The following is a 114,192-nucleotide window of genomic DNA, read 5'->3' as shown; positions in this document are numbered from 1 at the left end:
GCCCGCCACGGCGCACATAGCGCGCATACACGGTCAATTTCTCTGGCTTGAGCAAGCGCTGCAGGTCCAGAAAGATGCGCTCCACGCACTGCTCGTGGAAGTCGGAGTGCTGGCGAAAGCTCACGATATATTCCAACAGGCTCGCGTGGTCCAGCGCCGAACCACGGTATTCCACCACCACACTGCCCCAATCCGGCTGACTGGTGACCGGGCAGTTGGATTTGAGCAGATGGCTGTGCACGCTCTCTTCGACCACACGCGAGTCATCACAGCGCAGCAGCTCCGGGCGCGGGTGCTCGTAGTTGCTGACGCTGATATCCAGGCCGTCGATGCACACACCCGGCAACGCCATAACGCCCTCAGCCTCGATCTCGGCCAGGCTACGGATACGCACGCTCACAGGCTTGCCGGCGGCGGCGCTGAGGTCGGTACGCAGGGTTGCTTCAAGGCTGGCCGAATCAGCAAATGCGGTCTGGTTCAGCGAGTTGAGGTACAGCTTGAAGGACTTGGACTCGATGATATTCGGCGAGTCCGCCGGGATACTGAATTCACCAATGGCCACCACCGGCTTGCCCGACGGCAGCAGCCAGGACAATTCAAAGCAGTTCCAGAAGTCCACGCCCTTGTACGGCAGGGTTTGTGCGCTCAATCCCAGTTCGGCCCATTTGGCGGCCCGCGGAATCGGGAACAGCAACGAAGGTGTATAGGTGGAGATGTATTCACTGGACTTGCCCAGCGGCGAATGTTCGGCTGCGGGATGCATGGCGGAAACCTGGCTAAATTAACCGCGCCAGTCTACCAGCCTTTGCCCCCACCTTTACGGCCTACTCGACGTTCAGCTTGCCGACCATGCCCGCCTGGTAGTGCCCGGGCAGGTTGCAGGCGAATTCGAGCCCAGTGGCTTTGGTGAAGGTCCAGGTCAGCTCGGCGGTTTTTCCGGGCTCGACCAACACGCTGTTGGGATCATCATGCTTCATCGCACCATGGCCCATTGCGCTGTGGTCCATCTTGCCCATGCCGGTGGAGGTCAACATACCGCTGGCCTGCATCTGCAGCATTTCCTTCTGGTGCTCGGCATGCATCGCCGCATCGCCGAGGTTGAATTCGTGGAGCAACCGCCCCTTGTTGATCAGCACAAAGCGCACGGTCTCACCGGCTTTTACGTCCAAAGACGTGGGCGAAAAGGAAATATCCTGCAGTGTCACCTCCACCGTGCGTGTCGCCTGGCTCGCCGTTGCGGCATGGCCGAACCCATAGGTATGGGCGGCATCCGCCACAGCCTCAAAACTCAACGCCAACAGGCAACCGGCCAACAACAGGGGGGTACGCAACGCCATCGCTCTTCTCCAAAACTATGTGACCAGCCTGGCGGGCACTCTAAGATGACGCCGCTGCCAGTCAGCTGACTGCTAGATTACAACTTTGTCAGGTTGCGCCCTCCCCTCGGAGCCCACGGTATAAAGCCCGTCGCACCCCATTACCCAGAGTCGTCCATGAAACTGCTGATCGTCGAAGACCAACCGAAAACCGGCCACTACCTGCGCCAGGGCTTGGCCGAAGCAGGTTTTACCACTGAACTGGTAGCCGATGGCACCACCGGCCAACACCTGGCCCTGACCGGCGACTATGACCTGCTGATCCTCGATGTAATGCTGCCGGGCCGCAATGGCTGGCAGATCCTGCAAGCCGTGCGCAACGCTGGGCTGGAGGTTCCGGTGTTATTTCTCACTGCGCGCGATGCGGTGGAAGACCGCGTGCATGGCCTGGAACTGGGCGCAGACGACTACCTGGTCAAACCCTTTGCATTCTCCGAATTACTGGCCCGGGTGCGCAGCCTGTTGCGCCGTGGTGGCAGCACACCCCAGGAAACCACCCTGCAACTGGCCGACCTGCGCCTGGACCTGATCCGCCGCCGCGTCGAACGTGACGCTCAACGTATCGACCTCACCGCCAAGGAGTTCGCCCTGCTGGAACTGCTCCTGCGTCGCCAGGGTGAAGTCCTGCCCAAATCCCTGATCGCCTCCCAGGTCTGGGACATGAACTTCGACAGCGACACCAACATCATCGAAGTCGCCATCCGCCGGCTCCGACTCAAAGTTGATGATAACTTCCCCAACAAACTGATCCACACCGTCCGCGGCATGGGCTATGTACTGGAGGAGCGATGCAGTTGATTCAGCGCCTGTCCCTGGCCAGCCGCCTGGCACTGCTGTTTGCCGCCTGCACTGCCGTGGTGTCGCTGCTGGCAGGCGTATTGTTCAACAGGGCCAGCGAAGCGCACTTTGTGGAGCTGGACCAACAACTGCTCGACGGCAAGCTGATTGCCTTGCGCAGTACCTTGCAGGGTGTCGACACGCCGCAGCTATTTGCACAACGGGAAGCGCAACTGCGCGCCGAACTCAATCGCCAACCCGATTTGACCTTGCGCATCAGCGCCGCCGACCAGCGCTGGTTTGATGGCGCGCCTGGCGTGCGGTTGCCCGACTCACCCGGCCTGCATCGCCTGCAACACGCCGGCACCGACTACCGTGTGTACAACGTGCCACTGATCGCGGGCCAGCCGGACTCGCCGCAACTGAGCCTGATGCTCGACATCACCCATCACCAGCACTTCCTGCAACGTATGCAGCACTTGATCTGGCTCACCGTCGGCCTGTCGGCGTTGGCCACGGCGCTGCTGGGCGCCTGGGCGGCACGCAGCGGCTTGCGGCCCTTGCGGCGCATGGCCGAAGTGGCTGCCAGCGTGTCGGCCCACTCCCTCACCCAGCGCCTGCCCCAGCAACACATGCCGGCGGAACTGGCGGAACTGGCCCAAACGTTCAACGCCATGCTCGGTCGCCTGGACGACGCCTTCCAACGCCTCTCGGCCTTTTCCGCGGATATTGCCCATGAACTGCGCACGCCACTGTCGAACCTGCTGACCCATACCCAGGTGATCCTCACCCAGCCGCGCCCGCTGGAGGATTACCGCGAGGCGCTGCACAGCAACCTGGAGGAGCTGCAATGGATGGCGCAGTTGGTCAACGACATGTTGTACCTGGCCAAGGCCGACCATGGGTTGCTGACACCCACGCGCGAACCGCTGGCGTTGGCCGATGAAGTGGATGCATTGCTGGAGTTTTTTGCATTGTTGGCAGAGGACGCTCAGGTCAGCCTGATTCGCGAAGGCAATGCTCACATCGATGGGGATCGCGGCATGTTGCGTCGAGCGCTGTCGAACTTGCTGGATAACGCGCTGCGGTTTACCCCAGCCGGTGGTGAGGTGCGTGTACAGATTGAAGACGGTGCAAGGCTGAGCATCGAGAACAGCGGCGAAGGTATTCCAGCGCAGCTGATACCGAGGTTGTTTGACCGTTTCTACCGGGCTGATCCGGCGCGCCACGAGGGCAGCAGTGAGCATGCGGGGCTGGGACTGGCGATTACCCAGTCGATTGTGCGTGCGCACGGGGGGAAGATTTTTTGTGAGTCTGGGCTGGGGTGGGTGCGGTTTGTGATCGAATTGCCCATGGAGGATTGATGCAAGCTGGGCCGGCCCTTTCGCGAGCAAGCCCGCTCCCACATTCGACTGCATTTATCCAGTTGGAATACGGTCGAATGTGGGAGCGGGCTTGCTCGCGAAAGCGGTCTTGAATACTACGAATATCTCAGCGCATGCGCCGGCTCAATCTTCGCCGCCCGGTAAGCAGGATAAATCGTCGCCAAAAAGCTCAGCACAAACCCGGCGGTGCAAATCAGCACCACATCCCCACTCTGCAGCTCCGAAGGCAGGTTACTGACGAAGTACACATCCGAACTGAAGATATGCTGGCCGGTCACCCGCTCCATCCAGCCCACCAGCGCACTCACGTTCAGCGCCGCAATCACCCCCAGCACGCCGCCGATCAAGGTGCCGACAATGCCGATCACCGTGCCCTGCACCATGAAGATCGCCATGATCTGCCGTGGCGTGGCACCGATGGTGCGCAGGATCGCGATGTCCGCGCCCTTGTCGTTCACCACCATGATCAGGGTGGCGATGATGTTGAATGCGGCGACCGCGACAATCATCAGCAACAGCAGGCCGATCATGGTCTTTTCCATCTTCATGGCGCTGAACAGGCTGCCCTGGGTGTGAGTCCAGTCATCGGCCTTGTAGGCCGCGCCCAGGCTACCGGCGATGTCCGCCGACACCTTGGGCGCCGCGTACAGGTCTTTCACCGCCAGGCGCACGCTTTGTACCTGGTTCGGCTGCCAGTGCTGGATCTCGGCGGCGTCGGCCATGTTGATCAGCGCCATGGAGCCATCCAGCTCGGCGCCCACCTTGAAGATGCCGACCACATTCAAACGCTGCATGCGCGGGGTGATACCACCCGGTGCCGTGCTGATCTCCGGCACGATCAGGGTCAGCTTGTCGCCCACGTTCAGGCGGAACCGCCGGGCGGTGATTTCACCCACCACCACACCGAATTCGCCGGGTTTCAGGTCTTCCAGTTTGCCCTGCACGATGTGCTGGGCCACGATCGACACCTTGCCTTCCTGGGCCGGGTCAACGCCGCTGATCTCGATCGGCTGCATGGCGCCCTTGTAGGAGAACATGCCGTCCATCTGCGTGAAGGGTACGGCGGCAGTCACCTCCGGGTTCTTCATCGCCGCAGCGGCCACCGGCTGCCAATCATCAATCGGGTTTACGCCGACAATGGTGGCGTGGGGCACCATGCCCAGGATGCGCGAGCTCATTTCACGCTGGAAGCCGTTCATCACCGACAGCACCACGATCATCGCCAGCACGCCCAGGGCGAGGCCGATCATCGAGGTCATCGAGATAAACGAGACAAAACGGTTGCGGCGCTTTGCGCGGGTATAGCGCGTGCCGATAAAAATCGATAACGGTCTGAACATTCGCGGGCACCGTCTGAAAAAATAGAAAACCCGGTGTCAGGCACCGGGCTTGAAACAGGTCAGATGGCGACCAGATGACCTTCCTGCAGGTGCAGCACGCGGTCCATCTGACGGGCCATGCTCATGTCATGGGTCACCACCAGGAACGCGGTGCGCATCTGTGTGCTCAGCTCCAGCATCAAGTCCTTGATGCCCTGGGCGGTATGGGAGTCGAGGTTGCCCGTAGGCTCATCGAGCATCACCAGGCCTGGGTTGTTCACCAGGGCGCGGGCGATGGCCACACGCTGACGCTCGCCGCCGGACAGTTCCGCCGGTTTGTGCTCCAGGCGATGGCCCAGGCCAACGCGCTCCAGCAGGGCCTTGGCGCGCTGACGGGCCTCTGGGATCGCGGTCTTGCCGATCAACAGCGGCATGCACACGTTTTCCAGCGCGGTGAATTCCGGCAACAGGTGGTGGAACTGGTACACAAAACCCAGCGACCGGTTGCGCAGTTGGCCACGGGCCTTTTCGCCAAGGGCCGACAACTCTTCGCCCGCCAGCCATACGCTGCCCTGGGACGGCGTATCGAGGCCGCCCAACAGGTTCAGCAAGGTGCTTTTGCCGGAGCCGGAGCTGCCGACAATCGCCACGCGCTCGCCGGGGTGCAGCTCAAGTTGCAGGTTGGCCAGCACCACCACCGACTCCGGGCCTTCCTCGTAGGATTTGCCCAGGTTGCGGCAGCTCAAGATTGCTTTTTCACTCATGCCCGATTCACTCATAACGTAAGGCCTGTGCTGGCTGGGTACGTGCCGCGCGCCAGGCTGGATACAGGGTGGCAAGGAAACTCAAGACCAACGCGGCGCCACCCACCATCAACACGTCCTGGGCCTGAACCTGGGACGGCAAGTAGTCGATGAAGTAGACGTCGGCGTTGAGAAACTTGTGGCCGATCAGGGTTTCGAGCCCGGCGATGGCAGCACTGACGTTGAGCGCAGCCAGGATGCCGACCGCAGTGCCGATCAAGGTGCCGACCACGCCAATCACGGTGCCCTGCACCATGAAGATCGCCATGATCTGCCCCGGCGTGGCGCCAAGGGTGCGCAAAATCGCGATATCGCCCTTCTTGTCGTTTACCACCATCACCAGCGTGGAAATGATGTTGAACGCGGCCACGGCGACGATCAGCAGCAACAGCAGGCCGATCATGGCTTTTTCCATGCGGATGGCCTGGTACAGGTTGCCGTGGGTGCGTGTCCAGTCGCGGGCGTAATACTGGCTCTCGCCAAGATGCTGGGCGATTTCCCACGAGGCACGGGGGGCATCGAACAGGTCGTTGAATTTCAGGCGCAGGCCTTGCACCTGGTCCGGCTGCCAGCGGTGCAGTCGCGCCAGGTCGGTCAGGTTGGTCAGGCCCAGGTAGCCGTCGATTTCGCCGGCGCCGACGTGGAAAGTGCCCACCACGGTAAAGCGCTTCATGCGCGGGAACATCCCGGCCGGGGTCACGGTGACTTCAGGGGCCACGAAGGTCAGCTTGTCGCCCAGGCCTACGCCAAGCTTGGCCGCGGCCTTGTCGCCGATGACGATGCCGAATTCGCCGGGGGCCAGGTCATCGAGTTTGCCTTGCAGCATGAACTTATCGATGATCGAGACCTTGCGCTCCTGCGCCGGGTCGATGGCATTGAGCAGGATCTTCTGCACCTTGCCGTCATGGGTCAGCAGCCCCTGCATCTGGGTAAACGGCGCCACGGCCACTACCTTGGGGTTCTGCTTGACCTTGTCGGCCAGGCTCTGCCAGTCACCGATGGGCGCATCGCCTTCAATGGTCGCGTGGGGCACCATGCCCAGCACGCGGGTGCGCATCTCATGATCGAAGCCGTTCATCACCGACAGCACCACGATCATCACGACCACGCCCAAGGCGAGCCCGATCATCGAGGTCAAGGAAATGAACGACACAAAATGATTGCGGCGCTTTGCACGGGTATAACGCGTGCCGATAAATACGAAGAGAGGTCTGAACATGTCGGGGCTTGTTCGGAGGAAAAGAAGACGTCCCGGTGGCGGGGTCTGGTAAGCAGCTTTACACTCTGACCATTACCGATAGCTGGGGTTCGCCATGTCGACATTAGATGAAGAAGAGCGCCGCGAATACTACCGTATCGACGACATGATCGCACTCCAAATCAAAAGCCTGTCTGCCCCCGAAGCGGCGAGCAAGGAAGTGTTGCTGGATGATTCGCCGCTGTTCAACCTCCTCAGTGAACTGCACCTGAGTGAATTCGAGGCCCAACACCTGCTGCGCCAGATCAGCGAGAAGGATCGCAGCCTGGCGGCCTTCCTCAAAGTCCAGAACAAACGCCTGGATCTGCTCAGCCAAGTCATGGCGCAGAGCCTGCGCAATGAAGTCGGCGCGCCGCAGCCGGTGATCATTTCCGAAGGCGGCATCGACTTCCAACACCCCACGCCCCTCGCCCCCGATGCCCATCTGGCCATCAAGCTGGTGCTGATGCCCCAGGCGCTCGGCCTGTTGCTGCGCGCGCGGGTAACCCATTGCGACCCCAAGGGTGACGGCTTTGACGTGGGCACCGAGTTCGAATCCATGACCGACGCCCAGCGCCAGCTGCTGGCACGCTATATCCTGCAAAAACAAGCCCAGGAACGCCGCCTGGCGCGGGAACAAAGCGACGCCCAAGACACCTGACTACGTATTCACCCCGCCAGACGAGCTGGCGCATAGGAGCAACTGTGACCCTGATCTACGGCCACCGCGGTGCGAAAGGCGAAGCACCGGAAAACACCCTGACCAGCTTTCAGGAATGCCTCAAGCACGGCGTACGCCGCTGCGAACTGGATTTGCACCTGTCCATGGACGGCGAGTTGATGGTTATCCACGACCCGACCCTCAAGCGCACCGCCGACCGGCGCGGCAAGGTCGTCGAGTATTCGGCGGCAGACCTGGTAAAGATGGACGCACGCAAAGGCGGCCCGGGCTGGATCAAGCCTTGCCCGATTCCACGCCTGGAAGAACTGTTCGAACAGTGCGACTTCGATCACTGGCAACTGGAAGTCAAAAGCGCTTCGCGCACCCGCGCTGCCACCACCGTGCTGGCGATTCGCGAAATGGCCGTACGCCATGGCTTGATGGACAAGGTCACCGTGACCTCAAGCTCGCGAGAGGTGTTGAAGGCAGCCGTTGAGCTCACTCCCGACCTGTCACGCGGCCTGGTAGCCGAATACGCCTGGCTCGACCCGCTGAAGGTCGCGCAAAACTACGGCTGTGAGATTCTGGCGTTGAACTGGACGTTATGCACCCCTGAGCGTCTGGAGAAAGCCCAGCGCCAGGGCCTGCATGTGTCCGTGTGGACAGTCAACGAACCTGCGCTGATGCGCAGGCTCGCCGACTTCGGCGTAGATAGCCTGATTACAGACTTTCCCGGTTTGGCCACTGCCACCCTCGGGAATTACTGAAATCGGTCTCCCCGGCCGGCTCAGGCCACCGGCCGGAGCCGCTCAAAAAAGCCGGTTGAGGCCGTCGTAGGCCGCTACCCGATAGGCTTCGGCCATGGTCGGGTAGTTGAACGTGGTGTTGACGAAATACTTCAGCGTATTGAGCTCACCCGGCTGGTTCATGATGGCCTGGCCGATATGCACGATCTCCGAAGCCTGATAGCCGAAGCAATGCACGCCGAGCACCTCAAGGGTTTCACGGTGGAACAGGATCTTCAGCATGCCTTGGGGCTCACCGGCGATCTGCGCACGCGCCATGCTCTTGAAGAACGCCTTGCCCACTTCGTAAGGCACTTTGGCCTTGGTCAGTTCGTGTTCGTTCTTACCGATGGAGCTGATCTCGGGAATGGTGTAGATCCCGGTCGGCACATCGTTCACGTAACGCCAGCTGCCGTTGTCGACGATGCTCCCAGCGGCCGAACGGCCCTGGTCATGGGCGGCACTGGCCAGGCTCGGCCAACCGATCACGTCACCGGCGCCGTAGACGTTCGCCACGCAGGTGCGGTAGTTCTCATCCACTTCGATCTGGCCACGGCTGTTGACCTTGACCCCGATGTTTTCCATGCCCAGCTTGTCGGTGTTGCCGGTACGTCCGTTGCACCACAGCAAGGCGTCGGCCTTGATCTTCTTGCCGGACTTGAGGTGCAGGATCACCCCGTTGTCCAGGCCTTCGACCCGCTCGTACTCTTCGTTGTGGCGCACGGTGATGTTGTTGTTGCTGAAGTGGTAGCTCAACGCCTGGGAAATTTCCGAGTCGAGGAAGCTCAGCAACTGGTCGCGGTTGTCCACCAGTTCCACCAGTACACCCAGGCCGCTGAAGATCGAGGCGTATTCACAGCCGATCACGCCGGCGCCGTAGATGATCAGTTTGCGCGGGGTGTGGCCCAGGCTCAGGATGGTGTCGCTATCGTAGATACGCGGGTGGTGGAAATCGATATCGGCCGGGCGATACGGGCGCGAACCGGTGGCGATGATGATGTGTTTGGCCACCAGCTTCTCGACCACACCGTTGGGGCAGACCACTTCGATGGTTTGCTCGTCGGCGAAGCTGCCGGTGCCGAAGAACAGGTCGACACGGTTACGGGCGTAATAACCGGTACGCGATGCGACTTGCTTGGAGATGACTTTCTCGGCGCTTTTGAGCACGTCCGGGAACGAGAACCAGCGCGGCTCACCTATGGCCCGGAACATCGGGTTGGTGTTGAACTGCATGATCTGGCGCACCGAGTGACGCAAGGCCTTGGACGGGATGGTACCCAGGTGGGTGCAGTTGCCGCCGACCTGGCGACGGCTATCGACCATCGCCACCTTGCGCCCAGCTTTGGCGGCATTCATCGCCGCACCTTCTCCAGCCGGGCCGGAACCCAGTACCACCACGTCGTAGTTGTAGACAGCCATGCGTACTCCTCAGAACAGGCCAGGCGTACGGTTGGGACGCCTGGCTAAATCATGCCGCGGCCAGCGGTCATGAAGGACAGTTTGGCTCAAGTGTGTGAACCGGGGCACAGTCTATATAAGGCTCAACGCCGCGCACATTAACCCTTGGTCGCGTCGTAGGCCAGTCTTGCCGTCACTACAGGGTAAGGAAATTGGAATTACACTGCCAGCAAGCACCTTTGCAGGACGGGCCATTATGCGACATGTCGCTTTGTGTTTATTGCTGTTGCTGTCGGTCACGGTGCAGGCCAATGAGGCCGAGCGGCTCAGACAAGCGGGATTTGCAGGCCAATCCCATGGATTAGCCCTGAAAAACCAGGTGGTGCTGACCTATCTCTGGGCCGACGTCTACGCGGCAGCGCTGTATGCCCCGGCAGAGGTACGCGCAAGGCTCGCCTGGGAACAACAACGGGATATTCGCGTTGAGCTGTATTACTTTCGCGATATCGATCGCAGCGATGTAATCAAGGCCGCCAACACCACATTGAAGCGCCAGCAAGTCAGCGCCCGGTTGAAGCCAGAGGTGGACGCGTTGCACGCGCGCTTTCGTGACATCCAGATGGGTGATCGCTACGCACTGGATTTTCGCCCTGAGCGTGGGTTGAATCTGGAGATCAATGGGGAGGTGGTGTTCAGCAGCCCCGATGATGGATTGGCGAAGGCGTATCTGGGGATCTGGTTGGCGCCCAAGGGGTTGTCAGAGGGGTTGCTGGACTGAACGTGATGCATTGACTGGGCTGCCGCCTTCGCGAGCAAGCCCGCTCCCACATTGGATTGGGTTCACAGTTTTTGATCTGTGAATACAGTCAAATGTGGGAGCGGGCTTGCTCGCGAAGAGGCCCTCCCAGCCAGGACAAAACCCACAGCCATAAAAAAGCCCCGAACCAGTCGGGGCTTTTTCATTCAAGGCTGACGCTTAGCGCGGAAACGCCGGCGGGTTGACCCCAGCCATGTCTTCCATCACGCGAACCACCTGGCAGCTGTAGCCGAACTCGTTGTCGTACCACACGTACAGCACAACGCGGTTGTCCTGGGTAATGGTCGCCTCGGCGTCCACCACACCGGCGTGGCGCGAGCCCACGAAGTCGGTGGAGACCACTTCCTGCGAATTGACGAAGTCGATCTGCTTATGCAGATCGGAGTGCAGCGCCATGAAGCGCAGGTACTCGTTCATCTCTTCACGGGTAGCGGCTTTCTCAAGGTTCAGGTTGAGAATGGCCATCGACACGTTTGGCGTTGGAACGCGAATCGCGTTACCGGTCAGCTTGCCAGCCAGCTCAGGCAGGGCCTTGGCAGCAGCGGTGGCAGCACCGGTCTCGGTGATCACCATGTTCAACGCGGCGCTACGGCCACGGCGATCGCCCTTGTGGAAGTTGTCGATCAGGTTCTGGTCGTTGGTGTAAGAGTGCACGGTTTCAACGTGGCCGTTGACGATGCCGAACTTGTCATTCACAGCCTTGAGCACCGGCACGATGGCGTTGGTGGTGCAGGAAGCGGCGGACACGATCTTGTCGTCAGCGGTGATTTCACTGTGGTTGATGCCGTGAACGATGTTCTTGAGCTTGCCCTTGCCAGGCGCGGTCAGGACAACGCGGTCGACACCCGGGCAGGCCAGGTGCTGGCCCAGGCCTTCGGCATCACGCCATACGCCGGTGTTGTCCACCAGCAGGGCGTCCTTGATGCCGTACTGGGTGTAGTCCACCTCAGTCGGGTTCTTCGCGTAGATCACCTGGATCAGGTTACCGTTGGCGGTGATGGTGTTGTTTTCTTCGTCAATGACGATGGTGCCGTTGAACGGGCCGTGTACCGAGTCACGACGCAAGAGGCTTGCGCGCTTGGTCAGGTCGTTCTCGGCGCCTTTGCGCACCACGATGGCCCGCAGGCGCAGGCCGTCGCCGCCACCGGTTTTTTCGATCAGGATGCGTGCCAGCAGGCGGCCGATACGACCAAAGCCGTACAGGACTACGTCGGTGCCTTTGCGGGCAGCGGCGTTTTGCTGGCCAACCACCTCAGCCATTTCTTCACGTACGAACTGCTCGGCGCTGCGGCCGTTGCCTTCGTTGCGGAATTTGTAGGCCAGCTTGCCCAGGTCCACCGAAGCCGCGCCGAGCTTGAGCTCGCTCATGGCTTTGAGCAGTGGGAATGTTTCGTGGACGGAGAGTTCGCTGTCGTCGGCAGAACGATGACGCGCAAAGCGGTGAGCTTTGAGAATCGCGATGACAGACTGGTTGATCAGGCTGCGGCCATAGATCGAGCTCACCACATTGTTATTGCGGTACAGCTGGCCGATAAGCGGAATCATCGCTTCTGCGAGTGCTTCACGGTCGATCCATTCACCAAGACACTGGTCGGGCTTCTGAGTCACGGGAACCTTCCACATGTAGGGGCAGAAAAAAGGGGCTACATTATGCCGCCCGAGTGTCCGAGGAGCAATGCGCCCCGGACAACAAAAAGTGCTTGCAGAAAAAACCCACCCCGCTGGAGCCCAGTAAATACGCGGGTTTCAGAAGGCCATCAGTTGAGCGAGCCGGCCGACTTGTCCGTAACCCTCCGAAAAATCCGCGCTTTTTGGCACTACATATTGAGTCAAAACCGGCCATTGTTTGTCTTAGCCACTACATTTCCCACAAACCGTAATAGACGCAGTCAGCAACTGACAGACGGCGCCTAGGACCGTTACAATTACCGACTTTGTCGCAACGCTTGGAGCTCAACCTTCCGTGCCCGTCCTGCGTCTACCGCTTCTCCCTGCTGCGGCAGGCAAACAGCACTGGGGCAACCTGCCCGGTGCCGCCCTGAGCCTGGCCATTGCCGAGGCTGCCAGCGCAGCCAAGCGCTTTACCCTGCTGCTGACCGCCGACAGCCAAAGTGCCGAACGGCTGGAGCAGGAGCTGAGCTTCTTCGCCCCCGATTTGCCGGTGCTGCATTTCCCTGACTGGGAAACCCTGCCCTACGACCTGTTCTCGCCGCACCAGGACATCATCTCCCAGCGCATCGCCAGCCTGTACCGCCTGCCGGAACTGGCCCATGGCGTGCTGGTGGTGCCGATCACCACCGCCCTGCACCGCCTGGCGCCAACCAAGTTCCTGCTGGGCAGCAGCCTGGTGCTGGATATCGGCCAGAAGCTGGATGTGGAACAGATGCGCACGCGCCTGGAAGCCAGCGGCTACCGTTGCGTCGACACGGTGTACGAGCACGGAGAGTTCGCGGTGCGCGGTGCGCTGATCGACCTGTTCCCGATGGGCAGCAAGTTGCCCTACCGCATCGACCTGTTCGATGACGAAATCGAGACCCTGCGCACCTTCGACCCCGAGAACCAGCGCTCCATCGACAAGGTGGAGTCGGTCAAACTGCTGCCCGCCCGCGAGTTCCCGCTGCAAAAGGACGCGGTCACGCGCTTCAAGGCGCGCTTTCGTGAACGCTTCGACGTGGACTTCCGCCGCTGCCCGATCTTTCAGGATTTGAGCAGCGGGATTACCCCCGCCGGTATCGAGTACTACCTGCCACTGTTCTTCGACGAAACCTCCACCCTGTTCGATTACCTGCCCCAGGACACCCAAGTGTTCTCGCTGCCGGGCATCGAACAGGCGGCGGAAAATTTCTGGAACGACGTGCGCAACCGCTACGAAGAGCGCCGCGTCGATCCATCCCGCCCTTTATTGCCGCCCGCCGAGCTGTTCCTGCCGGTAGAAGACTGCTTCGCGCGCCTCAAAAGCTGGCCGCGCGTGGTCGCCAGCCAGCAGGACGTAGACGCCGGCAGTGGCCGCGAGCGCTTCCCTGCGCAGTCGCTGCCCAACCTGGCGATTGAAGCCAAGGCCAATCAGCCGCTGGAAGCACTGTCGAACTTCCTCGGCGACTTCCCCGGCCGCGTGCTGTTTACCGCTGAATCCGCCGGTCGTCGCGAAGTGCTGCTGGAACTGCTGGAACGCTTGAAGCTGCGGCCGAAAACCGTTGACAGCTGGCCGGACTTTGTCAAAAGCAAAGAGCGCCTGGCGATCACCATCGCACCACTGGACGAAGGCCTGCTGCTGGAAGACCCGGCCCTGGCGCTGATCGCCGAAAGCCCGCTGTTCGGCCAACGCGTGATGCAACGCCGGCGCCGCGAAAAACGTGCCGACGCCAACAACGACGCGGTGATCAAAAACCTCACCGAACTGCGCGAAGGCGCGCCGGTGGTGCACATCGACCACGGCGTGGGCCGCTACCTGGGCCTGCAAACCCTGGAGATCGACAACCAGGCCGCCGAATTCCTCACCATGGAATACGCCGAGGGCGCCAAGCTCTACGTGCCGGTGGCCAACCTGCACCTGATCGCCCGCTACACCGGCAGTGACGACGCCTTGGCGCCGTTGCACCGCCTGGGTTCCGAAACGTGGCAGAAAGCCAAGCGCAAGGCCGCCGAACAGGTGCGCGACGTGGCCGCCGAACTGCTCGACATCTATGCCCGCCGCGCCGCCCGCGAAGGCTATGCGTTCGCCGACCCGAAAGCCGACTACGCCACCTTCAGCGCCGGCTTCCCCTTTGAAGAAACCCCCGACCAGCAAACCACCATCGAAGCGGTACGCGCCGACATGCTCGCGCCCAAGCCGATGGACCGCCTGGTGTGCGGCGACGTAGGCTTCGGCAAGACCGAAGTGGCCATGCGCGCGGCCTTCATCGCTGTACACGGCGGCCGCCAAGTGGCGATCCTGGTGCCCACCACTCTGCTCGCCCAACAGCACTACAACAGCTTCCGCGACCGTTTTGCCGATTGGCCGGTGACCGTGGAAGTAATGAGCCGCTTCAAGTCCGCCAAGGAAGTGAACGCCGCCATTGCCGACCTGGCCGAAGGCAAGATCGACATCGTGATCGGCACCCACAAGCTGCTGTCGGACGATGTGAAGATCAAGAACCTGGGCCTGGTGATCATCGACGAAGAACACCGCTTCGGTGTGCGCCAGAAAGAACAGCTCAAGGCCCTGCGCAGTGAAGTCGACATCCTCACCCTCACCGCCACACCGATTCCGCGCACGCTGAACATGGCGGTGTCGGGCATGCGCGACCTGTCGATCATCGCCACGCCGCCGGCGCGCCGCCTGTCGGTACGCACCTTTGTGATGGAGCAGAACAAAAGCACGGTCAAAGAGGCGTTGCTACGGGAGCTGCTGCGCGGCGGGCAGGTTTATTACCTGCACAACGACGTGAAGACCATCGAGAAATGCGCCGCCGACCTCGCCGAGCTGGTACCGGAAGCCCGTATCGCCATCGGCCACGGGCAGATGCGCGAGCGTGAACTCGAACAGGTGATGAGCGACTTCTATCACAAGCGCTTCAACGTGCTGATTGCCTCGACCATCATCGAAACCGGCATCGACGTGCCGAGCGCCAACACCATCATCATCGAGCGCGCCGACAAGTTCGGCCTGGCGCAGCTGCACCAATTGCGCGGCCGGGTCGGGCGTAGTCACCACCAGGCGTATGCCTATCTGCTGACGCCACCGCGTCAACAGATCACCTCCGATGCGGAAAAACGCCTGGAGGCCATCGCCAACACCCAGGACCTGGGCGCCGGGTTTGTACTGGCCACCAACGACCTGGAAATCCGTGGCGCCGGCGAACTGCTGGGCGACGGCCAGAGCGGGCAGATCCAGGCGGTGGGCTTTACCCTCTATATGGAAATGCTTGAACGTGCCGTGAAAGCGATCCGCAAGGGTGAACAGCCAAACCTCGATCAACCGTTGGGCGGCGGCCCGGAGATCAACCTGCGCTTGCCGGCGCTGATCCCCGAAGACTACCTGCCGGACGTGCATGCGCGACTGATCCTGTACAAGCGCATCGCCTCGGCCACCGACGAAGAAGGCCTCAAGGACTTGCAGGTGGAGATGATCGACCGCTTCGGCCTGCTGCCGGAACCGACCAAGAACCTGGTGCGCCTGACCCTGCTCAAATTGCAGGCCGAGCAACTGGGCATCAAGAAGGTCGATGCCGGGCCGCAGGGTGGGCGCATCGAGTTCGAAGCGCAGACGCCAGTGGACCCGCTGGTACTGATCAAGCTGATCCAGGGCCAGCCCAACCGCTACAAGTTCGAAGGGGCTACGCTGTTCAAGTTCATGGTGCCGATGGAACGTGCCGAAGAACGCTTTAATACATTGGAGGCGTTATTCGAGCGCCTCATTCCGAAATCCGTTTGAAGGACGCCGTCATGCGCCTGTTCCGCATCCTGAGCCTGTTGTTGGTGGTCGTGGCCCCTTCGGCGTTCGCCGACAGCCCGTACCAGGTGGAAATGATCCTGGTGCGCCAGAATGCGGAGCCGGTGCTCAACAGCCGCGCCGCGCCGGAAAACTGGGATGCCGGGGCGGTACGCCTGGGCGATAAGCTGAGCCCGCCACGCCTGAGCAACATCGTCGACAAACTGCGCGCCGACAACAGCTATACCGTATTGGCGCACAAGGCCTGGGAGCAGAACCTCGGCGAACAACCGGTGAAAATTGCCATCACCGATGGCCAGGAACAGTTCGGCCAATTCCCCATCGAGGGCGTATTGAGCCTGCAACTGGGTCGCTTCACCGATATCGACGCCGATTTCTGGATCAACCAGTTCGACAGCAACGGCAGCGTGATCGCCAGCGAACACCTGAGCCAGACTGACGTGCGCACCAAGAACAATCAGCTCAACTACCTGGACGGCGGCCACTTGGCACTGCTGATCAAGATCACCTCGCTGACCGCCAAGCCACCCAGCGCACCACCGCCCGACATGCAGGACTGATCCCGCACCATGCCCCTGACGTCGCAATTGACCAAACCCCTGGCCCCTTCGTGGGCCAATCGCTTCAAGGAACAAAGCCTTGAGCGCGGGCGACGTTATGCCTTGGAGAACCGCGTGCGCATCGTCGAATCCGGCGACAGCACTATCATCGCCAGCTGCGAAGGTTCGGGCGGCAACGTTTATCGCCAGACCATTTCACTGCGTGAGTCAGCCAAGGGCGCGCTGATCCTGGTGGACAGCCGCTGTACCTGCCCGGTGCACACCAACTGCAAGCACATCGCCGCAGTACTGCTCAAGGTCCAGGAAACCCTGGCCTACCCGGCGGCGGCCCAGGATGCGCAGTTGTTGGAAAAGCTCCAGGCCGTGCTGGATAACCGCGTGGTACTGCCCCAAGTGGTGATGGAAGATGTGCGACCGGTGCCGCGCCTGTGGATGGCCAGTGTGGAGTTCAGCGCGTTTGAACCGCGCAACGGCAAGATGCAGCGCTACATCCAGCACCGTGCGGCGCTGTCGTTCAATTACCTGGGCAACTATGTCAGCGGGCAAAAGAACGCCGATATCGTGGTACGCCAGGAAACCCAGAGCCTGCGGATCAAGCGCCATCCGGAGCTGGAGCAGCCGTATCGCGAGCAACTGCGCCTGCTGGGTTTCAAGGTTGCCACGCGCCAGAGCAAGGCCCTGCCGGAAAGTGCAGGTGAACTGTTTGAGATGGTCAATGACAGTGCCTGGTTGAACTTCACGTTGAACGCATCGCCCACCTTGCGCGTCGAAGGTTGGGAGTTGCAGATCGACGAAGACTTCGGCTTCGACTTGAGCGCCGTCGATGACTGGTACGCCACGGTCGATGACGGGCCGGAGCGCGACTGGTTCGACCTGGAACTGGGGATCATCGTCAACGGCGAACGGTTGAGCCTGCTGCCGATCCTGCTGAACCTGATGCGCTCCCACACCGAAATCCTCAACCCGGAAAAGCTGGCGCGGCGTCGTGATGATGAGCTGATCCTGGTGAATATCCCCGGCCTGCCCAATGGCCACGGCCCGATACAAGTCGCCCTGCCCTACGGCCGATTGAAGCCAGTGCTGGCTACCCTGGGTGAGTTTTACCTACAGGAATCGGGCACCACCACATTGCGGCTGGCCAAGGCCGATGCAATCCGGCTGAACCCGCTGGAAGACCTGCCCCTGCAATGGGAAGGCGGCGAAAAGATCCGCAACTTCGCCCAGCGCCTGCGAGACATCAAGGACTTCACCTGCGTGGCGCCCGAGGGGCTGAACGCGACCTTGCGCCCCTATCAGTTGGAAGGCTTGAGCTGGATGCAGTCACTGCGCCAATTGGACGTGGGCGGCATTCTTGCGGACGACATGGGCCTGGGCAAAACCTTGCAGACCCTGGCGCATATTCTCACCGAGAAAATCGCCGGGCGCCTGGACCGCCCGTGCATGGTGGTAATGCCCACCAGCCTGATTCCCAACTGGCTGGATGAAGCGGCGCACTTCACCCCACAACTCAAAGTGCTGGCTCTATATGGCGCAGGGCGTAAGAAGCATTTCCCCAACCTGCAGGACTATGACCTGCTGCTGACCACCTACGCCCTGCTGCCCAAAGACATCGAACGGCTCGCCGCCCAGCCTTTGCACGCCCTTATCCTCGACGAAGCCCAGTACATCAAGAACCCGTCCAGCAAGGCGGCCCAGGCTGCGCGCGAACTGAATGCACGACAACGCTTGTGCCTCTCCGGCACGCCGCTGGAAAACCACCTGGGCGAGCTATGGTCGTTGTTTCACTTCCTGCTGCCGGGCTGGCTGGGCGACATAAAAAGCTTCAACCGCGACTACCGCGTGCCCATCGAAAAACGCGCCAGTGATGTGCGATTGCAGCACCTCAACGGTCGGATCAAACCCTTTCTGTTGCGCCGTACCAAAGAGCAAGTGGCGACCGAACTGCCACCCAAGACCGAGATCATCCACTGGGTCGACCTCAACGAAGCCCAGCGCGACGTGTACGAAACCATGCGCCTGGCCATGGACAAAAAGGTACGCGACGAAATCACCCGCAAGGGCGTAGCGCGCAGCCAGATCATCATCCTTGAAGCGCTGTTGAAACTGCGCCAGGTCTGCTGCGACCTGCGCCTGGTCAACGACGCCACCCTGCCCGCCCGAGGCAGCAGTTCAGGCAAGCTCGACAGCCTGATGGAAATGCTCGACGAGTTGTTTGCCGAGGGACGACGGATTCTGCTGTTTTCCCAATTCACCTCGATGCTGAGCCTGATCGAAATCGAGCTGAAAAAACGCGATATTGCCTACGCCCTCCTGACCGGCCAAACCCGTGACCGACGTACGCCAGTGAAGGACTTCCAGAGCGGCAAGCTGCAGATTTTTCTGATTAGCCTGAAGGCCGGTGGTGTAGGCCTGAACCTGACCGAAGCCGACACGGTGATTCATTACGACCCGTGGTGGAACCCGGCCACGGAAAACCAGGCCACCGACCGTGCGTATCGCATTGGCCAGGAGAAGCCTGTGTTCGTTTACAAGATGATTGCCCGAGGTACGGTGGAGGAGAAAATCCAACACCTGCAGAAGGAAAAGTCCGATCTGGCCGCGGGTGTTTTGGATGGGCGCACGACGGGGGATTGGCAGTTGGGCAATGAGGATATCGAGGCGTTGTTTGCGCCATTACCCAACAAGCAAGAGAAGCGCTGACTGTTAGACCGCTTTCGCGAGCAAGCCCACTCCCACATTTGACCGCGTTTCTTCAGGCGGTACACGGTCAAATGTGGGAGCGAGCTTGCTCGCGAAGTGAGCGACGCGGTCTTCAGCCAATCAACTGAGCATCCCGCAAAGCAGTCAGCGCCGCCAACCAACGCGGATCTTGCTTGTAATCCGTCGACGCAATCGCCTGCCCGCGCATCCGCGCAATGCGCGCGGACGGCTTGACCTTCATCCGCTGGGCAGCGGTCAGCGCCAACTCCGCAGCAGCGCGATCATTACACACTAACCCCATATCACACCCCGCCGTCAGCGCAGCCTCGATTCGACTGGCCGCATCGCCCACCACATGGGCCCCGGCCATCGACAGGTCATCGCTGAAGATTACCCCGTCGAACTGCAACTCGCCGCGCAGAATGTCCTGCAACCAGCGTCGCGAGAAACCGGCGGGCTGGGCATCGACTTGCGGGTAGATCACATGAGCCGGCATCACCGCCGCCAACTGCTGGCTCAGGCGTGCGAAAGGCACCAGGTCATTGGCGCGAATCTGTTCCAGGCTGCGTTCGTCATTGGGAATGGCGACGTGGGAATCGGCCTCGGCCCAACCGTGGCCCGGGAAATGTTTACCGGTGGCGGCCATGCCGGCGCTGTTCATGCCACGAATGAAGGCACCTGCCAGCACAGCGGCGCGCGCTGGGTCGCCTTCGAAGGAACGGGTACCGACTACGGCGCTGCGTTGGTAGTCGAGGTCCAGGACGGGGGCAAAGCTCAGGTCCAGGCCCACAGCCAGTACTTCGGTCGCCATGATCCAGCCACACTGCTCGGCCAGGTATTCGGCGTTGGGGTTATCTGCCAGCGCACGCATGGCCGGCAGGCGTACAAAACCTTGGCGCAGGCGCTGCACGCGACCGCCTTCCTGGTCGACCGCCAGTAGCAGATCCGGGCGCACGGCACGAATTGCCGCGCTCAGCTCCCGGACCTGGCGGGGATGCTCGATATTGCGCGCAAAAATGATCAGGCCGCCCACCTCAGGCTGGCGCAACAGGTGGCGATCCTCGGCCGTCAGCCAGGTACCGGCAACGTCGACCATCAAAGAACCTTGCAGGGCAGCAGTCATAAACCTTCCTTAAATAACGCACACAACCCGTTGCACTCACCGAGAGCGATTAGCACGGTGAGCACAACGGGTTGCGAGTAAATAGCTGAATTCGGCATGGGCGGCTAGCTTAGCGGATGCAAGCGGCCACGCACACCCAGGTCGATCACACCTTGGCGACCGCCGGTGCGGTTTTGCTGCGGGGGCGCAGTTGGGCGGCGGCCATGGCAGGGTCGGTCACGCCGGTTTCGGCACGCATGCCAGCGGCGAGGAATGGCACCATCAGGCGCATCACTTGCTCTATCGAGGTGTTAACGCCGAAATCGGTCTCGGCAATGGCGCGCAACGCCTTGATCCCGGACATGCTGAACGCCGCCGCACCAAGCATGAAGTGCACACGCCAGAACAGTTCGATAGGCGGGATACGCGGGGCGGCTTCGTTGACCAGCAGCATGTAGCGGCGAAACACCTTGCCATACATGTCTTCCAGGTAACGACGCAGGTGACCCTGGCTCTGACTGAATGCAAGGCCCAGCAAACGCATGAAGATCGACAAGTCGTTGCCGCTGCGGGGCTGCACCACCAGGGCCTGCTCCACGAGCATTTCCAGCAGATCTTCCAGAGTTGGCTTGTTGTCCGCCTTGGCCTGGCGACGCTCCAGATCACGGTCGAGGCTGGCGCAGAAAGGCCCCAGGAAGCGGGAGAACACGGCCTGTATCAGGGCTTTTTTCGAGCCGAAATGATAGTTCACTGCCGCCAGGTTCACCCCAGCCTTGCTGGTAATCAGCCGCAATGAAGTTTCAGCAAATCCTTTTTCCGCGAACAACTGCTCGGCAGCATCGAGAATGCGTTCAACGGTTTCCGACTGGGCCATGGCTACTCCGCCTGACAAACACTTGTTTGAAACATACGTTTCAGGGTGTGTCTTGTCAAGCCTGCGGGTTCGTATTCCGGCCGGGCAGTCATGTATTTCATCGCTATTTAATCACATCCTACAACGTCTGTAGGCAGCGCTATCCCTACGTTGTAGGAAGGATGATGAATGACCGTCCAGCGGAGTCGCAGAAAAGGATGATTGCCAAGCGCAGTTCACTGTATATAATCCCAGTCACTGTATAAAAAGACAGAGCGATCAACATGCTAAAACTGACGCCACGCCAAGCTGAGATTCTGGCTTTTATCAAGCGCTGCCTCGATGACAACGGCTACCCGCCGACCCGAGCGGAAATTGCGCTGGAACTGGGGTTCAAGTCCCCCAACGCCGCCGAAGAACACCTCAAGGCCCTCGCTCGCAAAGGCGCGATCGAGATGACCCCGGGTGCTTCGCGCGGTATCCGCATCCCTGGCTTCGAAGCCAAGGCCGACGAATCGACACTGCCGATCATCGGCCGCGTCGCCGCCGGTGCGCCGATCCTGGCGCAACAGCACGTCGAGGAATCCTGCAACATCAACCCGACCTTCTTTCATCCTCGCGCCGACTACCTGTTGCGGGTCCATGGCATGAGCATGAAGGACGTCGGCATCTTTGATGGCGACCTGCTGGCCGTCCACACCACCCGCGAAGCCCGTAATGGCCAGATCGTCGTCGCCCGTATCGGCGATGAAGTCACCGTCAAACGCTTCAAGCGCGAAGGCAGCAAGGTCTGGCTCCTGGCCGAGAACCCTGAGTTCGCCCCGATTGAAGTGAACCTGAAAGATCAGGACCTGGTGATCGAAGGCTTGAGCGTCGGCGTCATTCGCCGCTAAAGGAGGCATCATGCAGCTCGTGCACACCCCACAACACACACAACTGTCGCTGTTCGAGGCCTTTATGGCCCAACCCCTTGCGCCCATCCTCAAAGAAACGGTCGAGGCGCCCTGGAGCGCCGAACCTGAGGCGTTCAGTGAATTGTCGTTGCGCGGTGCTGCTGGCAGTTGCCTGAGCCTGTTGGCGCCGATCCTTCGCGAACTCAGCGAGGAGCAGGACGCTCGCTGGCTGACGCTGATCGCCCCACCCGCCAGCCTGACCCAGGCCTGGCTGCGGGACGCTGGCCTCAACCGGGAGCGCATCCTGTTGCTGCAGCCACGGGGCGCACAAAGTGCCCAGCAATTGACCTGCGAAGCCTTGCGACTGGGCCGTAGCCATACGGTGGTGAGCTGGTTGAACCCGTTGAATGCGAGTGCCAAGCAACAGCTGATCAGCGCCGCGCGTACGGGCGATGCTCAGAGCTTGAACATTCGATTGGGCTGAGCGGTTGGAGTGAGCGGGCTCGATCGGCTACTTAGTGAAGAACCCGCGGCCCATCTTCCTTCTCCGGTTCGCCTTCTGCCATGCGGCCCGCCATCTGCACACCCACGCTCAACATGGCCTTGGCCACTTCCACATGCTGACCCTGCAGGAAGGCTTTAGCGTCTTCGGAGAAATCCAGAATAACCAGAGAACCCTCGTCCTCAGCCCGGCGCAGCTCGATTCGGCCGTCAGGCAACTCAACAATTTCCAGAAAGGACGTTGGCATAAAAGTCTGTTCTCCACGAAAGGCCGGGATTATATCAGTCATCCACCCGGCCCCGCTGAGGATCTGAAGAGGTTTCTTTACAGCTTGATGAACGGTGCTTTGTGTTGCGTCCCTGAACAATGGGGGCGCATCAGCACTCGTTCAACCCTTCGCGGAAACGCAGCGCCATCTTCTTCAACTCCTGACGCCAGCTTTCCAGCTCTGCACGGCTCAGTGGCTTGGGCTCGTCCTCTGCCAGCGTAACTGCCACGATCAACGGCTGAGTGACATCGCCTTTGGGTACGTGAGGAACACGCGGTGGCTGGAACATATCGGCATGGGCCTTCAACAAACGCGCAACCCAGCTGTCAGGGCTCTGGGCCATTTCCACCAACTCAGCCAGTTCAGGAATCGCCATGGCCTCCAGCACTTCACGGGTCATGATCATTTCGGCACGAGGCGAACCGGCCTGAGGCAGGCGATAAAACCCGGCGATTTCATGGCACAGGCCCAGCAAGGCCCCGTACAAGTGGAACAGCGCCGCTTCACGCCCTGCTTGGACCAGCGCGATGGCATTCATCTCCTTCCCTTCCTCGGCGCGGCCAAGGGCTTCCAGGGACAAACCCGCGAAGTAAATTTTCTGATTGGTACGGGTATAGAGTTCGTTGGCCATAACGGCAGTCTCCACAACGAAAGAGGCGTGATGCTTGCTATGTAGGAGCGAGCTTGCTCGCGAGAAACCTGAGGGCGCCATTATGTACCTGGCTTCCCGCGCCATCGTTAACGATTTTCGCGAGCAAACTCGCTTCTACACCAAAAAAAGGCCGCCCATGCAGGCGGCCTTTGTATCTCGCAGCGTAGTCGGTCAAGCGCCCTGGCGCTTGTCCTCGACTTTCCACTTGCCACCGTCGTAGAACGCTTTCCAGCCGGTAGGCTTGCCGTCCACTTCGGTCTGCACGTACTGCTCCTTGGTTTTGCGGCTGTAGCGGATCACGGCTGGGCGGCCATCCGGGTCCTTCTTCGGCGCTTCACACAGGAAGTGGTACTTCGGATCGATCTCATCCTTGTGCGGCACGATCTCCAGCACCAACGGCGCACGGGTCTCGCGGTTTTTCGGGAACTGGCTGGCAGCCAGGAACAGGCCCGAAGCGCCATCACGCAGGATGTAGGTGTCGTTGACCTTCTCGCACTTGAGCTCGGGCATCTTCACCGGGTCCATCTTCGGCGGCGCCGCGTCACCGCTTTTGAGCAGCTTGCGGGTGTTCTTGCACGTTGGGTTGGTGCAACCGAAGAACTTGCCGAAACGGCCGGTCTTGAGCTGCATCTCGCTACCGCACTTGTCGCATTCCAGGCTCGGACCTTCGTAGCCCTTGATGCGGTAGGTGCCCTCTTCGATCTCGTAGCCATTGCAATCCGGGTTGTTACCGCAGATGTGCAACTTGTGCTTCTCATCCAGCAGGTAGGCGTCCATCGCCGTGCTGCAGATCGGGCAGCGATGCTTGCCACGCAGTACCAAAGACTCGGATTCACCCTCGTCATCGGCAGCGATTTCATCGCCCGGCACCAGGTTGACGGTGGCCTTGCAGCGCTCTTTCGGCGGCAGGCTGTAGCCCGAACACCCAAGGAACACGCCCGTGGAGGCTGTGCGAATCTGCATCGGCCGACCGCAGGTCTGGCACGGAATATCCGTCATCACCGGCTGGTTGGCGCGCATGCCGTTTTCCGGGCTTTCGGCTACTTCGAGCTTCTTCTTGAAGTCGCCGTAGAACTCGTCCAGCACGTTTTTCCAGTCGCGTTCGCCCTGGGCGACGTCATCGAGGTTCTCTTCCATGCCGGCGGTGAAGCCGTAGTCCATCAGGTTGGAGAAGCTCTCGGACAGACGCTCGGTAACGATATCGCCCATCTTTTCCGAGTAGAAACGACGGTTGTGCAGCGCCACGTAGCCACGGTCCTGGATGGTGGAGATGATCGCCGCGTAGGTCGAAGGACGACCGATGCCGCGTTTTTCCATCTCTTTTACCAGGCTGGCTTCCGAATAACGGGCCGGCGGCTTGGTGAAGTGCTGGGACGGGTCCAGCTTGATCAGCTTCAACGTATCGCCCTGGGCCATGTCCGGCAGCACGTCATCATCACCAGGCTTGGCGATTTGCGGCATCACGCGGGTGTAACCGTCGAACTTGAGGATACGGCCCTTGGCACGCAGCTCGAAGTCGGATGCCGCCACGGTGACCGTGGTGGACAGGTATTGCGCCGGCAGCATCTGGCAGGCCAGGAACTGGCGCCAGATCAGCTCGTAGAGGCGCTCAGCGTCGCGCTCCATGCCCGTCAGCTTGGCGGGCGTGGTGTTGGCGTCGGAAGGACGAATCGCTTCGTGAGCCTCCTGTGCGCCTTCCTTGCTGCTGTAGACGTTTGGCTTCTCCGGCAGATAGGTCTTGCCGAACTCGCCTTCAATATAAGTGCGAGCCATCGCCACCGCGTCCTGCGACAGGTTGGTGGAGTCAGTACGCATGTAGGTGATGTAGCCCGCTTCATACAAGCGCTGAGCCATCATCATGGTTTTCTTCACACCAAAGCCCAGGCGGTTGCTCGCGGCCTGTTGCAGGGTGGAAGTGATGAACGGCGCCGATGGCTTGCTGCTGGTGGGCTTGTCTTCGCGCTTGACGATGCTGTAGCTGGAAGCCTTGAGCTTTTCCAGCGCAGCCATGGCCTGGGCTTCGTTCAGCGGCTTGAAGGCCTCGCCTTTTTCGCGGGCCACTTCAAAGCGCACGTTGGCGCCCTTGGCCGTGCCGAGGTCGGCGTGGACTTCCCAATACTCTTCGGGGATGAACGCACGGATCTCGCGCTCACGCTCCACCACCAGCTTTACCGCAACCGATTGCACACGACCGGCAGACAGGCCACGGGCGATCTTGGCCCACAGCAATGGCGAGACCATGTAGCCCACGACGCGGTCGAGGAAGCGACGGGCCTGCTGGGCGTTGACGCGATCGATGTCCAGTTCGCCCGGCTTGGAGAAGGCTTCCTGGATGGCTTTCTTGGTGATTTCGTTGAACACCACACGCTTGTAGCGGCTGTCATCACCGCCAATGGCTTCCCGCAGGTGCCAGGCAATGGCTTCCCCTTCGCGGTCCAAGTCCGTTGCGAGATAGATGGTGTCAGCATCCTTGGCGAGCCGGCGCAGCTCTTCAATGACCTTTTCCTTGCCGGGAAGGATCTCGTACTTGGCCTTCCAGCCATGATCCGGGTCTACACCCATGCGCGAGACCAGTTGCTTGCGCGCTTTCTCTTTTGGGGTGAGCACCGGACCTTCGCCCGCAGCCGCCTTGCCGCGCTTGGCGGCAGGCTCCTTGCTGGCGCTAGCCGAACCGCTGGTGGGCAGGTCTCGGATATGGCCGATACTCGACTTCACCACGTACTCGTTGCCCAAGTACTTGTTGATGGTCTTGGCCTTAGCCGGGGATTCCACAATGACCAGCGATTTGCCCATGGATCGGAAAATTCCTGAATTCGAGAAGTGAAAGGCAGTTGGCGCCTGTCGCGGCAACGCTATATATAGTGGCAACCGGGTGAGGTCAAGCGCAGCATTCTGCGCGGCCTGCCGTTATTGCCCTGAAAAAAGACTGGGTTCGGCCTGGACCAAAGCAAAGCGCGGGACCTGCTCGCCGTCAACCTCGACGGTCTCCAGGAACATGCTCAAAGGGCGCACCCAAAAGCCGTAATCGCCATACAGTGCTTGGTAGAACACCACTTCTTCTTCGGTCTCGGAGTGCCGCGCCACATTGAAAACGCGGTACTGCGGACCTTTATAATGTTGGTAGAGCCCCGGTTCGACTTTCATGCTCTGGCCCTCTTACAAAATTTGTTAAAAAAAAATTACGAAACCACCCAAAAACAAAAACCGGGGCACTGGGCCCCGGCTTCCGTCGACCTGACGCTTAAACGCGTTCGAAGACGGTAGAGATGCCTTGGCCGAGACCAATGCACATGGTTGCAACCCCAAGGTTGCCGCCATTTTGCTTCATCACGTTAAGCAAAGTGCCGGAGATACGTGCACCGGAGCAACCGAATGGGTGTCCCAGGGCAATCGCACCGCCGTGCAGGTTAACCTTCTCGTTCATCTTGTCGAGCACTTTCAAATCTTTCAGCACTGGCAGGGCCTGTGCAGCGAAAGCTTCGTTAAGCTCGAAGAAGTCGATATCGGAGATGGTCAGGCCCGCGCGCTTCAAGGCTTTTTGTGTGGCCGGTACTGGACCATAGCCCATGATCGCCGGGTCCACACCCGCCACGGCCATCGAACGGATCACCGCCAGCGGCTGGATCCCCAGGTCCTGGGCGCGCTGTGCCGACATCACGATCATGCACGAGGCACCGTCGGTGATTTGCGACGAAGTGCCCGCTGTCACGGTGCCGCCCTTTGGATTGAATGCCGGCTTCAAGGCGGCCAGGCTTTCCAGGGTGGTATCCGGACGGATGGTTTCGTCGTAGTCGAACAGTTTCAGGAAACCGTTCTCGTCGTAACCGTTCATCGGGATGATCTCATCCTTGAACTTGCCTTCCAGGGTCGCCTTGTGGGCGAGCTGGTGGGAGCGCAGGCCAAAGGCGTCCTGGGCCTCACGGGTAATGCCGTGCATTTTGCCAAGCATTTCTGCAGTCAGGCCCATCATGCCCGAGGCTTTGGCGGCGTACAGCGACATGTGCGGGTTCGGATCGACGCCGTGCATCATGCTGACGTGGCCCATGTGCTCCACGCCACCAACCACGAACACATCACCGTTGCCGGTCATGATCGCTTGCGCAGCAGTGTGCAGCGCGCTCATCGAAGAACCGCACAGGCGGCTCACGGTCTGGCCAGCTGCGGTGTGCGGGATCTGGGTCATCAACGACGCCATGCGCGCGATGTTCCAGCCCTGCTCCAGGGTCTGGTTGACGCAGCCCCAGATCACGTCTTCGACTTCGTTCGGGTCGACCTTGGTGTTGCGTTCCAGCACTTTGCTGATCAGGTGCGCCGACATGTCTTCGGCACGGGTGTTGCGGTGCATGCCGCCCTTGGAGCGGCCCATGGGTGTGCGACCGAAGTCAACAATCACCACATCTCTTGGATTCAAGCTCATAAATATTCTCGCTCAAGTGTATGGGGCGCTTAACCGAAGAAGCTCTGGCCATTCTTGGCCATTTCACGCAGCTTCGCGGTCGGGTGGTACAGCGGGCCCAAATCAGCGTATTTGTCAGCCAGGGCAACGAACTCAGCCACACCGATCGAATCGATGTAACGCAGCGCACCGCCACGGAATGGAGGGAAACCAATACCGTACACCAGGCCCATATCGGCTTCGGCGGCGGTTTCAACGATGCCGTCTTCCAGGCAACGTACGGTTTCCAGGCACAGGGCGATCATCATCCAGTTGATGATGTCCTCGTCCGACACCTCACGCTGTTCGTAGATGACCGGAGCCAGCACTTCGTGCACCGAAGGATCGGCCACTTTCTTCTGCTTGCCCTTCTTGTCGGCCTCGTAGGCGTAGAAGCCCTTGCCATTCTTCTGGCCCAGGCGCTTGGCCTCGTACAGCGCGTCGATCGCCGAGCGGCGCTCGTCTTTCATGCGGTCCGGGAAGCCTTCAGCCATAACGTCGCGGCCGTGGTGGCCGGTGTCGATGCCGACCACGTCCATCAGGTACGCCGGGCCCATTGGCCAGCCGAATTTTTCCATGACCTTGTCGATGCGCACGAAGTCCACGCCAGCGCTGACCAGCTTGGCGAAACCACCGAAGTACGGGAACAGCACGCGGTTGACCAAAAAGCCCGGGCAGTCATTGACCACGATCGGGTTCTTGCCCATTTTCTTGGCATAGGCAACGGTGGTGGCAACGGCCAGTTCGCTGGACTTCTCACCACGGATGACTTCCACCAGCGGCATCATGTGCACCGGGTTGAAGAAGTGCATGCCGACGAAGTTTTCCGGACGCTTGAGGGCCTTGGCCAACAGGCTGATGGAAATCGTCGAGGTGTTGGACGCCAGGATGGTGTCTTCCTTCACCTGCCCTTCAACTTCAGCCAGTACGGCCTGCTTGACCTTCGGGTTTTCGACAACCGCTTCGACCACCAGGTCGACGTGGCCGAAATCGCCGTAGGACAGCGTAGGACGAATACCGTTAAGTACTTCAGCCATCTTCGCGGCGGTCATGCGACCTTTGTCCACGCGGCTCACCAGCAGCTTGGCGGCTTCTGCCAGGCCTTGCTCGATGCCGTGCTCGTTGATGTCTTTCATCAGGATCGGCGTGCCTTTGGACGCCGACTGATAGGCGATACCGCCGCCCATGATACCGGCGCCGAGTACGGCAGCCTGTTTCACGTCGCGGGCGATTTCGTCGTAGGCCTTGGCCTTTTTCTTCAGTTCCTGATCGTTCAGGAACAGGCCGATCAGGCTTTGGGCCGCCGAGGTTTTCGCCAGTTTGACGAAGCCTGCAGCTTCCACTTCCAGGGCCTTGTCACGACCGAAGTTCGCGGCCTTCTGGATGGTCTTGATCGCTTCGACCGGCGCCGGGTAGTTCGGGCCGGCCTGGCCTGCCACGAAACCTTTGGCGGTTTCGAACGACATCATTTGTTCAATGGCGTTGAGCTTGAGCTTTTCCAGCTTCGGCTGACGCTTGGCCTTGTAGTCAAATTCGCCGCTGATGGCGCCCTTGATCAGGTTCAGTGCGGCTTCGGCGAGTTTGTCTGGAGCAACCACTGCATCGACAGCACCGACTTTCAGTGCGTCTTCAGCCTTGTTTTCCTTACCGGCGGCGATCCACTCGATGGCGTTGTCGGCCCCGATCAGGCGCGGCAGGCGCACAGTGCCGCCGAAACCTGGGTAGATGCCCAGCTTGACTTCGGGCAGGCCGATTTTTGCGGTAGCGGACATGACGCGGAAGTCGGCCGCCAGGCACATTTCCAGGCCGCCACCCAACGCGATGCCGTTGATCGCAGCAACGGTCGGTACGTTGAGGTCTTCGAAATCGCTGAAAATCTTGTTGGCTTCGAGGTTGCCAGCCACCAGCTCGGCATCGGGCAGCTTGAAGTTGTCGACGAATTCGGTGATGTCAGCGCCGACGATAAACACGTCCTTGCCGCTGGAAACGATCACGCCCTTGATCGAAGCATCTGCTTTGATGGTGTCTACGGCCTGACGCAATTCATTCAGGGTTAGACGGTTGAACTTGTTGACGGACTCACCCTTGAGGTCGAACTTCAGTTCGACGATGCCACTTTCAAGAGCTTTAACCGTGATGGCTTTACCTTCGTAAATCATCAACTGATCTCCACGATATGGAAGCTGAACAGTACACATTGGACGCTGGCCTACTGGTGGGACATTGATGATTTGGTCAATGTTCACGCCAAAGCGCCAGGCACACCCGCCAATGCGATAGTCGGGATTCTGTATGAGTCGTCTGACAGACAAACGCTCAATTCATACGCCCGTTTGATTTGGGTACGCCACCTTCATCCAATTCCAGGCAATTGTCAATCGCCCGAAAGACTAGGAAAAACGCGACTTTCCAGTCATTCCGGAACTCCAGCCACCAGAGTCCATCTCGTAGATATTTCACTATTCACAAGATCAATAATAAAAAAGTTGTGGGAAAAGGCTGTACACCACGGGATATCCGGCTAGGCTAGCCGCAACCGTAAAGCGCTAGGACAAACGTGCAACGCGCAAGACACAGATTTACCGGCCTGCCTGGCCAACTCCAGCCCGATGATGATGTCGGGCTTTTTATTGCCCGCGTTTTTGTAGGAGCGAGCTTGCTTGCGAAGGTCGTCAACGATTATCCGTGCAAACTGGAGAAGCGCGGTGCACTGGAGCGCTTCGCGAGCAAGCTCGCTCCTACAGGGGAAAGCGTCAGGCCAGGGCCTTGAGTAAGGTGTCGATGTCCTTGAGCACACTCGCCTCGCCCTTCTCCCCCCAATACAAGGCGATCATCTGCTTGTCGGCTTCGATCTTATAGACGTTGTCCGGTAAGGCCGAAAAATAAGGCAACAACTTCTCATCGACGCAGACCTCGCGCCACTGATTGACCCACACACCCGGCTCCAGCTGCCAATAACTCCAGGTCGCCGGTGTACTGCCGCGCCGTGGCCGGCAATACTGCGCGCAGGGGCTTGGCGGCTCGTGCTTGAGCCAATGCGGCCATTCCTGAGGGGCCAATTGCATGGCCAGGCCGATGCGGCGCGCCTCCATGCGCAGGGCCATGCGCCCACTCTGATGACGCGATGGACGCAGCCATGCCAGAGGGCTCAGAACCACCACAAGGATTGACACCACTATCCAGACCGTCATATGTGTACTCCCGAATTTCTAGATGAGCGGATTTGATCTGACGCAACCCCATCCGCTTGAAAGCAGCCATACTGAACTTATTGCAGTCCTCTGGAGGAACGCCTCATGCCCTACCAACATATTCTGGTCGCTGTCGACCTGACCGAAGAGTGCGACCCAGTGATCAAGCGTGCACAGGAATCTGCACTGGCCAATGGCGCCATATTGTCGCTGGTGCATATTGTCGAGCCGATGGCCATGGCCTTTGGTGGTGACGTGCCGATGGACCTTTCCCAGTTGCAGCAACAGCAATTTGACCAGGCCAAGGAGCGCCTGGACCGTTTGATTCTTAAATACCCACATTTGAAAAAGGAAGACTGCCACCTGACATACGGCCAACCACGCCAGGAAATCCACCATCTGGCCAAGGAAAAGGCGTGCGACCTGATCGTGGTGGGCAGCCATGGTCGTCACGGTTTGGCGTTGTTGCTGGGTTCCACTGCCAATGACGTGCTGCACGGCGCGCCGTGTGATGTGTTGGCAGTCAGACTGGTCAAAGCCCCTTAAGACCAACGCAGATCAAATGTGGGAGGGGGCTTGCCCCCGATAGCAATCTGGCAGTTGACGCATTTGGTGACTGAAGCGCCGCCATCGGGGGCAAGCCCCCTCCCACATTTGGATCGCATTTCATATAAAAAGCCCGGCGTTCATACGAATGAACGCCGGGCTTTTTCAATGCGCTGAGATCACTCAGGCATCCAACTCAGCCCAACGCTCCACCAGCACTTCCAGTTCCTGGTTCAAGGTTTCCAGCGAAGCAATAACCTTGGCAGTTTCTGCCGCCGGACGTAGGTAGAACCCACTGTCAGCCATTTCTGCTTCTACGGCAGCGATCTGCTGTTCCTTGGCGTCGATATCACCCGGCAAGGCTTCCAGCTCGCGCTGCAGCTTGTAACTCAGTTTTTTCTTGGCAGCCGGTGCAGCGTCTTGAACCGGCTCAGCAGCAGCGGCCACCGGGGCCACCACCGCCGAGTTCAAGTCAGCCTTGCCGGACTTGCTCTCGGTCACGCCCAACAAGCGCGGCGAGCCGCCCTGGCGCAGCCAGTCCTGATAACCACCGACGTACTCGCGCACCTTGCCTTCACCTTCGAAGACCAGGGTGCTGGTGACCACGTTGTCGAGGAATGCCCGGTCGTGGCTCACCATCAGCACAGTGCCGTTAAAGGTCAACAGCACCTCTTCCAGCAGCTCAAGGGTTTCCACGTCCAGGTCGTTGGTCGGTTCGTCGAGCACCAGCAGGTTGGCCGGTTTGCTGAACAGCTTGGCCAGCAGCAAGCGCGCACGCTCACCACCGGACAAGGCTTTGACTGGTGTACGCGCACGCTGCGGGCTGAACAGGAAGTCGCCCAGGTAGCTGAGGACGTGGCGGCTCTGGCCGTCGATATCGATAAAGTCGCGGCCTTCGGCAACGTTGTCGATCACGGTTTTTTCCAGGTCCAACTGGTGACGCAACTGGTCGAAGTAGGCCACGTCGATGCGCGTGCCCTCTTCCACGGTGCCGCTGGTCGGTTGCAGGCCGTTGAGCATCAACTTGAGCAAGGTGGTCTTGCCGGTGCCGTTGGCGCCGAGCAGGCCGATACGGTCGCCGCGTTGCAGGACCATGGAGAAGTCCTTGATCAGGAACGGGCCGTCCGGGTGATGGAAGCTGACGTTTTCCAGCACCATCACCTGCTTGCCCGACTTGTCGGCGGTGTCCAGTTGGATATTGGCCTTGCCGGTGCGCTCGCGACGCTCGCTGCGCTCAACGCGCAAGGCTTTCAAGGCGCGCACGCGGCCTTCGTTACGGGTACGGCGCGCCTTGATGCCCTGGCGGATCCACACTTCTTCCTGGGCCAGCTTCTTGTCGAACAACGCGTTGGCGGTTTCTTCGGCCGCCAGCGTGGCTTCCTTGTGTACCAGGAAGCTGGCGTAGTCGCCGTTCCAGTCGATCAGGCCGCCACGGTCCAGTTCGAGGATGCGGGTTGCCAGGTTCTGCAGGAAGGAACGGTCGTGCGTGATGAACAACACGGCGCCCTGGAAATCCTTGAGGGCTTCTTCAAGCCAGGCGATGGCGCCGATGTCCAGGTGGTTGGTCGGCTCGTCGAGCAGCAGCAGGTCTGGCTCGGACACCAGGGCCTGGGCCAGCAGCACGCGACGACGCCAGCCGCCGGACAACTCGGCAAGGGTCTTGTCAGCGGGCAGTTGCAGGCGGCTCAAAGTGCTGTCCACCAGTTGCTGCAAGCGCCAGCCATCACGGGCTTCGAGGTCTTGCTGGACGTGCATCAGCTTGTCCAGGTCCTCTTCGGTGACGCAGTTCTGGGCCAGGTGGTGGTATTGGGCAAGCAACTCGCCCACGCCATCGAGGCCTTCGGCAACCACGTCGAACACGGTCCGTCCGTCGGCCACCGGCAATTCTTGCGGCAATTCGCCGATCTTGAGGCCTGGGGCACGCCAAACGGAGCCGTCATCGGGCTTCTGGTCGCCCTTGACCAGCTTCATCATGCTGGATTTGCCGGTGCCGTTGCGGCCGATGATGCACACCCGCTCACCACGGGCGATCTGCCAGGACACCTTGTCCAACAACGGCATAGCGCCGAAAGCAAGGGACACATCGCTGAATTTGAGCAGGGTCATACGCTTCTCCAAAAACTGGGCGCGCATTCTACCTGAGTTAGGGGTGGGATGCGGCCGGCTTTTTCGCTGCCGACACGTCCTGTAGGACATTTCTGACCAACCTGAAGGAACCCGCCGGCAAAGCTTTCGTAGGTGTCGGGCAAAAGGCTAAGCTAGGGGCAATCAGTGTCGGCAGTGTCGGCGCTAGTCGTGATTTCTCTGCACGGACGTCTCATGCGCAGTCGCCTTTTCAACTTTTTATCTTGTCTGCTTCTTTCTGCCACCGCCGTTCAATCCGCCCAGGCCGTGGACCTCACCACCCAACGCCAGTACTACGATGAAGCCAAGCGCGCCCTGGCCAAGGGTGACAGCGGCCCGTACATGCAATACAGCCAGGCCCTGGCCGACTATCCGTTGACGCCTTATCTGGCGTACGACGAGCTGACCGCACGCCTGAAAACCGCAAGCAACGAAGAAATCGAACAGTTCCTCGCCAAAAACGGCGACCTGCCCCAGGCCAACTGGATGAAACTGCGTTGGTTGCGCTGGCTGGCGGACCGTGGCGACTGGCAGACCTTTGAAAAGTACTACGACCCCAAGCTCAATTTCGTCGAGCTGGACTGCCTGCATGGCCAATACCAGCTCACCCACAATCTGAAAGCCGAAGGCTACAAGACCACCGAAAAACTCTGGATGACCGGTAAGTCCCAACCCGCTGCCTGCGATGTCACGTTCGGGCAATGGGCGGCAGCCGGCCAACTCACCGAACAGAAAATCTGGGACCGCGCCAAAATGGCCGCCGAAGCGCGTAACTACGCGCTGGCCAACAGCCTGGTGAAAACCCTGCCGACCCTCGGCGCCCAAGGCCGCCTGATGGTGGACGTGGCGCAAAAGCCCGACATGCTCAGTGACCCGTCGCGCTTCCTGCCGGCCACTGAGGCCATGTCGGACGCCGTTGGCCTGGGCCTACGCCGCCTGGCGCGCCAGGACCCGGACAAGGCCATGGCCCTGCTCGACGGCTACGCCAGCAGCATGCACTTCTCCCGTGACGAAAAAGTGGCGATTGCCCGCGAGATCGGCCTGACCCTGGCCAAACGCTACGACCCGCGCGCCCTTGAGGTGATGACCAAGTACGACCCGGAGCTGCGTGACAACACGGTCTCCGAATGGCGCCTGCGCCTGCTGTTGCGCCTCGCCCGTTGGGAAGATGCCTACCAGTTGACCCGTAAACTCCCGCAAGATCTGGCGACTTCAAACCGCTGGCGCTACTGGCAGGCGCGCAGCCTGGAACTGGCCGAGCCGAAAAACCCGCAAGCCCTGGTGCTGTATAAGAATCTGGCGCAAGAGCGTGACTTCTACGGCTTCCTCGCCGCCGACCGCTCCAAGGCGCCGTACCAGTTGAAGAACAAACCGCTGCTGATGAGCCAGGCGCTGGTCAACAAGGTGCGCAATACCCCCGGTGTACGCCGCGCCCTGGAGTTCTACGCTCGTGGTCAGATCGTCGATGGGCGCCGCGAGTGGTACCACGTCAGCCGTCACTTCAACCGTGACGAAATGGTCGCCCAGGCCAAGCTGGCCTACGACATGAAGTGGTACTTCCCGGCTATCCGCACTATCAGCCAGGCGCAGTACTGGGATGACCTGGACATTCGCTTCCCCATGGCCCACCGCGACACCCTGGTGCGTGAAGCCAAGGTACGTGGCCTGCATTCAAGCTGGGTATTCGCCATCACCCGCCAGGAAAGCGCCTTTATGGACGACGCACGCTCCGGCGTCGGCGCCAGCGGCCTGATGCAACTGATGCCCGGCACCGCCAAGGAAACCGCGCGCAAGTTCAGCATTCCCCTGGCCTCCCCGGCCCAGGTGCTGGACCCGGACAAGAACATCCAACTCGGTGCCGCGTACCTGAGTCAGGTGCACAGCCAGTTCAACGGCAACCGCGTACTCGCCTCTGCCGCCTACAACGCCGGCCCCGGCCGCGTGCGCCAATGGCTGCGTGGCGCGGACCACCTGAGTTTCGACGTATGGGTGGAAAGCATCCCGTTCGACGAAACCCGCCAGTACGTGCAGAACGTGCTGTCTTATTCGGTGATCTACGGACAGAAGCTCAACTCGCCGCAGCCGTTGGTGGACTGGCACGAGCGCTATTTTGATGACCAATAAACCGTAACGTAGAAATGAAAATGCCCGCATTGAAAGATGCGGGCATTTTTTGTGCTGGGTGATTCAGTGCGCAGCGTTTGCTTCGTCCCCATCACTGAACTGCAACGCCGCCAACCGCGCATACAGCGCATTGCTGGCGATCAATTGCTGATGCGTGCCCACCGCCACCAGCTTGCCCTGGTCCATCACCGCAATACGATCGGCATTCTTCACCGTCGCCAGACGATGGGCGATCACCAATGTGGTGCGGCCTTCTATCAGCTGCGGCAGGGCTTGCTGGATCAGGTGCTCGCTCTGGGCATCCAGCGCGCTGGTGGCTTCATCCAACAACAGTATCGGTGCGTCCACCAACAGGGCGCGGGCGATGGCCAGGCGTTGGCGCTGGCCGCCAGAGAGGCCCATGCCGCCGTCGCCCAGGTGGGTCTGGTAGCCATCGGGCATTTGCAGGATGAAATCGTGGGCGTGGGCGATGCGGGCAGCGGCTTCGACCTGCTCCAAGGTTGCGTCAGGGTTGCCGTAGCGGATGTTTTCTTCGACGCTGCCGTAGAACAGCGCCGGGCTCTGGGACACCAGGGCGAAGTGGCGCCGCAGGTCCATGGGGTCAAGTTCGGTCAGCGGTTGGCCGTCGAGCAGGATGCGGCCTTGCTGAGGGTCGTAGAAGCGCAGCAGCAGGTCGAAAAGCGTCGACTTGCCGGCGCCGGAGGGGCCGACCAGGGCCAGGGTTTCACCGGGGTTGATGGTCAGGTTCAGACCGTCGATGGCGTAGCTGTCCGCGCGTGATGGGTATGAAAAACGCAGGTCTTGCAGTTGCATGCGGCCACTGACGCGCTCCGGCAGTGGAACCGCGCCGGCGGCAGGAGCCTGGATTTCGTTGCTCGACTGCAACAATTCACCGATGCGTTCGGCAGCGCCAGCGGCGCGCTGCAACTCGCCGAGCACTTCACTCAGGGTGCCGACCGCGCTGCCGACGATCAGGCTGTAGAACACAAATGCCGCCAGTTCACCGCCGGAAATGCGCCCGCCAATCACGTCCATGCCACCGACCCACAGCATTACGCCAACGGCCCCCAGCACCAGCATGATCACCAGGGTAATCAGCCAGGCGCGCTGGACAATGCGTTTACGCGCGGTGGCGAACGCCTCTTCCACGGTCACGGCGAAGCGCTGCTCGTCCTGGACCTGATGGTTGTAGGCCTGCACGGTCTTGATCTGGCCGAGGGTCTCGGCGACATAGCTGCCCACATCGGCAATCCGGTCCTGGCTCAAGCGCGACAGGCTGCGCACGCGACGGCCGAAGATCAGGATCGGCGCCAGCACCAAGGGCAGCGCCACCACCACGATGCTGGTGAGCTTGGGGTTGGTCACGAACAACAGCACGATGCCGCCAATGACCATCAGCGCATTGCGCAGGAACAGCGACAGAGAAGAGCCGATCACCGACTGCAGCAAGGTGGTGTCGGTGGTCAACCGCGACTGGATTTCCGAGCTGCGGTTGTTCTCGTAGAAGCCCGGATGCAGGTAGATCAGATGGTTGAACACCTGGCGCCGGATGTCGGCCACCACGCGCTCGCCGATCCACGACACCAGGTAAAACCGCGCAAAGGTGCCGACGGCCAAGCCCAACACCAGGATCATGAACAAGCCGATGGACTGGTTGAGCAGGTGCGGCGACTGGGTCATGAAGCCCTGGTCTACCAGCAGGCGAATGCCCTGCCCCATGGACAAGGTGATGCCTGCGGTGACGATCAGCGCCACCAGGGCGCCGAGCGCCTGCCAGCGGTACGGCGCAATAAAACGGCTGGCCAGGCGAATGGCACGACGTTGACGAACTGAGAACATGGAAGGCATCACCGATGAGGAACCTGTATCCCTACATGGGGGGAACTTGAGCCAATAGCAATGAGTCAGGTTAATTATGCCCGCCGACAAGGGCCCCTAGAGGCTATCGGTCTAATGCGCGGCTGGAAATTCGTAAGGGTTTCTGGTGGACTGGGTGTTCGAACCGCTGATTATGTATGGAGTTGTAACAGCGCAGTCACGCGGGGGTTTTAAAGTAGGTAAACAACCTGATGAGGAGACAGGCCATGACCTTGCCAAATAGCAGCGATGCCAAGATTGAAGTAATCCGCCAGCCGCAGCAGTTGCCGTGCACGTACATTGATGCCAACGGCCGCGAGGTGCAGATTACCGAAGAGATGATCCAGCAAGCGTGCAGCGAGCTGGAACAGCGTCTGGTCAAGCCTGCCAAGCAAGGCTGAAGCGCCCACGCTCTTTCAAACCCGGCCCTGGTGGCCGGGTTTTTTATGGGCCCTTAGATGGCATCGGCGCCGAGGGCCGAGACAATCTGCGACAGCGCTGCTGATTGGCCATTGATGCGCACTTTCAAGCCATCGATCTCCCGGCGCGCAGGGTAATGCTTGCGCAGCAGGTCAAACGCCTTGCGCTGTTCTTCCACCGTTCCTACAAGGCTGCGACGAAAATCCGCATCATCCCGGCGCGGGTCGTACACGCTGCGGCACAGGGTTGCCAGCGCCCATGCCGGATCTGTCTCAGCATTCAGGTGCACTTGGGCCAGCCACAGGGGCGGCAGCAAATCCCTCAATTGAATGCTCGGCTCCTGGCCCAGATGGGCGCAGAACGCCTGATAAATCTGCGCTGTGCCGCGCTGGCGGCCTTCCAGGCTGTAGCCGGCGATATGGGGGGTGGCCAGCACGCACAGGTCGGCCAGGTCGACGTCCACTTCGGGCTCGCCTTCCCACACGTCCAGCACCGCTTGCAAGTCTTCGCGTTCCAGCAGCACTTCGCGCAGCGCGGCGTTATCCACCACCGGGCCACGGCTGGCGTTGATCAGCCAGGTGCCTGGCTTGAGTCGGTTGAGGCGTTGGCGGTCGAACAGGTGCCAGGTGGCGCCATTGCCGGACTTGGTCAGCGGCGTGTGCAGGCTGATCACATCGCACTGCTCGATGATCTGCGCCAGGCTGACGTAGTCCCCGTCTTCGGCAACCTGCCGGGGCGGGTCACACACCAGCACGTTCCAGCCCAGGCCCTTGAGCACCTTGACCAGTCGCCCGCCGACTTCACCAGCACCGACCACCCCGTAAGTGCGCTGGTTGAGGTTGACGCCTTCGATCTCGGCCAGGGTCTGCAGGCTGCCCAACACGTAATCGACTACGCCACGGGCGTTGCAACCGGGGGCGCTGGACCATTGGATGCCAGCCTGCTGGAAGTAATCCAGGTCCAGGTGATCGGTGCCGATGGTGCAGGTGCCGACGAAGCGCACGTTCGAGCCTTCCAGCAACGCACGGTTGACGTTGGTCACCGAACGCACCAGCAACACATCGGCCTGCTCGACGGCGGCGCGGTCGATGGAACGGCCGGGCACCCGGCGAATCTCGCCGAAGCCTTGGAAGAAGGCGTCGAGCAGCGGAATATTTTCGTCGGCAACAATCAGCATGGCAGGCTCCTTTGGCGGACGGGCAGTGTACACATATCCGATATGAGAGGGCTTGTGTGGGAGCGGGCTTGGGATTTTTTGAAGGACGCTTACAAATCCCCAACACAGGTTTTTTCCTGACCATTGCGTCAAGGCGTAGAATCCGCCGTCCTTGCGTTTCCTTTATCCCTGGACACCCGTACGTGAACACCATCACCGCCCCCCTCACCCGCCCCGCCCGTATCAGCCGGGAAGTGCGCGACCTGCTGACGCTCGCCCTGCCGATCATGATTGGTCAACTGGCCACCACCGCCATGAGCTTTGTGGATGCGGTGATGGCCGGGCGCGTCAGCCCACAGGACCTGGCGGCGGTGGGCCTGGGCAATTCGATCTGGATCCCGGTGTACCTGCTGATGAGCGGCACGCTGCTGGCCACTACGCCGAAAGTCGCCCAGCGCTTCGGTGCCGGGCAGTTCAGCGACATCGGGCCGTTGGTGCGCCAGTCGCTGTGGTTGGCGATCGTGGTCGGGGCCATGGGCGGGCTGTTGCTGCTGTGCGCCGAACCTATCCTGCAGGCGATGAAGGTCGAGGCCGACCTGATCAAACCGTCCATGGGCTATCTGCATGGCATCGCCGCTGGCATGCCGGCGATTGCGCTGTATTACGTACTGCGCTGCTTCAGCGAAGGCCTGGGCCGCACCCGGCCGAGCATGGTCATGGGCCTGTTTGGCCTGGCGCTGAATATCCCCCTGAACTACATCTTCATCTACGGCCACCTGGGCGTGCCGGCCATGGGCGGCGTGGGATGTGGCTGGGCCACGGCCATTTCGATGTGGGCGATGCTGCTCGGGCTGGTCCTGTGGACACGCATTGGCCCGGCCTACCAGAGCAGCGAACTGTTCAAGCGCTTCGACTGGCCGCAGTGGGCGGTGATCAAGCGCGTGCTGGGCATCGGCTTGCCCATCGGCATTGCGATCTTTGCCGAGTCGAGCATCTTTGCGGTAATTGCCCTGTTGATCGGCAGCCTGGGCGCGACGGTAGTGTCCGGGCACCAGATCGCCCTGAACGTCAGCTCCTTGGTGTTCATGATCCCCTACTCGCTGAGCATGGCCATCACCGTGCGCGTCGGCCAGGCCCTGGGCCGTGGCCAGCCGCGTGAGGCGCGCTTCGCCGCCGGTGTGGGCATGGGCACGGCGCTGGCCTACGCCTGCCTGTCGTGCAGCCTGATGCTGGTGTTTCGCGAGCAAATTGCGGCGATCTACACCCCGGACCCGATCGTGATCCACCTGGCCTCGACCTTGATCGTGTTTTCCGCGCTGTTCCAGTTTTCCGATTCGATCCAGGTGACCGCCGCCGGCGCGCTGCGTGGCTACCAGGACACGCGGGTGACCATGGTGCTGACGCTATTTGCCTATTGGGGCGTGGGGCTGCCCGTGGGTTACGCCCTGGGGCTGACCGACTGGCTGGGCGCGCCCAGCGGCCCGAGCGGCTTGTGGCAAGGGCTGATCGTGGGCCTGAGTTGCGCGGCGGGAATGTTGCTGGTGCGCCTGGCGCGCAGTGCACGCCGACACATTCGCGCCCTGTAGGAGCGAGCTTGCTCGCGAAAGACTTGAGAACGCCGCGTTAAACCTGAAGCACTGCGTTTTCGTTAACGTTTTTCGCGAGCAAGCTCGCTCCCACAGGTAGCCAGCGCCAATCAGGCGGATTTCTTGCGAATCCAGTACAGGTAGGTCCCGGCCTGTTCCTGCTGATCCACCAGTTCGTGGTCCAGGAAGACACAGAACTTGGGAATATCGCGGCGCGTGGACGGGTCGGTGGCGATCACCTTGAGCAAGCCGCCGGGCGGCAGGTCGCGGATGTGCTGGTGCAGCATCATCACCGGCTCCGGGCAGTTGAGGCCGGTGGCGTCGAGGGTACCGTCGACGGCGGTGTCGAAAATTTCGCTCATGGTTCACTCCTGAAACTGGCGTGCATTGTTGCCCAATTTCAAGGCCCGGACCACCGCTCTTTAGCCGCAGGGTCGTAATGCCACCACCAGGCGATCGAGGCGATTGGCGGCGCGTCGCCCCCCAGCGGGCGCGGGCTGCTCGCGGGCTCCCCACCGCGCAGGCATGCGGCGCCATCCACCCCGTTGATAAACCGGAACCGTGGCGTTGTGCGGTGCCATTGCAATACCCCGCTGATGTAGGCATTCAATCCCAGCAAGTACTCGCGCATCGGTGGCGACACCTGGCCCAGCATGCACTCATGCAGCCTTAGATACAGACCTTGCGTGCGCTCACGCAGATCGACGGCAACCACCAGTGCATCTTCCACCGAGCAGCAGTACTCACGGCCAATCACCTCGATCAGGTTGTGACCCTTCTTGTTCTGTTGACGAAACACCTCCTTGGGCCAGGAAAAAATATCGTTGTCCCACAAGGCAAACATGGCCGCCATTTCCGTCAACGCGACGATCCGCCGGTCGGCCAACTCGCCTTCATCCAAGTCGAGCCGGGGCACGGCGTGACAGAAAAAGGGAAAGGTCATGCCGCCACCGCCCATCAGACGCTGGGGCATGTAGTCGCTCAACGACGGCTGCGCCGAGACGGACTTCCACATTTCGGCCATGAAATAGGTGCGCATCAACGCACCGAATCTAGCCGCCTGCGTCTCTTGGCATTCGGCCAGCAGGCGTCGCCGAATATCCAGCAGGGCCTTGCCATAGCGATCAGTGGGGTCCACCTCCTTTTCAGGTGATTCCAGCATGCGCTGGATCCGGCAACTGGCCTCGATCAACAGGCCCGGGTCTTCACTCGCCGGGCCCTCATCACACAACTCATCGTCGAAGGCAAAGGCCCACATGATGTAATCCGTGGCAATTTGCAGGGTTTGCTGTGGGCCAACGGGGTAAATCATGCTGCACAACTGACCCACCCTCATTGCACCCAACCGTTCGCGCTGCCACTGACTGGGGAACAGGCCCCATCGCTGCAGCCATTCACGGCAGGGCTGCTCTACTGCATCCCTGGTCGGGTGCTGCCTCACGGGCAGCGGGCAGTAAATGGGTGGAACAGTGATCGGTCTCATGGCGGCTCCCTGCGCATCGGTTGCAATGCCTTTAAAAACCATGAAGTCGCGCCGCTGCAAAATGACCATTTGCACTACCGCCCTGGCGGTATATCGCCAACCAGTCTTATGCCTTGCCCCCCACAGGTCACGCTTAAGAAGAGTTGGGCCGACTGACGCATCCGGACGATGAAACCCTCACACCTCCACGCTCTGAAGACCGCCGCCCGTGATGAGCTAATGCAGTACATCGACGACCAAGGCTCCATCCGCCAACGCTGCAACAGCCGTGGCCTGGAGTCGCTGTTGATGCTGGTTTTACTGCGTCGCATGCAGTGCCTGCCACAGGTGCAGCGCTCACTGGCCCGGTTTCTGGACCGCTACCTGCAAGGCAAAAACCTGCATGCCGTTGAGCGCGGCCTGCTCACCAACACGCTGCCCAGGGAACACCTGCGGGTCGAACGCAAAAAATGGATGTTCACCACCTACCTGGCGCTGATCCACGCTACCGCGTACCTCCCCCCCGAAGACAGCGCCTCGATTGACTACACAGGCCAGGCCGCCTGGGTATGCCTGACCCTGTGCGCGATCAAGATCATCAACACCCATGGCAACGGCCAGCCGATCCTCGCGCAGGACCGTCACTTTCTTCTCGAACAACTGGGCCACGGCAGCGCCAGGGAAGTCTGGGAGGGCCATCTGTCGGCCCACTTGATCGGGTTACTGGCCTTGCACACCTGTGCACCGGCTCATCCGCTGCTGATCCAAGGCGTCCATAGCCTCCTCAACCAACGCAACGCCGACGGCGGGCTGCCCTTTATCACCCATATGACGGTTTACCTCACCGCCTTCGCCGGGCTTGCCCTGAGCAAAGCCGGCAGGCGTTCGGTGCGGGTGCGGCAGATGGCTGACTACCTGGTGTCGCTACAAGCGCAGGACGGTGCGTGGGCGTACACCGAGAACGTGCGCCAAACCGATATCGATAGCACTTGCCTGGCCGTCGAGTGCCTGCAGCAGGTAGATCCCGTGAGGTATGCATCGACGATCCGGCGCGGCCAGGATTATCTGGCGAGCATGGCCAACCCTGACGGAGGCTTTCCCACTTACCTGCGCCATCACCCGTGCGAAGCCACGATGACCGCCAACGCGATCCTGGTGCTGCAACCGGCCGGTGACACTTACAGGGAGGTCGTGGACAGCGCCTTGAGGTTTTTGCGCGGTGCCCAGCAGGAGGACGGCACGTTCGAGCGCAGCTGGAGCCTGAGTTCAACCTTTGCCATTGCGCGCGCTAGCGCTGCACTGCGGTTGTGTGACCAGGGTGACGACCGGGTGCTGGCCAGTTCCATGGCCTATCTGCACCGCACGCAAAACCCGGATGGCGGATGGGGCCAGGTGGCGGGGCAAGCCAGCGATGTGATCAGCAGTGCCCACGCCCTCAGTGCGCTGAGCGGCGCGGGATACACCGAGAGCGTGCGGCGTGGCGTGAACTACCTGAAAAAACACCGGCACTCGCCCGGCCATTTGCTCGCCGACCAGGCTGCGCCGCGGCCGATTCCGTATCGTTTCCCGGTGCTGGCCTGCATTTTTGTGGTCAACGCTTTAGCCGACGTGGCTACTTGCGCTTCTTCACATCCACCAGGCGGCGCAGGTGGCAGGTCACTTCCTCGCGGTCGTGATACAGCTGCTTGCAGCCAATCTCCACCCGAATGCCCCGCGTCTTGAAGCCTTCCTCGATACGTTCGAGCAAACGCTTCACCTCGGCATAACGCTGCTTCATCGGTAATTTCAGGTTCACCACCGCTTCGCGGCAATGCCCCTCGCCGATCCAGGTTTCCAGCAGGGCTGCGTTGCGCGCCGGTTTTTCGACGATATCGCAGACCATCCAGTCCACCGGCTGCTTGGGCACGAAGGTAAAACCATCGGCCATCAAGTGTTGCACCAGGCCCGTGTCCATCAGGCTTTCGGCCATGGGGCCGTTGTCGATGGCGGTCACCAGCATGCCGCGGTTGACCAGTTGCCAGGTCCAGCCGCCGGGGGCGGCGCCCAGGTCCACGCCGGTCATGTCGCCATGCAGGCGCTCGTCCCACTGATCGCGAGGGATGAAGTGGTGCCAGGCCTCCTCCAGCTTGAGGGTCGAACGGCTCGGCGCCTCGCGCGGGAACTTCAGGCGCGGGATGCCCATGGGCCACATCGCCGAGTTGTTCGACTCCGCCAGGCCCATGAACACCTCGCGGCCGCTCTTGAAGGTCAGCAACAGGCGTGGCTTGCTCGGGTCATTCACCAGCTTGCCGGCATTGAGCAAGGCCTTGCGCAGGTGCACTTCGAATTTCTTGCAGAAGTTTGAAAGCTCTTTGCCATCATTGGTGTCGACCATCTCCAGCCACAGGCTACCGCACACCGGGAAGCCTTGCAGGTGGGCGAGGATCACGCTGATGCGGTCGGTTTCCGGCAGGTCGATGAACACCCCGCGCGCCCACTGCCTCGGGAAGATCAGCTCGGCAAAACGCTGGCCGTGCATCAGGCGCTGGGCGCCGTCTTCCTCGGTGCAGACAAATTCGGCGCAGGCGCTGCCGGTCTTGGCCTTGGCGTAGCCGGAAACGTTCAGGCGCGCGGCGTGTTCCGCGATCTCGGAACAGACTTCGCCTTCGAAACCTGGGCGGCAGTGCATAAAGAGGGTGTTCATCAAATCTCCTGGCAACGGGATTGCTGTAGCGCAATGCCTGTCATGAAAACGCGCGCATGATAGCCGACTTCGGAACCTTGGACTTCACCATAGAGTCCAGTTATTAGCCTGCTAATGAAAACAGCGCTAAGTTGATAGCTCTGTTCGTCCCGTCAGGTCCGTAGCCGTGCGGACCCATAAGGAGTCGTGTCATGTCATCGCTTGATAGCCTGAGTACCCTCAAGACCCTGCAAATAGACAGCAAGACCTACCACTACTTCAGCCTGCCCGAAGCCGCCAAGAGCCTGGGCGACCTGGACACGTTGCCGATGTCCCTCAAGGTGCTGCTGGAAAACCTGTTGCGCTGGGAAGACAACAAGACCGTCACCGGCGCCGACCTCAAGGCCATTGCCGCCTGGCTCAAAGAGCGCCAGTCCGACCGCGAGATCCAATACCGCCCCGCCCGCGTGCTGATGCAGGACTTTACCGGCGTACCCGCGGTGGTCGACCTGGCCGCCATGCGCGCCGCCGTGGCCAAGGCCGGTGGCGACCCGCAGCGCATCAACCCGCTGTCGCCGGTAGACCTGGTGATCGACCACTCGGTGATGGTGGACAAGTTCGGCAACGCCGACGCCTTCGAGCAGAACGTCGACATCGAAATGCAGCGCAACGGCGAACGCTACGCCTTCCTGCGCTGGGGCCAGAGTGCCTTCGACAACTTCAGCGTCGTGCCGCCGGGCACCGGGATCTGTCACCAGGTCAACCTCGAATACCTGGGCCGCACGGTGTGGACCAAGGACGAAGATGGCCGCACCTACGCCTTCCCCGACACCCTGGTGGGCACCGACTCCCACACCACCATGATCAATGGCCTGGGCGTACTGGGCTGGGGTGTGGGCGGTATCGAGGCGGAGGCCGCGATGCTCGGCCAGCCGGTGTCGATGCTGATCCCGGAAGTGATCGGCTTCAAGCTCACCGGCAAATTGAAAGAGGGCATCACCGCCACCGACCTGGTGCTGACCGTGACCCAGATGCTGCGCAAAAAAGGCGTGGTGGGTAAATTCGTCGAGTTCTACGGCGACGGCCTGGCCGACCTGCCCCTGGCCGACCGCGCCACCATTGCCAACATGGCCCCGGAATACGGCGCCACTTGTGGCTTTTTCCCGGTGGATGAGGTGACGCTGGACTACCTGCGCCTGTCCGGTCGCCCGACAGAAACCGTGAAGTTGGTAGAGGCTTACACCAAGGCCCAAGGGCTGTGGCGCAATGCCGGCCAGGAACCGGTGTTCACCGACAGCCTGGCCCTGGACATGGGCAGTGTCGAAGCCAGCCTGGCCGGGCCGAAACGCCCGCAAGACCGTGTGGCCCTGCCCCATGTCGGCCAGGCCTTCAGCGATTTTCTCGACCTGCAATTCAAACCCACCAACAAGGAAGAAGGCCGCCTGGAAAGCGAAGGCGGTGGCGGCGTGGCCGTGGGCAATGCGGACCTGGTGGGCGAGACCGACTATGAGTACGACGGCCACACCTACCGCCTGAAAAACGGCGCCGTGGTCATCGCCGCCATCACCTCCTGCACCAACACCTCCAACCCCAGTGTGATGATGGCCGCCGGCCTTGTGGCGAAAAAAGCCGTGGAAAAGGGGCTGACGCGCAAACCTTGGGTCAAAACCTCCCTGGCGCCCGGCTCCAAGGTGGTCACCGACTACTACAAGGCGGCGGGCCTGACCCAGTACCTCGACAAGCTTGGTTTCGACCTGGTGGGTTACGGCTGCACCACCTGCATCGGCAACTCCGGCCCGTTGCCCGAGCCGATTGAAAAAGCCATCCAAAAGGCTGACCTTGCCGTGGCCTCGGTGCTCTCCGGCAACCGTAACTTCGAAGGCCGCGTGCACCCCTTGGTGAAAACCAACTGGCTGGCCTCGCCGCCGCTGGTGGTGGCCTATGCCTTGGCCGGCACCGTGCGTATCGATATCAGCAGCGAGCCGCTGGGTAACGATCAGGACGGCAAGCCGGTGTACCTGAAAGACATCTGGCCCAGCAGCCAGGAAATTGCCGATGCGGTGGCCCAGGTCAGCACCGGCATGTTCCACAAGGAATACGCCGAAGTGTTTGCCGGTGACGAGCAGTGGCAAGCCATTGAAGTGCCGCAAGCCGCCACCTACGTGTGGCAGGCGGATTCCACCTACATCCAGCATCCACCGTTCTTCGACGATATTGCCGGGCCGCTGCCGGTGATCAAGGACGTAACGGGCGCCAATGTACTGGCCCTGCTGGGGGACTCGGTGACCACCGACCACATCTCCCCCGCCGGCAATATCAAGGCCGACAGCCCCGCTGGCCGCTACCTGCGCGAGCAAGGCGTGGAACCGCGCGACTTCAACTCCTACGGCTCACGCCGGGGCAACCACGAAGTGATGATGCGCGGCACCTTTGCCAATATCCGCATCCGCAATGAAATGCTCGGTGGCGAGGAAGGCGGCAATACGCTGTACATCCCCACCGGGGAGAAGATGGCGATCTACGATGCGTCGATGAAGTATCAGGCGGCAGGAACGCCATTGGTGGTGGTTGCGGGCCAGGAATATGGCACCGGTTCCAGCCGCGACTGGGCGGCCAAGGGCACGAACTTGCTGGGGGTCAAGGCGGTGATCGCCGAGAGTTTCGAGCGGATCCACCGCTCCAACCTGGTGGGCATGGGCGTGTTGCCGTTGCAGTTCAAGCTCGATCAGAACCGCAAGAGCCTTAAGCTCAGTGGCAAGGAGAAGATCGACATTCTTGGGCTGACGGACGTGGAGATCGTGCCCAGGATGAACCTGACGCTGGTGATTACGCGGGAGGATGGGAGTAAGGAGAAGGTCGAGGTGTTGTGTCGGATCGATACTCTCAATGAAGTGGAGTACTTCAAGGCGGGGGGCATCCTGCACTACGTCCTGCGCCAGCTGATTGCGTCCTAAGCAACACTGCAAAACCAAATGTGGGAGGGGCCTTGCTCGCGAATGCGGTGGATCAGTCGAAACATTTGTGACTGACATACCGCATTCGCGAGCAAGCCCGCTCCCACATTTTTGACCGCGTTCAGATCAGAACAACCACTTCCACAGCAGTACCAGCACAACCACCGCCAACACCGGCCGCGCAACCCGATAAGCCTTGGGATGCTTGCGTTTCCACTGCTTGACCACCCCGCTGAACTTGTCGCTGAACGTCTTGCTCCAGGCATACGCCTGGTTGATCCCGCCCACACGCTCGTCATCCAGGTTCTGCGGCGCGGTGGCGCGGCCCAGTTGCTTGCTGACCCAACGGTTGACGCGGGTCATCAAGGGGTTACTCAACGGCCGCTCGATGTCGCAGAACAGGATCACACGGGTGGTTTCGGTTTCGTTCTTCACCCAGTGCACGTAGGTTTCGTCGAACATCACGTCGTCACCGTCGCGCCAGGCGTACTCCTCGCCATCGACGAAGATGCGGCAAGCGTCGGAGTTCGGCGTGGACAGCCCCAGGTGATAGCGCAGGGAACCGGCAAACGGGTCGCGGTGCGGGTTGAGGTGGCTGCCGCCCGGCAACAGGGCAAACATCGCGCCCTTGACGTTGGGAATGCTGCTGACCAGGGCCACGGTTTTAGGGCACAGCGCCTCGGCCGATGGCAGCGGCTTGTCGTACCACTTGAGGTAGAAGCGCTTCCAACCCTTCTTGAAGAACGAACCAAACCCGGCGTCGTTGTTCTTTTCGGCGGCGCGGATGTAACCCTCGTCGAACAGGTGCATGGCCTCTTCGCGGATCACTTGCCAGTTGTCCTTGAGCACATCCAGTTCCGGGAACTTGCTGCGGTCCAGGTAGGGCTTGGACGGCACCGCCGAAAACAGGTACATCAAGGCGTTATACGGGGCGAACAGCGCCGAATGGTTGACGAACTGGCGCAACACCGGCAAACGGGCCTTGCCGCGCAGGTGCACGTACAGCGTGCTGCCGATAAACACCAGCAACACCGACAGCTTGGCCGCCAAAGAAAAGGTCATGCAGCAACTCCTGAAAAAATGCGCCGGGCATCATAAACACTTGGGCCAGTATGCAGAAGGCCCAAGGTATCGGTGCTGACACACATCAAGCCTGGTTTTCCTGCTCGGTAAACAAATCACTGAACAACATGCTCGACAGGTAGCGCTCACCGGAGTCCGGCAGAATCACCACGATGGTCTTGCCCTGCATCTCCGGCTTCTGCGCCAGGCGCACCGCCACGGCCATGGCCGCGCCGCAGGAGATACCGCACAAAATCCCTTCTTCCTGCATCAGGCGCAGGGCCATGGCCTTGGACTCTTCATCGCTGGCCAATTCCACCCGGTCAACCATCGACAGGTCGAGGTTCTTCGGCACAAAACCGGCGCCGATGCCCTGGATCTTGTGGGGGCTGGGCTTGATCTCCTCACCGGCCAGCGCCTGGGTGATCACCGGCGACACGATGGGCTCCACGGCCACCGACAGGATCGGTTTGCCCGCAATGTTCTTGATGTAGCGCGACACGCCGGTGATGGTGCCGCCGGTACCCACGCCCGCCACCAGCACGTCCACGGCGCCATCGGTGTCGTTCCAGATCTCCGGGCCGGTGGTTTTTTCGTGGATTGCAGGGTTGGCCGGGTTTTCGAACTGGCCCGGCATAAAGTACTGGGCCGGGTCGCTCTCAACGATTTCAGCGGCTTTCTCGATGGCGCCCTTCATGCCCTTGGCCGGCTCGGTCAGCACCAGTTCGGCGCCCAGGGCCTTGAGCACCTTGCGCCGCTCGATGCTCATGGATGCGGGCATGGTCAACAGCAACTTGTAGCCACGGGCGGCGGCGACAAATGCCAGGCCGATGCCGGTGTTGCCGGACGTGGGTTCGACAATGGTCATGCCCGGCTTGAGTTTGCCGGTGCTTTCGGCGTCCCAGATCATGTTCGCGCCAATGCGGCACTTCACCGAGTACCCAGGGTTGCGCCCTTCGATCTTGGCCAGGATGGTCACGCCACGCGGTGCGATGCGATTGATCTGTACCAGGGGGGTATTGCCGATGGAGTGCGCGTTGTCTGCAAAAATGCGGCTCATGACGGGTCCTATTTGGCGGTTTCAGGAAGGGCATAAGGGTATGCCTAGAGGTGCAAGGCGTCCAGTCAGAGGAACGTTGCGGGGTACCCGGCGGTCAATCGCCTACCTGTATGGAGAACACCCCCCATGAAACGTCGCTACAGCTGGCCACTATGGACGGCCGCCGCTCTGGTGGTGGTGCTGGTTGCCCTGAACCTCGCCCTGCCCTATCTGGTGCGCAACTATCTGAATGACAAGCTCGCCAACATGGGCGACTACCGCGGCCAGGTCACCGATGTGGACCTGGCCCTGTGGCGCGGCGCGTACAAGATCAACGGCCTGGAGATCGTCAAAGTCGACGGCAAGGTGCCGGTGCCTTTCGTCAAGGCACCGTTGATCGACCTGTCGGTGAGTTGGCAGTCGTTGATCAATGATCATGCGGTGGTGGCCAAGGTACGGTTTATCAACCCTGAGGTGAACTTCGTCGATGGCGGCGCCAACAAGCAGGCGTCCCAGACCGGTAAGGGCACCGACTGGCGCGAGCAGCTCAGCAAGCTGGCCCCCATTACCCTCGATGAAGTGCGCATCGAAGACGGCAAGATCGCCTTTCGCAACTTCAACTCCAAACCGCCCGTGAACATCAACGCGACCAATGTGAACGCCAGCTTCTACAACCTGACCAATATCGTCGACGTCAAAGGCAAGCGCGACGCCCGCTTCGAAGGCAAGGCCCTGCTGCAAGGCCAGGCGCCACTGGAAGCCACCGCTACCTTTGATCCCTTGAGTAATTTTGAAAACTTCGAGTTCCGATTTCGCGCCAAAGACCTGCAACTCAAGCGCATGAACGACTTCGCCTCGGCCTACGGCAAGTTCGACTTCAAGGCTGGCACCGGCGATGTGGTGATCGAGGCCCAGGCCGAGAAAGGCCAGCTCACCGGCTATATCAAGCCGCTGCTGCGGGATGTGGAAGTGTTCGACTGGAAGCAGGACGTAGAGAACAAGGACAAGAACGTCTTCCGCTCGATCTGGGAGGCGGTGGTCGGGGCCAGTGAGACCGTACTGAAAAACCAGCAAAAAAACCAATTTGCCACCCGCGTGGAACTGAGTGGCAGCGTACATCAGCAGGATGTCAGCGCGTTCTCGGCGTTTTTGGCGATTTTGCGTAATGGTTTCATCCAGGCCTTTAATGCGCGCTACGAGCAACCCAAGCCCAGCACCGACTAAACCCGCCGCCTGTAGGAGCGAGCTTGCTCGCGAAAAGTATCAACGATAACGCGGGCTGCCTTGATAAACGCGGTGCCCTTGCGTTCTTCGCGAGCAAGCTCGCTCCTACAGGGGGTCGGGTGACCACCCATTCAGAGACTGAATAACCCGTCTGCGTTCACAGTCGCCGGGGCTGCGCGGTATAGTCCGGGCATTGATGAATTCGAGGAAACACCGATGAAGTTCGAAGGCACCCAGGCCTATGTGGCCACCGACGACCTGAAACTGGCCGTCAACGCCGCCATCACCCTGGAACGGCCATTGCTGGTCAAGGGCGAGCCCGGCACTGGCAAGACCATGCTTGCCGAGCAACTGGCCGAGTCCTTCGGCGCCAAGCTGATCACCTGGCACATCAAGTCCACCACCAAAGCCCACCAGGGCCTGTATGAGTACGATGCGGTCAGCCGCCTGCGCGACTCCCAACTGGGCGTGGACAAGGTGCACGACGTACGCAACTACCTGAAAAAGGGCAAGCTGTGGGAAGCCTTCGAGTCCGAAGAGCGGGTAATCCTGCTGATCGATGAAATCGACAAGGCCGACATCGAGTTCCCCAACGACCTGCTGCAAGAACTCGACAAGATGGAGTTCTACGTCTACGAGATCGACGAGACCATCAAGGCCAAGAAACGCCCGATCATCATCATTACCTCCAACAATGAAAAAGAGCTGCCGGACGCGTTCCTGCGCCGCTGCTTCTTCCATTACATCGCCTTCCCAGACCGCACCACCCTGCAAAAAATCGTTGACGTGCACTACCCCGACATCAAGAAAGACCTGGTCAGCGAAGCGCTGGACGTGTTTTTCGACGTGCGCAAGGTACCGGGCCTGAAGAAAAAACCCTCCACCTCCGAACTGGTGGACTGGCTCAAGCTGCTGATGGCCGACAACATCGGCGAAGCCGTGCTGCGCGAGCGCGACCCGACCAAGGCCATCCCACCGCTGGCAGGCGCGCTGGTGAAGAACGAGCAAGACGTGCAGTTGCTGGAGCGTCTGGCGTTCATGAGCCGTCGCGGTAACCGCTGATGCTACTCAACCTGTTCAACGAAATGCGCGCCGCCAAGGTGCCGGTGTCGGTGCGCGAGCTGCTGGACCTGATCAACGCGCTGAAAATGCGCGTGACCTTCGCCGACATGGACGAGTTCTACTACCTGGCCCGGGCGATTCTGGTGAAGGACGAGCGGCATTTCGACAAGTTCGACCGGGCCTTTGGCGCCTATTTCAACGGCCTGGAAAAGCTCGACGATCACTTGCAGGCCTTGATCCCCGAAGACTGGCTGCGCAAGGAGTTCGAACGCTCGCTGAGCGATGAAGAACGCGCGCAGATCCAATCCCTGGGCGGCCTCGACAAGTTGATCGAGGAATTCAAGAAACGCCTGGAAGAACAAAAGGAACGCCACGCCGGTGGCAACAAGTGGATCGGCACCGGCGGCACCAGCCCGTTCGGCTCCGGCGGCTACAACCCCGAAGGCATTCGCGTCGGCGATGCCGGCAAGCGCCAGGGCAAGGCCGTGAAGGTGTGGGACCAGCGCGAGTACAAGAACCTCGACGACCAGGTAGAACTGGGCACGCGCAATATCAAGATCGCCCTGCGCCGCCTGCGCAAGTTCGCGCGCCAGGGCGCGGCCGAAGAGCTGGACATCGACGGCACCATCGACCACACCGCCCGCGATGCCGGCTTGCTGAACATCCAGATGCGCCCGGAACGGCGCAACACCATCAAGCTACTGCTGCTGTTCGATATCGGCGGCTCGATGGATGCCCACGTCAAAATCTGCGAAGAGTTGTTCTCGGCGTGCAAGACCGAGTTCAAGCACCTGGAGTACTTCTACTTTCACAACTTCGTGTACGAATCGGTGTGGAAGAACAACCAGCGCCGCACCTCGGAGCGCACCTCCACACAGGACCTGCTGCACAAGTACGGCGCCGACTACAAAGTGATCTTTATCGGCGATGCGTCGATGGCACCCTACGAGATTACCCAGGCCGGTGGCAGCGTGGAGCACTGGAATGAAGAGCCGGGCTATGTGTGGATGCAGCGTTTCATGGCCAAGTACAAAAAGCTGATCTGGATTAATCCGTACCCGAAGGACACCTGGGGGTATACGGCATCGACGGGCATTGTGCGGGAGTTGGTGGAGGATCAGATGTATCCGCTGACCTTGCGGGGGTTGGAAGAAGGCATGCGCTTTCTGTCGAAGTAAATGGAGATCCAAATGTGGGAGGGGGCTTGCTCCCGAGGGCGGTGGTTCAGTCACTGATGTATTGACTGAAAGACTGCTATCGGGAGCAAGCCCCCTCCCACATTTAGGATTGCGGCGTTATTTAAACCGCTGCAAAAAGTCGACGTGCTGCCGATGCGCCGTCTCCTGCACCACCGGCGCCAACCGCACCTTCTCTCCCGGCAAACACTGCGCCAGCCGCGCCAGCGACAACGGCGTCAATGCGCCCAGGCGCGGATACCCACCAATGGTCTGCCGGTCATTGAGCAACACAATCGGCTGCCCATCCGGCGGCACCTGGATCGCGCCCAAGGGAATCCCTTCGGAAATCAACGACGGCCCCTGGTACTGCAACGCCGTACCCAACAAACGCATGCCCATACGGTCGGCGCGGCTGTCCAGAGCCCATTCGGTGTTGAACGCATCGAACAGGCTTTGCCCGCTGAACTGGCCGATCTGGGCGCCGACGATCACGTCCAAGGCGGTATTGGCAGGCAGGCCTGTGTCGCTCAGCACTTTCATCGCCCCACCCGCACCGGAATAGGCCAAGCGCCCGCCTTCGGCCAATGCCCGTCCAAAACCATCCACCCCGCCCAACTCCTCTCGCACAACCGTGGCGCAACTGCCCAGCACCTGCGGCGCGTCAAACCCGCCGGGAGCGGCCAGATAAGCCCGCGCACCGTTGAACGGCTGAGTGAAGCGCAAGCGCTGGCCTTTTTGCAGGATGAAACTGCGGCCTGGGCTGATGGCGCGTTCGTCGATATACGCCCCAAGGTCCGCACCGGCCAGGGCCAGCAGGCAATAATCCTCGGCCTGTACGGTGAAACCGCCCAGGGTGATTTCCACCACCGGCGCGTCCAATGCGTTGTCCAGCAGCCAGTTGGCCCAGGACATCGACACCCAATCCAATGCCCCGCCCTGGGTGACACCCAGGTGGCGCACACCAAAACGACCGGCGTCCTGCAGCAGGCACAGCGGCGTACTGGCCTCGATGATCAAGCGGCTCATGCCTGCGCCTCCAACGGCGTGTCATCGCCACCCAATTTGATGAATTGCGCGTGTTCCACAGGCTCGAAGCGCACGCTGTCACCCGGCTGCATCAGGCTGTAGCCGTCGCGCTCGCGGTCAAATAGCTTGGCCGGGGTGCGGCCGATGAGGTTCCAGCCACCCGGCGACACCACCGGGTAGGCGGCCGTTTGCCGTTCGGCTATGCCGACGCTGCCGGCCGCTACGCGTTTGCGCGGGGTGTTCAGGCGTGGGGTCGCGAGGATTTCATCCACCAACCCCATAAAGGCGAAACCGGGGGCGAAACCCAGGGCAAACACTTGGTATTCATGAGCGCTGTGGCGGCGGATCACGTCGTCGATGCTGAGGCCACTGCGCTGGCTGAGCAGGCTCAGTTCGGGGCCGACACTCAGGTCGTACCACACCGGCAGCACATGGCACTGGCCGCTGCCCTGGGCTTGCGGTTGCAGGTCAGTGAGGGCCTGGTCGATCAGTTCCCGCGCCTGGGCCGGGTTAAATACGCTGAGGTCGTATTGCACCATCAAAGTGGTGTAGGACGGCACCAGGTCCACCAACGCTGCGCCAAACCCTTCACACAGCCGCTGAGTGGCAGCGAGCATCCAGGGCATGTTGGCTTCAGCGATCACGTCAAACAGACGCACCATCAGGCAGTCGATGGCGACTACTTCAATCCGTGGCTTCATGCGGGCGTCAACGCCTGGCGAATGCGTTGCACGGCGGCAATCGAACTGGCGTTGTCGCCGTGTACGCACAGGGTATTGGCTTGCAGGATCAACGGGCTGCCGTCGCTGGCGATCAGGGCTTCGCCACGGGAAAGGGTCAGGGCTTGCTGCACGATGACATCGGCATCGTGATGCACGGCGCCCGGTAACTGGCGCGACACCAGATGGCCCTTGTTGTCGTAGGCGCGGTCGGCAAAGGCTTCGAACCACAGGGTCACGCCGTATTCATCGCCCAGGGCCTGGGCCGCGCGGTTGTCGCGGGTGGCCAGCAGCATCAGCGGCAGGTCGCCATAGGCCGCCATGGCCTGGATGACAGCACGCAATTGCGCCGGGTTGGCCATCATGTCGTTGTACATCGCGCCGTGGGGTTTGACGTAACTCACGCGGGTACCTTGAGCGCGGCAGATGCCGTCGAGGGCGCCGATCTGGTAGTGCAGCAGGTCCTGGATTTCCTGGGGCGTATAGGCCATGGAACGGCGGCCAAACCCTTGCAGGTCCTGGTACGCAGGGTGTGCTCCCACTTGCACGCCGTGCTTGAGTGCGAGGCTGACGGTGTTGCGCATGATGCTGGGGTCGCCGGCATGAAAGCCGCAGGCCACGTTGGCGCAATCAATGAACGGCATGACCTCGGCATCCAGACCCATGGTCCAGTTGCCAAAGCTTTCGCCGATGTCGCAATTCAATAGCAGGCGGCTCACGGTGGGGCACTCCTGTAGGCTTTGTTTTTTTGTAGTGTGGGATTTTTTACGCAGAACTCGCAACTTGTCCTGAGCCCCCAACGACGCTTATCGTGCAATAGCTCGATTTTTGGCGCCGGCAGCCTGCGGCGTCCAACTAATAAAAACCGATCCATGCATAAGAAAAAGTTGATCCCATGAATTTGAAGTTCCTCGAAACCTTCGTCTGGGTGGCCAAGCTCAAGAGCTTTCGCCTGACCGCCGAGAAGTTGTTCACCACCCAGGCGTCGATTTCCAGCCGCATCGCGGTGCTGGAAAGCGAGCTGGGGGTGAAACTGTTTCTGCGCGACTCACGGGGCGTGAGCCTGACCCCGGAAGGCTTGAAGGTGCTCGACTACGCCGAGCAGATGATGCTGACCATGCAAGGGTTGAAACAGTCCCTGGAGACCACCAGCAGCAAGGTCGGGCGCATCCGCATTGGCGCCATGGACACGGTGATCCACACCTGGCTCAGCCCCTTGGTGGCCGAACTGATGGACCATTTCCCCCTGGTAGAAATCGAGTTGGTCGCCGATACCGCGCTTAACCTCAGCGATCAGCTGCAAAAAGGCTTCCTTGACCTGATCCTGCAAACCGACCTGCTGCGCCTCGAAACCGTGCGCAGCCTGGAGTTGTGCAGCCACCCCATGGCCTGGATCGTCGCCAGCCAATCGATTTACCACCGCGACTACGCGTCCCTCGCCGAACTGGCCCAGGAACGCATCATCACCTACTCGAAAAACTCCCACCCGCACCAGGACGTGCTCAGCCTGATGCAGGCCAACGGCGTGGCCGCACCGCGCATGAACTGTGTGAACTCGGTGTCGGCGATCACCCGCTTGTTGCGCGATGGCTTCGGCATTGGCGCGTTGCCACCGGTGCTGGTGATGGAGGAATTGGCGAAGGGGGAATTGGTGATGTTGCCCATGGAGCAGCGCCTGCCGAATTTGCAGGTGGTGGTGTCGTGGCGCGTGGGGGTGGAGTTGGTGGAGGAGATTGTGGGGTTGTGTCAGAAGGTAGTTGCCCGCTATGCCGAAGAAGTCGGCGAAGACAGAATGCAACTGAGCCCACACACTTCACTGAAAAAATAGAGATTCAAATGTGGGAGGGGGCTTGCTCCCGATAGCGGTGGGTCAGTCAATACATCTGTGACTGAAGAACCGCTATCGGGAGCAAGCCCCCTCCCACATTTGACCGAGTTGGGTTTTAGAGGCCTTTCAAGTCTCGCTCTTCAATCGGCCGGCTCTGGCGCAACCGCTTGCCGCCCAACACCACCCAGTCGATCAAGCGGAACAGGCATTCCAGCCCGAACGACAACAGCATCGCCCCGCCCAAGCCCCAGCCCATGGCCTCGGGCGTCAGCAAAATCTGATAGCTGTAGCCATTCCAGGTCTCCTGGCGAATATCCGGGTCAGCCGCCACTGCCACTTGCAGTGCGCGGATGTACCACGGGCCTTGCATGGCCTGGAATTGCTTGTCCAACGCCACCTGGCGATCGAGCATCGCGCCCAGGCTGCTGGCATCGCTTTGGAACACCGGGTCATCGCTGGCACGGTAATGCGCCACCAATGCCTGCAAATCACCCTTGAAGAACTGCTGCGCGGTGGACTCAAACCCGCGCAGGCCAGTCTGGGCCTCGATCAAATGGGCTTCGACACGCTTGGCGTAGTCATTGATAAACCCCGGCACCTGCACGCCGACCAACAAGCCAATGGCAAACAACACCAACCGCAGATAGCTGAGCAACATGGTCGATATCCTTACTCGGTAATGCCCTGGCTGACGCATTCACCGCGCCGCCACAGGCTCCATTGGCCCGGTTCGTAGCGGGTCCAGTTTTCGTTGTCGGTCAACGGCTCGGTGGCGATTACCGTCACCACGTCATTGGGAGTGGTCTCGGCCTGAAAATCGACGATCACGTCGACATCTTTCAAGCGTGCCGGGCCAAAGGGTGCGCGCCGGGTGATCTGCGCCAACTTGGTGGAGCAGTAGCAGAACAGCCAGTCACCGTCGCTGAGCAGGCAGTTGAACACGCCTTTGGTGCGGTATTCGGCACAGGCAGCGATCAGGTCCGGCAGCATCTGTTCGATGTCCACCGGCTCCGGGAAGGCTTCGCGCACGCGGTTGAGCAAATCGCAAAAGGCCGCTTCGCTGTCGGTGTCACCCACGGGGCGGTAGAAGGTGGCACGGGGGCTGAAGTCCGCCAGTTGGCCGTTATGGGCAAAGCACCAGTTGCGGCCCCACAGTTCGCGCACGAACGGGTGGGTGTTGGCCAGGCTCACTTTGCCCACGTTGGCCTGGCGGATGTGGCCGATCACCACTTCACTCTTGATGGGATAACGCTGCACCAGCAGCGCGACTTCCGATTCGCTGCTGGCGGCCGGGTCCTGGAACAGGCGCAAGCCGCGGCCTTCGTAGAAGGCGATGCCCCAACCGTCACGGTGGGGGCCGGTGCGCCCGCCGCGCTGCATCAGCCCGGTGAAGCTGAACACGATATCGGTGGGGACGTTGGCACTCATGCCCAATAATTCACACATGCCAGGGCTCTCGCTACAACGTTAAAGGCGCGGTTCGACGCGCATGCCGCTTACAGGGGCAGGACGGCGAAACGGTTCGTCATCCTCGACAGGCTCGGCGGCCAGCGCGGCGTCGGCAGCGGCCTTGCGCTCACGACGGTCACGGGCGGCGCGTTCGATGGGCCAGCGGATCAACACGATCACGATGTACACGCCAAAGGCGATCATCGCGTACATGAACAAATCGGAAATCGCCCGCCAGGCGTTATTGCCGACCTTGAGCAGCAGGTCCAGGGCGGTGATGGCCACGGCCGGAGCAAATTGGGTCTTGACCGGGTCGACCACGGTCGGGCTGAACAGCAACACCGCCATCAGCAATTGCAGCGGCTCGCGCAACCAACGCCAGATCCAGCGGGTCATGCGCCACCACACCAACAGGCAGCCCAAAGCGGCAAAGGCGTAAAGGCCCCAAGCGGTCAGATAGTCGTTCTCGGTCATGGTGTCCATGGCAACGTAGGCAAACAGGCGGCTATAGTAACGACTTTTGCGTGTCGCGGCTGCAAAGCCTGCCACCGTCCGCCAGACAGAGAGTGATCCATGCCGACCTCCAACGCCCCGATCGCCCGCAAAGCCCCAGGCCAGGACCCATACGCCTGGCTGCAAGAGCGTGACACGCCAGAGGTGCTCAACTACCTCAAGGCCGAAAACGCCTGGCAGGAAGCCCAACTCGCCGACCAGCACGCTCTGCGCGAAAGCCTGTTCGAAGAGATCAAGGGTCGCATCCTTGAAACCGACCTGTCCCTGCCCTCTCCTTGGGGCCCATATCTCTACTACACCCGCACCACCGCCGGCGACGAATACGCCCGCCACTACCGCTGTCGCCGCCCGGCCGATGACGGCAACCAGGTAGACGACAGCAGCGAAGAACTGCTGCTGGACCCCAACGTGCTGGCCAACGGCGGCTTTTTCTCCCTGGGCGCCTTCAGCATCAGCCCCGACCACCAGCGCCTGGCCTACAGCCTCGATACCAGCGGTGAAGAGATCTACACCCTGTACGTGAAGGAATTGGCCACCGGCAAGGTCAGCGAACTGGAGTTCCAAGACTGCGACGGCAGCATGACCTGGGCCAATGACAGCCTGACCCTGTTCTTCGGCGAACTGGACGACACCCACCGCCCGCACAAGCTGTATCGCTACCGCCTGGACGGCACGGCGGCGCAGGAAGTGTTCCACGAGCCTGACGGGCGTTTCTTCCTGCATTGCTACCGTTCCAGTTCCGAGCGCCAGTTGCTGCTGACCCTGGGCAGCAAGACCACCAGCGAAGTCTGGGCCCTGGACGCCGACCAGCCGCATTTGGCGTTCACCTGCCTGGCGCCACGGGTCGAAGACCATGAATACGATGTCGACCACGGCCAGTTGAATGGCGCGTGGACCTGGTTTATCCGCAGCAACCGCGATGGCATCAACTACGCATTGTTCGTGGCCACCGACATTGGCGACGTGCCGACCCAGGATGAGTGGCAAAACCTGATCCCCCACAGCGACGAGGTGATGCTCGACGGCGTGAGCCTGAACACTGGCGCCATGACCCTGAGCCTGCGCATCGGCGGCCTGCCGGTGATTGAAGTACACCCGCAAGGTCTATCGGCCTATCGCGTGGAATTGCCCGACGCCGCCTATAGCCTTTACGTACAGAACAGCCTGGAATTTGTCGGCGACAAAATCCGCCTGCGCTACGAAGCTCTGAACCGCCCGGCCCAGGTGCGCCAGCTGGAACTGGCCAGCGGCGCGCAGCAAGTGCTCAAGGAAACACCGGTGCTGGGCATGTTCAACGCCGACGATCATGTAAGCCAGCGCCTGTGGGCCACCTCTGCCGATGGCACCCAGGTGCCCATCAGCCTGGTGGTCAAGCGCGAGCAACTGGGCAAGCCAACGCCGCTGTACCTGTATGGCTACGGCGCCTATGGGTCGAGCCTCGATCCGTGGTTCTCCCATGCCCGTCTGAGCCTGCTGGACCGGGGCGTGGCGTTTGCCATTGCCCATGTACGCGGCGGCGGCGAACTGGGCGAAGCCTGGTACCGCAACGGCAAGCAGGAACACAAGCAGAACACCTTCAGCGACTTTATCGCCTGCGCCGAACACCTGATCGCCGAAGGGCTGACCACCTCCAAGCAACTGGCCATCAGCGGCGGCAGTGCCGGTGGCCTGTTGATTGGCGCGGTGCTCAACCAGCGCCCGGATCTGTTCCAGGCAGCGATTGCCGAAGTGCCGTTCGTCGATGTGCTCAACACCATGCTCGACCCGGAGTTGCCGCTGACCATCACCGAGTACGACGAGTGGGGTAACCCGCAAGAACCAGAGGTGTACGAACGCATCAAGGCCTACGCACCGTACGAAAACGTGCGTGCCCAGGCCTATCCGCACCTGTTGGTGATCGCCGGCTACAACGACAGCCGCGTGCAGTACTGGGAGGCGGCCAAGTGGGTGGCCAAGCTGCGCGACACCAAGACGGACGACAACCTGCTGCTGCTCAAGACCGAATTGGGTGCCGGCCACGGCGGGATGAGCGGGCGCTACCAGGGATTACGTGACGTAGCGCTCGAATACGCATTTGTGTTCAAGGCGCTGGGGTTGATTTAGGAACTTCGCGCGGCGGTTTTGTCTGAACACAGGACCGCCTATTGATTGATGGACCAAGATTGCAGCCATGCCTCAACCGACACTGTTAAACAACGAAATCCGCGACATGCTGATGGACTGCGGTCTGTTCGACCCACTGTTGCCGGAAGATTTTCATGTGGCCGCCGGCTACTTCAATATCAGCAGCATTGCCCAGGACGAAGTGATTTTTCTGGAAGGCGATGCGGGCACCTTTATGTGCATCCTCCACAGCGGCCAGGTGGCGGTGCAAAAAACCAACCACGATGGCCAGCGCCTGACCATCGCCACCCTGCGCAGTGGCCGGGCCTTCGGGGAGATGGCCGTGCTTGACGGCGAGCGTCGCTCCGCCAGCTGTGTGGCGGCCACTGACTGCGTGCTGTTGAACCTGGGCAAGGACTCCCTGGAAAAGATGCTCAACGAAGCCCCCCGAGTGGCCGCCAAGATCATCCGCGCCATTGCCATTGCCCTGTCCAAGCGCCTGCGCATGGTCGATGGGCAACTGCTTTCGCAACAGATCTAGCCGCCGGGTGTCTTCGGCTTGCTGTCGTTTTGCAGCAGGCCGGGCACTGTCTGGTCCTTGGGCGGGGTCGGCAGCACGATAGGCACCAGGGGTGGCGAGCCGTTTGTCTTGGGCACGGCCGTCGGGGTGACTTGGGGGTACAGGGTGGGTGTCGGGGTGCCCGGTGCGCCAGGGGTTGGCGCCGGCGTGACCGGTACGGTTTGCACCTCTTGGGCCTGGGCCGCACCCAATGTGAGCGCGCCGAGCACAATGACCGTTAGAATGCTGCACTTCATCGATGGCTCCATGGCCTGACCGGAATGCCACAAGGCTACTCCCAACTGCGCAAGAATGCCCTTCCCAATGAGATTTCCATGAAACGTTTCGTTCTGCTGGACACCACCCCGATCCCCGACAACGGCGGTGCCTTGTGCCTGTTCGAATACGGTGAAGACTTTGTCATCAAGATCCAGGGCGGCGACGGCGGCCAGTTGATGAACACGCGCATGCACGGTTCCGAAGATGCGCTGGCAGAGATTCCCTGCCGCAAGGTCGCCGGTCGCCCTGACTCACGGGTATTGATCGGTGGCTTGGGCATGGGCTTCACCCTCGCCTCGGCGCTCAAGCATCTGGGCAAGACTGCCGAAGTCGTCGTCGCGGAGTTGGTGCCAGGCGTCGTGGAATGGAACCGTGGCCCACTGGGGGAGAAATCCGGCCGCCCACTGCTGGACCCACGCACCGTGATCCGCCAGGAAGACGTGGCCAACGTGCTGCAGGCCGAGCCCCAGGGGTTTGACGCGATCATGCTCGACGTGGACAACGGCCCCGAAGGCCTCACGCAAAAGGCCAACAGCTGGCTCTACTCCGCCGGTGGCCTGGCCGCCTGCGCCAAGGCCCTGCGCCCCAAAGGCGTGCTGGCGGTGTGGTCGGCCAGTGCCGACAAGCTGTTCAGCGACAAACTGCGCAAGGCCGGGTTCAAGGCCGAGGAAGTGCAGGTATTTGCCCATGGCAACAAAGGCACGCGGCACACCATCTGGATTGCGGAAAAGCTCAAGGGCTAATTGCGCCGCGACCGGCTAGAATCAAGCGTATCCGTGACCACCAAACAGACAGGAGCCATGATGAGCTCAACCAACCCGCCCTCCCACACCGCCAAGCTGGACCGCATCCTCGCCGATGCCCAGCGCGACCGGGAAATGGGCTACCGCGACAAAGCCCTGAAAATGTACCCCCACGTGTGCGGCCGCTGCGCCCGTGAATTCGCCGGCAAGCGCCTGAGCGAACTGACCGTGCACCACCGCAACCACAACCATGACGACAACCCCCAGGACGGCTCCAACTGGGAGTTGCTGTGCCTGTACTGCCACGACAACGAACACTCACGCTACACCGACCAGCAGTACTTCGGCGAAGGCTCCACCAGCAGCCCGACCATTGCCAAGGCCACGCATAACCCGTTTGCGGCGTTGGCGGGGTTGATGAAGAAAGACGACTGAGATTTTGGTTGCCTGTACCGGCCTCTTCGCGAGCAAGCCCGCACACATTTGTACGCGTACCTCCTTTGGAATGCCGTCAAATGTGAGAGCGGGCTTGCTCGCGAAGGCGATCCCACAAACACCCCATCACTCCCAGGCCGTATAATCGCGGTTTTCCTCCAAGGCACCCTTCCCCGTGGGCAATAAACGCTACAGCTGCATCGGTCTGTATAACCCCAAATCCCCCGAAAACGTTGGTTCGGTCATGCGCGCCGCCGGCTGCTACGGCGTGGCCTCGGTGTTCTACACCGGCGTGCGCTACGAGCGTGCGCGGGACTTCATCACCGACACCAAGAAAGTCCACCACGACATTCCACTGATCGGCATCGATGACCTGAAAAAGATCCTGCCCCTGGGCTGCATCCCCGTCGCCGTGGAACTGGTGGACGGCGCCCGCCCGCTGCCCGAATACACCCACCCCGACCGCGCGCTGTACATCTTCGGCCCCGAAGACGGCTCCCTCGACAAAGAGATCCGCGACTGGTGTGAAGACGTGGTGTACATCCCGACCACCGGTTGCATGAACCTGGCGGCCACCGTCAACGTGGTGCTCTACGACCGCCTGGCCAAGGGCAACAACACCCGCTCGGGCCCCAAGTATTGATCTTTTGGGAACATCCGGCGCCTGCGCGCAGTCAGCTACGTATCACTAGCCTTGTTGGAGACAGATCATGAGCGACAGCAAAACCTTGCGACCTATCATCGAACACACCCCCTTCGAGACCCAGCCCACCCAGAACGTACACGGCTGGGAGCGCATCGGCTCGGTGGCCGGTGGCGTGATGATGGTGGGCAAAGGCCTGCGCCGTGGTGGGATTTTTGGCTTGATCCAGGTGGCGATTGGCGGCGTGGCGCTGGCGCGTGGGTTTACCGGGCACAGCTCGCTCAAAGACAAGCTGGAGCAGGGTCGCCAGGAAATGAACAGCGTGCGTACCAAGATTGAGCGGGCGGGTGCTGAGCTGAAAAACCTGAAGACCAAAGCAGAAGTGGCTGCTGAAAAAACCACTGGCTAAAGAAGATCTCCCAAACAATGGAGATCTAAATGTGGGAGCGGGCTTGCTCGCGAAAGCGGTGTGTCAGTCAACACATGTATCAACTGACACACCGCTTTCGCGAGCAAGTCGAATCGTCGCACCGCCGCTCCCACATTTGGTTTTGTGTATGGCTTTGGATCAGTGCAGCAATTTGCTATCCAGCACCACTGAAGGTTCGCCGAGAATGCTCTCAGCCAACTGCGCAAACTCCGCCGTGGTAATGCTGTTGGCCCGCATCACAGCCTGGGCCAGGTCGTCCAGCGAACGCTTGTTATGGGTTTTCACCCGAATCTCGCGATCCAACTCCTGCAACACCACCACCGCCCGGGAAACCGTCGCACCGCTGACGTGCTCGCCGCGCAAGGTGGTCACGTCCTTGCCTTCCTTCGCCAACCGCGCCTGGATCGCTTGGTAGCGCTCGTCGGTGATCCCACCGGCGCGACGCACCAGTTCGATAGCGTAATACTCGGCGATGCCCTCACTGATCCAGTCACTGGTGTCGTGGTCGTTGAAGCGCCCAATTGCCTGCACCACTTCGCGGATCAGCGGGCTGCTGCCGTTTTCGCTGACCAGCGGCGTGCGGCTGTTGAGGTAGATCGAGTCGCGGGCCGAGAACGCGCCACGGCGCATCGGGTCGCTGGCACCCACTATCAGCAGCTTGGCGGGGTGGCGTGGGAACGCCGCCTCCACCTGGGGCCAGACGAAGGTCAGCAAGGTCAGCACATCCATGCGGCGCATGGCCTGGCCCTTGGGTGAGGCCACGGTAACTTCAGTCTCGCCCAGGCGCACGCGGCGACTGCCCAGGGTGCCGGCCAGCATCCAGCCAGTCGGGCGGTCGAACAGGCGCGACACATTGTCGATGCGGAATTTGTTCTTGCCGATGCGCGGCCAGGCGGTTTCGATGCTTTTCCAGCCGGCGGGCAGTTCGAAGGCCAGGCGCGAGACCAGTTCGACGCCATCCTGCTGGTCGAGCCGCGCAGGGGGCACCAGGTCTTCGCCACGCAACAGCGCCCAACTCGGCGTCATGCGGGCCTCATAGAGGCCGGGTTTGCGCGCATGGGTCAGGCGTACGCGGTAAGTCAGGCTGGCTTTGCTCGCGCTGGGCTGCCACCGGCCACGGTGGTCGGTGATACGCCACTGGCCATCAGCCTTGAAGTCGCTGTAGTCGCCGTCGCGCCCCAGGTCAAAGTCCAGGCTGCGCACCGCCGAGCCCTGGGACAGGCTCACCCGCACCTCGGCCTGATCGCTCTGGGGCAGCAACTTGACGTGGTAATCCAGGTCGATTTTCTTGGCGCACCACGCAGGCATGCTCAATGCCAGCAACACCAGGCTTGCTGCCAGCTGGGTTCGCTGCCTCATACACACTCCTTGTTCAACCCGCGCGGAAAATCAGGTAATCCTCCCAGTCGTCTTCGGGCACGCTGCCTTCGCTGAGCATGCGCCCGGACTGGGAAATGCGTTCATGGTGCACGGCGTCGCGGTCGCCACAGACCAGGTGGTGCCACAGGGGCAGGTCCTTGCGCTCACTGACCAGGCGATAACCACAGGTCGGCGGCAACCACTTGAACTGGTCGGCCTGGCCCGGTGTGAGCTGGATACAGTCGGGTACCGAGGCGCGGCGGTTGGGGTAGTCGCTGCACTGGCAGGTTTTCAGGTCGAGCAGTTTGCAGGCGATGCGCGTGTAATAGACGCTGTTGTCGTCTTCATCCTCAAGCTTTTGCAGGCAGCACAGGCCACAGCCGTCGCACAACGACTCCCACTCCTCCTGGTCGAGGTGTTCAAGGGTTTTGCGTATCCAGAAAGGTTCGACTTTGGCGGCCATGGCTCTACATCAGTATCGGTAGGTGAAAAGGCCGCCAGTCTAGTGCCCAAGGCCCGTGGAACCAAGCGCTTACGACTGGCGGTGTAACAACACTTGTCAGTCTAGCGGGCGCGCAGTAGCTTTGAACGCCGAATTGACCCTCAGGAACCGCTGCCCATGACACGCGTTGCCGATTACCCGATCCACACTCAGTTCACCGAACGTTGGTCGCCCCGCGCCTTTACCGGCGAGAGCATCCCGCAAGAAACCCTGCTGAGCTTCTTCGAAGCGGCACGCTGGGCGCCGTCGGCCTACAACTCCCAGCCTTGGCGCTTTCTGTACGCGCGCCGCGACACGCCGAACTGGGAACGTTTCCTGGGCCTGCTCAATGAATTCAACCGTGGCTGGGCGCAACACGCGTCGGCCCTGGTGATCATTGCCTCGAAAACCGACTTCACCGCCCCCGGCGCCAGCGAAGAAACCCCGGCGCTGTGGCACACCTTTGATACCGGTTCCGCCTGGGGCCACCTGGCGCTGCAGGCCAGCCTCAGCGGTTGGCACACCCATGGCATGGCCGGTTTCGATCAGGAGTTGACCCGCAAAGAGCTGAAGATTCCGGAAGGTTATGCGCTGCATGCCGCCGTGGCGATTGGCAAGCTGGGTGACAAGTCGACCCTGCCGGAATACCTGCAAGGCCGCGAAGTACCGAGCCCGCGTCGTCCGTTGAGCGAGTTGGTGTCCGAAGGTGATTTCAGCCTCTAAGCCAGACGCATAACGAAGTGTGGGAGGGGGCTTGCTCCCGATAGCGGTACATCAGTCACACAGTTGTTGACTGACACTCGGCTATCGGGAGCAAGCCCCCTCCCACATTATTGTCCCGCGCTGCGTCAGTAACCGCGTGCGAAATCCACTTCGCCGCGCAACGCCTGCTTGGCCTGATACGCCCGCACATTCTGCATAAACAACTCCACCATCAACTGCGGCGACGTCGGTGCCGAACTGTGCCCGGTCAGCAGCAACCCCCAGGCGGTCCAGAACGGATGGCGTTGGGGCAACGGCTCCTGGCGGCACACATCAATCACGGCGCCAGCCAAGTGTCCTTCCTTCAGGGCTTCAACCAGGTCGGCATCCACCACGGCCACCCCACGCCCCACGTTGATAAACAACCCGGTGGGCTTGAATTGCTTGAACAGCGCCGCGTCGTACAGGTCGTGGGTGCTCGGCGTGTTGGGCAGCAGGTTGATCACGTAATCCACCTCCCCCACCAACCGCCCCAACTGATCGAGCCCGGCCACTTCAATAAACGGTGCCTGCTCCCGCGCGGTGCTGGCGATGCCGTACAGCTTCACGCCGAACGGCACCAGAAACTCGGCAACGCTCTGGCCGATATCGCCAGTGCCTACGATCAATACCTTGCGCCCCGCCAGGCTCTGGCCGGTGCGACCGTCCCACTTGCGCTCCACCTGGCTGACCAGGCGCGCCAGCACTTCGCGCTCGTGGCCCAGCATATAGGTGAGGACAAATTCAGCCATGACCTGGCCGTAGATGCCCACGGCGCGGGTCAGGCGGTAGTCGCGTCGCAAGCCGTCGGCGAGCAACGGGGTGATACCGGCCCAGGTCGATTGCAGCCACTGAGGCTGATGGCCCTGGCGCAACAGAGTGGCCAGCAGGTCCGGCTGGCCCAGCCATACCGGGCAATCGGCGGCCAGGCGTGACAATTGGGCCGAATCGCCGCTGGTGAGCACTTCAAGGTCCGGCGCAACTTCGCCCAGCAGTTGGGCGTAGAGCGGATGATCCTGTTCAGCAATCAGAACACGCATGCTTAAAACCTTTCAAAAACAGTGCAGACGGCCGCCCGCATCCTTACGGCCACCGCCCACGTATACGATTTCATTGAAGACGGTGCCCCGCACAGGGCACCCACCGATCACATCGGGTCGTTGCGGCGCAGCAGCTCTTCGGGCAAGTGCTCGATGTACTCGTCCTCGGCCGGCGGCATTTGCAGGTGGTAGCCCTGCTTGTCGAGGTTTTCCAGGACCTGGACGATGTCTTCCTGTTGCAGCTTGCGCTCGGGGCTCAACACCAGGTCGAAGGCATGGGCCGGCTTGCCGAAAATGGTCAGCAGGCCTTCGGGCACACGCTCAAGGGCATCGCTCTTGAGCACATACAGGTACATGCCGCTGCGTTTGGAGCTGCGGTAGATGGAGCAAATACGTTTCAAGGCTGTTCTCCGGCAGTGGCCAGGCTGTCGAGCAGCGCCTGGCCCATCAACTCGCGGCGCCAGCCACGCAGCGAGTCTGGCAATTGGTAAGGCCCGTCGGGGTAGCCACTTTTGACCAGGGCTTCGAGGGTTTTCTTGCGCAGCATCAGTTCCGGCGCCATGTCCAGGCGCTCGGCCTCGGCCTGGCCCAGGGCACGCAGTTGCTTGATCAGCGCGGCGGCGTCCACTGGCAAGGGCTCGGCGACCGCAGGCGGCCATTGGTCGATGGACACACTGCCAGCACGCTTGATCAAGTCCAGCAGGAACTGGCCGTCCTGACGCACGGTGCGTGGGTGCATGTCTTCGATCTTGCCCAGGGCGGCGAGGTTGTCCGGCTGGGTCTTGGCCAGTGGCCACAGCGAATGTTCGCGGATGATGCGGTTACGCGGCAGGTCACGGGCGCGGGCTTGTTGCTCGCGCCAGGCGCACAGCTCGCGCAGCACGGCGAGTTGGGCACGGGACAGTTTCCAGGCCAGCTTGGCGTCGCGGTACACCTCGTACGGGTCGACTTCGCGGCGCAGGTTGGCCACCAATTCGGCACCGTCTTCCAGGACCCAGGCGTACTTGTCGTCCGACAGTTGCGGGCGCAGGCGGACGTAAACCTCGGCCAGGTGCAGCGCGTCTTCGGCGGCGTAGCTGATCTGCGTCTCGGACAACGGGCGCTGCAGCCAGTCGGAACGGGTCTCGCCCTTGGGCAACTCGATATCCAGCACCGCTTGCACCAGGCGCGAGTAGCCCATGGAGAAACCGAGGTTCAGGTAAGCGGCGGCCAATTGGGTGTCGAACAGCGGCACCGGCAGGCTGCCGGTCAGGCGCAGCAACACTTCGAGGTCTTCGCTGCAGGCGTGCACCACCTTGATCACCGCCGGGTTTTCCAGCAAGGCGGCCAGGGGTTGCCAGTTGTCGATGGTCAGGGGATCGATCAGGTAAGCGCGTACGCCATCACCGATCTGGATCAGCCCGGCAATGGGATAAAAGGTGTCGACCCGCATGAATTCGGTGTCGAGGGCGACGAATGGCAACTGCTGCCATTGGGCGCAATGCTGGCCGAGGCTATCGTTGTCGCAGATCCAGTGAATATCGATGGCCACACGGCTCTCCCTTGAAGAATGGCGCGCAGTATATATCGCGAAAGGGTCTTGCGAGCATCCGCAGTGCACAGGCGGCCATGAAAACTCTGACAGGAGATGAAGAATAGTCCGACAGACGGAAACTATCCCCTCTTACGCAGCACGTAGACCCGCCACAGCTTGGAGCCCGGTACGAACTCCTGCTGATTGAGGACCTCGAAGCCCGCCTGGCCAAACTCGTTCTCAACCGCTGTACGAGCGTTGACCGAGACGATCACCGTGTCACGGCTGACCCGATGAAACTCGCGCAACAGTGCCAGGCGCCCGTCGCTGCTGGGCACATGCCGAAACAATTCCAGGCAGAAGATGCAGTCCACCGCGTTCGCCGACAGGCCGATGGAAAACGCCGACCCCTGGAACGTCTTGACCCGCTTGAGCAAAGCCGCCGGGTGGTGGGTGCGGGCATGGTCGAGCATGTCCTGGGAATTGTCCGAGGCCAGGATCACCCGGTTGACGTGCTCGGCCAATACCGGCCAGAAGCGCCCCGAGCCGCAGGCCAGGTCCAGGATCAGCCCCGGCTCGCCAGCCACTTTCAGCGCCTGGCGCACCAACCATTCGTCGCGCCACGCGGCCAAGCGCTGCATCACGCCGGGCGGGCGCGTGTCGCCGCAGACTCGCGCATGCTCGCGGTCACAGCGCTCGGCGTATTCGTTCTCGATGGAGGATGGAGGTTGTGGCGACATCACGGGCTCATATGGGTGTGAACGACCTTGAATCACAGCTTAACCAGCGCAACGTGAAAAAAAGGTCGAAGCCTGTAGAGGTCACGCCTGATGCAAATACCACCGCCAATCCTGCTCACCCACCTCCCCCATGAACTGGCGATATTCGGCGCGTTTCACCGCCAGGTACACACCAAGAAACTCGCTGCCAAAGGCCTCTTGCGCCCAACTTGAGCCCTCCAGCGCACGCAACGTGGTAAGCCAATCGGTGGGCAAGAATTCTGTGGCCTGGGCGTAGCCATTGCCTTGCACGGGCGCGCCGGGGTCACGTTGCTCGCGGATGCCTCGGTGGATTCCGGCGAGTATTGCCGCAGCGGCCAGGTAAGGGTTGGCATCGGCGCCACAGATGCGGTGTTCGATATGCCGGGAGTTGGCCGGGCCGCCGGGCACGCGCAGGCTGACCGTGCGGTTGTCCACACCCCAGGTAGCGGCCAGCGGCGCGTAGCTGTTGGTCTGGAAACGGCGATAGGAGTTGGCATTGGGGCAAAACATCAGCAGCGAATCGAGCAAGGTGCTGAGCATGCCGCCCACCGCCTGGCGCAACAGCGGCGTGCCGTCGGCGGCCTCGCTGGCGAACAGGTTGTTGCCCTCGGCATCCGCCAGGCTCACATGCATATGCATGCCGGTGCCGGCCAGGTCGTCGAAGGGCTTGGCCATAAAGCAGGCGGTCATCCCGTGTTTGTGCGCCACGCCTTTGACCAGGCGTTTGTAGCGCACCGCTTCGTCCATGGCCTGCATGGCATCGGCGCGGTGTTGCAGGGTGATTTCGACCTGGCCGGGGGCGTATTCGGAAATGGCCGTGCGTGCGGGGATGCCCTGCAGTGTGCACGCGCTGTAGAGGTCGGCCAGGAACGGCTCGATCTGTTCCAGTTCGCGCAGGCCGTAGACCTGGGTTGAGCGCGGCCGTGCGCCGTCCCTGTCCCGCGCCGGTTGCGGGCGGCCGTTGCCGTCAGGTTTGTGGTCCAGCAGGTAGAACTCCAGCTCCGCCGCCATCACCGGGTAGTAGCCATCGGCCTTGAGCCCGTCGATGACCCTAGCCAGCAAGTGCCGGGGGTCGGCGACGGTGGCGGGCAGGCCCTCGGTGGGGTGCATGCTCACTTGCACGGCCGCCGTGGGAATCAGGCGCCATGGCATCGGTTGCAAGCTGCCGCTGATCGGGTAGGCGCGGCAGTCGATATCCCCCACCTCCCACACCAGCCCGGAGTTTTCCACGTCGTCGCCGTTGATGGTCAGGCCCAGGATGGTGCTGGGCAACGGCCGCCCGCTTTCGTAAACCGCCAACAGTTCGTCGCGGTGCAACAACTTGCCACGGGGCACGCCGTTGTTGTCGAGGATAAACAGCTCGAACATCTCGATGGCCGGGTGCTGTTCCAGAAAGGCTTGGGCTTCGTGCAGGCTCGCGAAAACACTCATGGGAATACTCATAAGTTTGTGTCGGTCAGGCGCGCAGGTGCGCGTCATCCAGGGGCGTGGATCAACGTAGGAGTGCCGAATCTGGCGGGCGGGCGTGCCGGCAGTGAAACAATGCCCAGAAGGCCAGCTCGGGGAGCGTATCGGGGGAGCCGTCCATGGGGGGTCACTGTGAGGTCGATGCCCGGCAGCGTCACACGCCTGAATAGGCGGTTAAATTCAGGCTTGGCGGAGTTCAGTTGCAGCGCAGCTAAACATTCGGCGGTTTGAACCGCAGCCGTCTACGCTCTTGTCACACCAACAAGAACGAGGGACGGACCATGAAGGGAATGCTCCGAATCACCTGGCTGCTGCTGTTGTGTTTCAGCCAGGTGCACGCGGCCACCACCCAGGAAGACGACGCCACGGCAGCCAAGGCGTTGCTGGAAAAAGCCTTGGCGTACTACCAGAGCAATGGCGACAAGGCCTTCGCTGCATTCAGCCGCCAGGGGGAGTTTGTCGACCATGACCGCTACGTATTCGTGGTGGATACCCACGGCGTGTTGCTGGCCAGCGGCGGGCCTTCCTCGGCGTTGATCGGTCGCGATGTCAGCGAAGTGCTCGGGCCGGACTTGCGCACATCCTTCCAGAACGCCCTCAAGGTACCGGAGGGCCAGGGCATCCAGCAGGCCGACTACCGCTGGCAAAACTGGAATGACGGCAAGGTCGAACGCAAGCATGTGTTTTACCAGCGCGTCGGGGAACGCATCCTGGCGGTCGGCTATTACCTGCCACGGGCCACGCCGGAACAGGCGCGGGCGCTGCGCAACAAAGCGGCAGACGCGCTGCTCAAGGATGAAGCAGGCACCCTCAAGGCCATCAATTCATTGCAGGGCGGCTTCCTGCAGGATGACCTGTACGTGTTTGTAGTGGACCTGGGCACCCAGCGCTACGTGGCCCATGGCACCAACCTGCGGTTGATCAACACCGACTTCGGCAAGATCAAAGACCCGGATGGCAAGCCGGTGGGCGAGCCGATCCTCAAGCTGATGGCCGACCAGGACCAGGGCGAATACACGTATCGGTGGAAGAACCCGGTGACCGACAAGGTTGAGAACAAGCATGCGTATCTGCGCAAGGTGGGGCACTTCATGGTTGCGGTCGGCTACTACAGCCCCTGAAGCTGGACGCTAATAAACAGGTGGGAGCGGGCTTGCTCGCGAAGGCGGTGTGTCAGTCAACACATGTATCAACTGAGAAACCGCCTTCGCGAGCAAGCCCGCTCCCACATTTTGATCTGCACAGGGCCTGTTATTGCGCCTTGTCTTCCCGCCCGCGCAATACCCGGTTAGGCATCGCGATCGCCGCCGCCAACCCCAACAGCGACACCGCCGCACTCACCATCAACAAATGCCTAAAGGTCACCGCCAGCTCCCCACGCAAGGCATCCTGCGCCGGGCCGGGGGCGGCGTTGAGGCCGTCGAGCAATACGTTGCCCGAGCCACCCTCGCTCACCAGCGCACCGCTGGCCATCTGAGCAAAACTGGAATCTTGCAACAGCGCCAACAGCAACGCCGACATGCACGCCACCCCCACCGCCCCGCCCAATGAGCGGAACAGGTTGGTCGTGCTGGTGGCCACGCCGATATCCCGCTGCTCCACCGAATTTTGCGAGCCCACCAGCGAGGTGGGGAATTGCAAACCGGCGGCGATGCCGCAGAGCAGCATAAATACGCCGGTCATCAGCACCGCCTGCGGGGCGCTGAAGGCCATGCCGAGGATCGCCAGTGGGCTCAACAGCGCACCGCAAAGGATCATGGGTTTATACCGCCCCGTGACCGATGTCATGCGCCCGGCCGAATACGCGCCGATGGGCAAGCCCATGGCCAAGGGCAGCAGGTGCAGGGCGGCACTGTCGGCACCGCCGCCGGTCACCGTCTGATAACGCAAGGGCATCAGCACCGTCAGGGAAATCGCTTGGAAGCTGGTGAAAAACACGGTGCACCAGCACAGCACCGCACTGCGATTGGCAAACAGGTGCATCGGCAGCAAGGGCTCCCGGGCGCGGCGCTCGTGCCAGACAAACAGCGTCAATGCCACCAGCCCGCACGCGAGCAGGCCCAGCACTTCACGGTCACGCCAATGATGGCCCTGACCGATTTCGGTGATGCCCAACAGCATGGCGGTCAGGCCGATGATCATCAGCACGGTACCGAGGTAATCGATGATCGGCTTGCGCTGCGGCACCGGCAGGCCCACCAGCGTGCGATGGGCCACGTACCAGGCGCCGGCGCCCAACGGCAGGTTGATCAGAAATACCCAGCGCCACGACAGGTACTCGGTCATAAAACCGCCCAACACCGGCCCGGCCACACTGGCCAAGGCGTACATGCCGCTGAAATAGCCCTGGTAACGCCCGCGTTCACGGGGCGCGATGATGTCGCCGATGATCGCCTGGCTGACCGAGATCATCCCACCGGCCCCAATGCCCTGCAGCACCCGCGCCAGCACCAATTGCTCCATGCTTTGCGCCATGCCACAGAACAGCGAGGCCACGGTGAACAGGCCCATGCCGATCAGCATCATGGGCCGACGCCCGTAAAGGTCGCCGAGCTTGCCGTAGATCGGCACCGCCACGGTCATCGCCACCATGTAGCCCGAGATCACCCAGGCCAGCAGGTTGACGTCATGGAACTGGGCGGAAATGGCCGGCATGGACACGGCGACGATGGTCTGGTCCAGGGCGCCGAGGAAAATCGCCAGCATCAGCGCAGCCAGGATGCTGCGCACAGCGGGGACCGGTGGAGCGGGTTGTTCGAACTGAGCCACAATAAAACCTTCAAGCGGGGCCCGCAGGTACAGGCGGCCCGCGGGAATGCTCGGTACGATAGCAGGCTATTCAATAGCTTCGTAAGGAAGTCCTACGTAATTTTCGGCAATCGTCCTACGGCCGGCTTCGGAATGAGTGAAGTAATCCAGTTCACTGTCGGCAATGCGTTGGCTGAAGCCGTCGGCCTGCGGGAATTGATGCAGCATCGACGTCATCCACCAGGAAAACCGTTCGGCCTTCCACACCCGGCGCAGGCAAATCGCCGAATACCTCTGCAGCAAATCCATCCGCCCCTCGCCGTAGACCTTGAGCAAGATGCGATACAGGGTGCTCACGTCACTGGCCGCCAGGTTCAGCCCCTTGGCGCCGGTGGGCGGTACGATGTGCGCCGCATCCCCCAGCAGGAACAGACGCCCGTACTGCATGGGTTCCACCACAAAACTGCGCAAGGGCGCGATGCTTTTCTCGATGGAAGGGCCGGTCACCAACTGCTCGGCAAGTTCAGGGGGCAGGCGGGTTTTCAGCTCGTCCCAAAAGCGCTCATCCGACCACTCATCCAGGGGTTCTTCCACTGGCACTTGCAGGTAGTAACGGCTACGGGTCGGCGAGCGCATGCTGCACAGGGCAAAGCCGCGCGGGTGCCTGGCGTACACCAGTTCCGGGTGCACGGGCGGGGTATCGGCGAGCAGGCCCAGCCAGCCGAAGGGGTAGACCCGCTCGAAGATGTTCAGCGCGTCGGCCGGAATCGATTGGCGCGCAACCCCGTGAAAACCATCGCAACCGGCAATGTAGTCGCACTCCAGCCGAAAGGCTTGGCCCTGGTGCTCGAAGGTGAGCCAGGGTCGATCACTTTTCAGAGCATGGGGCAGCACGTTGCGTGCTTCGTACAGGGTGGTGGCACCCGCCTCGGCGCGGGCGGCCATCAGGTCGCGGGTGACTTCGGTCTGGCCATAGATCATCACGGATTGACCGCCGGTCAGCGCCTTGAGGTCGATGTGGGTGAGTTGCCCGTTGAGCGCCAGCTCAAAACCCGCGTGCACCAGACCTTCTGCATCCATACGGTGGCTGACGCCGGCCTGGCGCAGCAAGTCCACCATGCCTTGTTCCAACACGCCGGCGCGGATACGGCCTTGCACATGGTCGGCCGTCTGCCGCTCAAGAATAAGGGTGTCGATTCCAGCGTTGTGCAGCAGCTGGCCGAGCAACAGTCCCGAGGGACCGGCGCCGATAATGGCGACTTGGGTTTTCAGGGTTTTCATTATTGTTATCGCCTGCAAAGTCCATCCGAACGGATAGGGTGAAACGGTTGTCATTGGTTTTGCTGCTGACATTTTTCACTTGAGTGGCTGGCATAAGAAGGTGAAAACTGAGCCAAAGCCTGCGCTTTTTGCCAATCGGGGCGATTACCGCACCACTCTTCTGGGTATCGGATTGAAACCATGACCAAACCCGCGATTCCGGTCTTCAAGCTTTACGGGGAACTCCAGCAATGGCCCACCCCCGATTTGCTGCACTGTGAAACCATTTCCCGGCGCAGTCGGGAATACCAGTGGGAAATCCAGCCCCACCGGCACGCGGACCTGTGCCAACTGTTGTACGTCCACAAAGGCCAGGCACAACTGGAGATCGAAGGCCAGCGCACCACCTTGAACGAAGCGACGCTGCAGGTACTGCCACCGCTGTGTGTACACGGTTTCAGGTTTTCCGAAGAGGTGGAAGGCTATGTGGTGACCTTGTCGGCGCCACTGGTGAACCACTTGCAGACACAGTTGGCGACCAATGTGGAAGGTTTGCAGGCCCTAGGCAGTTACCCGGCGGGCAAGGACAGCGACTACCTCAATAGCCTGTTCGCCCGCCTGCAGGACGAATATGCCGATGAACAACCCGCCCGGGACATGATGATGCACGCCCTGGTCAGTGTGCTGCTGGTATGGATCAGCCGCCACGCCATCCAGCGCCGCGATCCGCGCGCACCCCGTGGGCGCGAGTACTTTCGACGCTTTACCCAGTTGGTGGAATTGCACTATCGCGAACACCCGAAGATCGAGGACCTGGCCCACAAGCTGGGGATCTCGGTCTCACACCTGAACGGCACCTGTCGGGAATTGGGTGGCCAGCCTGCGCTGCAGATCATGCATGACCGCCAGTTGCTGGAAGCCAAGCGCCTGTTGACCTATACCAGCATGACCATCAACGAGATGTCGCAGGTATTGGGGTTTTCCGACCCCACCAACTTCTCCCGGCTGTTTCGCCGGCGGGTGGGGTTCTCGCCCAAGGCGTTTCGCGAGCAACTCAAGGCCGATGGATAAGGCTTATGTGGGGGGGCCAAGCCCCCTCTCACATGTGAGCCTTCACCCGTACACCATCAGCGCAACGCGCTGAAACTGCCGGTACGTGGTACGCATTGGTCCTGGTGGCAACTGATGGCGAAAGCCGCCGGCTGCATACGGGTTTGTTCAACCCGGTAGGCGGCCGTGCCGTACAGCGCGGTCGCCAAGGCGCACAGGGTGAAAATCATCAGGTACTTTCTGGTTTTTAGAGTCATGGCACAGACCTCGGCACGGATCTAAACAGTGCTGTTTAAAGCATAGGCCAGCCGGGGCGAGTTGCCATTATTGGACGACATTCAATCGGTTTATGTCGGCTTACAGCCCCTTATCCCACACGGGCTCTAGCGGAAACCGCAGCACCAGGAAATCCAGCAGGCTGCGCAGCGCCGACGGCATGTGCTTGCGCGAGGCGTACACCGCGTAGATGTTCATCTGCCGAGGCTCGGCGTGAGGCAACAGGCGCACCAGTTCGCCACGGCGGATGTAGTCGCCCGCCTGGTAGCTGGGCAGCATCGACACCCCCGCCCCGGCCAGGGTCACGCGCAACAAGGTGCTGGCCTCGTTGGCGGTGATAGTGCCGTGCACCGGTACCGAAACGTGTTCGCCATGCTCCTCGAAATGCCACAGGCTTTTGCCGAAATAGGAATGGGTGAGGCAATTGTGCCGGGCCAGGTCATCGACCTTCTGGGGTGCCGGATGCTCCACCAGGTAGGCCGGAGTGGCACATACCACCGAACGACAGACGGTCAAGCGCCGGGCGATCAGGTTGGGGTCCAGGTCGCTGCTGGTGCGGATGGCCAAGTCGATGCGCTCGTCCACCAGGTTCACGGTGCGGTCGAGCATTTGCAGGTCCACCGTCACCAGGGGGTAGCGCTTGACGTACTCGGCGATGGCATCGGCCAGTTGCGCCTGGCCAAATGAGGTGCTCACGCTCAAACGCAACAAGCCGCGGGGCGCCTCATCGGGCTCGCTGACGGCGGCCTGCATGTCGCTGCACAGTTCCAGCATCTGCCGGCAGCGAGGCAAGGTTTCGCCGCCGGCCGCCGTGAGGCTGAGTTTGCGCGTGGTGCGGTGCAGCAGGCGCGCGCCGACCCAGTCTTCCAGCTCGGCCAGGTAGCGCGACACCACCGGGCGCGACAGGTCCAGATGATCGGCGGCGGCCGACTGGCTGCCCAGGTCCACCACGGTGACAAACACGCGCATTGCTTGAAGACGGTCCATGATCTGCCCGATTTTAGAAACAAACTATGTTCCAGCATCGCATTTTTAGTTGTGTTTGGTGCAACTAAGCTCTGTGCACCTTTTATGCGATGGCAGGAGCTGCCCGATGTTCTCGACGTTCAAGCGCTTGACCCTGGCGACCGCCGCCCTGGCCTTCGCAGCCCATGCGGCGGCGGCCGACCTGAAACTTGATGTGTACAACCCAGGGGAAGCGGCGATCTTCCCGGTCAGCTCGGTGCTGGTCAGCGGTGCCCACGACGCGATCCTGGTGGACGCCCAATTCGGCAAGGCCCAGGCCGAGCAACTGGTGCAAAAGATCCGCGCCAGCGGCAAGCACCTGACCACCATCTACATCAGCCATGGCGACCCGGACTACTACTTCGGCCTCGACACGCTGACCGCTGCGTTCCCCGATGCCAAGGTGCTGGCGCCACAGCCGGTGGTCGACCACATCAAGGCCACGGTGGCTGGCAAATTGGAATTCTGGGGCCCGAAAATGGGCGCCGACAAGCCCGCCAAAACCATCGTGCCAGCCGTGCTCGACGGCCACAGCCTGAGCCTTGAAGGCCAGCAACTGGAAGTGATCGGCCTCGACGGCCCGCAGCCAGACCGCAGTTTTGTGTGGGTCCCGTCGATCAAGGCCGTGGTCGGTGGCGTGGTGGTCGCCGAAAACATCCACCTGTGGATGGCTGACACCCAGGGCGCCCAGTCTCATAAGGACTGGCTGGCGACACTGCAACGCATCCAACAGTTGAAACCGCGCGCGGTGATTCCAGGTCACTACCTGGGCACGCCAACCCTGGCATCGGTGGCGTTCACGGCCGATTACATCAAGGCCTTTGACGCCGAGGCCGCCAAGGCCAAGGACTCTACCGCCCTGATCGCGGCGATGAAAAAGCGTTACCCCACCCTCGCCGACGAAAGCTCGCTGGAGCTGAGCGCCAAGGTCGCCAAGGGCGAAATGAAGTGGTGAATGGTGTTAAACCCCTGACTGACTGGAGAACGACATGAGCAAAATTGCAATCATTGGTGCCACCGGCCGTGCCGGTAGCCAACTGCTGGAAGAGGCGCTGCGTCGTGGGCATAGCGTGGTGGCTATTGCGCGTAATACCGAGTCCATCAATACGAAGCCTGGTGTGACCGTTAAACAAGCTGATGCGCTGAATGCGGACGAACTGCAACAGGCTGTCAGTGGAAGTGATGTGGTGATCAGTGCGGCACATTTTGCGACTGTGCCAGCCGAAGCCGTAATCGGCCCGGTGAAAAAGGCCGGCGTGAAGCGTTTGTTGGTGGTGGGCGGTGCCGGGTCGTTGTTGCTGCCCACGGGAGAGCGCGTTATCGACAGCGCTGGATTCCCCGAGCAATACCGTGCCGAGGCAAGTGCTGGCAGCGCATTCCTAGACAAACTTCGCCAAGAGAAGGAATTGGATTGGTCCTTCCTGTCACCATCGGCAGAATTCGTTGAGGATGTGCGCACCGAAGACTTCCGCTTGGGCCAGGACCACTTGCTGATCAGCAGTGAAGGCCGCAGCTGGATCAGCTTCGCCGACTACGCCATCGCCTTGATCGATGAAGTTGAATCGCCCAAGCACTCCCGCCAGCGTTTCACCGTGGGCTACTGACACCACGCTGTAAAAATGTGGGAGGGGGCTTGCTCCCTCCCACATTTTGATCCTCAGTGTCAGGGCTGTTGTGCTTGGCTCACGAGCCAATTCATTAAAGCCTCAAGCTCTGCCGACGGCTGCGTCGCCGGCGGATACACCAGGAAATACCCCATCCCGGTCGGTACCCGCAGATCAAACGGCATCACCAGCCGCCCCGCCTTCAAGTCCTCGCCAATCAACGCACTGTCGCCAATCGCCACGCCCGAACCTTGGGACGCCACCGTCATGGCCAGATCCAGGGTTTCGAAATGATGGCCCTGGGCGAGGTTGCTCAAACGCGTATCCGCCGCCGACAGCCACAACGCCCAATCGCGCTCATCCCGAGTCGGGTGCAACAACACCTGCTGCTGCAAGTCCGCCGGGGTGTGCAAACCCGGTAAGCCTGGCGCGCACACCGGCGTGAGTTGCTCATCGAACAAATGCCGCGCCTGCGCCGACTGCTCGGCGATGGGCGCATAGATCACCGCCGCATCAAACTGCTCGCGGCGAAAGTCCACGGTGTAGGCCACGGTGGTGGTGAGTTCCACCGGCACATCCGGGCGTTCCTGTTGCCATTGCAACAGGCGCGGCAGCAGCCAGCGCATTACGCAGGTGGAGGCTTTGAGTTGCAGGGTCTGGCGCCGGCCGCCGATCTGCTCCACGGCGTCGCCGATCAGGCCAAACACCTGCTGCGCGCGCAGGGCCCATTCGCGGCCTTCCTCGGTCAGGCTCAAGCCCCGCGCCTGACGCTGGAACAGTGCGTAGCCCAAGTGGCTTTCCAACCCGGCGATTTGGCGGCTCACCGCGCCTTGGGTGATGTGCAATTGCTCGGCGGCGCGGGTGAAGTTGCAGCATTGGGCGGTGACCCAGAAGGTATGCAACGCAGGCAGGGGCGGGAGGCGTTTCATCGGAGCGCAGCCATGACGTGAGGACATGGCTAGTATGACTTTTTATCGATTGTTGCCGCTACCGGCCAGCCGGTCCAATACCGCCCTGAACCCATAACAAGAGCGACCTCAATGGCGACCTGCGGCGAAGTATTGGTGCACCTCCTGGAAGGCTACGGCGTGGACCAGGTGTTCGGCATCCCCGGCGTGCACACCGTGGAGCTGTATCGCGGCCTGGCCCGTTCCAGCATCCGCCACGTCACCCCGCGCCACGAACAGGGCGCCGGCTTCATGGCCGACGGCTATGCACGCACCCGCGGCAAGCCCGGCGTGTGCTTCATCATCACCGGCCCCGGCATGACCAATATCACCACGGCCATGGGCCAGGCCTATGCCGACTCGATCCCGATGCTGGTGATTTCCAGCGTGCAGTCCCGCAGCCAACTGGGCGGTGGGCGCGGCAAGCTGCATGAGTTGCCGAACCAGGGCGCGATGATCGCTGGCGTGGCGGCGTTCTCCCATACCTTGATGTCGGCAGCCGAGTTGCCAGCAGTGCTGGCGCGGGCTTTTGCCGTGTTCCAGGCCGGACGGCCGCGCCCGGTGCATATCGAGATCCCCCTGGATGTGCTGGTGGAAAACGCCGACGCCTTGCTGGGCAGCCCGCCCGTCAGCGTGGCCCGTGCCGGTGCGGCACCGTCGGCGGTCAAGCGTATGGGCCAACTGTTGGCCGCAGCCAAGCGGCCGTTGATCCTGGCCGGAGGCGGTGCCATCGAGGCGTCGGCGGCGTTGACCCGCCTGGCCGAAACCCTGGGCGCCCCGGTGGCGCTGACCATCAACGCCAAAGGCATGCTGCCGGCGGCGCATCCGCTGCTGATCGGCTCCACCCAAACCCTGGTTGCCACCCGTGCATTGGTGGCCGAAGCAGACGTGGTATTGGCCATCGGCACCGAGTTGGCAGAGACCGACTATGACGTGACCTTCGCCGGCGGTTTCGAGATTCCTGGCGCGTTGCTGCGCATCGACATCGACCCGGACCAGACGGTGCGCAATTACCCGCCGCAGGTGGCGTTGGTGGCCGATGCACACATCGCCGCCCAGGCCTTGTTGGCCGAGTTGAACAGCACCCCGATAGCCGCACGCAACGCCGACTGGGGTGCCCCCCGCGTGGCCCGTTTATGGGCCGAACTGAACCCGTGCTGGGACGCCGCCACCCGTGCGCAAACCCTGTTTCTTAACACCGTGTTGCAAACACTGCCCGACGCCGTTTTGGTGGGCGACTCCACCCAACCGGTCTACAGCGGCAACCTGACGTTGAACCTCGACCACCCGCGCCGCTGGTTCAACTCATCCACCGGCTACGGCACCTTGGGCTACGCCCTGCCCGCCGCCATCGGCGCCTGGCTGGGGCGTGGCGACGGGCAACCGGTGGTGTGCCTGATCGGCGACGGCGGGCTGCAATTCAGCCTGCCGGAACTGGCCAGCGCCGTGGAGGCACGCACGCCGATCATCGTGCTGCTGTGGAATAACCAGGGCTATGAAGAGATCAAGAAATACATGGTCAACCGCGCCATCGAACCCGTCGGCGTAGACATTTACACCCCGGACTTTATCGCGGTGGCCAAGGCGCTGGGTTGCGCCGCCGAACGCATCCAGGGCATCGAGCCGTTGCGCAGCGCTTTGCGCGCTGCTGCGGATCGCCAGGGGCCCACGCTGATTGAAATCGACCAGGCACTTTGGATGAAGGAGGTAGCGGTATGAGCGCAGTGTTGAACGGTGTGTACATCAACGCAAACTGGTGTGAAGGCCATGCCGTGCTGGACGTGATCAACCCAGCCACCGAGGCGGTGTTGGCCCAGGTCAGTGTGGGTGATGAGCAGGCCGTGCAGCGCGCGGTGGACGCGGCCAGCGCAGCCTTTGCCGACTGGTCGAAAAGCACCGGGGGTGATCGCGGCGCCCTGTTGCGCAAGGTCGCCCAAGGCGTCAGCGAGCAACGTGAACAGCTGATGCACCTGCAGTCGAGCAACAACGGCAAGCCGCTGTTTGAGGCGGGTATCGATGTGGACGACGTGATCGCCACCTTCGAGTACTACGCCGAGGCCGCCGAGGCGATGGACGCCGCACAAGACGGCTCGGTGACGCTGCCCAGCGCGGACTTCAGCGCGCGCCTGCGCCGCGAACCGTGTGGCGTGGTGGGGCTGATCGTGCCGTGGAATTTCCCCATGGTCACCACGGCCTGGAAACTCGCCCCGGCCCTCGCCGCCGGTTGCTGCGTTGTACTCAAACCCTCGGAAGTGACGCCGCTGGCCGAGCTGCAACTGGCGCGCATTATTGCCCAGGCGGGCTTCCCGGCGGGTGTGTTCAACCTGGTGTGCGGCACCGGCCTGGCCGTGGGTGCACCGCTGGCGGCGGACCGGCGCGTGGCGAAGATCTCCTTCACCGGCAGCAACGCCGTCGGCGTGCAGGTGATGCAACGCGCCGCCGAAACCATCAAGGGTGTGAGCCTGGAGCTGGGGGGCAAATCGTCGTTGCTGGTGATGGCCGATGCCGACCTGGACCTGGCGGTCGAGTTGGCGTGCGGCGGAGGTTTTTTCAATGCCGGGCAGATGTGCTCCGCCACCAGTCGCGTGCTGGTGGCCGACCGCCTGGCAGATGAATTCCTCCAGCGTTTGCAGGCGCGGGCGGACGCTATTCGCGTCGCTGATCCGTTTGCCGACGGCGTGGAAATGGGTGCGTTGATCAACCGGGCGCAGTATCACAAGGTGCTGGGGCATATCCAACGTGGCATCGAAGAAGGCGCGCGGTTGCTGTGCGGGGGGGCACGTCCGGCGGGCCTGCCCAACGGTTTTTTCATTCGTCCCACGGTATTTACCGATGTGCCGTTGGACAGTGCGTTGTGGAACCAGGAGATCTTTGGCCCGGTGCTCTGCGTTAGACGCTTTGCCACTGAAGAGGAGGCCGTTGCCTTGGCCAACGCCAGCGATTTCGGCCTGGTGGCCAGTGTGGTCAGTGGCAGCGCCGACACGGCCGAGCGTGTGGCCAATGCCTTGCAGGCGGGCATGGTGTGGATCAACGCCCCGCAGGTGATCTTCCCGCAGACCGCGTGGGGTGGTTACAAGCAGAGCAGTATCGGCCGCGAGTTGGGGCCGTGGGGGTTGGCGGCGTTTCAGGAGATCAAGCATGTGATTCGCGCCAACTGACCCTAGCGTTCTCCCGGACAAATACGCCCACGTGGGAGGGGCAAGCGCCCTCCCCGCTTTGATCGCATTTTTTCAATAGATCATGCGACTTTCTGATTTGCCCCCCTGCCCTGCCCATGGCCTGATTCGCCCTTGTTCATTCAAGGCTTGCCCATGGAAACCGTTCACGCAAAACCCACCACCGCTGTTTGGCTGATGATCAGCGTGGTGCTGGTCGCCCTTAACCTGCGCCCGTCAATGGCCGCCGTGGGGCCGTTGTTGTCATCGATTCGTGGCGATGTGCCGTTGAGTTTCAGCGCGGCGGCGCTGCTGACCATGTTGCCGGTAATGGCCATGGGCTTGGCGATTTTCTTTGGCATGGGCCTGGCCAAACGCTTGGGTGAGCACCGCAGCATCGTGCTCTCGCTGCTGGTCATTGGCATGGCCACGCTGTCGCGGTTATTCCTTGATACGGCGCTGGAGTTGATCGTCAGCGCCATCGCTGCGGGGGTGGGAATTGCGTTGATCCAGGCGCTGATGCCAGCGTTGATCAAGTCGCGGTTCAGCGACAATGTCTCGCTGTTCATGGGCCTGTATGTCACGGCCATCATGGGCGGCGCGGCGCTGGCGGCGTCGTTTGCGCCGACGGTGCAAGTGCACACCGGCAGTTGGCGCGTGGGCCTGGCGATCTGGGCAGGGCTGGCGGTGTTGGCCCTGGCGTTCTGGTACGCCCAGCGCTCGGTCCTGCCTCCCGTGCCCCAGGCCGGCGCGGGCCCGCAGGCGTCGTTTTTCGGCAACCCTCGTGCCTGGTTGCTGGCGATGTTCTTTGGCCTGGGTACGGCGTCGTACACCTGTGTGCTCGCTTGGCTGGCGCCTTACTACGTGGAGCAAGGCTGGAGCGAACAGAGTGCGGGGTTGCTGCTGGGCTTTTTGACCGCGATGGAGGTGATATCCGGCTTGGTTACACCGGCCATTGCCAACCGACGCAAGGATAAACGCAAGGTGGTCGCGGTGTTGCTGGTGCTGATCATCCTTGGCTTCTGCGGCCTGATCCTGAGCCCGCAACACCTGAGCCTGCTGTGGCCTTGCCTGCTGGGCCTGGGCATCGGCGGGCTGTTTCCGATGAGCCTGATCCTGTCCCTGGACCATCTGGACAACCCGCGCCGGGCCGGGGCCCTCACCGCGTTTGTGCAAGGCATTGGCTATTTGATTGCTGGTTTGTCGCCGCTGATAGCCGGAATGATCCGTGACCAATTGGGCAGCTTCGAGTGGGCCTGGTGGTCGCTGACCGCCGTTGTGGTGGTGATGCTGTGGATGGTCACGCGCTTCAACCCTGCGCACTACGCCCGACATATCCGCTGACGTCGTGTTGCCGTTCCGTTAAGCTTTTGCGCGGTCTTGTACTGAGTTCGGTACAACGGGTTTACGGACGAAACCGATGTTAAACAGCAACGTGCTCAGAAAGCTCGACATGCAGGACTTGATGGTGTTTATCGCCGTCTATGACCAGAGCAGCGTGACCGAGGTGTCCGAAGCGCTGTTCGTCAGCCAGTCCACCGTGAGCTACAGCCTGAAAAAGCTGCGCACCAGTTTTGAAGACGAGTTGTTTATCAATACCCGGGCGGGCATGCGCCCGACGTACAAGGCCACCTGCATGTATGAGCATGTGCAGAAGATCATCGAAAGCATCAACCTGTGCCACGCCGGTGGCCAGGCATTCGACCCGACACGCAAGGCCATAACCTTCAATGTGTGCGCCCCGGAATACTTCGAACAATTGATCCTGCCAAGCCTGCTCAAGCACTTCGACCGTGCCGACCTGCCGGTGATCGTCAATGTGCACAAGCTGGAAACCGACATCCCCGCCGACGACCTGCGCGAAGGCCGCCTCGACCTGGTGATCTGCTTCGGCCCGCACTTTCACCGCGCCCACAAAGACTTCAAGACCCAGATGCTGCTGGAAGACGATCTGGTCTGCGTCTTCGACAAACGCTCAGCCCCCAGGGAGCGCGCGTTCAGCCTGCAATCCTTTGTGGAGCGGCGCCACGTATTCCCCACCCCCTGGACTTCCGACACCAACATGATCGACGGCTGGCTCACGCGCCAGGCCCAAAAGCGCCAGGTGATCGCCCGCGCCAACAGCTACGGTGCGGCATTGAAGATGATCACCGGCACCGACTTCATCGTGACCCTGCCGCGCCGCGTGCAAAAACTGCTGGCGCCCGCAACGGTGTTTGGCCATTGCGAGGCGCCCAGCGGCTTGCCGGGGTTCACGCTGGAGATGCAGTGGAATGAAACCAGTGAACAGCACAGCGCCAATACGTGGTTTCGTGAGCAGGTGGTGAAGGTGTGTGCGGATCAAGGATTGTTGTAGTGAGCGGGGCAAGCCCGCGCACTACAGGTGGGGTCAGCCGATGGCGACTTTGCTGTAGGTATCGCGGTCCATGTCGCGCACTTCGACGCTCAACTGCACCTGCACGCCTTCAGGCCAGTCGCCGATATCCTGCAGCACCGCCAGCAGGCTCTCCGACAGCTGCTTCTTGACCTGCGCCGAACGCCCGCTGAGCAAGGCCAGGCGCACCGCGACAAACCCACGCTCGTTCAGGCCGGTGCCCACGCGAAAGCTTTCGACCTTGTGGGCACGGCTCTTGATATCGAACTCGGCGCCGAACTGACCGGAGGCCACCAGCGCATGGTTCAGGCGCAATAGGGTTTTGTCGGTATCCAGTTGCGTCAGGTTGGCGGTGTATTCCAGGTGCAGGTGCGGCATGGGAAGCTCCGAAGCTTTCGTAGGAAAGCCCGTAGATATATCACGGATAAAAGTATCAGGCCTGGGTTCCCAACCCTCGATCACTCATAAACGCTTCCAGCCGCGAGCGCACCCAGCGCTCCGCCGGGTCGGTGTCCACATGGCTGAGCCAGACCATGGACAAATCCAGGGTCGGCGTTTGGAACGGGAACGGCTCACAGAACAGGTTGCCCGACAGCGCCATGGCTTCGGCGGTGTAGTCCGGCAGGCTGGCGATCAGGTCGGTGCCGGCCAGCAATGCCGGCAACGCACTGTATTGCGGCACCGACAACACCACCTGGCGCTTGCGACCCACCTCCGCCAACCACTCATCGGCAAACCCGGAAACGTTGGCGGTATGGGATACCAGCACATGGGGCCGTGAGCAGTATTCATCGAGGGTCAGCGGTGTGTCCGACTGATCGGCGCGCAGGATTCGCGGGTGGATATGCCGCAGCAGCTTGCGCTTGGCATTGGCCGGCAGGCCACGGGTCTGGGTGATGCCAACGGTGATATCACCGGAGGCCAGCAGGTCGGGAATGCGCCAGTAATCCACATGCTGCACCACGAATACCACCTGCGGCGCTTCCCGGCGCAAGGTGCGGAGCAAGGGCGGCAACAGGCCGAACTCGACGTCATCGGACAAACCGATGCGGAAGGTCATGGTGCTGATGGACGGGTCAAAATCGTGGGTCAGGCTCAGGGCCGACGACAGCGAATCCAGGGCCGGCGACAGGTGCTGGATGATCTCCTCGGCCCGCGCGGTGGGCTCCATGCGGTGGCCAACGCGAATAAACAGCGGGTCATTGAACAGGGTGCGCAGACGGTTGAGCGCCGAGCTGATGGTGGGTTGACCCAGAAACAGCTTCTCCGCCACCCGCGTCACATTGCGTTCAAGCATCAACGCTTCGAACACCACCATCAGATTGATGTCGGCCTTGCGTAATTCATTGCGATTCATCGGCGCCTGCCCCTTCCCCTCAAGACAAGCCGCAGTGTAGAAAGCCCTGTAAGCCGCGTCTATGCGCCGATGGTTGTGTCGGGGCATGACCACCTGCCCTTCATATTGAGCAAGGAACGCCAAACCATGAAATTTGCCTACACCATCCTCTATGTGCCGGACGTTGCGGCTTCACTCGACTTCTTTGAAAAAGCCTTTGGTTTGAGTCGGCGTTTCCTGCATGACTCTGGCACGTATGGCGAGTTGGAAACCGGCGACACCACCTTGTCGTTTGCCGCGCATGAACTGGGCGAGATGAATTTCAAGGGTGGGCATGTGCAGGCCCACGCCTCACGGCAGCCGTTGGGGATGGAGGTGGGGTTTGTGACTGAAGATGTGCTGGTCGCCCATGCCAAGGCGCTGGCACACGGCGCGACTGAGTTGGCGGCGCCAAGCGCCAAGCCTTGGGGCCAGGTGGTGTCTTATGTGCGCTGCCCGGATGGCACTCTTGTCGAGCTGTGCACGCCAATCCAAGGTTGAACATCGACCCCCTGTGGGAGCGGGCTTGCTCGCGAATGCGGTGTAACAGATAAAAATTCATTCACTGACCCAGCGCATTCGCGAGCAAGCCCGCTCCCACATTTGGATCTTCATTGCCTGCGCGATCAGGGTCGGGCTTTTCGACGCCCCGCCGATTAATAACCAACACGCATCAATCCATCCAAATTTGTCACTTATCATTTCTAAATGTGTCAGCCACTATCCTCGGTCTTAGGCGAAACAAGCACTTTAAAAAGAACGCTGGAGACACAAAACCATGACTAGCCCTACCCGGCCCGACTCTGCCCGCTCGAAAATTGGCGCGGTATTCCGCGTTACTTCGGGCAACTTCCTCGAACAGTTCGACTTCTTCCTGTTCGGTTTCTACGCCACCTACATCGCTGCCGCGTTCTTCCCTGCCGCTAATGAGTTTGCGTCATTAATGATGACCTTCGCCGTGTTCGGCGCGGGCTTCCTGATGCGTCCGCTGGGCGCAATCATTTTGGGTGCCTACATCGATGACGTCGGTCGTCGCAAAGGGCTGATCGTGACCCTGTCGATCATGGCCAGCGGCACGCTGCTGATCGTGCTGGTGCCCGGTTATCACACCATTGGCCTGTGGGCTCCGGCGCTGGTACTGCTGGGCCGGCTGCTGCAAGGTTTCTCGGCCGGTGCGGAACTGGGTGGCGTGTCGGTGTACCTGTCTGAAATGGCCACGCCTGGCCGCAAAGGCTTCTACACCAGCTGGCAATCGGGCAGCCAACAGATCTCCATCGTTGTCGCCGCCGCGCTGGGCTATGGCCTGAACGTATGGATGGAGCCCGCCGTGGTCGCCGATTGGGGCTGGCGCATTCCGTTCGCCATCGGCTGCGTGATCATCCCATTCATCTTTATCCTGCGTCGCAACCTGCAGGAAACCGAAGAGTTCGCCAACCGCAAGCATCGCCCCACCATGCGCGAAGTGCTGGCCACCCTGGTGAAAAACTGGACCGTGGTCATCGGCGGCATGCTGATGGTGGCCATGACCACCACCGCGTTCTACCTGATCACCGTGTACGCACCAACCTTCGGCAAGACCGTGCTGCAACTGAGCACTTCCGACGCGTTGCTGGTGACCCTGCTGGTGGCGGTGTCGAACTTTGTGTGGCTGCCCATCGGCGGCACCCTCAGTGACCGTTTCGGCCGCAAGCCGGTATTGATCGCCATGACCGTGCTGACAGTGCTGACCGCCTACCCAGCCCTGTCCTACGTGGTGAACGCACCGAGCTTTGCTCATATGCTGGAAACCCTGCTGTGGTTCTCCTTCCTTTATGGCCTGTACAACGGTGCGATGATCCCGGCCCTTACCGAGATCATGCCGGTGGAAGTGCGCGTGGCCGGTTTCTCCCTGGCCTACAGCCTGGCAACGGCGATCTTCGGCGGTTTCACCCCGGCGATTTCCACCTGGTTCATTCACATCACCGAAGACAAGGCCTCGCCCGCCTATTGGATGATGTTCGCGGCGGCGTGCGCGCTGTGCTCGACCCTGGCACTGTATCGCCGCGCCAACGCCCGTGGCCAGGTGATGCAGGGGGCCGCATGATGCAGCCATTGCTCAAGACCCTGTCGGCCCTGGCCCTTGGCGCCCTGGCGCTGACTGCCCAGGCTGAAGAACTCAAGGTGATGACCTCCGGCGGCTTCACGGCCGCTTATAAGCTGCTGGGCCCGCAGTATGCCCAGCACAGCGGCGACACCCTGGACACCATCCTCGGCCCGTCCATGGGCAAGGCGCCGCAAGCCATTCCCAACCGCCTGGCCCGTGGCGAACATGCCGACGTGGTGATCATGGTCGGCTACGCGTTGGATGACTTGATCAAGCAAGGCAAGGTCGACCCGGCGTCCCGCGTGGAGCTGGCCGACTCGCGCATCGGCCTGGTGGTCAAAGCAGGCGCCGCCAAGCCCGCCATCGGCACCGATGCCGAACTCAAGGCCGTGCTGAGCAAGGCCAAGTCCGTGGCGTATTCGGACAGCGCCAGCGGTGTGTATGTGCAGAAGGAGTTGTTCAAGAAACTCGGCATGCCGGCCAAGGGCACCATGATCGAACGCGTCCCGGTGGCCGAGCAGGTCGCCAAGGGTGACTACGAAGTGGGCTTGCAGCAGGTGGCGGAACTGTTGCCGGTGCCGGGGGTGACCTACGTGGGCAAAATCCCGGAAGACGTGCAATCGGTAACGCGTTTTGCGGCGGGCATTCCGGTGAATGCCGAACACCCGGCCCAGGCCAAGGCACTGTTGCAGTACCTGGCCTCACCCGAGGCGCAACCGGTGGTGCAATCCACCGGCCTGGACTCGGTATCACGCTGACCGGAACGGCATCTCCCGCACCAATCGCTCCAACTCCAGCGCCGCTGGCGGCAATGTCCGCCCGCGGCGTTTTATCAAGCCCACATTGCGCATCACTTGCGGTTCTACCAGCGGCACGCTGACCAGAATCGGATGCTCGATCGCCGGCATGGCAATCGACGGCACCATCGCCACCCCCAGCCCAGCTTCTACCAAGCCGATCATCGTCGTGACGTGGTGGGTCTCGCAGATGCTCGGCTTTTTCACCCGCACACCGCGCAGGGCCTGGTCCAGCAGGAAGCGGTTACCCGAGGTTTTGTCCACCGTGATGTAGTCGTGCTCGTAGGCTTCGGCCCACGGCACGCTCTCGCGCCCGGCCAGCGGATGATCACGGCGACAGGCCAGCACATAACGCTCCTGCAGCAGCAACTCGAACTCCACTTCATCAGCCAGGCTGCCACTGAAACTCACGCCGAAATCCGCCTCGCCACTTTCCACCGCGTTGCACACTTCACCGGCACTGGCATCCAGCACCCGCAGGCGAATCTTCGGGTACAGCTTGTGGAATTCGGAGATGACGTGGGGCATGAAGTAATACGCCGTGGACGGTACACAGGCGATGGTGACGTTGCCCATGCGCGTGGAGGCCACATTGCTGATGCCCATCAAGGCAATGTCGAGGTCATCCAATATTCTTTCAACTTGTGGGAGAAAAGCGCGCCCCACCATGGTCAGACTCACACGCCGAGTCGTGCGCTCGAACAGCTTCACGTCCAGGGCCGATTCAAGCTTTTCGATGCGCCGGCTCAGCGCCGGTTGGGAGATACGAATCGCCTCAGCGGCGCCGCGAAAGCTGCCTTTGTCCACGACGGCGCGGAAGGCTTGGAGGTCGTTGAGGTCGAAATTGATGATCACGGCGGGCCACTGGCTGATCGAGGGAGGCTAACTATAGTAACTGAGCCCCAGCGCCCTCGCGCGGCGTGCCCATGGGTATTACACGCCGGGCACATCCGAAACAATTTAAAACAGTTCGAATTAGTATAAATTGCGCTGCATCCAACCGGCATTCAAGGAGCTTTCCCCCATGGCAACACTTCACGCAAACACCGTTACGGCGCTACAGGCCAGCAAGGCTGATTTGTCGACAGCCTGGGTCAAAAGCCTTGAAGCCTCCGGCGCCACGCGCAACCTCAAAGAAGACGATATCAAACAGCAGGCCAACGAGTTTCTCGGCCTGCTGACCGGCGTGCTGCAACAAGGCGGCTCGCAAAACATCAACCAGGAAAACTGGGCAGAAACCCGGGTTTTCCTGGAAAAGCTCTCCCACAGCCGCGCACTGCTGGGGCATGACTCCCAGCAGACCGCCAGTTTCATCTTTGCCCTCAAAGGCCCATTGTTCACCCTGCTGCAACGCGAATACGCCGAGCAACCGACGCAACTGGCCGAACAGCTCTGGGAGATTTCCGAGCTGCTGGACGCCCTGGGCATGCACACCATCCGTACCTTCCAGAAGTCCCGTGAGTCGGTGATCAAGCGCCAGCAAGAAGAGCTGCTGGAGCTGTCGACCCCGGTGGTCAAGCTGTGGGATGGCGTGCTGGCGCTGCCGATGATCGGCACCCTGGACTCCCAACGCACTCAAGTGGTCATGGAGTCGCTGCTGCAACGCATCGTCGATACCGGCGCAGAAATTGCCATCATCGACATCACCGGCGTGCCGACCGTCGACACGCTGGTGGCCCAGCATCTGCTCAAAACCGTGACGGCCATCCGCCTGATGGGCGCCGACTGCATCATCAGCGGCGTACGCCCACAAATTGCCCAGACCATCGTGCACCTGGGCCTGGACCTGCAAGGCGTGATCACCAAGGCCAATCTGGCGGACGCTCTGGCGCTGTCCCTCAAGCGTCTGGGCGTCACCGTTACCAAGGCCGTTTGAGTATGGAACGCATCCCTATATTGCAGATGGGCGAGTTTTTGCTCGTGACCATTCAAGTGGACATGCACGACCAACTCGCGCTGACCTTGCAGGACGACTTGTCGGAGCGCATCAGCCGCACTTCGGCGCGCGGTGTGCTGATCGATATCTCGGCGCTGGACATGGTCGACTCGTTCATCGGCCGCATGATCGGCACTATTTCCGGGCTGTCGCGCATCATGGACGCCCAGACCGTATTGGTAGGCATGCAGCCCGCCGTTGCCATCACCCTGGTGGAACTGGGCATGACCTTGCCTGGGGTGGCCACCGCGCTCAATGTCGAGCGCGGCATGAAACTGTTGCGCGACCGGGTGGAACACTCATGACCCAAGCCAGCAGCGGCACCCATCCCGTGCTGATAGAACAGGACGTTGTGCTGGCTCGACAATTGGTACGCAAACTGGCCCAGGACTGCGGCATGCGCCTGATCGACCTGACCAAGCTGGTCACGGCGGTCAGCGAGCTGGCCCGCAACACCGTGGTGTACGGCGGTGGCGGGTATATGGACTGGGCAATTATCGAGAAAGACCACCGCACCGGCGTGCGCCTGACCTTTCGCGACGAGGGCCCGGGGATTCCCGACCTCAAGCTGGCCATGACCGACGGCTGGACCTCCGGCGGCGGGCTGGGCCTGGGCCTCACCGGGGCCAAGCGCCTGGTGGAAGAATTTGAACTGGACACCGCGCCAGGCAAAGGCACCCGCGTGACGATCACCCGATGGGCCTGAACATTCCCAGTGCCCTGACGCACGTATTGTTGATTGAAGAGGTAAGCCAGGTCGGCCACACCCGGCGCGTGGCGCAGAAGCTCGCCGAACAACTGGGCTTTGACGAAACCGATGCCGGCCGCGTGGCCCTGGTGGCCACGGAATTGGCCAGCAATATCCTCAAGCATGCCGACCACGGCGCGCTGCACCTGCGCGCCACTGGCAACGGTGCTGTCGAGCTATTGGCCGTGGACCGTGGCCAGGGCCTGGACCTGAACAGCTGCCTAGTGGATGGCTTTTCCACGGGGGGCACCCAGGGCATAGGCCTGGGGGCTGTTTCACGCCTGGCCGAAGTGTTCGATGTGTATGCCGACGCGCGTGGCACAGCGATCCTCGCCAGGGTTGCGCCCCGTGGTGCCAAGGCCAAGGATATCCGCTACGGCGTCAGCCAGCATTCCCTGCACAACGATCCGCACTGCGGCGATGCCTGGCACCTGGCAATCGAACCGGGCCGCTTCAGCGTACTGGTAGCCGACGGCCTGGGCCATGGCGAGCTGGCAGAGCAAGCCGCCAAGGCCGGCGAACAGGTATTCGCACAGGCGGCCTTCGTGGATGCGACGGTGTTGATGAACGACATGCATGTGGCCATGGGCGGCACCCGTGGCGGCGCCATTGCCGTGGCCCAGTACGATGCCGTGGCCGATAACCTGCGCTTTACCGGCGTAGGCAACATCGGCGCCAGCCTGATCGGGCCGGACAAGTCACGCGGGTTGGCGTCCCACCCTGGCATCGTCGGCGTGCAGTTTCGCAAGGCACATCCCTTCGACTACCCTCAGGTGGCAGGCCAGTTGCTGATTATGTACAGCGACGGCCTGCAATCACGCTGGAATCTGTCGGATTACCCCGGGCTCGTCCATCGCCACCCGGCCCTGATCGCCGCCATCCTGCACCGCGATTTCTGTCGTGGTCGGGATGACGTTACCGTCTTCGTGATTGCCCTGGAGGCCATTGATGGCTGAGACCACTGCCTCGCTCACTGAGCAAATCGAACGCCTTCGCGAAGAAGCGGTTGCTTTGCGCACCGAGTTGGACGAGACCAACCAGGGCGTGCTCGCACTCTATGCCGAACTGGACATGCAGGCCGATCAATTGCGCCAGGCGTCAGACCTCAAAAGCCGTTTCCTGTCGTATATGAGCCATGAGTTCCGCACGCCCCTGGGTTCGATCCTGAGCATTACCAGCCTGCTGGCCGATGAACTGGATGGCCCGCTGAGCCCCGAGCAACATATTCAAGTCGGCTTTGTGCGCAGCTCGGCGCGCGAGCTGCGTGAAATGGTCGACGACTTGCTCGACCTGGCCAAGATCGAGGCGGGGCGAATCACCATCTCGCCGGCCTGGTTCGACATGTTCGACCTGTTCTCGGCCCTGCGCGGCATGTTTCGCCCCATTGTCGATGCATCGTCGGTGGACCTTATTTTCGAAGAGCCGTCCGGCTTGCCCAAGCTCTATACCGATGACAAGAAGCTGGCGCAGATTCTGCGCAACTTTATCTCCAATGCCTTGAAGTTCACCCTGCAGGGCGAAGTGCGGATTTCAGCGCGCATGGAGAGTGAGCACGAGATTCGCTTCGCCGTGCAGGACACCGGCCTGGGCATACCCGCCGAGCTGCATAGCAACCTGTTCGAAGACTTTTCCCAGATCGACTCACCGCTGCAAAAACGCTTGCGCGGAACCGGTCTGGGGCTGTCGCTGTGCAAGCGCTTCGCCGAACTGCTGGGTGGTCGAGTGGGCGTTGAAAGCACCCCAGGGGTAGGCTCGTTGTTCTATGTGATCATTCCTCTGTCCATCTCCAGCGAGAACGTCGATGAAACGTGATATCCAACTGCTGATCGTCGACGACAACGCCGCCACGCGCTACGCCCTGCGTCGGCGCCTGGAGCGGCACCTCTACAAGGTGCTGGAAGCCGGCACCGGGCAGGAAGGGCTGGACCTCATCGGCGATAAAAACATCGATGCGCTGATCCTGGACGTCAACCTGCCGGACATGAGTGGCTTCGATATCGTGCGCCGCCTGCGTGCCGATCCGGCCACCGCGTTGCTGCCTGTGGTGCACGTTTCAGCGGCGTCGATCGAAACCGGCGATATCATCACCGGCCTGGACGCGGGCGCTGACGCCTACCTGATCCACCCCGTGGACCCGGATGTGTTACTGGCCACCCTGCGCACGCTGTTGCGGGTGCGCGACACCGAATATGCCCTGCGCGAGAGCGAGGCGCGTTTTCGCGAGATCTTCTTCAACATCAGCGCGCCGATTGCCGTGATGGATGCCCAGCTCAAGGTGCATGAGTGCAACCACGCCTTTGCCCAATTGATTCATGACAACCTGAACCCCGAAGCGCTGCTTGAATGCTTCGCCGACGGCCAGCATGGTGTTATCCGTGAACTGTGCGAGCGCCTGTCGGCCGGTGAACGTTGGAAAGGCACGCTGCAGATGAAGGTCGAAGGCGAGCTGCGCGAAACCGAATGGCAGATTTCGCCGTATCGACGTGCGGACTTGAGCCTGGTGTTTGTCGAGGATGTGACCGAGCACCGTCGCCGTGAACGTCACCAACAGGCGGAACTGGCCAACGCGGCCACCCAACTGGCGCGCACCGAAGCCCAACTGCTGCAGGCACAGAAGATGGACGCCTTGGGCAAACTCACCGGCGGTATCGCCCACGACTTCAACAACCTGCTCACCGGTATCATCACCAGCCTTGAGCTGATCAAAAAACGCATCGAAAGCCAGCGCACTGAAAAGGTCCTGGGCTATGCCGACGCCGCGCTCAGCTCGGCGCTGAGCGCCGCCGGCCTGACCAACCGCCTGCTCGCCTTTGCCCGCCAACAACCTCTGGACACCCGCCCGATCGATATCAACGCGCATATCCGTTCGCTGGAGGAATTGCTGGTGCGTACCATCGGCGAAAATATTGCCCTGAAGCTGGAGCTGACCCTGAACCCCGCCGTGGCGATGGTGGACCCGATCCAATTGGAAAGCGCGGTATTGAACCTGGTGATCAACGCCAGGGATGCACTGCCACAAGGTGGCAATATCTGGGTCACCACTTACCCGGCGTATTCCAACGGCAACCTCAAGCTGGAAAATGGCCCCTACATCGCCCTGTCGGTAAGGGACAACGGCGTCGGCATCGAGCACAGCGTGATCGACAAAGTCTTCGATCCCTTCTTCACCACCAAGCCCATCGGCCAGGGGACGGGCCTGGGGCTGTCGACCATTTACGGTTTTGCCCGCCAGTCCGGTGGCGACGCGCAGATCCGCAGCGTGACCCGCCAAGGCACCGAGGTCACCATCATGCTGCCCGCAGCGGAGGGCCCCGCCAACCCGACCATCAAGACATTGGCCGTGCAGGGCGTGACCAATGGCGAGCACATCCTGGTGGTCGAAGACATGCCGTCCGTGCGCAGCTTTGTCGCCGAAGTGTTGATAGACGCGGGGTACCACTGCAGCCTGGCAGCAGACGGTGACGAAGCGATTGCGTACTTGAAGGCCGACCCGACGATCAACCTGTTGCTCACCGATGTCGGCCTGCCCTACATGACCGGCCGCGAGCTGGCGGACGTCGCCCGTGAACTGCGCAGCGACCTGCCGGTCCTGTTCATGACCGGGTACGCCGAAAACGCGGCAAACCGGCAAGACTTCCTTGGCGAACGCATGGACCTGATCACCAAGCCGTTTCACATCAATCAATTGCTGGAGAAGATTCGCCAGGGCCTGCAAACACAGCCTTAGGCTCTGGCGTCACGTAACGCCAAGGCCGCCACGCCACACAAGATCAACGCGACACACGACACATAGAACGCATCGCTGTAGGCCATCAAGTACGCCTCACGACGTACGGTCTGGATCAGCCCCTCCAGGACCTGCTGCTGGGCAGGTAACAGTTGGTTGAAGATGAACGCTTCGCTGTCGGCCATGCTGGCGTGCAGGCGCTCCTGCAAGGACGGGGAAAACAGCGTGATCGACTCCCCCACCCGCTCGGAGTGAAAGCGCTCGCGCATGGCCACGATCTGCGTCAACCCTGCGGTGCCCACCGCGCCGCCCAGGTTGCGCAGCATGGAGAACAAGGCGGACGCGGAACCGGCTTCATCTTTTGCCAGGCCCGACACCGCCAACACCGACAGCGCCACCATGATCAGTGGCTGGCCGATGCCACGCACCACCGTGGAAGGAATGATCACGTTGGCGGCACTATCACCATCCAGGTGCGCACCGAGGTAACACCCCAGGGCCATGATAAAAAAGCCGCTGGCGACCATCAGTTTCGGGTTGAGCCACTTCATCAGGCGCGGCATGAACGGCGCCAGCACCAATTGCACCATGCCATAGGCGATAAGGCTGATCCCGATTTCCCGCGCGTTGTAGCCCTGCAACTGGGAGAGGTAATTGGGCACCAGGAACACCAGGCCGAAGGTCGCCCCGCCAAAAATGAACATTGCCGCGCTGGCCACCCCGAAGTTGTAGCGCTTGAGCAGGCGCAGGTTGATGAAGGAACGGCTGCCATACAGTTGCGAAAGCACAAAATACAAAAGCGCGATGCCGGCGATCAGGGACATCCACACAATAAAATCGGAGGCGAACCAGTCCTTGCGCCCACCTTCCTCCAATACGATCTGCAAGCCGCCCAGGCCGACGATCATCGCCAGGATCCCACCCCAGTCGCCGCGCTTGAGCAGGCTCAACTGCATGGGTTTGGCATCGATGGACCACGCCACCGCCAGCAACAACAGAATGCCGGGGGCCAGTTGCAGGTAGAAAATCCAGCGCCAGGAATAGGCATCCGTCAGCCAGCCACCGATGGACGGTCCGGCGGCCTGGGCCACACTGTTGGACAACGCAAACATGGCCATCCCCATCGCAATCTTGCTGGGCGGCAACTCGGTGATGATCAGTTGGAATGACAAGGGGATCAGTACCGCGCCAGCGGCGCCCTGGATCACCCGAATGATGATCATCACTTCCAGGTTGGGTGCCCAGGAGCAGGCAATAGACGCCACCAGGAACACAAACGACCCCACGAGCATCACCCGGCGCAGGGAGAACACTTGGACCAGCCAGGCAGTCAGCGGAATCATCACGATTTCCGCGACCAGGTACGCGGTGGAGATCCATGAGCCCTCCTCGAATGTCGCCCCCAGGGACCCTTCGATTTCCGGCAGCGCGGCGCTGGTCACATGCACGTTCATGCCGGCCATGAAACAGCCGAACAGCCCGCCGATCACCGCCACCCACGCACGAACGGAGACGGCCTTTTCAGCGGCTTCAGTCATGGGCTACACCCTGCTTGGCGGGCCGCGTATCAACGCTGGCGATCACCGACATGCCCGGCAGGATAGGCCCGCCCTCGCCTTGCTCATCGATCACGATTTTGACCGGGAAGCGCTGCACGATCTTGGTGAAGTTGCCGGTGGCGTTGTCCGACGGCAACAGTGCGAACACGGCCCCGGAACCCGGCGAGAAACTCACCACATGGCCCTTGAGCTTGCGCCCCGAGTAGCTGTCGACGCTGATAGCCACCGCCTGGCCTGCGCGCATGTCGCGCAATTGGGTTTCCTTGAAGTTGGCCACCACATAGGCTTGCTGCAAGGGCACTACCGCCAGCAACGGTAAACCGGGGGCGACGTATTGGCGAGTGCGCACCTTGCGCTGCCCCACTACCCCGTCGATGGGCGAGCGGATCAGGGTGTCTTGCAGTGCATGGGTGGCCAGGTCCAACTGCGCCTGGGCCTGGCTGCGCCGGGCAATCTGTTGCTGAACACCAGCTTCGGCCAATTGACGCCGACTGAGGGCAACGGTCAGCCGGGCTTCCTGTTGACGCTGCATGGCCTTGGCAATGTCTACCGCGGCGTTGGCCTGGGTGTAGCTGGCGGCTGCGGTTTCCAGGCGCTGGGCACTGGCGGCGTGTTCGCGCACCAAGCCGTCGTAGCGGCGTTGGTCGAGGCTTGCGCGGTGCAGCTCGGCAGCCACACTGCGGGTATGGGCCTGGGCCTGGGCAACGCCGGCCTTTTGCTGGGCGATCAGGCTGTCGGTGACGTGCAGGTTGGCCTGTTGCGCCGCCACTGAGGCCTGGGTTTCAGCCAGCTGCGCACGGGCCTGCGCCAAGCGGGCCTGGTAGTCACGCGCCTCGATGCGCACCAGCACATCCCCCGCTTTGACGGGTTGATCATCCTCCACCAGCACCTGGGCCACATACCCGGAGACCTTTGCACTGATGGGAACCCAATCAGCACGCACATAGGCATCATCGGTCTGTTCCAGATAACGCCCCACGGTCATCCAGTACACCCCGAACGCCACCGCTGCGATCAATAGCCCAACGCCTCCCAGCAGGATCATGTTGCGTTTGCGCCGCTGCTTGCGAGCCTGCTGGCGTTGCTCGGCCATATTCTCCTGCTCATCCTGGACAACGGTTTTTTCATCGACAGCGATATTCATGGCTGGGTACCGGAAAGATTGACGGAGGCTGCGCTGCGGGCAGCGGTCTGGGTAGCGAGAGCGGGAGGCTGCCAACCGCCACCCAGCGCGCGAAACAAGCTGATCTGGCGCTGCAACAGCTGGCCATCGGCATCGGCACATGTGGCCTGCAAGCGAATCAGTTCACGCTCGCTGTCGAGCACGTCGAGAAAGTCGATGGCGCCGGCGTTGTAATTGAACTGGGCCAACCGGTAGGCCTGACGGCTGCTCTCCAGCGCCTGGCTCAAGGCGGCGTGGCGCTGACGCTCGCCGTCGTACAACGCAAGGGCCTGGCGTACCTCTTTGAGCGCCTTGAGCACACGGGCCTCGAATGTCGCCACCTCCACCTGCTCCAACGCCCTGGCCTGGTTGACCCGCGCGCGATTGGCACGCCAGTTGGGGAATTGCCAGGTAATCAGCGGGCCGATGCCAAACATCACCGCGCTGCTGTCTGCCAACTCATGGGGTTTGTTGGCGGATGAGGACACTGCAGCGCCAAAGGTCACCTTCGGATACAGGTCGGCCTGGACGATATCCACTTGCAGCGTGGCAGCCTGCAACGCTCGCTCGGCCTGACGAATATCGGGCCGCCGCGCGAGTAGCTGCCAACCATCGCCCACCGGCAATTGGGCATTGAGTTGCGGCACCGACTCACAGGTTGCCGCGCCAGCGCCTTGTTGCAGGTCTGCCACGCCGGTGAGCATCGCCAGCTCGTACAGGGCCGCTTGCCGGCGTGCTTCCAGCATCGGCAGCAGCGCCAGGGTTTCGCCTTGCAGCGCCTGCATGCGGGTGTATTCAAGGTCTGCGACCACACCGGCCTGACGCTGGCGGTCGATCAACGCCAGGCTGCGCCCCACGACGTCCAGCGAATGGCGTTGAACCTTGATGCGCGCGCCCAGGGCGCAGGTGTTGACATAGGCGCGAGTGGTTTGCGCCACCAGCGTGATGCGCAACACGTCTTCGGCGTCCTGGGCTGCAGCGGCCTGAACCTGGGCCCGCTCGATGCTGCGCTGGACCTGCCCCCAGACGTCCACCTGATACGCCAGTTCAATGCCTGGGTTGAACGCCCACTGTGACGGTGCATGGCTATCGGTGGCCTTGGCCAAGGTTTGATCATCGGCCGTCTTGCCGTACTCGGCGCCCAGTGACGCCTGGGTCGACGGCCAGCGCTCGGCATCGGCCTGCAGGATCCCGGCCAGCATCGATTGCACATGGGCCTGGGCCGCCGCCAGGTCGCGGTTGTGCAGCAATGCCTGCTGCACCAGCGCGTCGAGTTGCGGATCGTTATACAGCTGCCACCAATGGTCGGGTAATGCTTGGGCCGACACACCCTGGGGCAGACGACTCAGGACATTGACGGGCTGCAGGTGTGGTTGTGCGGGTGTATGAGCGACCCAAGAGGAACAACCTGCCAGCAAGACGACCGCCACACCCAGCAGCGAAAGACGACCCTGTCGTGTACAGAAATAAGGCGAGCCCATCGAAAAAACCCAGAATGCCAAGTAGAGGCGCAGGTTAAGAGAGCACTGGGCCGCGCATCTCCCGCGTTCCAGACAACCGTCGTTTCGATTTGGACAATGTGCCTGTAGGCCGCCTTATCGCAGCTCAAACTACGTGGCTCTGCTGGGAGGCGGGGTCATGTTCGATTGGGGGGGCGCACTCGCCGGGGAGTATCAGACCAGGCGGACGTTGCTCGGCGTGTAGCCCATTGTGCGCTTGAACATTGCAGTGAACGCGCTGGGGCTTTGGTAACCATGCTCCAACGCCACTTCCAGGATCGAGACACCGCTGGCCAGCCGTTGCAGGCTGAGCAGTAGCCGGGTGCGCTTGCGCCACTCGCCGTACGTCATGCCCAACTCTTTCTGGAACAGCCGCGCCAGGGTGCGCGAACTCATATTGAGTTGCACCGCCCAGCTCTCCAGTTTCGACTCCTGGGAAGGGTTGTCGATAAAGTCGGCACACAGCGACTTGAGCCTTGGCTCATCAGGGATCGGCACATGCGCCAGCACCCTCTGCGCCCTGTCGAGCTCCGAGAAGATCAGATCGACAATCTGTGCATGACGCAACAAGGCCGCTGCAGTGTCAGGCTCATCGGCCGCTGCGATGATCAACTCGCGCAACAATGGCGAAACCTTGAGAACGTGGCATTCTTCCGTCAACGCCCGGTGCACGCCCGGTGAGATCAACAAGGTGCGCATGCGCACCTCGCCGGTCATGCGGATCTGGTGCTCCACCCCCGCAGGAACCCAAAGCGCGTGCGCCGAAGGCACCACCCACGTGGTCCCGACCACCGACACCAGCATCACACCGTTAATGGCATAGACCAGTTGACCCTCTTCATGCCGATGCGCGGCCACGACGTCGCCATGACCATAGTTACCCGCGAGGGCCGCCAATGGGGTATGTGCGTTCATCTCGGGAATTCTCCATTTTCCGGCGGTTACGAAAGTGGATGGCCAATGTCGCCGTTCACCCTCGTTCATTGGATCAAACACTAAACGAAACAAACAATAGCCACTTGCTATCTTTATTAAAAACAACCTGAAAGATGATACCCACAACCACAATCCATTGTTTTTTTGGTGATTATTTTCAAACAGTTCGGGTTAATTGCATCCAAAGGACGCAAAAGGATTTATTGGCCGGAGCGCTGGGGCGTATACCGCATGACTTTCGTACTGCGCCTAGCCATCCATGGGTGAAGTTCAGCGTCAGCCTTGGTAGGGTGGTCGCCCCTGCGACCCTCCCTGCGACTGACTGCTGGCACTGATCAATGACCCTACCTCGCAAAACCCACCCGGCGCTGCGCGTCTGTGCGTACACCCTTGGCCTGCTGTGCGTCGCCACCCTGGGCTTCTTTGCCTGGCAAAGCTTCTACCCCGTCAGTGCTGCCAGCGGCTGGCGCGTCCACGTGGTGCACCAGGATGTGCCCAAAGCGGCTTCGCTGATGCCACTGCCCGACGGCTCGCTGATGGTCAGCCAGGAACTCGACGATGCCAAGGGCAGCATTGTGCGCATCCATGCCGACGGCAGGCGTGAAGTGGTGGTGGCCAACCTGTCCAAACCCGACGGCCTGTTTGCTACCCGTGGCGGCTGGGTGTTCAGCCAGGAATCCGCCGACTTGCCGGTGAGTTTCCTCAAGGACGGTGTGGTCACCGAACTATTCAAAGGCGAAAGCGTGCAAGGGCTGTGGGATGACGGCGACTACCTCTACGCCATCGAAGACCGCAAGCCGGCGGGGCGATTGCTGCGTTATCGCTGGAGCGACCAGTCGCTCACCGTAGTGCGCGACCAACTCCAGGAAGGCGAATCCATCGTGCGCTGCACCGATGGCCGCATGCTTTACACCGAAAAGCAAAAAGGTGTGGTACGCGAGCTGACCGATGACGGCAGCGACCCGGTGGTACTGAGCCACCTGAATCAGCCGACATTCCTGATGTGCGACGAACGTGGCCTGTGGATCAACGAAGACGCCACGCATCGGGCGCGGTTGTTGTTGATTGATAAACAGGGGCGCCAACAGACGATTCTTTCATTCTTGAAAGCGCCCCAATCGATTGTGCCGACGGGGCGGGGAACCTATCTGTTGGCTGAGGGCGGGCGGGATCGAGTGCTGGAACTGACGCCCGAATAATTACAGCTGGAACCGCGCCACCGCTTCGTTAAGCGCAACCGCCAACCGCGCCAGTTCATGGCTTGAACCATTGATCTGCCCAGCGCCCGAAGACGACTGCGCAGACAAGTCACGGATATTGACGATATTGCGGTCCACTTCCTTGGCGACCTGAGCTTGCTCCTCGGCGGCGCTGGCGATCACCAGGTTGCGCTGGTGGATCTGGTCGATGGACTCAGTGATCTGGCTCAAGGCGCCCCCTGCCTCTTCGGCGAGGGTCAGGGTGTCGGTGGCACGCTGGGTGCTCGATTGCATCGACACCAACGCCTCGTTGGAACCGGTGCGCATGGCGGTGACCATCTGATCGATCTCCAGGGTCGACTGCTGGGTGCGGTGGGCCAGCGCTCGCACCTCATCGGCCACCACCGCAAACCCCCGGCCGGACTCACCCGCGCGCGCTGCCTCGATGGCGGCGTTGAGTGCCAGCAAGTTGGTTTGCTCAGCGATGGAGCGAATCACATCCAACACCTTGCCGATATCCCGCGACTGCTCCGCCAGGTTTTGTACCAGGCCTGACGTCTCGCCGATATTGCTGCTTAACGCCTGGATCGCGCTGACCGTTTCACCCACGCGATGCTGCCCTTCACGCGCGGTCTCATTGGACAGGCGGGTGAACTCGGACGTCGACACCGCATTGCGGGCCACTTCATCGGCTGCTGAGGTCATCTCGTTGACCGCCGTCGCCGCCTGTTCGATTTCAGCGGTCTGTTTTTGCAGGCTGCGGCTGCTCTGATCGGTGATGCTGTTGAGGTCGGTAGCAGACGCCGCCATTTGCGCGGCCGACTGACGGATCAATTGCAGGGTGCTGCGCAAATTGCCTTGCATCGACTGCAGCGCCACCAGCAGACGGGTGACTTCATCGTTGCCGGTCACTTCGACGTTCTGGGTCAGATCGCCTTTGGCAACGTTCTCCGCCGCGCGCATGGCCTGCCCCAACGGCCCGACGATGCTGCGGGTGAGCAACAAGGCCAGGGCCACGGTACTCAGGCCTGCCAGAATCACGAAACCAAACACCATGGTGCGCGAACGGCTGTACTGCGCCTCGGCTGCCTGGCCCTGCTGGTTGATCTGGGCGTTGTAGTAGTCGGCCAGGGCATTGAGCTGGGCACCCGAGCCATCGACCACGGTTTTCATGTCCACCAACAAGAGCTTGTTCAGCTCGGCGCTCTGCTGCTTGTCGGCCAGCACAAACGACTGGGCCAGCCCTTGCTGGTACTGGCGCAGCGAGACCTGGAACTGGTCGTAAAGCGTGCGCACGTCGGGGGTGTCGATCACCGCGTTCAGATCGGCCAGTCGTTTGGTCAGATCCTGGCTACGAGTGTCCATCTGGCTGCGATATTGCGGGATGGCAGTGGGGTTCGGGTCCAGCGCCATGCGCAGCGAGATCGTACGAATACGCAGCATGATTTCGCGGATATCCGAGACCATCCGCATCTTGGGCACCAACCCGCTTTCAACCTGCACCGCACTGGCACGGATGCTTGCCATATTGGAGAGCGCAAAAAACCCCAGCAGGGCCACCAGCAAAGCAATCAGGGCAAAACCCAGACCCGCACGGCGGGCGATGGACAAGCTGCGAAGGGACATTTTCGGGGGTGCTCTCTTATTGGGGATACGACATCGTATGAGAGCATTTCGGCCGCACGGGTAAGGACTTTAGGGATGAGCCCCCCGGGAAACAAGAAGTCATAAATATCAATAAGTTATTTTTAGTGTTCACGAGCACATCTGCAGCGAACGACAATACTGGGAACGTCAAAGTATTTCCCTTGAGCAGGTTTTAAATGGAAAAAACTGTAATCGCTGCCGTATTGATGTTGTGCCTTGTCGGCTGTGTCGGGGTGCAGGTTTCACTTCCTGATCAAAAAGACGAGCGCATCGCAGATCATCAGGAATCTTCTGAGAAAAAAGCTGAACGCCAATGGTGCGGCATGACGCTCTGGGTGGGGTTGCCACTCCCCCTTGAACTTCCCGTTTGCAAGTCACGCCCCCCTCCCTCGTATTTATATGCATGCGGGCCCTTCATGTTCCTGGGGCCGATCATGCACAGCTATAGGGGGAATGCGTTATGTGGGAAGTTTCTTTGATAGTCCTATACCAAGCTCGTCGGTCCGCATGAGCGACCCGGCGCTATTGACGCTGATACCGTTGAAACGGAGTAACCCATGAAAATCCGACCTATCCACTTTCCCCGCTATTCGACAATGAGCCCGAACCCGGCACGCCCGAAGGTGATTACTTTGATGTGATGATCACCCTGATCAATGCCTATGAAGCGAAGCACTTCCCCGTAGACCTCCCTAGTCCGATCGATGCCATTCGTTTCAGGATGGAACAATCCGGGCTATCGGCAGCTGATCTAGTGCCTGCGATTGGTCTTCAGAATCGGGTTTATGAAGTGTTGAATGGAAAACGAGCACTGACATTGCCGATGATCTGGAAGCTGCACGAAATGTTCGGAATTCCCGCTGAAAGCCTTATAAAGCCGGTAAAACATGCTTAACGGAAGATGCAGGCTGATCAACTACCACCGTACGTAAAGGCCTGCAGAGTATTGGGCTCGGCAGGCTTTTTTGTCTCTTGAATCTCGCAGGGCAATCCCACAAGCGACCTACTGGCACGTCCCACCCTTATGATGCGACCCCGTCCCACCCACCGGATGCGTGCCCTTCGGACACCCCATCGCATACAGCGGACTAACGGCCAATACCACCAGCAAACCCAGCAACGACAGCTTCCTCATACCATCCTCCGTGACCATCACGACGTGTGATGGCATAAAGATATCATACGAAACTGGCATCCAATCGATTGCACTGATGATTACTATCGAAACGAGCGCCTGCTTACTCATCAAGACCGGTTTATATAATCGCCCCCCAATTCCTTCCCCTCGTCTGGCTACAGGCGACATTCATCTTGGAACCCACACCATGCCAAGTGCCACACAGGCCCCGCACGGCCGCCCCGAGCATAATCAACAAAGCGTCAAACAGCAGTGGCTGGCCATTCTCTCGGTTGCCGTGGGCGCCTTCGCCCTGGTGACCAGTGAGTTCCTGCCAGTGGGCGTCCTCAATGACGTCGCCAGCGACTTGGGCATCAGTGCCGGCCACGCGGGCCTGATGGTGACACTGCCCGGCATCATGGCCGCCCTCGCCGCGCCTTTGCTGTCGGTGTTCATTGGCGCCATGGACCGGCGCTATCTGCTGATTGGCCTGACACTGATCATGATCATCGCCAACTCGGTCGTGGCCTATGCCAGTGACTTCAGCCTGCTGCTGTTCGGCCGGGTGCTGCTGGGCATCAGTATCGGCGGGTTCTGGGCGACAGCTATTGCCCTCAGCGGCCGCCTGGCCCCCAAGGGCGTCGGGGTGGCAAAGGCTACTTCGATCATCATGATGGGTGTGACCCTGGCCACCGTATTGGGCGTGCCCGTCGGCACCTGGCTCAGTGGGCTGATGGGCTGGCGCATGACTTTTCTTGCCACCGCACTGGTGGGCGTGCCGGTGCTACTGGCGCAGGTCCTGCTGCTGCCCCAGCTCAAACCGGAAAAGGCCATTCGCGTCAGTGACCTGCCGGCGTTGTTTATCAACCCCCAAGCACGGGTCGGCTTGATCGCCGTCTTGCTGATTGGCCTGGCGCACTTTGCCGCCTACACCTATGTGGCGCCGTTCTTCAAAAACAGCTCCGGCTTCGACGGCCCGACCATTGGCTCGCTGCTGCTGCTCTACGGCGCAGCGGGCGTGCTGGGCAACGTGTTCGCCGGCTTCGCCGCCAACCGCAGCGTGCGTCACACCCTGTTGCTGGTAGCGCTGATGATCGGCACCAGCACCGCGCTGTTCCCCCACTTCGCCACCGGCCTGACCGGCGCCTCGATGCTGATCGCACTCTGGGGCTTCGCCTTCGGCGCGTTCCCAGCCTGCGCCAGTATCTGGATGTTTGTGGTAGCCCCCAAGGACGTGGAACGCGGCATGCCGCTGTTCGTCGCCTTGTTCCAAGTGATCATTGCCCTGGGTTCGTTCTTCGGCGGGCGTATCGTCGACCAGATGGGCAGCGCGGTGCTGCTGAGCCTGGCCACGGCGTTGGTGGGTGCTGGGTTTGTGACGGTGTTGGTGTTGGGGCGTAAGGTGAGTAATAGCCTGGTGGCTCAGGCTGCCTGATCGGAAAAGGTTTCACTCAAAAGCCTGCTGAGCATTGTGTTCAGCAGGCTTTTTTTCGGTTCGGTAACGAGTGCGTAAGCGGTCAGGCATCCCGTCTTGCGCAACTAAGCCGGTCGCCATCGATGCGGGAATAACTCCCCAATCTTACTCGCCCGCTGCGTCGGCAGGCGAGTAAGCACGTCTTTTAGATAAGCATACGTATCGTGGCCGTTGAGCTTGGCTGACTGGATCAAACTCATTAGCGCGGCAGCGCGTTGGCCACTGCGTAGTGAAACGGCGAACAGCCAGTTTTTTCTTCCAAGAGCCCAAGGTCGAATTTGCTGTTCGATATGGTTGTTGTCTATCGGCACCGTGCCGTCGTTGAGATAACGGCTCAACGCAGCCCATCGTTTTAGGCTGTAATCCAGCGCCTTGGTAATCCCCAAACCTTCATGCACACGCTCGCGCTGGGCGATCATCCAGGCATGAAACGCGTCCATCAGGGGCGCTGCTTTTTCCTGACGTATTCGTCGCCGGACATCCGGTTCCAAATCGCGAACCTCGCGATCAATTTCATATAGGGCCGCGATGTACCGCAACGCTTGTTCGGCCAGCACGCTTTTATTGGTGATGTGCAAGTCGTAGAACTTACGGCGGGCGTGGGTCATGCAGCCGATTTCAGTGACGCCAAGTGCAAAACTGGCTTTGTAACCGCTGTAATCGTCACAGACCAACTTGCCTTTCCAGTCGCCCAGAAAGGTGCGGGCATATTCGCCCGAGCGACCAGGGCTGAAGTCATACACCACCGCACTGATCTCAGCGAACGCCGTCGTGGCATAGCCCCAAACATAAGCGCGATGAGTATTCTTCTCGCCCGGCGCGAGCATCTGCACCGGCGTTTCATCGACATGCACTACGTTGTGCTCAAGCACGACCTCGCGCAGGGCATCGACCAGTGGCTGTAATTGCACGCCGCAAGCGCCGACCCAGCTGGCCAGTGTTGATCGAGGAATTGCGAGACCGGCTCGCCCGAAGACTTGCTCCTGGCGATACAGCGGCAAATGATCAGCGTATTTCGCGATCATCACCTGAGCCAGCAGCCCGGCAGTCGGGATGCCTTTGTCAAAAAGGCTTGCGCCGGCACCGGCTTTTGAATCAAGGTTTCGCAGTTGTCACAGACCCATTTGCCACGAATATGCCGTTCAACACTGAACACGCCTGGCGTGTAGTCGAGCTTTTCGCTGACGTCTTCGCCGATGCGCTTGAGGGCGCAGCCGCATTGGCACTGGGTGTTTTCAGGTTTGAATCGCCCCGGATTATCTAGACACCTTGCAAGCTCATTGCGTAACGCTTTTCAAACTCTACCGGTGACAGCTGGTTGTTGAAACCATGGCGGCGTTTTACGTTGTAGAACATCTCGATGTAATCGAACACATCACTACGAGCATCTTCCCGCGTGGTGTAGATTTTTCGCTTGATCCGTTCCCGTTTCAGAAGCTGGAAAAAGCTCTCGGCCACCGCGTTGTCATGGCAGTTGCCTCGGCGACTCATGCTGGCAACCAAATTGTTCGCCTTCAAAAAGCTACGCCAATCGGAGCTGCTGTACTGGCTGCCTTGGTCACTATGAATCATTACCTCTTGTTTCGGTTTACGCCTCCAAACCGCCATCAATAAAGCATCAATGGCCAAATCACTGGTCATCTGCGACTTCATTGACCAGCCAACGACCTGACGAGAAAACAGATCCAGCACCACCGCCAAATACAACCAGCCTTCATACGTACGAATATAGGTGATGTCGGTTACCCAAACCTTGTTGGGTTCCACGACATCAAACTGGCGCTTCAGCAAATTGGGTGAGGCGACCGCTGGCTTACCGCCGTACTTTCCAGGGCGTCGTCGATACCCTGTCTGAGAGCGCAGCCCTTCAAGACCCATCAGCCTTGCCACACGATGGCGCCCGCAAACTTCACCAACCCCGCGCAGATCGTCATGGATTTTGCGATAGCCATAAACGCCTCCGCTCTCCAACCATGAATGCTTGATCAAACCCAGCAGTCGCTGAGTAAGCGTCCGGGCATCCCGTCTTGCGCAGCTAAGCCGGTTGCCAACGATGCGGCAACAACTCCCCAATTTCACTCGCCCGCTGCGTCGGCAGGCGAGTAAGAACGTCCTTCAGATAAGCATACGCATCATGCCCGTTGAGCTTGGCCGACTGGATCAAACTCATTAGCGCAGCAGCGCGTTGGCCACTGCGTAGTGACCCAGCGAACAACCGGTTTTTTCTTCCAAGAGCCCAAGGTCGAATTTGCTGCTCGATATGGTTGTTGTCTATGGGCACCGTGCCGTCGTTCAGATAACGGCTCAGCGCAGCCCAGCGTTTTAGGCTGTAATCCAAGGCTTTGGTAATCCCCAAACCTTCATGCACAAGCTCACGCTGGGCGATCATCCAGGTATGAAACGCGTACATCAGGGGCGCTGCTTTTTCCTGACGTATTCGTCGCCGGACATCCGGTTCCAAATCGCGAACTTCGCGTTCAATTTCATATAGGGCCGCGATGTACCGCAACGCTTGCTCGGCAAGCACGCTTTTATTGGTGACGTGCAGGTCGTAGAACTTACGGCGGGCGTGGGTCATGCAGCCGATTTCAGTGACGCCAAGTGCAAAACTGGCTTTGTAACCACTGTAATCATCACAGACCAACTTGCCTTTCCAGTCGCCGAGAAAGTTGCGGGCATATTCGCCCGAACGACCAGGACTGAAGTCGTACACCACCGCGCTGATTTCAGCGAACGCGGTCGTGGCATAGCCCCAAACATAAGCACGATGAGTCTTCTTTTCACCCGGTGCGAGCATCTGCACTGGCGTTTCATCGACATGCACCACGTTGTGCTCAAGCACGACCTCGCGCAGGGCATCGACCAGTGGCTGTAATTGCACGCCGCAAGCGCCGACCCAGCTGGCCAGTGTTGATCGAGGAATTGCGAGACCGGCTCGCCCGAAGATTTGCTCCTGGCGGTACAGCGGCAAATGATCGGCGTATTTCGCGATCATCACCTGAGCCAGCAGCCCGGCAGTCGGGATGCCTTTGTCGATAACTTGCGCCGGCACCGGCTCTTGAATCAAGGTTTCGCAGTTATCACAGACCCATTTGCCACGAATATGCCGTTCAACGCTGAACACGCCTGGCGTGTAGTCGAGCTTTTCGCTGACGTCTTCGCCGATGCGCTTGAGGGCGCAGCCGCATTGGCATTGAGTGTTTTCAGGCTCGTGATGAATTAGTGTGCGAGGAAACTCGGCAGGCAACGCAGTGCGTTTGGGTTGCTGGCGGGCTACTGATTGCGCTGGTTTTGGTGCCAGGATTTCAAGCTCTGCTTCGATGGCGGCCAGGTCGGTCTCAATCAGGTCGTCGAGCAAGCTGGCCTGATTAGGGCTGAACGACTCGGAGCGTTTGGCGAAGCGGTGGCGTTTGAGCTGGGCTATTTCGTGAATGAGTTGCTGGTTGCGGGTCTTCTGATGAAGCACCTCTTTGTCGAGGCTCGCCAGCTGCATATCTAGATGCTCAACGCGGTTGAGCAACTGCGCAGCGAGGCTGCGCAGTTGTTCGGTGTCGAGCTGATCGAGAGGGGTAGTAGGAATCATGGCGATGACTCTGCCCGATCTGCTGATCGATGTATGTCATCCATGTCTCTTAATGGTTACGGATGGCTCCGTCAGACCCAAGCCATTGCCAGGGAAGACCGACCACCAGTGCATGGAGCTGCTCAGTATTTAGCTCCATTTGGTCACCATGCCGATTACTCGGCCAGGAGAACTTTCCTTGATGTAGACGGCGTGCCGCCAGCCAAACGCCCAAGCCGTCGTGCACCAACACTTTCATGCGGTTGCCTCGGCGATTGGCAAAGAGGTAAGCGCAGTGCGGCTGCGCCGCACCGAACACAGACACGACGCGCGCGAGGGCTTTCTCGGTGCCGGAGCGCATATCCATCGGTTCGGTGGCCAGCCAAATTGCGTCGATGCGGATCACGAAGCAAGTCCACGGACAAAACGGACACATCCTTCGGGATCGGAAGCTGGCCATTTCACCGTGATGGTTTGCTCGCCAAATGGCAGCTCGATGATCACCGATGACTCGGCCTGCCTTTTCGGGGCGACCTTTAGCGGAACAAACGCCGGCAGGGTTGCGGGTGGCTGGTCTCGAAAAAGTGGCAGCCACTTACGGATCACGTTGGCATTGATGCCGTGACTGATGGCCACGCTGGAGATGGAGGCGCCGGGTTGCAGGCATTCCTGGACAACCTGGGCTTTGAACGACTTGGGGTAAGAGCTTCGTTGGCGCATTTAAGGGCTATCGCGTCCGCTTAAAAATAGGCGGACACCATCGCCCTTAATTTGGGAGAACGGTAGGTGGGTTCACCGTTCGCTTACACGAGTGCTCACATACTGAAGCTTGTTCACCCAAGCGCCTGAGCTAGCCTCGAAAGAGTCGCCAAGGTGGCGACGGGCTGATAAGGAGCGTTTATGCCAAGCAGGTACCGTGATGCGGTTACAGGGGAATACGTGACAGAAGCTGAGGCAAGGAAGAGGCCTAGGGAAACGGTGAAGGAAACGGACAAAAAGCGCCCGCCGAAGTCGAAGGGTAATAAGAAGTAGGATAAGCGCAGCAGCTGTCTAGTCCTGAAACAGGTGTAAACCTTATTTAGGACGAGACAGCCCTCCCCGTCCTGGATGCCATTGTCGTCCAGCTAAGTCGACCAGCTCCGAGGCCTCGAACAGGGCAAGGACCTCGGGACGAAGCACGCCGGTGTACAGTTGGCGGTCCGTGTCGACGTGGCAGCCGAGGATCCGCACTGCGGAAAGGTCGACCGAGGATCCGTTGCCTGGGTCCAGGAAGAACCGACCGGAGGCAGATTCTTCAAAGTTGCCCGAATCGTCGAAGTGAATGCGGATCAGGTCCTTGGGTGCCTTCATCGTTCATACCTTTATGTGCTGGTGGCCGACGATCTGGGCGACCCAGTGGCAATGCACCTGGCGGGCAACCACTACACGGAGTACCGAACGCAATGATTGCCTCAGCGTTCTTCCGAGGCGCAGGCTCAGACCTAATTAACATCGACCTGCTGTGCCAGCAGCCCTGCATTAACCAGCCCAGCCCTTTCGACAGCAATGACCGCTTCGAGGGCCGGTTTTGCCTGTCTGGCAGTCGGCTTTCGCTGCCAACCGCCTGCGGCGTAGGTCGCCATGGTGCGGCATATACCTGCTACTTTCCAATGGATGGTGTTTGTTTGCTCTCCACGCTCGGCTACTTCAAGCCAGATAGTTGCCGGTATTTCCATACAGCGAGTGATGCGCTCATAGTCTGCGGCGGTATGAGTGCCGGTGGGGATCATTGGCTTGATACCGTCCGTTGCTTCTCCGGCTGAGTAAGAGAGCTCGGATGGCAGGGGATCGGAAAACTCAGGAAGCTTATCCTGGATGTCTTTCCAGCAATCTGCTTTCTTGAACCATTCGCTAGGGTTTCGCTGACCAGCTGATTTGCGCATAACTTCGTCGAGTTTTATGGCCCAGCCGGCGATAAGTTGTTCGAGTTCGGGACTGACTACTTGTTTCGACCAAAGAAGATCGAAATCGATACGCCCTCCTGTGCGATGTGAGATGCCAGCGATGACATAGGCGATGATCTGAGCACTATATGCAGGGAACCTCATGCTCTTTATCTTCTTTTCTGCGGAGCGATAAAGGATCGCGATCGCTATCAGGCGTTTGAACCAATTCTGGTCTGGCGTGCGGGTCGGCTCGTCCTTGAGTCGCTGCATGAAGATCTGGAAGTTCTTCTGGCCACCGAGGCAAACCTTGTCGGGGAGGCTGGACCAGGCGCTGAGGTAGCGGGCAACGTCAAGCTTGCTGAGGCGGCGCTGCTTTGGGGTTTGCTGACGGAATATTTTCGTGTCTGATATGCGATAGGCTGCCTTCTGTTCAGCCGCCAGATAGGAGCCGCGGGCGCGTTCATAGAACCAGCGCCCTTTACCGTCATCGAGCCAAGTCGTGTTGGCCAGTGTTTCAATCTGCTGATGGAAGGGGTCGTTTGCGGAGAAGTCTGCGAGCTGGACCGTATTCTGCCGGTTGGCTGCGCGTGAGATGCAGGAGACCATTTCACTCAGGTCGGCGCCACCCACTTTGATGATCTTTACCGGGACGGCTACATGCTCAAGGCTAATAGAGTCCTTACGCCGGGCTCGGTGCAGTGAGGCGGTAGTCTGACCACCGTTCACGATCTGAAGGCCCTTGAGAGAGCGTATTTCGATGCCGCCCGTGGCATTGGGGGCGACATCCAGATCATCGACAGTGGCGACGATGCCATTATTGAATGCGAGGAACATGGACGGCTGATCGGCGATCGTACGTCTAAGCTCAGCGTTAACGCTCTTGCGCCCCTGAAGTCCCAAAAACGCACGAACGTTCAGCTCAAGGAGGCGGACGCCGTAGCGCTCATATACCTGAGACAGGACTTCACCGGGAAGGACCGCAAGATAGGCATCGTAATCGTCATTCTGTGCAGGCACATGCAGGCAGGGCAATCCTTTTCCTGACAAGGCTATCAAGTCAACGGCGATATCTGTGCGGGTTTCGCCTTCGCCTAGTACACGGAAGAGGCGGACAATGTCATAGGCCTCGAACTCCACGGGTTTTTCGCGCCACTCCGCTGGAGGCGTGATGTTGCCAACGATACCGTCGGTGAGCACCACGATTCTGATTGCTGAGAGGTTTTTTGCTTCGCCTTCTATCAAGCGAGCGAGGTCACTGGCATCGGTGTTCGAAGGCTCAAGGAGAGATGCGAGACCGTCGACGCAGGCACTGGCAAATCGCAGGGCTCTTTCCAGAG

General features: G+C 61.0%; 103 protein-coding genes and 4 pseudogenes (1 of these 107 only partly in view). 48 read left to right on the top strand and 59 right to left on the bottom strand.

The annotated features are described in order from the left end of the window. Positions 1-763, bottom strand: partial view of an NADPH-dependent 7-cyano-7-deazaguanine reductase QueF gene (queF, locus tag DYL59_RS06440; protein WP_135288431.1) — the 5' portion only. 68 nt of this gene lie to the left of the window's left edge; the window shows 763 of its 831 coding nt (coding positions 1-763); the start codon lies at positions 761-763; its stop codon lies off the left edge, out of view. A gap of 61 nt (positions 764-824) precedes the next feature. Then, positions 825-1,337 carry a copper-resistant cuproprotein CopI gene (gene copI / locus DYL59_RS06435; RefSeq protein ID WP_135288430.1) on the bottom strand — a complete coding sequence of 171 codons (513 nt, stop codon included), beginning with the start codon at positions 1,335-1,337 and terminating at the stop codon, positions 825-827. A gap of 156 nt (positions 1,338-1,493) precedes the next feature. Here copI and DYL59_RS06430 point away from each other — a divergent pair, with 156 nt between their 5' ends. After that, entirely contained in the window at positions 1,494-2,174 is a 681-nt protein-coding gene (locus DYL59_RS06430; RefSeq protein WP_135288429.1) for a heavy metal response regulator transcription factor, read from the top strand. Further along, positions 2,171-3,517 (top strand): heavy metal sensor histidine kinase, encoded by a 1,347-nt coding sequence (locus DYL59_RS06425; RefSeq protein WP_135288512.1) that lies wholly within the window; start codon positions 2,171-2,173, stop codon positions 3,515-3,517. The genes DYL59_RS06430 and DYL59_RS06425 overlap by 4 nt, the downstream gene beginning before the upstream one ends. A 116-nt stretch (positions 3,518-3,633) precedes the next feature. On the opposite strand, the gene DYL59_RS06420 is transcribed toward DYL59_RS06425, so the two are convergent. The 3 genes from DYL59_RS06420 to DYL59_RS06410 are packed head-to-tail and all read right to left on the bottom strand — an operon-like array spanning position 3,634 to position 6,879. After that, entirely contained in the window at positions 3,634-4,878 is a 1,245-nt protein-coding gene (locus tag DYL59_RS06420) for a lipoprotein-releasing ABC transporter permease subunit (RefSeq protein ID WP_135288428.1), read from the bottom strand. Between the two features lie 59 nt (positions 4,879-4,937). Further along, the gene (gene lolD / locus DYL59_RS06415; RefSeq protein WP_163011976.1) at positions 4,938-5,621 is read right to left on the bottom strand and encodes a lipoprotein-releasing ABC transporter ATP-binding protein LolD; all 684 of its coding nucleotides are present in this window, start codon (positions 5,619-5,621) and stop codon (positions 4,938-4,940) included. A gap of 7 nt (positions 5,622-5,628) precedes the next feature. Beyond that, positions 5,629-6,879: a lipoprotein-releasing ABC transporter permease subunit gene (locus DYL59_RS06410; protein ID WP_135288427.1), complete on the bottom strand. Its 1,251-nt coding sequence runs from the start codon at positions 6,877-6,879 to the stop codon at positions 5,629-5,631. A 94-nt stretch (positions 6,880-6,973) separates the two neighbouring features. Here DYL59_RS06410 and DYL59_RS06405 point away from each other — a divergent pair, with 94 nt between their 5' ends. Next, on the top strand, positions 6,974-7,558 hold the full coding sequence (locus tag DYL59_RS06405; protein ID WP_135288426.1) for a PilZ domain-containing protein: 585 nt from the start codon (positions 6,974-6,976) through the stop codon (positions 7,556-7,558). 44 nt (positions 7,559-7,602) lie between these two features. Then, on the top strand, positions 7,603-8,325 hold the full coding sequence (locus DYL59_RS06400; RefSeq protein WP_135288425.1) for a glycerophosphodiester phosphodiesterase: 723 nt from the start codon (positions 7,603-7,605) through the stop codon (positions 8,323-8,325). A 42-nt stretch (positions 8,326-8,367) separates the two neighbouring features. On the opposite strand, the gene sthA is transcribed toward DYL59_RS06400, so the two are convergent. Next, positions 8,368-9,762: a Si-specific NAD(P)(+) transhydrogenase gene (gene sthA / locus DYL59_RS06395; protein ID WP_135288424.1), complete on the bottom strand. Its 1,395-nt coding sequence runs from the start codon at positions 9,760-9,762 to the stop codon at positions 8,368-8,370. A gap of 235 nt (positions 9,763-9,997) precedes the next feature. On the opposite strand from sthA, the gene DYL59_RS06390 reads away from it, so the two are divergent. Then, a complete protein-coding gene (locus DYL59_RS06390; RefSeq protein WP_135288423.1) occupies positions 9,998-10,519 on the top strand; it encodes a chalcone isomerase family protein in 522 nt (173 codons plus the stop codon). Positions 10,520-10,717: 198 nt separating this feature from the next. Here DYL59_RS06390 and DYL59_RS06385 read toward each other — a convergent pair whose 3' ends face one another. After that, on the bottom strand, positions 10,718-12,181 hold the full coding sequence (locus DYL59_RS06385; RefSeq protein WP_135288422.1) for a glyceraldehyde-3-phosphate dehydrogenase: 1,464 nt from the start codon (positions 12,179-12,181) through the stop codon (positions 10,718-10,720). 340 nt (positions 12,182-12,521) lie between these two features. On the opposite strand from DYL59_RS06385, the gene mfd reads away from it, so the two are divergent. The 3 genes from mfd to DYL59_RS06370 are packed head-to-tail and all read left to right on the top strand — an operon-like array spanning position 12,522 to position 19,249. Beyond that, positions 12,522-15,971: a transcription-repair coupling factor gene (mfd, locus tag DYL59_RS06380; RefSeq protein ID WP_135288421.1), complete on the top strand. Its 3,450-nt coding sequence runs from the start codon at positions 12,522-12,524 to the stop codon at positions 15,969-15,971. 11 nt (positions 15,972-15,982) lie between these two features. Continuing rightward, positions 15,983-16,549: a CsiV family protein gene (locus tag DYL59_RS06375; protein ID WP_135288420.1), complete on the top strand. Its 567-nt coding sequence runs from the start codon at positions 15,983-15,985 to the stop codon at positions 16,547-16,549. Positions 16,550-16,558: 9 nt separating this feature from the next. Continuing rightward, a complete protein-coding gene (locus DYL59_RS06370) occupies positions 16,559-19,249 on the top strand; it encodes a DEAD/DEAH box helicase (RefSeq protein ID WP_135288419.1) in 2,691 nt (896 codons plus the stop codon). A gap of 112 nt (positions 19,250-19,361) precedes the next feature. Here the strand turns inward: DYL59_RS06370 and nagZ are convergent, their stop codons facing one another. Then, positions 19,362-20,372: a beta-N-acetylhexosaminidase gene (gene nagZ, locus DYL59_RS06365; RefSeq protein WP_135288418.1), complete on the bottom strand. Its 1,011-nt coding sequence runs from the start codon at positions 20,370-20,372 to the stop codon at positions 19,362-19,364. Positions 20,373-20,517: 145 nt separating this feature from the next. Next, entirely contained in the window at positions 20,518-21,225 is a 708-nt protein-coding gene (locus tag DYL59_RS06360; RefSeq protein WP_135288417.1) for a TetR/AcrR family transcriptional regulator, read from the bottom strand. Between the two features lie 263 nt (positions 21,226-21,488). On the opposite strand from DYL59_RS06360, the gene lexA reads away from it, so the two are divergent. Continuing rightward, positions 21,489-22,097, top strand: a complete 609-nt coding sequence (lexA, locus tag DYL59_RS06355) for a transcriptional repressor LexA (RefSeq protein ID WP_003172575.1) — start codon at positions 21,489-21,491, stop codon at positions 22,095-22,097. Positions 22,098-22,107: 10 nt separating this feature from the next. Beyond that, a complete protein-coding gene (gene sulA / locus DYL59_RS06350) occupies positions 22,108-22,581 on the top strand; it encodes an SOS-induced cell division inhibitor SulA (protein ID WP_058425063.1) in 474 nt (157 codons plus the stop codon). 31 nt (positions 22,582-22,612) lie between these two features. Here the strand turns inward: sulA and DYL59_RS06345 are convergent, their stop codons facing one another. From DYL59_RS06345 to DYL59_RS06305, 7 genes are all read right to left on the bottom strand, one after another. Beyond that, positions 22,613-22,846, bottom strand: a complete 234-nt coding sequence (locus DYL59_RS06345) for a hypothetical protein (RefSeq protein WP_135288511.1) — start codon at positions 22,844-22,846, stop codon at positions 22,613-22,615. A gap of 130 nt (positions 22,847-22,976) precedes the next feature. After that, positions 22,977-23,498 (bottom strand): DUF6586 family protein, encoded by a 522-nt coding sequence (locus tag DYL59_RS06340; RefSeq protein ID WP_135288416.1) that lies wholly within the window; start codon positions 23,496-23,498, stop codon positions 22,977-22,979. A gap of 192 nt (positions 23,499-23,690) precedes the next feature. Then, positions 23,691-26,312, bottom strand: coding sequence for a type I DNA topoisomerase (gene topA, locus DYL59_RS06335; protein WP_135288415.1), 2,622 nt, complete (start codon positions 26,310-26,312; stop codon positions 23,691-23,693). A 114-nt stretch (positions 26,313-26,426) separates the two neighbouring features. Further along, positions 26,427-26,663 (bottom strand): DUF1653 domain-containing protein, encoded by a 237-nt coding sequence (locus DYL59_RS06330; RefSeq protein WP_021490990.1) that lies wholly within the window; start codon positions 26,661-26,663, stop codon positions 26,427-26,429. Between the two features lie 97 nt (positions 26,664-26,760). After that, positions 26,761-27,936 carry an acetyl-CoA C-acyltransferase FadA gene (gene fadA, locus DYL59_RS06325; protein WP_135288414.1) on the bottom strand — a complete coding sequence of 392 codons (1,176 nt, stop codon included), beginning with the start codon at positions 27,934-27,936 and terminating at the stop codon, positions 26,761-26,763. 29 nt (positions 27,937-27,965) lie between these two features. Continuing rightward, complete coding sequence (gene fadB / locus DYL59_RS06320; RefSeq protein WP_135288413.1) at positions 27,966-30,113, bottom strand: fatty acid oxidation complex subunit alpha FadB; 2,148 nt, start codon at positions 30,111-30,113, stop codon at positions 27,966-27,968. Between the two features lie 594 nt (positions 30,114-30,707). Beyond that, a complete protein-coding gene (locus tag DYL59_RS06305; RefSeq protein ID WP_135288411.1) occupies positions 30,708-31,145 on the bottom strand; it encodes a hypothetical protein in 438 nt (145 codons plus the stop codon). 105 nt (positions 31,146-31,250) lie between these two features. Here DYL59_RS06305 and DYL59_RS06300 point away from each other — a divergent pair, with 105 nt between their 5' ends. Continuing rightward, positions 31,251-31,691: a universal stress protein gene (locus DYL59_RS06300; protein ID WP_135288410.1), complete on the top strand. Its 441-nt coding sequence runs from the start codon at positions 31,251-31,253 to the stop codon at positions 31,689-31,691. 183 nt (positions 31,692-31,874) lie between these two features. Here the strand turns inward: DYL59_RS06300 and DYL59_RS06295 are convergent, their stop codons facing one another. After that, the gene (locus DYL59_RS06295) at positions 31,875-33,797 is read right to left on the bottom strand and encodes an ATP-binding cassette domain-containing protein (RefSeq protein WP_135288409.1); all 1,923 of its coding nucleotides are present in this window, start codon (positions 33,795-33,797) and stop codon (positions 31,875-31,877) included. Positions 33,798-34,010: 213 nt separating this feature from the next. Here DYL59_RS06295 and DYL59_RS06290 point away from each other — a divergent pair, with 213 nt between their 5' ends. Next, positions 34,011-35,939, top strand: a complete 1,929-nt coding sequence (locus DYL59_RS06290; protein ID WP_135288408.1) for a transglycosylase SLT domain-containing protein — start codon at positions 34,011-34,013, stop codon at positions 35,937-35,939. 63 nt (positions 35,940-36,002) lie between these two features. Here the strand turns inward: DYL59_RS06290 and DYL59_RS06285 are convergent, their stop codons facing one another. Next, positions 36,003-37,787, bottom strand: coding sequence for an ABC transporter transmembrane domain-containing protein (locus tag DYL59_RS06285; protein WP_167496661.1), 1,785 nt, complete (start codon positions 37,785-37,787; stop codon positions 36,003-36,005). Between the two features lie 236 nt (positions 37,788-38,023). Between DYL59_RS06285 and DYL59_RS31345 the strand changes: the two genes are divergently transcribed. Then, complete coding sequence (locus DYL59_RS31345) at positions 38,024-38,197, top strand: PA1571 family protein (RefSeq protein ID WP_167496660.1); 174 nt, start codon at positions 38,024-38,026, stop codon at positions 38,195-38,197. 53 nt (positions 38,198-38,250) lie between these two features. Here the strand turns inward: DYL59_RS31345 and pdxB are convergent, their stop codons facing one another. After that, on the bottom strand, positions 38,251-39,393 hold the full coding sequence (pdxB, locus tag DYL59_RS06280; RefSeq protein ID WP_135288406.1) for a 4-phosphoerythronate dehydrogenase PdxB: 1,143 nt from the start codon (positions 39,391-39,393) through the stop codon (positions 38,251-38,253). Positions 39,394-39,575: 182 nt separating this feature from the next. Here pdxB and DYL59_RS06275 point away from each other — a divergent pair, with 182 nt between their 5' ends. Then, on the top strand, positions 39,576-40,958 hold the full coding sequence (locus tag DYL59_RS06275; RefSeq protein WP_135288405.1) for an MATE family efflux transporter: 1,383 nt from the start codon (positions 39,576-39,578) through the stop codon (positions 40,956-40,958). A gap of 110 nt (positions 40,959-41,068) precedes the next feature. Here DYL59_RS06275 and tusA read toward each other — a convergent pair whose 3' ends face one another. Next, positions 41,069-41,320 (bottom strand): sulfurtransferase TusA, encoded by a 252-nt coding sequence (tusA, locus tag DYL59_RS06270; RefSeq protein ID WP_135288404.1) that lies wholly within the window; start codon positions 41,318-41,320, stop codon positions 41,069-41,071. A 38-nt stretch (positions 41,321-41,358) separates the two neighbouring features. Beyond that, positions 41,359-42,270, bottom strand: a complete 912-nt coding sequence (locus DYL59_RS06265; RefSeq protein WP_238340622.1) for a terpene synthase family protein — start codon at positions 42,268-42,270, stop codon at positions 41,359-41,361. Positions 42,271-42,609: 339 nt separating this feature from the next. Here DYL59_RS06265 and DYL59_RS06260 point away from each other — a divergent pair, with 339 nt between their 5' ends. Continuing rightward, the gene (locus tag DYL59_RS06260) at positions 42,610-44,142 is read left to right on the top strand and encodes a prenyltransferase/squalene oxidase repeat-containing protein (protein ID WP_135288403.1); all 1,533 of its coding nucleotides are present in this window, start codon (positions 42,610-42,612) and stop codon (positions 44,140-44,142) included. Here DYL59_RS06260 and rlmM read toward each other — a convergent pair. After that, positions 44,033-45,103 carry a 23S rRNA (cytidine(2498)-2'-O)-methyltransferase RlmM gene (gene rlmM, locus DYL59_RS06255; protein WP_135288402.1) on the bottom strand — a complete coding sequence of 357 codons (1,071 nt, stop codon included), beginning with the start codon at positions 45,101-45,103 and terminating at the stop codon, positions 44,033-44,035. The genes DYL59_RS06260 and rlmM overlap by 110 nt on opposite strands. Positions 45,104-45,294: 191 nt before the next feature. Between rlmM and acnA the strand changes: the two genes are divergently transcribed. Then, positions 45,295-48,036, top strand: coding sequence for an aconitate hydratase AcnA (gene acnA, locus DYL59_RS06250; RefSeq protein WP_135288401.1), 2,742 nt, complete (start codon positions 45,295-45,297; stop codon positions 48,034-48,036). 126 nt (positions 48,037-48,162) lie between these two features. Here the strand turns inward: acnA and DYL59_RS06245 are convergent, their stop codons facing one another. Further along, positions 48,163-49,098 carry an aspartyl/asparaginyl beta-hydroxylase domain-containing protein gene (locus DYL59_RS06245; protein WP_135288400.1) on the bottom strand — a complete coding sequence of 312 codons (936 nt, stop codon included), beginning with the start codon at positions 49,096-49,098 and terminating at the stop codon, positions 48,163-48,165. An 85-nt stretch (positions 49,099-49,183) separates the two neighbouring features. Then, positions 49,184-50,158 carry a cysteine synthase A gene (cysK, locus tag DYL59_RS06240; protein ID WP_105696738.1) on the bottom strand — a complete coding sequence of 325 codons (975 nt, stop codon included), beginning with the start codon at positions 50,156-50,158 and terminating at the stop codon, positions 49,184-49,186. Between the two features lie 126 nt (positions 50,159-50,284). Here cysK and DYL59_RS06235 point away from each other — a divergent pair, with 126 nt between their 5' ends. The 3 genes from DYL59_RS06235 (at position 50,285) to DYL59_RS06225 (ending at position 53,601) form a co-directional block, all read left to right on the top strand. After that, positions 50,285-51,361 (top strand): DUF748 domain-containing protein, encoded by a 1,077-nt coding sequence (locus DYL59_RS06235; RefSeq protein ID WP_135288399.1) that lies wholly within the window; start codon positions 50,285-50,287, stop codon positions 51,359-51,361. A 216-nt stretch (positions 51,362-51,577) separates the two neighbouring features. Further along, entirely contained in the window at positions 51,578-52,423 is an 846-nt protein-coding gene (locus tag DYL59_RS06230) for an AAA family ATPase (RefSeq protein WP_003210690.1), read from the top strand. Next, on the top strand, positions 52,423-53,601 hold the full coding sequence (locus DYL59_RS06225; RefSeq protein WP_017736274.1) for a vWA domain-containing protein: 1,179 nt from the start codon (positions 52,423-52,425) through the stop codon (positions 53,599-53,601). Before DYL59_RS06230 ends, DYL59_RS06225 begins: the two co-directional genes overlap by 1 nt. Positions 53,602-53,718: 117 nt before the next feature. Here DYL59_RS06225 and DYL59_RS06220 read toward each other — a convergent pair whose 3' ends face one another. Genes DYL59_RS06220 through DYL59_RS06210 form a run of 3 tightly spaced genes read right to left on the bottom strand, consistent with a single transcriptional unit; the run spans position 53,719 to position 56,065 of the window. Beyond that, entirely contained in the window at positions 53,719-54,627 is a 909-nt protein-coding gene (locus DYL59_RS06220; RefSeq protein ID WP_135288398.1) for a 5-oxoprolinase subunit C family protein, read from the bottom strand. Beyond that, positions 54,624-55,328: a 5-oxoprolinase subunit B family protein gene (locus tag DYL59_RS06215; RefSeq protein WP_135288397.1), complete on the bottom strand. Its 705-nt coding sequence runs from the start codon at positions 55,326-55,328 to the stop codon at positions 54,624-54,626. Before DYL59_RS06215 ends, DYL59_RS06220 begins: the two co-directional genes overlap by 4 nt. Next, on the bottom strand, positions 55,325-56,065 hold the full coding sequence (locus tag DYL59_RS06210) for a 5-oxoprolinase subunit PxpA (RefSeq protein WP_135288396.1): 741 nt from the start codon (positions 56,063-56,065) through the stop codon (positions 55,325-55,327). Before DYL59_RS06210 ends, DYL59_RS06215 begins: the two co-directional genes overlap by 4 nt. Positions 56,066-56,241: 176 nt before the next feature. Between DYL59_RS06210 and DYL59_RS06205 the strand changes: the two genes are divergently transcribed. After that, positions 56,242-57,174: a LysR family transcriptional regulator gene (locus DYL59_RS06205; RefSeq protein WP_135288395.1), complete on the top strand. Its 933-nt coding sequence runs from the start codon at positions 56,242-56,244 to the stop codon at positions 57,172-57,174. A gap of 115 nt (positions 57,175-57,289) precedes the next feature. Here DYL59_RS06205 and DYL59_RS06200 read toward each other — a convergent pair whose 3' ends face one another. Genes DYL59_RS06200 through DYL59_RS06190 form a run of 3 tightly spaced genes read right to left on the bottom strand, consistent with a single transcriptional unit; the run spans position 57,290 to position 59,172 of the window. Then, positions 57,290-57,832: a DUF2937 family protein gene (locus DYL59_RS06200; protein WP_135288394.1), complete on the bottom strand. Its 543-nt coding sequence runs from the start codon at positions 57,830-57,832 to the stop codon at positions 57,290-57,292. Positions 57,833-57,843: 11 nt separating this feature from the next. Beyond that, positions 57,844-58,620, bottom strand: a complete 777-nt coding sequence (locus DYL59_RS06195; RefSeq protein WP_135288393.1) for a class II glutamine amidotransferase — start codon at positions 58,618-58,620, stop codon at positions 57,844-57,846. Between the two features lie 21 nt (positions 58,621-58,641). Beyond that, positions 58,642-59,172 (bottom strand): MFS transporter, encoded by a 531-nt coding sequence (locus tag DYL59_RS06190; RefSeq protein WP_135288392.1) that lies wholly within the window; start codon positions 59,170-59,172, stop codon positions 58,642-58,644. 24 nt (positions 59,173-59,196) lie between these two features. Between DYL59_RS06190 and DYL59_RS06185 the strand changes: the two genes are divergently transcribed. Together DYL59_RS06185 and DYL59_RS06180 are read left to right on the top strand one after the other, a co-directional pair. Continuing rightward, the gene (locus DYL59_RS06185) at positions 59,197-61,239 is read left to right on the top strand and encodes a S9 family peptidase (protein WP_135288391.1); all 2,043 of its coding nucleotides are present in this window, start codon (positions 59,197-59,199) and stop codon (positions 61,237-61,239) included. Positions 61,240-61,306: 67 nt separating this feature from the next. Beyond that, positions 61,307-61,780, top strand: a complete 474-nt coding sequence (locus DYL59_RS06180) for a cyclic nucleotide-binding domain-containing protein (protein ID WP_135288390.1) — start codon at positions 61,307-61,309, stop codon at positions 61,778-61,780. Here the strand turns inward: DYL59_RS06180 and DYL59_RS06175 are convergent. Continuing rightward, positions 61,777-62,055, bottom strand: coding sequence for a hypothetical protein (locus DYL59_RS06175; protein WP_135288389.1), 279 nt, complete (start codon positions 62,053-62,055; stop codon positions 61,777-61,779). The two genes, DYL59_RS06180 and DYL59_RS06175, sit on opposite strands and share 4 nt — an antisense overlap. Positions 62,056-62,133: 78 nt before the next feature. On the opposite strand from DYL59_RS06175, the gene DYL59_RS06170 reads away from it, so the two are divergent. From DYL59_RS06170 to DYL59_RS06155, 4 genes are all read left to right on the top strand, one after another. After that, entirely contained in the window at positions 62,134-62,820 is a 687-nt protein-coding gene (locus DYL59_RS06170) for a spermidine synthase (protein WP_135288388.1), read from the top strand. A gap of 60 nt (positions 62,821-62,880) precedes the next feature. Further along, positions 62,881-63,255: a YajD family HNH nuclease gene (locus DYL59_RS06165; RefSeq protein WP_003210675.1), complete on the top strand. Its 375-nt coding sequence runs from the start codon at positions 62,881-62,883 to the stop codon at positions 63,253-63,255. 175 nt (positions 63,256-63,430) lie between these two features. Continuing rightward, positions 63,431-63,898, top strand: coding sequence for an RNA methyltransferase (locus DYL59_RS06160; protein WP_014717486.1), 468 nt, complete (start codon positions 63,431-63,433; stop codon positions 63,896-63,898). Between the two features lie 67 nt (positions 63,899-63,965). Further along, positions 63,966-64,307 carry a YgaP family membrane protein gene (locus DYL59_RS06155; protein WP_135288387.1) on the top strand — a complete coding sequence of 114 codons (342 nt, stop codon included), beginning with the start codon at positions 63,966-63,968 and terminating at the stop codon, positions 64,305-64,307. Positions 64,308-64,466: 159 nt separating this feature from the next. On the opposite strand, the gene DYL59_RS06145 is transcribed toward DYL59_RS06155, so the two are convergent. Then, complete coding sequence (locus DYL59_RS06145) at positions 64,467-65,687, bottom strand: M61 metallopeptidase family protein (protein ID WP_135288385.1); 1,221 nt, start codon at positions 65,685-65,687, stop codon at positions 64,467-64,469. Positions 65,688-65,700: 13 nt separating this feature from the next. Next, positions 65,701-66,150: a YcgN family cysteine cluster protein gene (locus DYL59_RS06140; RefSeq protein WP_065950524.1), complete on the bottom strand. Its 450-nt coding sequence runs from the start codon at positions 66,148-66,150 to the stop codon at positions 65,701-65,703. A gap of 156 nt (positions 66,151-66,306) precedes the next feature. Between DYL59_RS06140 and DYL59_RS06135 the strand changes: the two genes are divergently transcribed. After that, the gene (locus tag DYL59_RS06135; protein WP_135288384.1) at positions 66,307-66,891 is read left to right on the top strand and encodes a nitroreductase family protein; all 585 of its coding nucleotides are present in this window, start codon (positions 66,307-66,309) and stop codon (positions 66,889-66,891) included. Positions 66,892-67,016: 125 nt separating this feature from the next. On the opposite strand, the gene DYL59_RS06130 is transcribed toward DYL59_RS06135, so the two are convergent. The 5 genes from DYL59_RS06130 to DYL59_RS06110 form a co-directional block, all read right to left on the bottom strand. Beyond that, positions 67,017-67,949, bottom strand: a complete 933-nt coding sequence (locus DYL59_RS06130) for a D-2-hydroxyacid dehydrogenase (RefSeq protein ID WP_135288383.1) — start codon at positions 67,947-67,949, stop codon at positions 67,017-67,019. A 107-nt stretch (positions 67,950-68,056) separates the two neighbouring features. Next, positions 68,057-68,350 carry a YcgL domain-containing protein gene (locus DYL59_RS06125; protein ID WP_135288382.1) on the bottom strand — a complete coding sequence of 98 codons (294 nt, stop codon included), beginning with the start codon at positions 68,348-68,350 and terminating at the stop codon, positions 68,057-68,059. After that, positions 68,347-69,480 carry a ribonuclease D gene (rnd, locus tag DYL59_RS06120; protein WP_135288381.1) on the bottom strand — a complete coding sequence of 378 codons (1,134 nt, stop codon included), beginning with the start codon at positions 69,478-69,480 and terminating at the stop codon, positions 68,347-68,349. Before rnd ends, DYL59_RS06125 begins: the two co-directional genes overlap by 4 nt. Positions 69,481-69,602: 122 nt before the next feature. Then, a complete protein-coding gene (locus DYL59_RS06115; RefSeq protein ID WP_135288380.1) occupies positions 69,603-70,202 on the bottom strand; it encodes a class I SAM-dependent methyltransferase in 600 nt (199 codons plus the stop codon). An 81-nt stretch (positions 70,203-70,283) separates the two neighbouring features. Continuing rightward, positions 70,284-71,654 (bottom strand): glutamine synthetase family protein, encoded by a 1,371-nt coding sequence (locus DYL59_RS06110; protein ID WP_135288379.1) that lies wholly within the window; start codon positions 71,652-71,654, stop codon positions 70,284-70,286. Positions 71,655-71,971: 317 nt separating this feature from the next. On the opposite strand from DYL59_RS06110, the gene DYL59_RS06105 reads away from it, so the two are divergent. Further along, entirely contained in the window at positions 71,972-72,811 is an 840-nt protein-coding gene (locus DYL59_RS06105; protein WP_135288378.1) for a cache domain-containing protein, read from the top strand. 130 nt (positions 72,812-72,941) lie between these two features. Here DYL59_RS06105 and DYL59_RS06095 read toward each other — a convergent pair whose 3' ends face one another. Further along, positions 72,942-74,396 carry an MDR family MFS transporter gene (locus tag DYL59_RS06095; RefSeq protein ID WP_238340630.1) on the bottom strand — a complete coding sequence of 485 codons (1,455 nt, stop codon included), beginning with the start codon at positions 74,394-74,396 and terminating at the stop codon, positions 72,942-72,944. Between the two features lie 129 nt (positions 74,397-74,525). Then, positions 74,526-75,710 (bottom strand): 4-hydroxybenzoate 3-monooxygenase, encoded by a 1,185-nt coding sequence (pobA, locus tag DYL59_RS06090; protein ID WP_193557538.1) that lies wholly within the window; start codon positions 75,708-75,710, stop codon positions 74,526-74,528. Between the two features lie 189 nt (positions 75,711-75,899). Here pobA and DYL59_RS06085 point away from each other — a divergent pair, with 189 nt between their 5' ends. After that, a complete protein-coding gene (locus tag DYL59_RS06085; RefSeq protein ID WP_135288376.1) occupies positions 75,900-76,769 on the top strand; it encodes a helix-turn-helix domain-containing protein in 870 nt (289 codons plus the stop codon). Between the two features lie 56 nt (positions 76,770-76,825). Here DYL59_RS06085 and DYL59_RS06080 read toward each other — a convergent pair whose 3' ends face one another. Both DYL59_RS06080 and DYL59_RS06075 read right to left on the bottom strand, forming a co-directional pair. Then, positions 76,826-77,005: a hypothetical protein gene (locus DYL59_RS06080; RefSeq protein ID WP_135288375.1), complete on the bottom strand. Its 180-nt coding sequence runs from the start codon at positions 77,003-77,005 to the stop codon at positions 76,826-76,828. A 100-nt stretch (positions 77,006-77,105) separates the two neighbouring features. Then, positions 77,106-78,011, bottom strand: a complete 906-nt coding sequence (locus DYL59_RS06075) for a LysR family transcriptional regulator (RefSeq protein ID WP_135288374.1) — start codon at positions 78,009-78,011, stop codon at positions 77,106-77,108. 106 nt (positions 78,012-78,117) lie between these two features. Between DYL59_RS06075 and DYL59_RS06070 the strand changes: the two genes are divergently transcribed. Both DYL59_RS06070 and DYL59_RS06065 read left to right on the top strand, forming a co-directional pair. After that, entirely contained in the window at positions 78,118-78,984 is an 867-nt protein-coding gene (locus DYL59_RS06070; RefSeq protein WP_135288373.1) for an MBL fold metallo-hydrolase, read from the top strand. A 34-nt stretch (positions 78,985-79,018) separates the two neighbouring features. After that, complete coding sequence (locus DYL59_RS06065) at positions 79,019-79,633, top strand: NAD(P)-dependent oxidoreductase (protein ID WP_135288372.1); 615 nt, start codon at positions 79,019-79,021, stop codon at positions 79,631-79,633. Between the two features lie 59 nt (positions 79,634-79,692). Here the strand turns inward: DYL59_RS06065 and DYL59_RS06060 are convergent, their stop codons facing one another. Beyond that, positions 79,693-80,562 carry a LysR substrate-binding domain-containing protein gene (locus tag DYL59_RS06060; RefSeq protein ID WP_135288371.1) on the bottom strand — a complete coding sequence of 290 codons (870 nt, stop codon included), beginning with the start codon at positions 80,560-80,562 and terminating at the stop codon, positions 79,693-79,695. A gap of 111 nt (positions 80,563-80,673) precedes the next feature. Here DYL59_RS06060 and DYL59_RS06055 point away from each other — a divergent pair, with 111 nt between their 5' ends. From DYL59_RS06055 to DYL59_RS06040, 4 genes are all read left to right on the top strand, one after another. Next, positions 80,674-82,299 (top strand): 5-guanidino-2-oxopentanoate decarboxylase, encoded by a 1,626-nt coding sequence (locus DYL59_RS06055; protein ID WP_135288370.1) that lies wholly within the window; start codon positions 80,674-80,676, stop codon positions 82,297-82,299. After that, the gene (locus tag DYL59_RS06050; protein ID WP_135288369.1) at positions 82,296-83,738 is read left to right on the top strand and encodes an aldehyde dehydrogenase family protein; all 1,443 of its coding nucleotides are present in this window, start codon (positions 82,296-82,298) and stop codon (positions 83,736-83,738) included. The genes DYL59_RS06055 and DYL59_RS06050 overlap by 4 nt, the downstream gene beginning before the upstream one ends. 153 nt (positions 83,739-83,891) lie before the next feature. Then, the gene (locus DYL59_RS06045) at positions 83,892-85,079 is read left to right on the top strand and encodes a cyanate transporter (RefSeq protein WP_135288368.1); all 1,188 of its coding nucleotides are present in this window, start codon (positions 83,892-83,894) and stop codon (positions 85,077-85,079) included. A gap of 76 nt (positions 85,080-85,155) precedes the next feature. Beyond that, positions 85,156-86,091 (top strand): LysR family transcriptional regulator, encoded by a 936-nt coding sequence (locus DYL59_RS06040; protein WP_135288367.1) that lies wholly within the window; start codon positions 85,156-85,158, stop codon positions 86,089-86,091. A 33-nt stretch (positions 86,092-86,124) separates the two neighbouring features. On the opposite strand, the gene DYL59_RS06035 is transcribed toward DYL59_RS06040, so the two are convergent. Continuing rightward, complete coding sequence (locus DYL59_RS06035; protein WP_135288366.1) at positions 86,125-86,487, bottom strand: 5-carboxymethyl-2-hydroxymuconate Delta-isomerase; 363 nt, start codon at positions 86,485-86,487, stop codon at positions 86,125-86,127. Between the two features lie 55 nt (positions 86,488-86,542). After that, positions 86,543-87,466: a LysR family transcriptional regulator gene (locus tag DYL59_RS06030; protein WP_135288365.1), complete on the bottom strand. Its 924-nt coding sequence runs from the start codon at positions 87,464-87,466 to the stop codon at positions 86,543-86,545. A gap of 126 nt (positions 87,467-87,592) precedes the next feature. On the opposite strand from DYL59_RS06030, the gene DYL59_RS06025 reads away from it, so the two are divergent. The 3 genes from DYL59_RS06025 to DYL59_RS06015 all read left to right on the top strand — a co-directional run bounded on the left by DYL59_RS06025 (position 87,593) and on the right by DYL59_RS06015 (position 90,325). Further along, a complete protein-coding gene (locus DYL59_RS06025) occupies positions 87,593-87,985 on the top strand; it encodes a VOC family protein (RefSeq protein ID WP_135288364.1) in 393 nt (130 codons plus the stop codon). A gap of 277 nt (positions 87,986-88,262) precedes the next feature. Beyond that, positions 88,263-89,567: an MFS transporter gene (tcuC, locus tag DYL59_RS06020; protein ID WP_135288363.1), complete on the top strand. Its 1,305-nt coding sequence runs from the start codon at positions 88,263-88,265 to the stop codon at positions 89,565-89,567. Next, on the top strand, positions 89,567-90,325 hold the full coding sequence (locus tag DYL59_RS06015; protein WP_135288508.1) for a substrate-binding domain-containing protein: 759 nt from the start codon (positions 89,567-89,569) through the stop codon (positions 90,323-90,325). Before tcuC ends, DYL59_RS06015 begins: the two co-directional genes overlap by 1 nt. Here DYL59_RS06015 and DYL59_RS06010 read toward each other — a convergent pair. Continuing rightward, positions 90,317-91,219, bottom strand: a complete 903-nt coding sequence (locus DYL59_RS06010; protein WP_135288362.1) for a LysR family transcriptional regulator — start codon at positions 91,217-91,219, stop codon at positions 90,317-90,319. The genes DYL59_RS06015 and DYL59_RS06010 overlap by 9 nt on opposite strands. Positions 91,220-91,388: 169 nt before the next feature. Here DYL59_RS06010 and DYL59_RS06005 point away from each other — a divergent pair, with 169 nt between their 5' ends. Genes DYL59_RS06005 through DYL59_RS05980 form a run of 6 tightly spaced genes read left to right on the top strand, consistent with a single transcriptional unit; the run spans position 91,389 to position 96,775 of the window. Beyond that, positions 91,389-92,240, top strand: coding sequence for an STAS domain-containing protein (locus DYL59_RS06005; RefSeq protein WP_135288361.1), 852 nt, complete (start codon positions 91,389-91,391; stop codon positions 92,238-92,240). A gap of 2 nt (positions 92,241-92,242) precedes the next feature. Beyond that, positions 92,243-92,605: an STAS domain-containing protein gene (locus DYL59_RS06000; RefSeq protein ID WP_017254285.1), complete on the top strand. Its 363-nt coding sequence runs from the start codon at positions 92,243-92,245 to the stop codon at positions 92,603-92,605. Beyond that, entirely contained in the window at positions 92,602-93,006 is a 405-nt protein-coding gene (locus tag DYL59_RS05995) for an ATP-binding protein (RefSeq protein ID WP_135288360.1), read from the top strand. Before DYL59_RS06000 ends, DYL59_RS05995 begins: the two co-directional genes overlap by 4 nt. Next, positions 92,997-94,004 carry an ATP-binding protein gene (locus DYL59_RS05990; protein WP_193557537.1) on the top strand — a complete coding sequence of 336 codons (1,008 nt, stop codon included), beginning with the start codon at positions 92,997-92,999 and terminating at the stop codon, positions 94,002-94,004. The genes DYL59_RS05995 and DYL59_RS05990 overlap by 10 nt, the downstream gene beginning before the upstream one ends. Next, on the top strand, positions 93,997-94,860 hold the full coding sequence (locus DYL59_RS05985; RefSeq protein WP_135288359.1) for a sensor histidine kinase: 864 nt from the start codon (positions 93,997-93,999) through the stop codon (positions 94,858-94,860). Before DYL59_RS05990 ends, DYL59_RS05985 begins: the two co-directional genes overlap by 8 nt. Next, positions 94,850-96,775, top strand: a complete 1,926-nt coding sequence (locus DYL59_RS05980; RefSeq protein WP_135288358.1) for a response regulator — start codon at positions 94,850-94,852, stop codon at positions 96,773-96,775. The genes DYL59_RS05985 and DYL59_RS05980 overlap by 11 nt, the downstream gene beginning before the upstream one ends. Here the strand turns inward: DYL59_RS05980 and DYL59_RS05975 are convergent. The 4 genes from DYL59_RS05975 to DYL59_RS05960 form a co-directional block, all read right to left on the bottom strand. Then, positions 96,772-98,313, bottom strand: a complete 1,542-nt coding sequence (locus DYL59_RS05975) for a DHA2 family efflux MFS transporter permease subunit (RefSeq protein ID WP_135288357.1) — start codon at positions 98,311-98,313, stop codon at positions 96,772-96,774. The two genes, DYL59_RS05980 and DYL59_RS05975, sit on opposite strands and share 4 nt — an antisense overlap. Next, a complete protein-coding gene (locus tag DYL59_RS05970; RefSeq protein WP_135288356.1) occupies positions 98,306-99,478 on the bottom strand; it encodes an HlyD family secretion protein in 1,173 nt (390 codons plus the stop codon). The genes DYL59_RS05975 and DYL59_RS05970 overlap by 8 nt, the downstream gene beginning before the upstream one ends. Continuing rightward, positions 99,475-100,977 carry an efflux transporter outer membrane subunit gene (locus tag DYL59_RS05965; RefSeq protein WP_135288355.1) on the bottom strand — a complete coding sequence of 501 codons (1,503 nt, stop codon included), beginning with the start codon at positions 100,975-100,977 and terminating at the stop codon, positions 99,475-99,477. Before DYL59_RS05965 ends, DYL59_RS05970 begins: the two co-directional genes overlap by 4 nt. 192 nt (positions 100,978-101,169) lie before the next feature. Then, the gene (locus tag DYL59_RS05960; RefSeq protein ID WP_135288354.1) at positions 101,170-101,910 is read right to left on the bottom strand and encodes an AraC family transcriptional regulator; all 741 of its coding nucleotides are present in this window, start codon (positions 101,908-101,910) and stop codon (positions 101,170-101,172) included. Between the two features lie 359 nt (positions 101,911-102,269). Here DYL59_RS05960 and DYL59_RS05955 point away from each other — a divergent pair, with 359 nt between their 5' ends. Next, positions 102,270-103,130, top strand: coding sequence for an SMP-30/gluconolactonase/LRE family protein (locus tag DYL59_RS05955; protein WP_193557536.1), 861 nt, complete (start codon positions 102,270-102,272; stop codon positions 103,128-103,130). Here DYL59_RS05955 and DYL59_RS31995 read toward each other — a convergent pair whose 3' ends face one another. Next, positions 103,131-103,940, bottom strand: a complete 810-nt coding sequence (locus DYL59_RS31995) for a methyl-accepting chemotaxis protein (protein WP_420359271.1) — start codon at positions 103,938-103,940, stop codon at positions 103,131-103,133. 48 nt (positions 103,941-103,988) lie between these two features. Further along, positions 103,989-104,756 (bottom strand): annotated as a pseudogene (locus tag DYL59_RS31990) (MCP four helix bundle domain-containing protein); the annotation flags it as partial. Positions 104,757-104,953: 197 nt separating this feature from the next. On the opposite strand from DYL59_RS31990, the gene DYL59_RS05945 reads away from it, so the two are divergent. The 3 genes and pseudogenes from DYL59_RS05945 (at position 104,954) to DYL59_RS05930 (ending at position 107,329) form a co-directional block, all read left to right on the top strand. Then, positions 104,954-105,256: a hypothetical protein gene (locus tag DYL59_RS05945; protein ID WP_135288352.1), complete on the top strand. Its 303-nt coding sequence runs from the start codon at positions 104,954-104,956 to the stop codon at positions 105,254-105,256. A 98-nt stretch (positions 105,257-105,354) separates the two neighbouring features. Then, positions 105,355-105,672 (top strand): annotated as a pseudogene (locus DYL59_RS05940) (helix-turn-helix domain-containing protein); the annotation flags it as partial. Positions 105,673-106,102: 430 nt separating this feature from the next. Further along, a complete protein-coding gene (locus tag DYL59_RS05930; RefSeq protein WP_135288350.1) occupies positions 106,103-107,329 on the top strand; it encodes an MFS transporter in 1,227 nt (408 codons plus the stop codon). Between the two features lie 104 nt (positions 107,330-107,433). Here the strand turns inward: DYL59_RS05930 and tnpC (DYL59_RS05925) are convergent. The 7 genes and pseudogenes from tnpC (DYL59_RS05925) to DYL59_RS05890 form a co-directional block, all read right to left on the bottom strand. Continuing rightward, positions 107,434-108,611: pseudogene (gene tnpC, locus DYL59_RS05925) on the bottom strand (IS66 family transposase); the annotation flags it as partial. Positions 108,612-108,628: 17 nt separating this feature from the next. Next, a pseudogene (locus DYL59_RS05920) lies at positions 108,629-109,453 on the bottom strand (IS3 family transposase); the annotation flags it as partial. Further along, positions 109,404-110,951, bottom strand: a complete 1,548-nt coding sequence (gene tnpC, locus DYL59_RS05915) for an IS66 family transposase (RefSeq protein WP_135288349.1) — start codon at positions 110,949-110,951, stop codon at positions 109,404-109,406. The gene tnpC (DYL59_RS05915) and the pseudogene DYL59_RS05920, both read right to left, overlap by 50 nt. A gap of 49 nt (positions 110,952-111,000) precedes the next feature. Next, positions 111,001-111,336: an IS66 family insertion sequence element accessory protein TnpB gene (gene tnpB / locus DYL59_RS05910; protein WP_135288348.1), complete on the bottom strand. Its 336-nt coding sequence runs from the start codon at positions 111,334-111,336 to the stop codon at positions 111,001-111,003. Next, a complete protein-coding gene (tnpA, locus tag DYL59_RS05905) occupies positions 111,333-111,650 on the bottom strand; it encodes an IS66-like element accessory protein TnpA (RefSeq protein ID WP_135288347.1) in 318 nt (105 codons plus the stop codon). Before tnpA ends, tnpB begins: the two co-directional genes overlap by 4 nt. Before the next feature lie 354 nt (positions 111,651-112,004). After that, positions 112,005-112,280, bottom strand: a complete 276-nt coding sequence (locus tag DYL59_RS05895; protein ID WP_193557535.1) for a hypothetical protein — start codon at positions 112,278-112,280, stop codon at positions 112,005-112,007. 131 nt (positions 112,281-112,411) lie between these two features. Continuing rightward, the coding region (locus DYL59_RS05890) for an AIPR family protein (RefSeq protein WP_135288345.1) at positions 112,412-114,192 on the bottom strand (1,781 nt) is incomplete at its 5' end.

This window comes from Pseudomonas kairouanensis (genome assembly GCF_004682055.1).
Lineage (GTDB): Bacteria > Pseudomonadota > Gammaproteobacteria > Pseudomonadales > Pseudomonadaceae > Aquipseudomonas > Aquipseudomonas kairouanensis.
Note: the sequence above shows the minus strand (reverse complement) of the source record. Positions and strands in the feature narration are given on the sequence as shown.

Bases quoted from the DNA above. Each gene is read 5' to 3' on its own strand.
- fadA (WP_135288414.1), bottom strand. From the start codon at position 27,936: ATGAGCTTGAATCCAAGAGATGTGGTGATTGTTGACTTCGGTCGCACA.
- DYL59_RS06110 (WP_135288379.1), bottom strand. From the start codon at position 71,654: ATGAGTGTTTTCGCGAGCCTGCACGAAGCCCAAGCCTTTCTGGAACAG.
- DYL59_RS06145 (WP_135288385.1), bottom strand. From the start codon at position 65,687: ATGAGGCAGCGAACCCAGCTGGCAGCAAGCCTGGTGTTGCTGGCATTG.
- DYL59_RS06360 (WP_135288417.1), bottom strand. From the start codon at position 21,225: ATGGCCCAGTCGGAAACCGTTGAACGCATTCTCGATGCTGCCGAGCAG.
- sthA (WP_135288424.1), bottom strand. From the start codon at position 9,762: ATGGCTGTCTACAACTACGACGTGGTGGTACTGGGTTCCGGCCCGGCT.
- DYL59_RS06205 (WP_135288395.1), top strand. From the start codon at position 56,242: ATGAATTTGAAGTTCCTCGAAACCTTCGTCTGGGTGGCCAAGCTCAAG.
- tusA (WP_135288404.1), bottom strand. From the start codon at position 41,320: ATGAGCGAAATTTTCGACACCGCCGTCGACGGTACCCTCGACGCCACC.
- DYL59_RS06040 (WP_135288367.1), top strand. From the start codon at position 85,156: ATGTTAAACAGCAACGTGCTCAGAAAGCTCGACATGCAGGACTTGATG.
- copI (WP_135288430.1), bottom strand. From the start codon at position 1,337: ATGGCGTTGCGTACCCCCCTGTTGTTGGCCGGTTGCCTGTTGGCGTTG.
- DYL59_RS06185 (WP_135288391.1), top strand. From the start codon at position 59,197: ATGCCGACCTCCAACGCCCCGATCGCCCGCAAAGCCCCAGGCCAGGAC.
- DYL59_RS06000 (WP_017254285.1), top strand. From the start codon at position 92,243: ATGGAACGCATCCCTATATTGCAGATGGGCGAGTTTTTGCTCGTGACC.
- DYL59_RS06080 (WP_135288375.1), bottom strand. From the start codon at position 77,005: ATGACTCTAAAAACCAGAAAGTACCTGATGATTTTCACCCTGTGCGCC.
- topA (WP_135288415.1), bottom strand. From the start codon at position 26,312: ATGGGCAAATCGCTGGTCATTGTGGAATCCCCGGCTAAGGCCAAGACC.
- DYL59_RS06075 (WP_135288374.1), bottom strand. From the start codon at position 78,011: ATGGACCGTCTTCAAGCAATGCGCGTGTTTGTCACCGTGGTGGACCTG.
- DYL59_RS06345 (WP_135288511.1), bottom strand. From the start codon at position 22,846: ATGCCAACGTCCTTTCTGGAAATTGTTGAGTTGCCTGACGGCCGAATC.
- DYL59_RS05970 (WP_135288356.1), bottom strand. From the start codon at position 99,478: ATGAATATCGCTGTCGATGAAAAAACCGTTGTCCAGGATGAGCAGGAG.
- DYL59_RS06305 (WP_135288411.1), bottom strand. From the start codon at position 31,145: ATGACGGTCTGGATAGTGGTGTCAATCCTTGTGGTGGTTCTGAGCCCT.
- DYL59_RS06295 (WP_135288409.1), bottom strand. From the start codon at position 33,797: ATGACCCTGCTCAAATTCAGCGATGTGTCCCTTGCTTTCGGCGCTATG.
- rlmM (WP_135288402.1), bottom strand. From the start codon at position 45,103: ATGAACACCCTCTTTATGCACTGCCGCCCAGGTTTCGAAGGCGAAGTC.
- DYL59_RS05985 (WP_135288359.1), top strand. From the start codon at position 93,997: ATGGCTGAGACCACTGCCTCGCTCACTGAGCAAATCGAACGCCTTCGC.
- DYL59_RS06005 (WP_135288361.1), top strand. From the start codon at position 91,389: ATGGCAACACTTCACGCAAACACCGTTACGGCGCTACAGGCCAGCAAG.
- DYL59_RS06230 (WP_003210690.1), top strand. From the start codon at position 51,578: ATGAAGTTCGAAGGCACCCAGGCCTATGTGGCCACCGACGACCTGAAA.
- nagZ (WP_135288418.1), bottom strand. From the start codon at position 20,372: ATGACTGCTGCCCTGCAAGGTTCTTTGATGGTCGACGTTGCCGGTACC.
- DYL59_RS06140 (WP_065950524.1), bottom strand. From the start codon at position 66,150: ATGGCCGCCAAAGTCGAACCTTTCTGGATACGCAAAACCCTTGAACAC.
- DYL59_RS05960 (WP_135288354.1), bottom strand. From the start codon at position 101,910: ATGAACGCACATACCCCATTGGCGGCCCTCGCGGGTAACTATGGTCAT.
- DYL59_RS06200 (WP_135288394.1), bottom strand. From the start codon at position 57,832: ATGTTGCTCAGCTATCTGCGGTTGGTGTTGTTTGCCATTGGCTTGTTG.
- DYL59_RS06095 (WP_238340630.1), bottom strand. From the start codon at position 74,396: ATGCTGGCGATTTTCCTCGGCGCCCTGGACCAGACCATCGTCGCCGTG.
- DYL59_RS06285 (WP_167496661.1), bottom strand. From the start codon at position 37,787: ATGCCTTCCATGTTCTCAGTTCGTCAACGTCGTGCCATTCGCCTGGCC.
- DYL59_RS31995 (WP_420359271.1), bottom strand. From the start codon at position 103,940: ATGGCGGCGTCTGCTACCGACCTCAACAGCATCACCGATCAGAGCAGC.
- cysK (WP_105696738.1), bottom strand. From the start codon at position 50,158: ATGAGCCGCATTTTTGCAGACAACGCGCACTCCATCGGCAATACCCCC.
- DYL59_RS06045 (WP_135288368.1), top strand. From the start codon at position 83,892: ATGGAAACCGTTCACGCAAAACCCACCACCGCTGTTTGGCTGATGATC.
- DYL59_RS06115 (WP_135288380.1), bottom strand. From the start codon at position 70,202: ATGTCGCCACAACCTCCATCCTCCATCGAGAACGAATACGCCGAGCGC.
- DYL59_RS06260 (WP_135288403.1), top strand. From the start codon at position 42,610: ATGAAACCCTCACACCTCCACGCTCTGAAGACCGCCGCCCGTGATGAG.
- DYL59_RS05965 (WP_135288355.1), bottom strand. From the start codon at position 100,977: ATGGGCTCGCCTTATTTCTGTACACGACAGGGTCGTCTTTCGCTGCTG.
- DYL59_RS05895 (WP_193557535.1), bottom strand. From the start codon at position 112,280: ATGAAGGCACCCAAGGACCTGATCCGCATTCACTTCGACGATTCGGGC.
- DYL59_RS06220 (WP_135288398.1), bottom strand. From the start codon at position 54,627: ATGAGCCGCTTGATCATCGAGGCCAGTACGCCGCTGTGCCTGCTGCAG.
- DYL59_RS06430 (WP_135288429.1), top strand. From the start codon at position 1,494: ATGAAACTGCTGATCGTCGAAGACCAACCGAAAACCGGCCACTACCTG.
- DYL59_RS06135 (WP_135288384.1), top strand. From the start codon at position 66,307: ATGACACGCGTTGCCGATTACCCGATCCACACTCAGTTCACCGAACGT.
- DYL59_RS06290 (WP_135288408.1), top strand. From the start codon at position 34,011: ATGCGCAGTCGCCTTTTCAACTTTTTATCTTGTCTGCTTCTTTCTGCC.
- tcuC (WP_135288363.1), top strand. From the start codon at position 88,263: ATGACTAGCCCTACCCGGCCCGACTCTGCCCGCTCGAAAATTGGCGCG.
- DYL59_RS06070 (WP_135288373.1), top strand. From the start codon at position 78,118: ATGTTCTCGACGTTCAAGCGCTTGACCCTGGCGACCGCCGCCCTGGCC.
- DYL59_RS06300 (WP_135288410.1), top strand. From the start codon at position 31,251: ATGCCCTACCAACATATTCTGGTCGCTGTCGACCTGACCGAAGAGTGC.
- DYL59_RS06235 (WP_135288399.1), top strand. From the start codon at position 50,285: ATGAAACGTCGCTACAGCTGGCCACTATGGACGGCCGCCGCTCTGGTG.
- DYL59_RS06330 (WP_021490990.1), bottom strand. From the start codon at position 26,663: ATGAAAGTCGAACCGGGGCTCTACCAACATTATAAAGGTCCGCAGTAC.
- DYL59_RS06405 (WP_135288426.1), top strand. From the start codon at position 6,974: ATGTCGACATTAGATGAAGAAGAGCGCCGCGAATACTACCGTATCGAC.
- DYL59_RS06025 (WP_135288364.1), top strand. From the start codon at position 87,593: ATGAAATTTGCCTACACCATCCTCTATGTGCCGGACGTTGCGGCTTCA.
- DYL59_RS06170 (WP_135288388.1), top strand. From the start codon at position 62,134: ATGAAACGTTTCGTTCTGCTGGACACCACCCCGATCCCCGACAACGGC.
- DYL59_RS06050 (WP_135288369.1), top strand. From the start codon at position 82,296: ATGAGCGCAGTGTTGAACGGTGTGTACATCAACGCAAACTGGTGTGAA.
- lolD (WP_163011976.1), bottom strand. From the start codon at position 5,621: ATGAGTGAAAAAGCAATCTTGAGCTGCCGCAACCTGGGCAAATCCTAC.
- DYL59_RS06085 (WP_135288376.1), top strand. From the start codon at position 75,900: ATGACCAAACCCGCGATTCCGGTCTTCAAGCTTTACGGGGAACTCCAG.
- DYL59_RS06065 (WP_135288372.1), top strand. From the start codon at position 79,019: ATGAGCAAAATTGCAATCATTGGTGCCACCGGCCGTGCCGGTAGCCAA.
- DYL59_RS06055 (WP_135288370.1), top strand. From the start codon at position 80,674: ATGGCGACCTGCGGCGAAGTATTGGTGCACCTCCTGGAAGGCTACGGC.
- DYL59_RS05955 (WP_193557536.1), top strand. From the start codon at position 102,270: ATGACCCTACCTCGCAAAACCCACCCGGCGCTGCGCGTCTGTGCGTAC.
- DYL59_RS05995 (WP_135288360.1), top strand. From the start codon at position 92,602: ATGACCCAAGCCAGCAGCGGCACCCATCCCGTGCTGATAGAACAGGAC.
- pdxB (WP_135288406.1), bottom strand. From the start codon at position 39,393: ATGCTGATTGTTGCCGACGAAAATATTCCGCTGCTCGACGCCTTCTTC.
- DYL59_RS06015 (WP_135288508.1), top strand. From the start codon at position 89,567: ATGCAGCCATTGCTCAAGACCCTGTCGGCCCTGGCCCTTGGCGCCCTG.
- DYL59_RS06195 (WP_135288393.1), bottom strand. From the start codon at position 58,620: ATGTGTGAATTATTGGGCATGAGTGCCAACGTCCCCACCGATATCGTG.
- tnpC (WP_135288349.1), bottom strand. From the start codon at position 110,951: ATGATTCCTACTACCCCTCTCGATCAGCTCGACACCGAACAACTGCGC.
- DYL59_RS05990 (WP_193557537.1), top strand. From the start codon at position 92,997: ATGGGCCTGAACATTCCCAGTGCCCTGACGCACGTATTGTTGATTGAA.
- DYL59_RS06375 (WP_135288420.1), top strand. From the start codon at position 15,983: ATGCGCCTGTTCCGCATCCTGAGCCTGTTGTTGGTGGTCGTGGCCCCT.
- DYL59_RS31345 (WP_167496660.1), top strand. From the start codon at position 38,024: ATGACCTTGCCAAATAGCAGCGATGCCAAGATTGAAGTAATCCGCCAG.
- DYL59_RS06180 (WP_135288390.1), top strand. From the start codon at position 61,307: ATGCCTCAACCGACACTGTTAAACAACGAAATCCGCGACATGCTGATG.
- DYL59_RS06225 (WP_017736274.1), top strand. From the start codon at position 52,423: ATGCTACTCAACCTGTTCAACGAAATGCGCGCCGCCAAGGTGCCGGTG.
- DYL59_RS06060 (WP_135288371.1), bottom strand. From the start codon at position 80,562: ATGAAACGCCTCCCGCCCCTGCCTGCGTTGCATACCTTCTGGGTCACC.
- DYL59_RS06385 (WP_135288422.1), bottom strand. From the start codon at position 12,181: ATGTGGAAGGTTCCCGTGACTCAGAAGCCCGACCAGTGTCTTGGTGAA.
- DYL59_RS06245 (WP_135288400.1), bottom strand. From the start codon at position 49,098: ATGACCTTTTCTTTGGCGGCCAAGCTGTCGGTGTTGCTGGTGTTTATC.
- DYL59_RS06130 (WP_135288383.1), bottom strand. From the start codon at position 67,949: ATGCGTGTTCTGATTGCTGAACAGGATCATCCGCTCTACGCCCAACTG.
- DYL59_RS06370 (WP_135288419.1), top strand. From the start codon at position 16,559: ATGCCCCTGACGTCGCAATTGACCAAACCCCTGGCCCCTTCGTGGGCC.
- DYL59_RS05930 (WP_135288350.1), top strand. From the start codon at position 106,103: ATGCCAAGTGCCACACAGGCCCCGCACGGCCGCCCCGAGCATAATCAA.
- DYL59_RS05945 (WP_135288352.1), top strand. From the start codon at position 104,954: ATGGAAAAAACTGTAATCGCTGCCGTATTGATGTTGTGCCTTGTCGGC.
- DYL59_RS05975 (WP_135288357.1), bottom strand. From the start codon at position 98,313: ATGACTGAAGCCGCTGAAAAGGCCGTCTCCGTTCGTGCGTGGGTGGCG.
- DYL59_RS06175 (WP_135288389.1), bottom strand. From the start codon at position 62,055: ATGAAGTGCAGCATTCTAACGGTCATTGTGCTCGGCGCGCTCACATTG.
- tnpA (WP_135288347.1), bottom strand. From the start codon at position 111,650: ATGCGCCAACGAAGCTCTTACCCCAAGTCGTTCAAAGCCCAGGTTGTC.
- DYL59_RS06410 (WP_135288427.1), bottom strand. From the start codon at position 6,879: ATGTTCAGACCTCTCTTCGTATTTATCGGCACGCGTTATACCCGTGCA.
- DYL59_RS06265 (WP_238340622.1), bottom strand. From the start codon at position 42,270: ATGATTTACCCCGTTGGCCCACAGCAAACCCTGCAAATTGCCACGGAT.
- DYL59_RS06215 (WP_135288397.1), bottom strand. From the start codon at position 55,328: ATGAAGCCACGGATTGAAGTAGTCGCCATCGACTGCCTGATGGTGCGT.
- DYL59_RS06165 (WP_003210675.1), top strand. From the start codon at position 62,881: ATGAGCTCAACCAACCCGCCCTCCCACACCGCCAAGCTGGACCGCATC.
- acnA (WP_135288401.1), top strand. From the start codon at position 45,295: ATGTCATCGCTTGATAGCCTGAGTACCCTCAAGACCCTGCAAATAGAC.
- DYL59_RS06420 (WP_135288428.1), bottom strand. From the start codon at position 4,878: ATGTTCAGACCGTTATCGATTTTTATCGGCACGCGCTATACCCGCGCA.
- DYL59_RS06340 (WP_135288416.1), bottom strand. From the start codon at position 23,498: ATGGCCAACGAACTCTATACCCGTACCAATCAGAAAATTTACTTCGCG.
- DYL59_RS06390 (WP_135288423.1), top strand. From the start codon at position 9,998: ATGCGACATGTCGCTTTGTGTTTATTGCTGTTGCTGTCGGTCACGGTG.
- DYL59_RS05980 (WP_135288358.1), top strand. From the start codon at position 94,850: ATGAAACGTGATATCCAACTGCTGATCGTCGACGACAACGCCGCCACG.
- DYL59_RS06030 (WP_135288365.1), bottom strand. From the start codon at position 87,466: ATGAATCGCAATGAATTACGCAAGGCCGACATCAATCTGATGGTGGTG.
- DYL59_RS06035 (WP_135288366.1), bottom strand. From the start codon at position 86,487: ATGCCGCACCTGCACCTGGAATACACCGCCAACCTGACGCAACTGGAT.
- lexA (WP_003172575.1), top strand. From the start codon at position 21,489: ATGCTAAAACTGACGCCACGCCAAGCTGAGATTCTGGCTTTTATCAAG.
- DYL59_RS06105 (WP_135288378.1), top strand. From the start codon at position 71,972: ATGAAGGGAATGCTCCGAATCACCTGGCTGCTGCTGTTGTGTTTCAGC.
- DYL59_RS06155 (WP_135288387.1), top strand. From the start codon at position 63,966: ATGAGCGACAGCAAAACCTTGCGACCTATCATCGAACACACCCCCTTC.
- sulA (WP_058425063.1), top strand. From the start codon at position 22,108: ATGCAGCTCGTGCACACCCCACAACACACACAACTGTCGCTGTTCGAG.
- fadB (WP_135288413.1), bottom strand. From the start codon at position 30,113: ATGATTTACGAAGGTAAAGCCATCACGGTTAAAGCTCTTGAAAGTGGC.